Raw genomic sequence first — 115,343 nt, 5'->3', positions numbered from 1 at the left:
GAGCTGCGCAATCTCCTCGCCCGCATGGCGCGACCGACCAAGGCCGACACCGCCTTTGCGGATGCCGCCGAGCAGGGTGCCGAACAACGCGCCGGCTTCGGCTCGCTCTTCGAACCGGGCCGCGCCCGTGACACGCTCGCGATCTGGGGCGGCTTCTTCATGGTGATGCTCGCGACCTACAGCGCTTTCAGTTGGCTGCCGACGATGCTCGCGGCCGAAGGGCTGCCGGTGACGCTCGCGAGTTCGGGTCTGACCGCCTACAACCTCGGCGGCGTGGTGGGCGCACTCGGTTGCGCGCTGGCGATCGGCCACTTCGGCTCGCGCGTCGCACTGATCGTCTGCTGCATCGGCGCCGCGACGAGCGCCTTCCTGCTGAAGGGCGTGAACATCGCCGACAACACCAACATGCTGATGATCGGCCTCGGCATCCACGGCATGTTCGTCAATGCGGTGCAGGCCCCGATGTACGCGCTGTGCGCCTACGTCTATCCGACCCTGGTCCGTGCGACCGGCACCGCGTCGGCCTTGTCCTTCGGCCGGCTCGGCGCGATCCTGAGCTCCTTCGCAGGGGCGGCCGTGATCACCTCTGGCGGGGCTTCGGCCTACCTGTCGATGCTCGGCGTTGCGATGGTGTTCGCGCTCGTCGCGCTCGGCCTCGTCAAGCGCCATATTCCGGGCAGGAAGCGCCAAGAGCCCGCGCCCGTCGTCGCGCGAAGCTACGCGTGATGCCGAAGGCAGCTTGCCGATAGAATAAGATGAAGATGATACGGAACCCGTAATGCGTAGGACGCAATGTGCTTCGCCTATTGCGTCCTGAGATATGGGTCGATGTGCTCGCCGCCGAGGCGATAGAACGATAACGACACGGACCCGGGCGCTGCCGGCAGCCCCGGTCCATCAACGAAACACTGAGGAGCTCCCATGACCGACACCACCGTCGCTCCGCTCTGGACGCCTTCCGCGGATCGCGTCGCGTCCGCCAACGTGACCGCTTTCCGCCTCGCGGCCGAAAAGCGCTGGAGCGTCTCGCTGCCCGACTACGATGCGCTGCACGCCTGGTCCGTCGCCGCGCCCGAGCTGTTCTGGACGAGCGTGTGGGAGGACGGGGGCGTCATCGGCGAACGCGGCGAGCGCGTGCTGGTCGGCGGCGACCGCATGCCCGGCGCGAAGTGGTTCCCCGACGCACGTCTGAACTTCGCGCAGAACCTGCTGCGCTCGCGCGACGCAAAGGACGCACTCGTCTTCTGGGGCGAAGACCACGTGCAGAACCGCATGTCGCACGGCGAGCTATACCGGGCCGTCGCGCACTTCGCCGCTGCACTGCGCGATCACGGCGTGCAGAAGGGCGACCGCGTTGCCGCCTATATGCCGAACATGCCCGAGACGATCATCGCGATGCTGGCCGCGGCGAGCATCGGCGCGATCTTCACCTCCGCGTCGCCCGACTTCGGCGTGCAGGGCGTGGTCGACCGCTTCGGTCAGACCGCGCCGAAGGTGCTCGTCGCCTGCGACGGCTACTTCTACGGCGGCAAGACGATCGACGTTCTCGCCAAGCTCGGCGACATCGTGCGCCAGCTTCCGTCGGTGAAGCGCGTCGTCGTCGTCCCTTATGTGCATGCCGAACACGACCTCAAGCACGTGCCGCACGCCCACATGTGGGCCGAATTCGTCGCGCCTTTCCAGCACGTCGACGACATCCGCTTCGCGCCGCTGTCTTTCGATCATCCGCTCTACATCATGTACTCGTCGGGCACGACCGGCGTGCCGAAGTGCATCGTGCATTGCGCGGGCGGGGCGCTGCTGCAGCACCTGAAGGAGCATCGCCTGCACGCCGACGTGAAGCCCGGTGACCGCCTGTTCTACTTCACGACCTGCGGCTGGATGATGTGGAACTGGCTCGTCTCCGGCCTCGCCGCCGGCGCGACGCTGCTCCTCTACGACGGCTCGCCCTTCGCGTCGGACAACCAGATCCTCTTCGACTACGCCGACGCCGAACGGATGACGCACTTCGGCACGTCCGCAAAATTCATCGACGCCGCAGCGAAATTCGGCCTGAAACCGCGCGAGACGCACAGCCTTGCAAGCGTACGCGCGATGATGAGCACGGGCAGCCCGCTGGTGCCGGAAGGCTTCGACTACGTTTATCGCGACATCAAGGCCGACCTGCAACTGTCGTCGATCTCCGGCGGTACCGACATCATCTCGTGCTTCGTCCTCGGCTCGCCGGTGCTGCCGGTGTGGCGCGGCGAGATCCAGTGCCGCGGCCTCGGCATGGCGGTCGACGTGTGGGACGACGAGGGGAAACCGCTGCGCGGGCGGAATGGGGAAAAGGGCGAGCTCGTCTGCACGAAACCCTTCCCCGTGATGCCGATCGGCTTCTGGGGCGACGAGGACGGCTCGAAGTATCACGCGGCCTACTTCGACCGCTTCCCGAACGTGTGGTGTCACGGCGACTTCTGCGAGATCACCGAGCACGGCGGCCTCGTCATTCACGGCCGTTCGGACGCGACGTTGAACCCGGGGGGAGTGCGCATCGGCACCGCCGAAATCTACCGCCAGGTCGAGCGCTTGGAGGAAGTCGTCGAGTCCCTCGTGATCGGCCAGGACTGGCCGCCGCAGAATCCGAACGACGTCCGCGTCGTGCTCTTCGTGAAGCTCCGCGAAGGCCTCACGCTCGACGACGCGCTCATCGCCCGTATCAAGCAGACGATCCGCGACAACACCACGCCGCGCCACGTGCCGGCGAAGGTGCTGCAAGTGGCCGACATCCCGCGCACGAAGAGCGGAAAGATCGTCGAACTTGCAGTGCGCAACGTCGTGCATGGGCGGCCGGTGAAGAACCAGGAAGCCCTGGCGAACCCGGAGGCTTTGGCGTTCTTCCGCGACCGCGCCGAGCTGGCCCAGTAGGGGTTCTGTCCGGCGCGAGCCGAATCAGACTTCCTGAGCGGCGCGGTCGAGCGCGCGCGCCGCACCGAGCAGGCCGGGGTAGGGCGCGTGGATCACGTAGGTGGGGATCTGCGCGAGGTAGTCCCGGAAGCGTCCCTTTTCCTCGAAGCGTTCGCGGAAGGGCGAGTGGACGAAGAAGTCGCCGAGCTTCGGGACGATGCCTCCGCCCACATAGACCCCGCCGCGTGCCCCGAGGATCAGGGCGAGGTCTCCCGCGACCGTGCCAAGGAAGGCGCAGAAGGATTGCAGCGTTTCCACGCATAGCGGACAAGTGCCGTCGAGCGCGCGACTGCTGATTTGTGCCGCCGTCAACGGCTCCACATCGACGCCCGCAACCGAGGCATGCGCTTCGTAGAGCGCGACGAGCCCCGGGCCCGAGAGCACGCGCTCCGCCGAGACGTGCCGATAGCGCGTCGAAAGCCATGCGATCAATTCGGCTTCGTGGGCGTTGCTCGCGGCCAGTGTGACGTGGCCGCCTTCACCCTCGAGTGGAACGTAATCGCCACCGCAAGGAATCAGGCCGGAGATACCGAGGCCGGTGCCAGCTCCAACCAAGCCGATCGAACGACCGACCGTCGCTTCTCCACGGCCGACCTGAACGAGATCCTCCGGGCTCAACGCGGGCAGTGCCATGGCCAGCGCGGTGAAATCATTGATCACCTTCAGGCGGTCGAGCCCGAGACGCTCTCGCAGTTTGAGGATCGAGAACGCCCAGTCGTGGTTCGTCATGCGGATGAAGTCGCCGTCGACCGGGTTCGCGATACCGAAGGCGCACCAGCGCGGGCGCAGAAGCTTGCTGACCGCGAGGTAGTGCTCGATCGCCTCCGCCGGGCCGGGGAAGTCCGAGCAGGGCAGGGTGCGCATCGCGCTGATCTCTTCGTCGGGCGCACCGATGAAGGCGAAACGCGCATTCGTGCCGCCGATGTCGCCGACGAGGCGCGGAAAAGTGTCGGGAGAGCCGGAAAACATCTGGTAGTCCTTCCTCGATTCTGTTCAGATTTCTTCGTGCCACGAAAGCCCGTCGCGCGACAGCAACGCACTCGATCCGGCCGGGCCCCAGGTGCCGGCGGTATACGGTTTCGGCCGATCGTCTGCGGCCTGCCACCCCGCCATGATCGGCTCGACCCAACGCCACGCGGCCTCCTGCTCGTCGCGGCGCACGAACAAGGTCAAATTGCCGCGCATGACGTCCATCAGCAGGCGCTCGTAGGCTTCCAGCCGGCGCGTACGAAAGGCTTCGGCGAAGTCGAGGTCGAGTTGCACCGGATGGAGTTGCATCACGTCGCCCGGCTGCTTCGCAAGCAGATGTAGGTCGACCCTTTCCTCAGGCTGCATGCGGATCACCATCCGGTTGGCGTGCTGAGGCGTCGCGGGCACACCGAAGATCGAGTGCGGCACGGAGCGGAAGTTGATGACGATCTCGGCGACCTTTTCCTGCATCCGCTTGCCCGTGCGCAGGAAGAAGGGCACGCCCGCCCAGCGCCAGGTGTTGATCTCGGCCTTCAGTGCGACGAAGGTTTCAGTACGGCTATCGGCGGGAATGCCCGGTTCCTGGAGGTAGCCCGGCACCGGCTGGCCACCGCTGGCCCCGGCCTTGTACTGGCCGCGAACGGTTCGCGTCGCGACGTCGGCCAAGCCGAAGGGGCGCAAGGCGCGCAGGATCTTCAGCTTCTCATCGCGTACCGCGTCGGGTGCGATCGAGGCGGGCGGCTCCATCGCGACGATGCACAGCAGCTGCAGCAGGTGGTTCTGGACCATGTCGCGCATCGCGCCGACACGGTCGTAGAACTCGCCGCGCCCCTCGACACCGACCTGTTCGGCCACCGTGATCTGCACGTCGCGCACCCAGTCGCGCCGCCACAGCGGTTCGAACAGCGCATTGCCGAAGCGCAGCGCGAGGAGGTTCTGCACCGGCTCCTTGCCGAGGTAGTGGTCGATCCGATAGGTCTGATCCTCACCGAAGTAGCGCCCAACCTCGTCGTTGATCTGGCGCGAGGACGCGAGATCGTGGCCGAGCGGCTTTTCGACGACCACGCGGCTGTCGGTCGCAACCAGCCCGGCGCCGTGAAGGTGGCGGGTGATCGTCGTAAACAGGCTAGGCGCGGTCGACAGATAAAAGACGCGCTGGCCGTCCGGGCGGGCATTCAGGCGTTCGGCGAGCGCGGCGAAGCTGTCGGCCTGCAGCGCGTCGACCTGCGCGTAGGCGAGACGCTCGACAAAGCTCGCCCACACCGCCGGCTTGAGATCCTTGCCGATGAAGCGCTCCGCGTGCTGGCGCGCAAAGCCGCGGTAAGCGTCGTCGTCCAGCACATCGCGCGCGACGCCGACGATGCGTACTTCCTCAGGCAGGAGCGTGTCGCAATGCAGGTGATACAGCGCAGGCAACAGCTTGCGCATCGCGAGGTCACCGGTGCCGCCGAAGATGACCAGATCGAGAGAGCGGGGAAGTGCCATGGAGACCTCTTCGCTGAGTACGCCCGAAGGCATTCGTTGGACTCATTCTGTAATTTAATTACAGACAAGGCAAGTCGGCATCGGGAAAACCGCTCGGCCGCCGTCACCGGAGTTCTTCTCTTGCCGAGTCCCTTCACTCGTGAGAACTCGCCATAATTCAGAACAAATCCGGCTTTCGGGCGAAGTCGGGCTCACCCTTTATCCAGGTCGGCGGATGGAAGTCTGTTACAAAATTACAGCATCACAGACGTTTACGGCCGTAGCAAAACTACGTCGCGAGCCATTCGGCTGACCGAGTTTCCTCTTGAGATCGTGGAAGGCCGTCGATGTTCAGAAACTTGGCGTTTCCGCATCTAGGCGGAAAACTCGAACAACCAGTTTTCACCCGATAGTTCGCGTTGCCACACGACGCGATGAGGCGGCTGGATCAGGAGCATCCAGCTCTGCTGGGTGTTGCGATACGGTTCCGCTACCGCCTTGAAGACGTCCGGGACAAGCAGGGCGAGGCAGCGACCGCCTGTACGGCGCACGGACTCGTAGCGGATGGCTTCGACCTCGGCTTGGCGGGCCGTCTCGGCGAGCTGCTGGGTCGCCGAATAGTCGGAGGGATGCATCCACATGGCGCGATCATCGACCAGAGGAGATTTCGAGAGGTCCAGCGCCCGTTGCGTCGCCCCGAAGAACTCGAAGAGCGTGATGGGTACCGATTTCGACTGCCCCTGGAGAAACTCGCTGTCCATCCAGAAGCGAAGGCGCCAATAGCTGCTTTCGGCGCATGCGGTCTGCCGTTCCTCCGCACCATAGAACACGCCGGGATCGTGCCGGCGACGAAAGCGCGAACCGCCCGGCAGCGGCCAGTAGCGGAAAGGCGTTGCAAGCAGCCAGTGCAGCCCCCGAGTCACCTCCGGGAGTTGAGGCTTGGCTTCTTCGAGGATGTCTTCAAGCAAGGCCTGATGGGTGAGGTCCCCGCCGACGAGGGCCATCGTGGCGACCTTGTGCTGGGCCTCGACCGCGCGCCAGCCCGAGCCGGACCATGGCTGGACTTCAGACGCGAGCGCGGTAGGCGTCCAGGTATTCGCAGACATGGATCAGACCGTCGACACGCTTGATCAGATCGATCGGGCGCTGCCCAGGGAAAGCGCGGTTCGGCGCGTGCAGCCAGCCGCGAGCGAGGCTGTCGTCACCACCCACCAGGGAAAAAAGCGAGCGGTAGAGCCGCACGACAAACGCGGAGAGTTCCCACTCCTTGGTGGATGCACGCAGATCGTACTCGCCCTTCAGCAGGCGCGACGCGGTCGGCTGGCTGACGCCGATGATCTGCCCGAGGTCGGTCGGGCCAATTTGGAGGCGCTTTGCGGCTTCGCTCACGGCCTGTCGCAGCACGCTCGCACGGTCGGCTGGGGAGGGGTCGGGCTGTTTTCGCATTGCATTCTCCAGCATTATTCCACGTTACTTCATTCTAGTGAATGCGTTCGATCACGTCCACCCAACGTCACCAGGCGATAGCGGCCTCTCCGGGCCATGCAGCCGTACCACGCCACAGCAGTCGCCCGCTCCGCCCACTGCGGCGCAAGCGCCGGGCTAGAGACACATCGCCGAGAAACTCGCTGCAGTCCCACATCGCCGACCGGACCGCCTTGCCGGGTAGATTATTTGACCGCCGCTTAGAACACCGATTGTCAGTTGGTCGCCAACCAGAAACTCGGCGTTGGACCTTGGGTGGTTGCATTCGCTGATAATGTTGCCGTTCCCCCGGCAAGCTGCCACTCGAGCCCGGTCCCAATACGCAACCAGTTTTGTGGAAAGCTCTGGCCTGGCAAGTTGAAGGCAAGCATGCCTATAACCTCCCCGGTACTTCGCGCCCCATCTTTTTCGAAGCGGCGTGCCGCCTCCACCCAGCTTAAAAGACGCATATTGTCCGGCAACGGAATCATGGTGTTTACGCCCAGCCGCAACTCTGTCGCCTTGTCCTTTTGGGCATCAAAACGCGCCGGAAAACCACCGCCGATCTCCGTGTAGGCGTCCAGTTTCACTTCGTTATAAGTCAAATCGACATAAGGGGAAAAATCTGTGCCGGCGGCGTGCAACGCGTTGTCCCAATCAAGTCGGCTGCGTACCCCCCATATTCTGGTGTTTGGTGTTGCAGTCGAGTAATCCGGAACACCGGCATTGAAATAACCTCTTCTTAGGCTGGCCTCGCCTAAACTGCCATACGCGCCCAGCGTTGCCCAAAAATCGCCGGTGACAGGAATTAGCGCCTCGGCTAGAACGTAAGTGCCTTCGACCTTGGCACGGCCGCCCAAAGTCAAGCCTTGCGTGGACCTGGTTTGGCCAAGAGACAGGTTTATTTGCGCCGGACCGAAGTTATAACCCAGACCAGCCTCTGCCAGACCCAGCTCGCCCGAGCGCGAACCATCGTCGTCTCGCCCCCAATCTCCGGCTACCGAAAAGGTCCTTTGTCCCGTGGCAACTCGCCCGGACAAAGGGCGGCTATGCGCGCCGTTGATCGCTGTGCTTGCAAGAGAAAGTGCCTGCGCACTGCTCGTTGCAGTCGAGTAGAGACTTTTCTGCACGTCGGCGAGCGTAATCAGGCCGCTACCGTCGCCTGAAACACGAGCAACGAATGTTGTGGCGGCGTCGGTTTGTCCGACTACGACGCTACCATCACTACTAGTGGCAACTGCCCCATAGGTCATGTCCCTGCCAACCGTAACACCATTTGTCCTAAGCCAGTCTTCGACGCTCTGCATGCCGCTAGCTTGCGTCCAACGAAATGCTCGTAAGTTCCCGTTGCCGGCCGTCCAAGCAGTCCCGACCACCACACGACCGTCCGCTGAAACAGCTCTTGCCCATGCCCCCTCTCCACCGAGGCTGCCAAGGTCGACCGTGCCACTTTGCTGTGTCCAGCGGAAGGCATGATAGGCGGAAGTATTCTGGAATATCGCGTCACCTATGACCACGCTGCCGTCCGCGGAAAGTCCAATGGCATAGCAATCATTTGAGCCGAGAGGGCTCAGATCAGTTATGCCGCCACTTTGAGTCCATCGGAAAGCAGATCTTGTCCCGTTGTTGGTGAATGAATCGCCCACCACGACGCTGCCATCGGCTGAAACTCCGACTGCTCGGGCAGTGCCGCCGCCCAGATCGACCATGCCGTCGGAGGCCGTCCAGCGAAAAGCGTGACCTCCGACGTCACCCACTACGACACGTCCATCGGCCGACACCGCCGAGGCAGCTGAATATCCGGCTCCCAGAGTTCCGAGGTCTGTCATTCCTTCGGCCGAAGTCCAGCGAAAGGCATGCGATTCCATACTTGTCGTTCTGGTCGTGGACAGACCTACCACAACACCACCATCAGCTGAAACGCCAGAGGCTGACGAAAAGTCTCCCCCGCCCAGAGTCCCTATATCGACCATGCCGCCAGTCGTTGACCATCGAAAGGCATGAGTTGCAGAAGTCGTAGTCAGTGATTCTCCTATCACGACGCTGCCGTCAGCAGATACTCCACTTACTGACGAACTCCATCCGCCAAGGGTGCCTAAATCAGTCATGCCGCCTGCTCGAGTCCAGCGGAACCCGTGGGTTCCACTTCCTCGTTCGAACGCTGCGACACCTATAAGCACGGTTCCATCGGGTGATACTCCGCTGGGCCACGCGCCCCCCAGAGCGTCTCCAATCTCAAAGATGCCGCTCTGACTCTGCATCTGAGCGGCCGCGTCGACGGACGTTAACAATGCAATGATCGCCGCGACGATGTATGTGCTCTGGATAGACCGGTACTTGGTTGCGTACAAGAAGCTTTTCCCTATGACGTTGGAGCGCGGATTCTATGCTTTATGGGCGGACGGATGAAACTAATCAATCCGATTACTGAACAACTTGATCGAATTCCGCCTACCTGTTTGAAGCGGTTGCTTACCGATCCAGGTCATCGCCACCATCACATCGAGCCACAAGGTGCACGACCGAGCATTTCAGGCTCAGAGTCGGAGCGGAAGATCGCCGATGTGACGCTGCCGCAATACGTCAAAATACGCACATCAGGGGCATTGGAGTCGAGATGGACAAGGAAGCAAGAGCCGACGCGAAGCCGGAATCCGCACAGGAGTTTGCCGACGGCCCGCGCCTGCTCGCGGACATCGGTGCAACGAACGCGCGCTTCGCGCTCGAACGCGCCCCGGGACGCATCGAGGCCGTGGAGCTGCTCGATTGCGGCGATTACGCGGGCATCGTGCCCCTCGTCCAGTCCTACCTCCGGCAGGTCTCCGGGCCGCCGCCGCGTCATGCGGCGCTCGCGATCGCGACCCCCGTCGACGGCGATCTAGTGAAGATGACCAACCGTGCCTGGGAGTTCTCGATCGAGGAAACACGGCGCGCGCTGGGTCTCGATACGCTGCTCGTCGTCAACGGTTTCACTGCGCTGGCGATGTCGCTGCCGCGCCTGTCCGAGCGCGACCGCGTGCAGGTGGGCGGCGGAGAGCCGCGCCGGGACGACGTGATCGGGCTCATCGGGCCGGGAACCGGGCTCGGTGTATCGGGCCTGATTCCGGCGGAGGACCGCTGGGTCACGCTCGGCAGTGAAGGCGGACATACGAGCTTTGCGCCGGCGGACGAGCGCGAGATGTGCATCCTGCAATTCGCATGGCGGGAACTGTCGCATGTGTCGGCGGAGCGGCTGGTCTCCGGGCCGGGGCTGGAACTGATGTATCGTGCGCTGGCCGAACGCAATGCCGTATCCGTCACGAAACCGCTGGCCGCCGCACAGATCGTGTCGCATGCGCTGACGGGAGACGACGCGCTGTGTTCGGAGGTCGTCGAGTGCTTCTGCGGCATGCTCGGCACCGTCGCGTCCGATGTCGCGGTGACGCTCGGCGCGCTCGGAGGGATCTACATCGGCGGCGGCATCGTGCCCCGGCTCGGGGCGCTTTTCGCGCGTTCGTCCTTCCGGCAGCGCTTCGAAAGCAAGGGGCGCCTTGCCGACTACGTCGCGCGCATTCCGACCTATGTCGTCACGGCGCCGCAGGCCACTTTCCAGGGCGTGTCGGCCATCTTGGGCCACCAACTGCAGTCGGGTCGTAGCGAGAATCCGTTGCTCGAAAAGGTCCGCGCCGTGTTGCCGAACTTCAGCAAGGCGGAACAGCGCGTCGCACAGTTCCTGCTCGACCAGCCCCGCAGCTTCGTGAGCGATCCGGTCGCTGACATCGCGCAGCATGCCGACGTCAGCCAACCCACTGTAATCCGCTTCTGCCGCACGCTCGGGTTCAACGGCCTCGCCGAATTCCGGCTGAAACTCGCGTCCGGCCTCACCGGGACGATCCCGGTGCGCCATAGCCAGGTCAGGGCAGGGGACTCGGCGCCGGATCTGTCGGCGAAGGTGCTGGACAACACGGTGTCGGCAATCCTGCGGCTGCGTGATGAGCTCGATCCCGCCGCGGTCGACCGCGCAATCGGGCTGCTGCAGGGGGCGTCGCGCATCGAGTTCTACGGCGCAGGCAATTCCAGCGTCGTCGCGCTAGACGGTCAGTACAAGTTCTTCCGCCTCCGCATCCCGGCCGTCGCCTACGCAGATCCGCGCCTTGAAGCGATGGCCGCCGAGCTGCTGAGGCCGGGGGACGTCGTCGTCGCGGTGTCGAGTTCCGGACGGCTGCCCGAACTCCTGCATGCCGTCGACCTCGCGCTGGCGGCCGGCGCCGCGGTGATCGCCATCACGGCGAGCCATTCGCCGCTCGCGAAGAAAGCGACCGTGCATCTCGCGGTGGATCACTCCGAAGACATCTCGACTCACCTGTCGATGATCTCGCGCATCCTGCATCTGCTGATGCTCGACGTGCTCGCGGTCGGCGTGGCGGTCCGCGGAGCGCAGTCGCATGACCGCAAGACGGATGCGCGAACGCTACCGCCGTCCGACCCCGGAGACCTGGGCTCGCTGATCTCGCACGCGAGCTGACCGGCCGTCCAGCTCCCGACTACCGCCGAGTGCCATATCGCGCCGACGAGCGCGGGATAGCCTTGGGCGGGACTCCGTTCGTGTGTCCCGCGGACTGTCTTACGCGGCCGCGCATCGCAGGCTACTTCCTTCCCGATTCGCTCTCTTCGAGCGCAGATCCGTCTCGAAACCCAAAGCGCTTTTGATTGATTTTGTGGAAGAAACCTACATCCCACTACATCCGATCGAAGCGAAACAACATCTCCCGCGCTTCCTCGATCGGGTCTGACGACCGCCCCAAAGCCACACGGCAATCACGTCATTCACCTTGCGGCGCCTGGAGTTTCGGCTGGTTGCCGGGCATCTCGCCCATCCTCAAAAACCTCTCGATTGATAAAAAACTACAAAACATTTGCGTTTCGTTGGTAGCTTTTCTACACTTCGCTACAACTTGAGTGATAGACGCGTGACAGAGCAGGAACGACCCGTCACTCAGGCCAGTAGGAGAGCGATTCAACCGAACTTTTCCCGTCGTTCGGGAGCGCCCGCAGAGGCGCATCGAAGCGACGGTGCAGCACCTACAACAGTCGAGGAGACAACAATGATGTTCAGGCAGACGGCCATTGCCATCGGGATTGCCCTTGCGTTCTGCGGCAGCGCAGGCGCGGCGGAGCAGGGCAAGAGCAAGCGCGTGGAGGATCTAGAGGCGCGCATCGAGCGGCTCGAAGAACAGCTCCGCGCGGTGACCGCGGCCGCCCAGCAGGCGGCAAATGCGGCCCAGCAGGCCGCCAGCACCGCCCAACAAGCTACGACCACCGCGCAGCAGGCGAGCGACGTCGCGCAGAAGGCCGACACCACCGCTTCAGCCGCCAAGGCAGCGAGCGACGCGCAGCCGGCGGCGCTGACGAAGGCGGCGGCGGAGACCGCCTCGTCCTTCGAGTTCCACGGCTATGCGCGATCCGGCACGGTGTCGAACAATGACATGTTCACGGTCAAGGGCGTCGGCCCCTACATTACGCCGGCCGGGAATCTGGGCGGCGCCGTCGGCCGACTCGGCCTTGAGACCGACACCTACGTCGAGGCCAAGCTCATCAAGAACTTCCGTGATCCGGACGGCAGCTGGGGACAGTTCGGCTTCATGCTGGCCGACGGCGTCAACAGCAACAACGACTGGACCGGCGGCGAGAACGGTGTGAATGTCCGCTGGGCTTACGCAGAGCTGGGCAGCCTGCCGATGTTCAAGGGGACGGCGTTGGAGAACGGATCGATCTGGGCGGGCAAGCGCTTCGACAAGAAGAACTTCGACATCCACTTCTTCGATTCCGACTTCATCTTCCTGTCGGGTACCGGCGCCGGGTTCTACGACGCGCAAATCACGCCGGACTGGAAGACGAACCTTTCGGTGTACGGCCGCGACTTCCTCAACGACAGCAGCGAGAGCATCAAGAGCTACGTCCTGACGAGCAACAACTACATCGGCAACTGGCAGCTGATGCTCAATGGGATGCGCGCGACGAACAACGACGAGGGCGACACGGGCCGCGCCACCCGGGGCTACCACGGGCTGCTCGCCTACCATGCTCCGAGCTTCTACGGCCTGACGGACGGCCTGTCGAAGTTCGGCGTTCTCTATGGGCACGGCCTGGGCGCCGAGGTCAAGCGGCTCGGCGCAGTCGGCAATCTGCTCGACGAAGCGCGCGCGCTACGCCTGATGAGCTTCGGCATCGCCGATCTCTCGCCGACCTGGAAAGTCTCGCCCGCGGTGATGGCCGAAGTGAGCAAGGATCGCTTCAACAAGGGCGACGACTACAAGTGGGCATCGGCGAACCTGCGCCTGATCAACTCGATCAACAAGAACTTCGCGATGCAGTACGAAGGCAGCTACCAGTACATGAACCTGGACAGCACCTTCTCGAAGGCCAAGGGCGACTTCTACAAGCTGACGGTCGCGCCGACCTTCAAGCTCGACACCGGCGCGGGCTTCTTCGCGCGCCCCGAACTGCGCCTCTTCGCGAGCTGGATGAAGTGGGACAAGCAGCTCAACGGCTTCAGCTACGATGGCAGCGCCAACGAAGGCTTCGGCGCCACGAAGTTCAAAGGCTCGAGCAAGTGGCTGGTGGGCGCCCAGATGGAAGTCTGGTTCTGACCCTGGCGAAGCTCAGGGGACACCGTGTCCAGCCAGCCGCAATCGCGAAAAGGAGCTCCCGCGTCAGCCGGGGGTTTCCTCGCCGATGGCCTTCGCCCGCCTGCGTTGGGCGGCCGGGGGAGGGCCGTCGGTCTCGCCCGGCGCGATGCTCGGCTGGGCCAGCACGTGCAGGTCTTCGAGCCGCTTGCCCGCGAGCACGCCGATCACCAGGTCGGCGATCGCACGCCCGCTCGCTTCACCGGTTGCCTGCGTGACGCCCGTGACCGTGTAGGGCAGCGGAATCTCGGTCGGGATGCCGTCGTAGACGATCAGCGACATCCCGTTGCCGGGCTTCCAACCTGCCTCCGTCAAAGCGCGCAACGCGCCGACGCCGGCGACGTTGGTGTCCACGACGAGGGCCGTGGGCGGCTCCTTCAGCGCGAGCAGCTTGCCGACTGCACCATAGCCGCCGATGCGGTCGAGCGGGGCTTCGATGATCAGGGCGGGATCGGGCTCGATGCCCGCAGCGCGCAGTCCCGCGACGAATCCCGCATGACGCTGTTTCGCAAAATTCAGCACGAGCGGGGCGTGGATCAGCGCGATGCGGCGGTGGCCCAGTCCGATCAGGCGCTCGACAGCCAGGCGCCCGCCGGCCTCGTTGTCGAAGTCGAACCAGGCGTAGGGCAAACGGCTGTTGGTGCGGCCGTAGGCGACGAAGGGGAAATTGCGTTCCTGCAGGAACTGGATGCGCGGATCATCGAGACGGGTCCGTGCGACGACCAGTGCGTCCACGCGCCGCCCCTCGATGATGCGCCGGTAAGTCTCCAGCTCGCGGTCGGGACGCGACGAATGGATCATCAGGTCGAGGTTCTGTTCGGCGAGCCGCTCGGTGATCCCCGACACGACTTCACCGAAACGCACGTCGCGCAAGTCGCCCTCGCCGAAGGGGTAGATGATCCCGATCGCCTCCGCGCGGCCGGTCGCGAGATGGCGAGCCTGCGGGTTGGGCTGGTAGCCGAGCTGATTGGCGGCCTCGATCACGCGCTGGCGCGTCGCTTCGCTGACGTCCGAGTACCCGTTGAGCGCCCGGCTGACCGTGGTTTGTGACAGTCCGAGCGACTCGGACAGCATCTTCAGATTGACCTTCATTTCCATTTCCTGGGTCTGCCTTACCTGGCCCTCGGGCAGCAACGGGCTCCTTCGATTCGGCCCACTCGATAGCCCAAGTCTAACGTCTTAAGGAACCCGATCGTCGGCCTCTAAATCAGTTTACATCCAAAGCGCTTTGGCCTACGATCCAAACCGCTTTGGAAGATTTTATCAGTCCATAAAAACAATCACTGCAAACCCCGAAGCCCCTGAGGAGACACAACTTGGAAACGAAGTGGTGGCACGACGCGGTGGTCTATCAGATCTATCCGCGCAGCTTTTGCGACGCGAACGGCGACGGGATCGGCGACCTCGCGGGAATCATCGGCAAGCTCGACTACCTGAAGACGCTGGGCGTCGAGGTGATCTGGCTGTCGCCGGTGTTCAAGTCGCCGATGGATGACAACGGCTACGACATCTCTGACTACTGCGACATCGCGCCGGAGTTCGGCACGCTCGCCGAGATGGACACGCTGATCGCGGAAGCGCAAGAGCGCGGCATCCGCATCGTGATAGACCTCGTCGTCAATCACACGTCCGACGAACATCCGTGGTTCGTCGAGGCGCGCAAATCCAAGGACAACCCCTACCGCGATTACTACATCTGGCGGGCGCCGGGTGAGGGCGGTGCGCCCCCGGACGTGCAGCGCGCGGCCTTCGGCGGCAGCGCGTGGGAGTTCGACGCGGCGACCGGCGAGTACTACTACCACCTGTTCTCTAAGCGCCAGCCCGACCTCAACTGGGCGAATCCGAAGGTCCAGGCCGAAGTGCACCGCATGATGAACTGGTGGCTCGACCGCGACATCGGCGGCTTCCGCATGGACGTGATCGACCTGATCGGCAAGGACGTCGATCGCGGCATCACGACGAACGGTCCGCGCCTGCACGAGCTGCTGCGCGAGATGAACGCCGCGACTTTCGGCCATCGCGACGTCCTGACGGTCGGCGAGACCTGGAGCGCGACGCCGGCCATCGCGAAGCTGTATTCCGATCCGGCACGGCGTGAGCTATCGATGGTGTTCCAGTTCGAGCACGTGACGATCACGCACGATCCCGAGCACGGCAAGTGGAAGCCGCGCGCCTTCGATCTGGTCGAGTTCAAGCGCGTGATGACCAAGTGGCAGACCGAGCTCGCCGACAGCGGCTGGAACTCGCTCTTCTGGTGCAACCACGACTTGCCGCGCGCGGTGTCGAAGTACGGCGACGACGGCCGCTACCGGGTCGAGTCCGCGAAGATGCTCGCGACCGCGCTGCATTGCCTGAAGGGCACGCCCTATGTCTACCAGGGCGAGGAGCTAGGCATGACCAACGTGCGCTTCGATTCGATCGAGGCGTACCGCGACATCGAGTCGCTCGGTCACTACCGCGAGCGTATTGCGGCCGGCGTCGCACACGAGGCGATGATGGAAGGCATCTACGCCAACGGCCGCGACAATGCGCGCACGCCGATGCATTGGGACGCGTCGCCCAACGCCGGTTTTACGCGCGGCGAGCCTTGGATCCCGGTGAATCCGAACTACGTCGGAATCAATGCCGAAGCGGCGCTCGCCGATCCCGACTCGGTCTTCCATCACTACCGTCGGCTGATCTCAATCCGCAAGGCGCACCCGGTGATCGTCTACGGTGATTACCTGCCGCTCTTCGACGATCACCCGCAGCTCTTCGCCTACGAACGCCGTCTGGGCGACGAGCGCATCGTCGTGATCAACAACTTTTCGGGCGAGACGGTCGAGCTCGACCTGCCCCCCGAACTGCAGGGCGTCGCGGGCGACTGCCTGATCCACAACTACGACGTGCCCCCGCGCCTCGACGCGCGACTCGCACTGAAACCCTACGAATCCTTCGCGATCGCCGTGCGCGCATCGGCGAACTAATCTGGACTCACGGAGAGCCCTCGCAATGAAAGAACAGGACAGCAAACCCGTCCGCAAGGCGTGGTGGAAGGAGGCGGTCGCCTACCAGATCTATCCGCGCAGCTTCATGGACTCCAACGGCGACGGCGTCGGCGACCTCAACGGCATCACCATGCGCCTCGACTACCTGAAGTCGCTCGGCGTCGACGTGATCTGGATCTGCCCGATGTACAAGTCGCCGAACGACGACAACGGCTACGACATCGCCGACTACCACGCAATCATGGAGGAGTTCGGCACGATGGCGGACTTCGACCGCCTGCTCGACGCGGTGCACAGCCGCGGCATGCGCCTGATCCTCGACCTCGTCGTCAATCACACCAGCGACGAGCATGCGTGGTTCGTCGAATCGCGTTCCTCGCGCGATAACCCGAAGCGCGACTGGTACGTGTGGCGCGAGGGCAAGGGCGGCGCGGAGCCGAACAACTGGGAAAGCATCTTCAAGGGCTCCGCGTGGAAGCTCGACGAGACGACCGGTCAGTACTTCCTGCACCTCTTCTCGACCAAGCAGCCGGACCTCAACTGGGAGAACCCGGAGGTGCGCGGCGCCGTGAACGACATGGTGCGCTGGTGGCTCGACAAGGGCATCGACGGTTTCCGGCTCGACGCGGTCAGCCACATGAAGAAGGTGCCCGGCCTGCCGGACCTGCCGAATCCCGACAAGCTGGAGTACGTGCCGAGCTTCGACATGCACATGAACGTGCCGGGCGTGCTCGACTACATGGACAGCCTCTGCAAGGAGAGCTTCCGCCACTACGACATCATGACGGTCGGCGAGGCTAACGGCGTGTCTGCGGGGCAGGCGGTGGAGTGGGTCGGCGAGCAGCAGCAGCGGCTCAACATGATCTTCCAGTTCGAGCACCTGACGCTGTGGGCGAACGATCCGTCCGCGCCGCTGGACCTCGTCGCGCTGAAGAAGATCTTCACGCGCTGGCAAACGACGCTCGACGGGATCGGCTGGAACGCGCTGTTCCTCGAAAACCACGACATTCCGCGCATCGTGTCGAAGTGGGGCGACGTGCAGCACTACTGGCGCGAGAGCACGACCGCGCTGTCGACGATGTACTTCCTGATGCAGGGAACGCCCTTCATCTACCAGGGCCAGGAAATCGGCATGACGAACGTGCGCTTCGACGACATCGACGACTTCGACTGCGTCTTCGCCCGCAACGAATATGCCCTGCAGCGCGGGAAGGGCGTGCCGGTGGAGGAGGTGATCGCCAAGCTGTCGGTCGTCGCCCGCGACAACTCGCGCACGCCGATGCAGTGGGATGGGACGCCGAACGCGGGCTTCACATCCGGCCGACCGTGGCTGAAGGTCAACGAGAACTTCAGCGCGATCAACGTCGCCGCGCAGCAGGACGATCCGGACTCGGTGCTGAACTACCACCGCAAGCTGATCCGGCTGCGCAAGGCCGAACCGACGCTGGTCTATGGCCGTTACACACTGTTGATGGAAGACGATCCGCAGATCTACGCCTATACCCGCACGCTCGACGACGAGGCTTTTGTCGTGATCACGAACCTGTCGGGGAAGGAGGCCGTTTATCGGCATGACGGATTCGCGCTTCGCCATGCCGATCTGTGCCTTGCGAACATCACGGTCGCCCCCCACGAAGAGTCGCGCGAAGCGGTGCTGCGCCCGTATGAAGCGCGCGTCTATCGCGTGAGCTGATCCGAACAACCGGCGGGACGGAGCCCGCCGGCATCAAAACACAAGACATAACCGAGGAGACACCATGAAGAAACTGCTGCCCGCCGCCTTGGCCGCGACCCTGTTCGCCGTGCTGCCCGCCGCGCATGCCGACACGCTGAAGATGGCCTGCAACATCTCGGGCGCGATGAAGCCGTACTGCGAGCACGTGAAGCAGCGCTTCGAGTCCGAGACGCCGCACAAGCTCGAATTCATCGAGATGCCGGCCGCGTCCGACGAGAAGCTCGCGCTCTATCAGCAGATCTTCGCCGCGAAGGACGGCGGCGCGGTCGACGTGCTGTCGGTCGATGTGATCTGGGTCGGCCTGCTCGACAAGCACCTCTACGACCTCACCGACAAGGTCAAGGACCTGGAGCCGGCCTTCTTTCCGAACAACTGGAAGAACAATGTCGTGAATGGCCGCGTCAAGGCCGTCCCCGGCCAGCTCGATGCGGGGATGCTGTACTACCGCAAGGATCTGCTCGAGAAGTACAAGGAGCAGCCGCCCAAGACCTGGGAAGAGATGGCGCGGATCGCGACGAAGATCCAGAAAGCCGAGCGCGATGCCGGGCTGAAGAACATGTGGGGCCTGGTGTTCCAGGGCAAGGCCTACGAGGGGCTCTCCTGCGACGTGCTGGAATGGGTCGCGTCCTACAACGGCGGCACCTTCGTCGATCCGGCGGGCAACGTCACGGTCAATAACCCGAAGGCCGCGAAGGCGTTGAACACGGCCGCGAGCTGGGTCGGAACAATCGCACCGAAGGGCGTGATGGGCTATCAGGAAGAAGAGTCGCGCGCGGTGTTCCAGAACGGCGACGCGGTCTTCATGCGCAACTGGCCGTATGCCTATCTTCTGACACAGGACAAGTCGAGCCCGGTGAAGGGCAAGGTCGGCGTCGCGCCGATCCCGATGGGGGGCGAGGACGGGCAGCACGCCGCGACCCTCGGCGGCTGGCAGTGGGCGGTGAGCGCGTACTCGAAGAATCCCGAAGCCGGCGCGAAGCTCGTGCGCATCCTGTCCGATGCGGAAACGCAGAAGCGCGCCTTCCTGCTGCTGGGCATCCCGCCGGCGCGCATGGAGAGCTATCAGGACGCCGAAGTCCAGGCCAAGGCGCCTTACCTCGCGGAGTTCAAGGATGTCTTCGCGAACGCCGTCCCGCGGCCTTCGACGCCGACGCGCTCGCAGTTCCCGAAAGTCTCGAAGGCCGTCTTCAACGCCGGTTATGACGTGTTGAGCGGCCGCGCGACGGGCGAGCAGGCGGTCGCCGATCTGGAAGACAAGCTGAAGCGCATCAAGGGCAGGGAGTGGAAGTAAGGACCGGCGAGTCAATCCGGCATGCGAAATGCGGAGCACGCGCTGCATCCCACTCAACGCTCCGCCCAGCCAATAACCGTTCGCGCTGAGCCCTTCGGCGAACGGAGCTTGCAGATGGCTGGGCCATATAAAGGAGGAGACCTTCATGACTCACAATTCCCAAGGGCTGCTGCCTGCTTCCGGGCCTGCACTTGCGGGGACGACGGCCGGACCGAGAGCCGCGCCGCGCAAGCGCAGCCTGCAGCAACGCCGCGCCCGCGCCGCCTGGCTGCTCGTCGCGCCGGCGCTGCTGCTGTTGTTCGCGGTCGCCGGATGGCCGCTGGTGCGCACGCTGTTCTACAGCTTCACCGACGCCGCAATGGACACGCCCGACGAGTACAACTTCGTCGGACTGGCGAACTATCTCGACTTCGCCAATGGCGAGCGCTTCGGGGTGCTCGCCGACCCGCTGTGGTGGCAGGCGGTGGGCAACACCTTGTGGTTCACGGCCTGCTCGGTGTCGCTGGAACTGGTCTTCGGCATGCTGCTCGCACTGCTGATGAACCAGAAGTTCCGCGGCCAGGGCCTGGTTCGCGCGGCGATCCTGGTTCCGTGGGCGATCCCGACCATCGTCACCGCGAAGATGTGGGGCTGGATGTTCCACGATCAGTACGGCGTCGTAAACGACCTGCTGACGCGCGCCGGCCTGATTGACGGGGCGCTGGCGTGGATCGCCGAACCGACGCTGTCGATGTGGGCGGTGGTGATCGCCGACGTGTGGAAGACGGTTCCCTTCATGGCGCTGATGCTGCTCGCGGCGCTGCAGATGATCCCGACGGACCTCTACGAGGCGGCGCGCGTCGATGGCGCCAACGCCTGGCAGCGGTTCCGCCGAATCACGCTGCCGTTGATCATGCCGGCAATGATCGTCGCGCTGATCTTCCGCGTGATGGACGCGCTGCGCGTGTTCGACCTGATCTACGTGCTGACCTCGAACAGCGAGGCGACCATCTCGATCTCCGGCTACGCCCGCGAACGCATGGTGTCCTTCCAGGAGATGGGCGCGGGCTCGGCCGCGTCGGTGCTGGTGTTCATGATGGTGGCCGGCATTGCGGCCTGCTTCCTGTGGATCAACCGCTTCAGCCACGAAGGCAAGGAGGCGCGGCAATGAAGCTCACTCGCAAACAGAGAGAGGCGGGCGCGAAGTTCTGGATCTACTTTGCGGCGCTGGTCGTGACGGTGATCTGCGTCTTCCCGTTCTACAACGCGGTGCTGACGTCGCTCCGGACCGGGCAGGAGCTTTTCCTGCCGAACTACCTGCCTTCGGGCTTCCACTGGGAGAACTATGTCAATGCACTGGGCGAGAACGGCGTCGGCAGGAGCCTCTTGAACTCCTTCCTGGTCGCGACGGTGACGGTCGGGATCTGCCTGCTGGTGTCGATCACCGCGGCGTTCTCGCTGGCGCGGGTGCGCTTCCGCGGGCGCAAGTACATCCTCTTCACGATCCTGTGCGTTTCGATGTTCCCGCAGGTCGCGGTGTTGTCGGGGATGTTCGAGCTGGTGCGCTTCCTCGGGCTGTACGACTCGATCGGCTCGCTGATCCTGTCCTACACGACCTTCTCGCTGCCCTTCACGGTGTGGGTGCTGACGACCTTCATGCGCTCGCTTCCGGTGGAACTTGAAGAGGCCGCGATCGTCGACGGCGCAAGCCTGTGGGTGATCATCACCCGCGTGTTCGCGCCGATCATGGGGCCGTCGCTCGTCACGACGGGGCTCTTGGCCTTCATCGGCGCGTGGAACGAGTTCATGTTCGCGCTGACCTTCATCATCTCCAACGACCACCGCACCGTGCCGGTCGCGATCGGCATGCTGCAAGGGGCGTCGCAGTACGAGCTGCCGTGGGGACACATCATGGCCGCGTCGGTGGTCGTGACCATCCCGATCATCGCCCTCGTGCTGATCTTCCAGAAACGCATCGTCAGCGGGCTCACCGCCGGTGCAGTGAAAGGCTGACCACGAAGATACGACCCCGACAAGGAATACGAACATGGCTCAACTGACTCTCGACAAACTCAACAAGCGCTACGGCGAAACGGCCCAGGTCATCAAGGGCATCGATCTGCAGGTGAATAGCGGCGAATTCGTCGTCATCGTCGGCCCGTCGGGCTGCGGCAAGTCGACGCTGCTGCGGATGATCGCCGGCCTGGAGGACATCTCCGGCGGCGACATGTATATCGACGGCACGCGCGTGAACGACGACACGCCCTCCGAGCGCGGCATCGGCATGGTGTTCCAGTCCTACGCGCTGTATCCGCACATGACGGTGTACGAAAACATGGCCTTCGGCCTGCAGCTCGCGAAGCTGCCGAAGGCCGAGATCGCGCGCCGGGTGGAGGAGAGCGCCCGCATCCTGCAGCTCGAACCGCTCTTGCAGCGTCGTCCGAAGGATCTTTCCGGCGGCCAGCGCCAGCGTGTCGCGATCGGCCGCGCGATTGCGCGCGAGCCCAAGCTCTTCCTCTTCGACGAGCCGCTGTCGAACCTCGATGCCGCGCTGCGCGTGCAGATGCGGATGGAGATCGCCGCGCTGCATCGCCGGCTGAAGTCCACGATCATCTACGTGACCCACGATCAGGTCGAGGCGATGACGCTCGCACAGCGGATCGTCGTGCTGAACCGCGGCAACGTCGAGCAGGTGGGTTCGCCGCTGGAACTTTACGATCATCCTGCCAACGAATTTGTCGCACAGTTCATCGGCTCGCCTAAGATGAACCTGATGCCGGGCACGCTGCTGCGGGCCGGCGCGGAAGAGAGCATCGTGCAGCTCTGGAGCGGCAAGGAGCTTGCGATCCCGGTCGCGACGCCGGCAGCCGACCAAGGCCGCCCGGTGAAGCTGGGCATCCGCCCCGAGCACATCGAGTGGGGCGAAGTCGCTGATGCGCCGAATCTTGCGGACGTGTTGTTCGTCGAACACATGGGTAACGAGACTTACCACTATCTCGACAACGCCGGCCGCGGCGACCCCTGGGTCGTGCGCAACCCGCGGCGCAGCACCGTGACGGCGGGCGAGACGGTCGGCTATCGGCTGCCGGCGGAGCACTGCCACCTGTTTGCGGAAACGGGCGAGGCCTATCCGCGGCTGCGCGTCGGCGCTTCCGACGCTGAACCCGGCCAGGCAGCACCGATCGTGTTTTCGGAGCGGGTTCGCGCGAACGCGGCACACTGAAAGGGAACGAACGTGAGCGATTCCGGGCACAAGTCCACCGACGCATTGTTCCACGCGGTCCAGCTTCTTCGTCTCTTCGCCGATTCGAAGACCTTTCCCGACTGCGTGCCGATCGTCGCGCCCGAGCTGATCCAGGAGCGCTTCCGCGCGCTGTTGGAAGACTTCGTGCGCAAGCACTTCGTGATGTCGTCCGAGCTCCAGGCGCCGGCACCGGCGGAGGCGACGTCGCTCGCGTCGCATATCGACGCGCTATGGCCGGTGCTCGCGCGCCAGCCTAGCGGCATCGAGACGGGATCGCTGATTCCGTTGCCGCACCCTTATGTCGTCCCCGGAGGCCGCTTCCGCGAAATCTACTACTGGGACAGCTACTTCACGATGGAGGGCCTGGTCGCGTCCGAGCGGCTCGACCTCGTCGAGTCGATGATCCAGAACTTCGCGTGGCTGATCGATACCTACGGCCACGTCCCCAACGGCAACCGGCGCTATTTCATCAGCCGTTCGCAGCCGCCGGTGTTCTGCCTGATGCTGGAACTGTTCGCGCGCAAGGCCGGGTTCGACGCGATCACGCGCTGGCTGCCGCAGCTCGAAGCCGAGTATCGCTACTGGATGGACCGCGGCGTGCGCAGCTTTGCGGGCCGGCCGCTCGCCCATCGGCGGACGGTGATGCTGCGGGAGGACGTGGTCCTCAATCGCTATTGGGACGAGCGCAACACGCCGCGCGAAGAGTCCTATGCCGAGGATGTGGAGCTCTTCCACCTTGCAGCACCCGAGTACCAGCATGCGATCTACCGCAATCTCCGCGCAGGCGCCGAATCGGGCTGGGATTTCAGCTCGCGCTGGTGCCGCGACGGGGAGGGGCTGGAGAGCATCCGGACGACGGAGCTGCTACCGGTCGACCTGAACAGCCTGTTGTATCGCGTCGAGGTGTGTCTCGCGGACTGGCTGGGCCGCGTCGGCGACGCTCGGGCGGCGGACTACGCGGCGGCGGCGGAGCGGCGCAAGGCGGCGCTTGTCGAGTGCTGCTGGGACGAGGAGAACGGCTGGTTCTTCGATTACTCGTGGACCGACGGCGCGCGGGCGGGCTGCTGGTCGCTCGCCGGAGCCTTCCCCTTGTACTGCGGCCTGCTGGACGACGCACACGCGGCTCGAGTCGCCCATGTGATCGAGACGCACTTCCTGCGGCCCGGCGGCGTCGTGACGACGCTGACGGAGTCGCCCCAGCAGTGGGACAGCCCCAACGGTTGGGCGCCACTACAGTGGATCGTCGTGCAGGGGCTGCTGCGTCACGGTCATGCCGTGCTGGCACGGGAGATCGCCGCGCGCTTCGTCAGTCTCGCCGACCGCGTGTATCAGCGCACCGGCAAGCTGATGGAGAAGTACGACGTCTGCGACATGTCGCGCTTCGCGGGGGGCGGCGAGTACCCGGTGCAGGACGGCTTCGGCTGGACCAACGGCGTCGTACGCGCCTTCATCTCCGAGTTCGGGGAGCAGGCGCGAGAGCCCGAGCGGCCGAGCGATCCTGCTGCCGACGCGCTGCTTGCCGTGATCCAGGACGCCGTGGCGTCCGCGACCGAGCAGTCCTGATCCGGCTTTCGACCATACGCCCCTGACAAGCTCGCCGCATTGCGGACGCGTCAGAGCTCGGGCGGCGCGGGAGGCAGCGCCGGGGGCGGGGCGGGCGGCTTGCGGTCGCTCGCCTGGCTCGGGTCGAGCCGGTCCGCGATCCCTCTGAGCATCCCGGACGCCAGCGCGGCGAGGAGGCCCGCTTCGTTGCGCACCGTCCGCGCGCCGGTCTGCACCTGATCGCGCGTCAGGGCGGCGAGCGCACGGGTCAGCTCGGCACTTGCCACCGCGACTCGGCTGCCGATCTGCGTGCCGCTGCTGCGGGCATGCTCGGCCAATTCGCGCAGCGTCGTCCGGGCGAGGCCGTTGGCGGCGCGGCCGGCGTCGGCGAGCGTGTGCAGGAAGTTGGATTCCATCGCGCCGATCTGGTCCAGGGTGCCCTTCAGCTCCTGCTTGGAGAATTCGCTGCCGCGACCGACGGCTTCCTGCATCGCGAGCACGGTGGCCTGTGCCGCGGCCGCGAGCGCCTCGTCGAGTCCGCGCACGGCCTGGCGCATCGCTTCCGTCCGTTCGCGGTCGGGGCGCTCGATGCCTTGCTGCGCGCCGCGCAACACCGCGCTCGTGACGTCCTTCAGCGCCGCCGAGTCGAGCCTGCCCTCGGAGAGCGCCTTCAAGGTGATCATCCGCACGCGATCCGCAACGGTAGCCGTATCGGCATCGACGGCCGCCTGCACGTCGCGTTCGATCCCTTCGGTCGACTGGCTCATGATTGCACCTCCCAGGGTTGGCAGTCTTGTTCAGTATGGCCTCGCACATGGCCGATGGCGATGGGATCTTCGGCGGCCATGTCGAACAAATCATTTCGAGAAGACGCCAATGCGGCTGGCGTGCCTTACCATTCGGCATCCGACCCCGAAAGTGAAACACCTCATGTCCGATCCCGTCTTTTCCGGTCTCGAGCCCGCCACCGTGTGGGCCCATTTCGCCACCTTGTGCAGCGTCCCGCGCCAGTCGAAGGCCGAGGCCGCCTTGCGTGATCGCATCCGGCAGTGGGCGAACGACAAGGGTCTGGCGACGACGGTGGATGCGGCCGGCAACCTGCTGATCCGCAAACCCGCCGCCCCGGGTTGCGAAGACGCACCCGGCGTCGTGTTGCAGGGGCACCTCGACATGGTGTGCCAGAAGAATCCCGATTCGGCGCATGACTTTTCGCGCGATCCGATCCGGCCTTTGCGCGAGGGCGACTGGCTCGTGGCCGATGGGACGACGCTCGGGGCGGACAACGGCATCGGCGTTGCGCTGATCCTGTCGGTGCTCGAAGACGCGTCGCTCGCGCATGGGCCGATCGAGGCGCTGCTGACGGTGGACGAGGAAGCCGGCATGGGCGGCGCGCAAGGACTGGAGGCGGGCGTGCTGCAGGGGCGGCTGATGCTCAACGTGGACACCGAGGAGTGGGGCGAGTTCTACATCGGCTGCGCCGGCGGGCTGGACGTCAATGTGCACTGCGACGGCGCACCGGAGCATTGCCCGACGGACTTCGAGCCCTGGCGCATCGAGCTGCATGGCTTGCGCGGCGGACATTCGGGCGTGGATATCCACGAGGAGCGCGGCAACGCGATCAAGCTGCTGGTCCGCGTGCTGCGCGACCTCGAACGGCTGGTACCGCTGCGTCTCGCCGGGCTCGCGGGCGGCTCGGCCCGCAACGCGCTGCCGCGGGATGCCGTCGCCCGGGTGGCCGTTCCGCAAGGGCGCGGGGCCGAGATCGCGGCGGCCCTCGCGTCGTGGGAAGAACGCTTGCGCGTCGAGCTGAAGGGCGTCGACGAAGGCGTGAGCCTACGGCTCGTGCAGGACGATTCGGGACCGGTGATGTCGGCCGAGGACCAGGCCGTGTGGCTCGCGTCCCTCCACGCGGCGCCGCACGGCGTGCATCGGCGCAGCCTCAGCGTGCCGGGCGTGGTTGAGACCTCCAACAACCTCGGCGTCGTGTCGCTGACGCCAGCCGAGGGCTCGTGCAATTTCATGGTCCGCTCCCTGCTCGACGACACGGCGTTGGCGCTCGCCGACGAGATCGTGAGCCTCTTCAGTCTGTCCGGGACCCGCGCCGAGCCGTCAGGGCAGTATCCGGGCTGGGCACCGCAGGCCGATTCTCCGCTGCTCGCGCTGTGCCGCGCCGTCTATCGGCATGAGTTCGGCGCCGAGTCGCACGTGCAGGTCATCCACGCGGGGCTCGAATGCGGGCTGATCGTCGCGAAGTATCCGGACATGCAGATCGTGTCCTTCGGCCCGACGATCCGCGGCGCCCACGCGCCCGGCGAGCGCGTCGAGATCGCGTCGGTCGGGCGCGTGTGGCACCTGCTGACGGCTATCCTCGCAGCGACGGTCTCGGCCGGGACGGCCCAACAATGAATCCCGAGCATCTCGAAGCCCTCCTGACGACCGAGATGCCCTACGGCAAGTACAAGGGCCGCCTGATCGCGGACCTGCCGGGGAATTACCTCAACTGGTTCGGGCGGGAAGGTTTTCCGGCGGGAAAGCTCGGACAGCTCCTCGCGTTGATGCACGAACTCGACCACAATGGCTTGAGCGGCCTGCTGGTACCGCTGCGCAAGGGCATGCATCGCACAGAATAGTCATGTTCCCGACGCGGGTACGGTAAGGGCCTGCTATGTTGAAAGTAGTAGCCCCTCAAGTCAGCTCAAAACCTGGATGAAGCGTTACTTACCTTAGTACCAGGCATATTTCGAGGCGGGCCATGAACGGACGGGTTCGGGGCAAGGGAAACAAGGCAGCGACGCTCGTCGCCGAGCAGCAGTCGGCGCGACAAGCCTTGTTGGCCCTGCGGGCAATTCACCTCGCGTTGCGCCTGGCGACGAAGGAAGGTGATCTGATCAGCAAGGTCTGCCAGGCCCTGGTCGACACGGCCGGCTACCGCTTCGCCGCAGTCCACTACGCCGATTCGGAATGCCTCACCCTGCACAACGTCGCGTCCTGCGGCCTGCCGCCCGACAACCAGGGCGAGCACGAACTGCTGGACCTCGACGAGGCGAACGGGACGATGGACATCCGCGATGCGATCCGTGCGGGCCGCCCGTTCGTGATCCAGGGCTGCGCCGATGACGCTGGCGTCGCGGCGAACGGTGGCAAAGCGTATCGGCACCCCGCAGGCCATCCCCCCTTCATCGCGATCTTGCCGCTGCCCGGCGCCGCCAAGGTACCGGGCGCGCTGCTGGTCGCGACCGACTGCGCCGATGGTTTCGGCCCGGAGGCGATCGACTTGTTGCAGGAGATCGCCGAGGGCGTCGCGTACGGGATCGGCGCGCTGCGTCGGGCACAACGCCACGCCGAAGCGGAGAGGGCACTTCAACGCGTCGATAGGGCCCGCAAGACGCTGAGCGCCGTGAACCGCAGCCTGGTTCGCGCCACCGAGGAACACCAGCTGCTCGGGGACATCTGCCGCATCATCGTCGAAGAGGGCGGCTATCGGATGGCATGGGTCGGCTTCGCGCAGCACGACGAGGCCAAGACCATCGCGGTGCAGGCGCACTCCGGCATCGACCGCGCCTTCCTCGATGCGCAGGGACTTACCTGGGCCGACGGCGAACGCGGACGCGGGGCGACCGGTATGGCGATCCGGACCGGACAACCGAGCATCGGCCGGGTCACCCGCGACGACCCCGGGCTCGCGCCGTGGCGCGAGGAGGATCTGAGCCGCGGCCTGCTCGCATTCACGGCGTTCCCGCTGCGGGTGGGCGACGAGATTCTCGGCAACCTGACCATCGCGGCGGGCGAAGTGGATGCCTTCGATGCTGCGGAAGTCGATCTTCTGACCGAACTTGCCGAGGATCTCGCCTTCGGCATCGCGACGCTGCGCATGCACCAGAAGAGCCGCGAGGCGCAGGAGACGATCAAGCGCATGGCCGAGGAGGATGCGCTGACGGGGCTGCCGAACCGCTGGCGCCTGCGCATGCGCCTCGCCGCCGAAATCGAGGCCGCCAAGGCGTGGAGTTCGCCGCTCGCCTTGCTGGTGCTGGGCGTGAACCACTTCCAGGAGATCAACGAGACCCTCGGCTACCAGCAGGGCGACGCGATGCTGTGCGAGATCACGGCGCGCATCCGCAAGGTGATTCCGGACGCGGCCAACATCGCGCGCGTCGGCGAATCCGAGTTCGCGATCCTGCTGCAGCGCGCCGATGCCGCCGCCGCTTCGCGTACGGCGCAACGCCTGTTGCTCGAACTCCTCGAGCCGATCGCCGTCGGGGAGATCATGCTCGACGCCGGTGCGAGCATCGGCACGGCCGTCTTCCCGGGGCACGGCAACGAACCCGACGTGCTGATCCGCCGCGCCAACGTAGCGATGCACCAGGCGCGCCAGCAGGGCCAGGGACACGCGCTTTACACCGGTGGGCGGGATCGCGAATGCGCGCAGCGTCTGGCGCTGATCGGCGACCTCCACCGCGCCATCGAGCGCGGCGAGATGCGGCTCTACTGCCAGCCGAAGGCGCGCTTCTCTAACCGCGCGCTGTGCGGTGTCGAGGCGCTGGTGCGCTGGGAACACCCGCAGCGCGGCACGCTCTGGCCGGGCGATTTCATCGGTCTCGCGGAGCACAGCGGACTGATCAGCCCGCTGACCGACTGGGTGATGCAGGCCGCCTTCCGGCAGAGCTACGTGTGGCGCGAAGCCGGCCTGGTGATGCCGGTGGCCGTCAATCTCTCCGCACGAGATCTGCGCGATCCCAAGCTGCTCGAGCGCGTACGCAACCACTTCGCGACGTGGGGGGCTGACCCGACGACAGTGCAGTTCGAGCTCACCGAAAGCGCGCTGATGCAGGATCCGGCCGGCAGCCTTGAGACGCTGTATCGCCTGAAGGATCTCGGGACGGATCTCTTCATCGACGACTTCGGCACCGGCTATTCCTCGCTTGCCTACCTGCAGAAGCTGCCCGTCGATGCGATCAAGATCGACAAGTCCTTCGTCCATGACATGCTTTCGGACAACGATTCGGCGGTCATCGTGCGCTCGACGATCGACCTCGCGCACGACCTCGACCTCGAAGTCGTCGCCGAGGGCGTCGAGAACGCGGCCGGCTGGGAACACCTGTCGGCACAGGGCTGCGACATCGCGCAGGGCTACGTGATCAGCGAGCCGATCCTCGCGGAGTCCTTCGCCGATTGGCGCTGGGCACCGGCAGGCGAGCCGCAGGTGCACTGAGGGCTCGACGAATTCGACAGCAAGAGGCGGAGTGCGTCGAAGGCGTATCGGGCCTAAAGTAAGGCTTTCCGCCGATCTTCCGACCTCTGCGATGAGCGCACGGTTTTCCTGCATCCTGCTGCTTCCTGCCGGCTTCCGGCCCCGGGATATCCTCGCCTTTCACAAGCGCGACGCACAGGAAGTCGCCGAACGGGTGGGCGCGGACAGGCTGGAGAAGGGGATGCTGTGGGACGGGCGGCCGGCATGCCTCTGCATCCATTTCGGCGCCGCGCAGGCCACGGCCGAGCTCGCGATCGACGGCGACGCGGCCGCCGCCGGGGAAGAGCGCTTCGAAACCATGGTGCGCCGCATGCTCGGACTGGGGCAGGGCGTCGAGGACTTCGAGGCGCGCTATCGCGATCATCCTGGCCTGGGTCCCGTACTGGCTCGCCAGGCCGGCTTGCGCGTGCCGGTGACGGCGACGCCGTTCGAAGCGCTGACCTGGGCGATTACGGGGCAGCAGATCAGCGTCAGGGCCGCCGTGTCGTTGCGCCGCAAACTGATTCTCGCAACGGGCGTACGGCATTCGGGCGGGCTGATGTGCTATCCGGAGCCGGGCCGGGTCGGCGCGTTGGCCGAGGACGAGCTCAGGGGCGCGGGTTTTTCGGCCGCGAAGGCAAGAACGCTCCTGACCGTGTCGCAACTCGCAGCCGAAGATCGGCTCCCACTCGAGGCGTGGTGCCAGACCTTGCCCGTCGTGCTGCCCGTCGACGAGATCCGCGACCGGCTGCTCGAAGTGCGCGGCATCGGCCCCTGGACCGTCAATTACATGCTGCTGCGCGGATTCGGCTGGCTCGACGGATCGCTTCACGGCGACGTCGCCGTGCGACGCGGCATCCAGACGCTGCTCGCGTCCCCCGACCGCATCGGCGAAAACCTGGCCAAGGAATGGCTCGCTGAGTTCTCGCCCTGGCGCGCGCTGGTCGCCGCCCATCTGTGGGCCGCGCAGTCGTCGACGGCCTACTGAAGAAGCTGTCTTTCCCGCCCGACCCGCCGCGCTCGGCGACGGACGCCCGGTGATGGAAATATTGCTATGCGTATGCAATGTTTTCCGATCGCCCGCATAGTCCCGAGGCCGCCCGTCTCGCCCTGGCCGTAAGCGCCGCGGGCACTGCGATTGCAGCGCCGCCCGCGTCGCAATCGCAGGAGAGAGACATCATGACCAGCCCACAGAGCCGGAGCTCCAAACAGCGAGACGCCAAGTCCCCGGACTCGGCAAAACGCAACTCGCATGACGACTCGCGCGATGAGTCGCGTGGCGAGTCGGAGCGGCGCATTCCCAACCCGGTCCAGATCCAGAAGTTCCCGGGCGGCCTGGACTACCCGGTGGAAAAGGAGGAGATCCTCGAAAAAGCCCGCTCCGAGGGTGCCGACGATCTCGTCATGGAGGCGCTCGAAAGCATTCCTGACCGCAGCTACGAGAGCCCCGTGTCGATCTCGCATGAGGTAGGCAAACTTGAATAAGACGACGAGCCCGAGCCTCTTCGTCCTCGACAGCCGCGCGCTGACCGACTTCCACGACCGGGTGCTCCAGGGCGGGCGGCTCGATCCTGAGCATGCGGACTCGGAGCTGTGGCGCTGGGTCGACGAAAACCATCGCTGCAACGCCGCCTTGTGGGCCGAGGAAGACAAGGCGCGCCGCAGCGACGTGCCGGATTCCGAGATCGCGCGCTGCAAGCGGGCCATCGACCGGACGAATCAGCGCCGCAACGACGCCGCCGAGGCGATTGACCGGCGCCTGCTCGCAGCGCTGGATCAGCGCCCCCTCAAGCAGGACGCGCGCTTGGCGAGCGAGACCGCGGGCGCGATGATCGACCGGCTTTCGATTCTTGCGCTGAAGATTCACCACATGCGGATCCAGACGCTGCGCGAGGATGCCGACGAGGATCATCGCCGCCGCTGCCGCGAGAAACTCGCGGTCCTGATCGAACAGCGCCGCGACCTCGCCGGCTGTCTCGACCGGCTGCTGTGGGAGGCGAGCTGCGGCACGTCGCGCTTCAAGATCTACCGCCAGTTCAAGATGTACAACGACCCGACGCTCAACCCCGAGCTCTATCGGCGCCGAGTCGCCGACGTGACGGCGGCGTCCTCGACGGTCGATGTCCTGATCCCGACTTGTGACCGCCCGGGCGCGCTCGCGGTGACGCTGACCGCCCTGTTCGCCCAAACCTGTGCCCCCTTGCGTATCGTGATCTCCGATCAGGGCGAGAAGTGCAGGGCCCAAGCCTCAAAGGAGGTCCTGGCGGTGCGCCGCCTGCTCACCGCGCGAGGCCACGTCGTCGAACTGCATCGGCATGAGCCGCGTCGGGGGCTCGCCGAACACCGCGACTTCCTGCTCGGTCAGTCGCGCGCACCCTATGCGCTCTTCCTCGACGACGACGTCGTCATCGAGTCCGATCTTGTCGAACGCCTGCTGACCGCCATCCGCGAACAGGGTTGCGGCTTTGTCGGCAGCGCCGTGATTGGCATGAGCTTCGCCGGCGACGAGCGGCCCGGCCAGCAGGAGATCGAGTTCTGGGAAGGACGCGTGCAGCCGGAAACGGTGAAGCCGGACAGCCCGGAGTGGGAGCGGCACCACCTGCATAGCGCCGCCAATCTCTACCACGTGCAGAGCCGCCTCGGCCTTGATGCGCGCCGACAACGCCTTTACCGCGTCGCCTGGGTGGGCGGCTGCGTGATGTTCGACACCGCGAAGCTGCGTGAAGCGGGCGGCTTCGAATTCTGGCGCGAGCTTCCTGTGGAGCATTGCGGCGAAGACGTGTACGCGCAGCTGCGTGTCATGGCGCTTCACGGCGGCTGCGGCATCATCCCCTCGGGCGCCTACCATCAGGAGCTTCCGACCACCGTGGCTCGCCGTGAGGTCGACGCGCCGCGGGTGCTGAGCCTGGAGTATTGAGCGCGGGCGCGCCGGCCGGAATGCTCAGCTGGCCGGCGCCGTGCTGCGGATCGCGCCGCGTTGCGCGAGCAGTTCGCGCGCGTGCGCCAGCACATCGCTCAGGCCGTCGTCGGCGGCGGACCCCGCCGGTGCCCACACGGTCCGATGCAGCGCGCCGTCGAGCGGCGCCCAGCGCGCGAGCTCGGACGCACGGAACACGATCACGCTGGGCAGGCGCAGGCCTGCGGCGATGTGCGCGACCCCCGTGTCGTTGGTCACCAGCAGTCGGGCCCGCGAGAGCAGCGCCGCGAGGCCGCCCGCGCTGATCGGCGACGCGGCGTCGATTGAGGGGCTGTGCAAGGCCCGCCGCACGGCTGCCGTGAGCCCGGTTTCGGCGCAGGACCCGGTCAGCACCAAGGGCAGTCCTGTCAGTTCGTGGAGCGCATCGCCGACCGCCGCGAAACGTTCGGGCGGCCAGCACTTTTCGGGCGCCCGCGCGCCCGGATGCAGGCAGATGTAGCCGCTGCTCGTGAGCCCTTCGACGAGGCCGCTCCCGACCAGTTCACGCTCATCCTCCGCCGTCAGCGGGAACTCCAGCTCGTCGCCCAGGGGCGGCGCGCCGAGAAACTCTGCGAGCGCGAGGAGGCGGCGGATCTCGTGTCCCTCCTGCGGAAAGGGCAGCAGCGACGCAGACGCGGTCGCGGACGCCGCCCCGAAGCCCGCCTGGAACTCGGCGTCGAACAAGGCGACGATCGCGTTCGACAGGCGTCCGTCGCCGTGCATCTGGATCGCCAGGTCGAAGCGGCGGGACTGCATCTCGGCGAGGAAGCTCGGGAAGGCCGCGATGTCGGGCACGCGCTCGGGCAGGCCGGGGAATCCCGGGAAGGACACGAAGTCGTCCATGTAGCGCGGGTAGCGCGACGCGAAGGCTTGTGCCCACGGCAGGCCGACGAGGGTGATGCGCGCCTGCGGACAGGCGCCGCGCAATGCCCTGAGGGCCGGGACCGCGCACAGCATGTCGCCCAGCTGGAGCGCGCGGAATATGACGATGTTGGTGGGCTTCCGCGATTTCAGCAAGGGGCGGTTCATGCGCGCAGTCTCCGGGTGGGGGACTTCGCCCTAGCAAACGGAAGGCCGGGTTCCTCCATTGCTCTTTCCCGCACGAAACGGCTTGAAGATTACCAAGGCACGTGTAAGTCCTACTGTCGGCAGGGCACCCCTCATGCCGCAAGCGCGGGAACACGGTTTGCACTCGATGGGGCAAGCGATCGACGCATGACGCATTTCCACTACAGGCGGGCCGGAATCCAGGAGAACTCGATGAATCTGTTCGACAACAAGGGCGTGCCGCTGGAAAGACAATGCCTGACGTGGAAGGACATGGTGGGCAATCCGATCAGCAAGCTGGACGACGACGCCTTCACCCGCGTGCGCGTCATCCTCATGAACGGCCTTGAGCTCGACGCCTTGCGACTGAGCCACATCGGCGCACGCTTCAACGGCGAACTACGCCTGCCGCTCGCCCAGATCCGCCGCATCGAACAGCATCAGGCGACCGCCGTGAACTGGCTGATGTCCGCCGACCATTCTCCCTTGGAAACGACGATCGCCTACGAACAGGTCGCGATCGAGGTGACCGCCGCGGTGGCGCAGCGCGAACCCGATCCCTATCTCGCCCAGGTCTATCGCTTCGGCCTGCTGGAGGATTTCGACCATCTGTACCGCTATTCGGCGCTGCTCGACCGGCTCGAAGGAAAGGATGCCAACAACATCCTTCAGGGCTATACCGACATCGTGCCGGGACGGCCCACCGCGGAGGAACACCGCGCGCCGCAGGACGACCTGCGCCGGGATCACGGCCACAACGCGGCGCTGATCTCGCGCCTTCACGCGAACATGATCACCGCGGCCGAGTACCAGACGCACGACTACTACATGAACATCGGACCCACCTTCGCCGATCCGGTCGCGCGCCAGCTCTACGGCGAGATCGCCTCTGTGGAGGAGCAGCACGTCACGCAGTACGGATCGCTGATCGACCCCGACCAGAGCTTCCTCGAACTGTGGCTGCTGCACGAAGCCGCCGAGGTCTACGGCTACTACAGCTGCCTCAGCTCGGAGACGAATCCGAGGATCAAGGCGCTGTGGGAGCGCTTCTGCGATTACGAGCTCGGCCACCTGCATTTCGTCGCCGACCTGATCCGGCGCCACGAGGGGCGGGACCCGGCCGAGATCCTCGGCGAGGGCCTGCCGGCGCCGGTCGAGTTCCGCAGCCAGCGCGAGTTCGTCCGCGATGTGTTGGCCGACGAGGTGAATTTGCGCGCCAACGGTTCCGACTTCGTCGTGCGCGACGCCGAAAGTCCTGCATCGATCGAATACCGGCAGCGCGTCAACGCCGACGGCTCGCCCTCCACGCAGGTCGCGACCTCCTACCACTGGACATCGGGCACCGAGCTCAATCGGCCGGTGGTGCGCGTCTAGCCGGATCGTTTACCGATTTCTCTCAATGACCGAATCCTGAGGAACCATCATGAAAGACGCCACCGAACTCGGCTTCAACCGCACAGGGGTCCAGACCTCGCCGCTGGCGCTGCACATCATGCAGACGTATGCGGACGAGCAGACCTCAATGCCGCCTGCGGCAGCGGATGGAATGCCGGACGGGAAGGCGATCGCGGCCGTGCGTTCGGCCTATGTGCTGGAAGCCGACGGGGTAGGGTCGGTGCCGATGCCCGGCACCTTGACTGGGGCCTTCAATACCGTGATCTCAAAACTTCGTGGGCAGAAGCCCGAGGTGCTCGTCGACAAGCTCGGGGAAAGACTGGGCTTCGAGCGTAGCGGCGTCCGGCTGTACCAGGCGCTCATCGATAAAACCGAGGCGCTCGCGGGCCGGGTGACGCTGCCGTTCACGCCGGACGACCTGCGTCATATCCGCGACGAGGAGCTGGAGCACATGCACATCGTCGCGTCCGCGCTCGATTCGCTCGGCGCCGACTCATCGGCGCAGACGCCGTCGGCCGACGTGGCCGCGGTCGCCAACGGCGGGGTCATGCAGGTGATGACCGATCCGCGCACGACCATCAGCCAGTGCCTGGAAGCCATGCTGAGCGCCGAGCTCCTCGACAGCGCCTGCTGGGCGCTGCTGATCCGCCTCTCCAAGGAGGCGGATCAGGATGCACTGCTCCCGCAGTTCCAGCGGGCGCTCAAACGCGAGAACGAACACGTGACACGCGTGAAGGGCTGGCTGGAAACCATGCTGCTCGGCGAAATGGGCTGAGCGGCGAACAGAAGGAGGTACGCAAGATGAACGAGCTGCAAGACATCCATGGTCACGACGTGAAGGTGTATTCGAGCGACACGGGCCACCCCGCGCAGGACGATTCCGAATTCCACCCCGCATCGAAGGAACGGCTCGCCGCGGTGCGCGAGCGTTGCCGCGAACAGGTCGTGATGCGCCCGTGGACGGCGCTCGCGATCGCATCGCTCGCCGGCAGCGCAATCGGCGCCGTCGCGGGCTTCTACGCGCGCGGGCGTCGCTGAGCACCCGAGACGGGTACCCGGAACGGGGAGACGAGCAATGAGCGAAAACCAAGGGCAGAAACAGAAGCAGACCCTGCCGCCGCAGCACCAGGACGTCCAGCCGGGTCGCGAAGAGCCGATGACCCCGCAACCCGAGGACCACATGAAGGACTACCGGGGCGCGGGCAAGCTCAAAGGCAAGGTCGCGATCGTCACGGGCGGCGACAGCGGCATCGGCCGCGCCGTCGCGATCGGCTTTGCGAAGGAGGGCGCCGACGTCGCGATCGTCTACCTCGAAGAGCACGAGGATGCGGAGGACACCTGCCGCAGCATCGAGGCGGAGGGCGCGCGCTGCCTGCGGATTGCAGGCGACGTCGGGGACGAGGACTTCACGGCGAACGTCGTCGAACAGGTGATCGAACAATTCGGCCGGCTCGATATTGTCGTGAACAACGCCGCCGAGCAGCATCCACAGGAAAGCCTAGAAGGGATCACGCGCAAACAGCTTGAACGCACCTTCCGAACGAACCTCTTCGCGATGTTCGACCTGACCAAGCGCGCGCTGGCCCACCTCGGCAAAGGCGCCTGCATCATCAACACGACCTCGGTGACGGCCTATCGCGGCAGCCCCCACCTGATCGACTATTCGGCCACCAAGGGGGCGATCGTGTCCTTCACGCGTTCGCTCGCGCAGGCGCTGGCCTCGAAGGGCATCCGCGTCAATGCCGTCGCGCCCGGCCCGATCTGGACGCCGCTGATCCCCTCGACCTTCGAGCCGGAGAAAGTGGCGAGCTTCGGCGCAAAAGAGCCGCTCGGCCGCCCCGGTCAGCCGGACGAGGTCGCCCCCAGCTACATCTTCCTGGCGAGCTCCGATTCCAGCTACATGACCGGGCAGGTGCTGCATCCGAACGGCGGCGAGATCGTCAACGGCTGAGGCGACGAGTGGCTGCGAAACGCGATATCGCCGCCCTACGAGGTGCTGATCGACGGTCGCCCCGGTCTCGCGGAACGACGATTGCACCGACAGCGGGAGTGCCGCGCGCGTGCCGGCAATTACCGACCTAAGGAGAATATCGATGAACTCGAGCGGAATGGTGCCCGCGGGTACAGAACTCGCCCGCGAAATGGGACTGTCGGAGGAAATGGCTGAATGCATCGACAACTGCCGTTCCTGCGAGCTCGTGTGCCTGGGCATGGCAACGGGTCACTGCCTGCGCAAGGGAGGGCGGCACGTCGAAGAGGACCACCTGCGCACGATGATCGTCTGCGCGCGAACCTGCGCGCTGGCGGCGGAGGTGCTCACGACCGGCTCGTCGCTCCATCGCCAGATGTGCGCGGTGTGCGCGGATGTCTGCGACGCCTGCATCGCGAGCTGCGAGGACCTCGACGAGATGGAGCTGTGCATCGAGGCCTGCCGGCGCTGCAAGGATTCTTGCGAGGCGATGACGGATATGTGAAGCCGCAGCGGTGAGGCTGCGGGAGGGCGGCCGCCTAGAGCGCCGGGCTGCGGTCCTCGCCCGTGCCGATATCGAGCCGTCCGTCCGCGGCACGCGTCGCGGCCGGCATCGATTCCGCATGCTCCTCCGCATCCACCTGCACCCGCCAGCTCAGCTCTCCGCCTTCAAGGCTGTCGCAAGCGGCGGGGATCAGGCTCGCCTCGATCTCGTCGAGATAGGACTGCAGGCTGCGGGCGAAGAATTTGTAGAGGGCGTTGAACGCCGCATCGTCGGCAATATAGGACAGCGCGTCCAGGCGCTCGAGGAGTTGCCTCGCGGCTTCGCAACGCGCCCCAGCCTCGGGCAGCCCCTGGGTGGGCGAGTCGCTTTGGGACTTCATCGCCTCGAGGACCTCGCCCTCGAGACGCGAATGATGCAGGAGCTGTCGTCCGAGTTCATCCACTTCGCGGCGCAGCGCAGCGGTCACTTCCGGGGACGGCATGGCCGGATCGTCGGCTTCCCGGCCAGGGATCGCGAGACGCGAGCGCAAGGCGCGATGCTCGTCCAGGAACTCTTCCAGCACGTTCTGAGCGGATTCTGTCATTGGACACCTGTGATAAGCCTCCGCCGCGGCCGCAACGGACATGCGGGCCACCAGTGCAAACGTCATGCCTCCACGTCCTCCGGCCCGCCGAACACGGGACCGGGAGGCGCAGCCGCCAATGCATGCAGGAATTACATGCAACACGTAAGAATTTCGTTCCGCTTGGGGCGGCAGGGCCGCGCCCGGCGTCGGAACGATTCTTGCACCCGCTTACATAAGCCCCTCGGGGCCCGCATTTACCTGCAGAACGAGAGGATGAGCAATGGAAACCAGGACGATAGAAACGACGGCTTACGAGCTGGAACACACTTCTGTACCGACGGGCATCCGCTGGGGTGCCGTGGTGGCCGGTTTCGCGGTTGGGGTGGGCATCCATCTGCTGTTGACCCTGATCGGGGTCGCCGGCGGATTCGCGGCTTTTGGAGCCGGCGCCCGGCCTGACGGCAACAGCATCTCGATCGCCGCCGCCGTCTGGAACACCGTGAGCATGCTGATCGCCGCCTTCGTCGGCGGATACGTCGCGGCGCGCAGTTCGTCGCTGCGCCGGAGCACGGACGGTGTACTGCACGGCATCGTCGCGTGGGGCGCGACCGTGCTGTTCTTCGCGATCGTCACCGGCTCGGTGACGGGCAATGCGGTGACCGGCCTATTCAACACGGCCTCTTCGGTCGCGGCGACGCCGGGCAACGAATCAGCCGTGGCCGAGCTCTTCTCCAGCATCGAACGCGGCGATCGGACGACGGCGACGAGCGTGCTCCGCGACCGGCTCGGCATGACCGAGGACCAGGCTGCGGCGGCGGTCGATCGGGCCATGGCGATGCGTAGCGGACGCCCCGAAACGCCGGCCGAGGCGAACCGGGTCGAAGATGCGGCCCAAGCGGCGTCGATCGCCAGCACATGGCTGAGTGCGGCGATGCTGCTCTCCCTGCTCGCGGGCGCGGCTGGCGGGATGGTGGGTGCGCGCGGTGCGCGTCGGCGTGCGATGCCGGGACGCTACGGCGAGCAGCGGGCGGTGCAAACGCGGACGACCGTCCATCACGTGCCCACTCCGGGTTGAACCCTCGGCTGAACCTCGGCCGATCCCGGACGGAGGATCACGCAGTCGAAGAAGGGGCGGCTTGGCGATGTACGCCAGTCGCCCCTTTCGACGACTGTCCCGCCTTCCGCTCCGGGCCGGGCTCCGCGGATCCGGCTGCCGCGAGCCCCGCCTTCCTGCCGTCGACCGCGTGCAGCAGCGCGGCAACGATATCACCGCGCAACTGGCGCCATGCGGGTCCGCCCGCCGTCACGTGACGCTGGTTCACTTCCAGTTCCAGCCCCACATAGACCTCGGGCGCGTAACGGCGCCTCAACCACGCACAGAAACCATCGGCGCGGCCGGTGTACGGGTAATTCCGGCGCAGCCGCAATCCCGCATCGCGTTGCGCCAGGGCCGCCATCCAATGTCGCGAAAGATCCGCTTCGGGGGGCCGGTGCGGGTCGTACAGGAAACCCACGTCCGCGGTGCGGACCCGTCCGTCCATCACCGGCGTGAAACTGTGGCTGGAGATGTGCACGACGCGGGAGCCGCGCTCGACGGCCTGGGCGATGATGCGCTCCACACGGCGGCGATACGGCAGGTAGTAAGCCGCGTCGATTTCGGCCCTTTCGCGCCGCCCCAGCGGGCGGGTGATCTCGGAGAAGCGGCCGCGATGGCCGGGAGAGCGGTTCAGGTCGACGAGCAGCCGGCTGATCGTCGCGGACACGAGCGGCGCGTGCAGCGCGTCCGAAAGTTCGCGTGCCAGCGTCAGCGCTCCCGCGTCGTAGCCGCGATGGCTGGACAACAGGGCCTCGCGTCCCGCGAAAAGCGGCGCGTAGGCCTGGGGAAGGCGCTTGCCGCCGTGTTCGCAGGTGATCAGGAAGAAGGTGCCACCGGTCTGCCCCGGTCCTCCACCGTGCTGCGGTGGCGGCACTAGCGCGGCCCCGGATATTGATGGTTGTCGTGCAGACATTCGCATAATTCCCGGTAGACGCCGAGCAGGCAACCGGGATCATCATCAAGGGCCGTGGCGAGGCGACGCGCCAGCGGCCCGCGGTTGAGGATCAGATGCAGCGCCGGCAGCCACTGCGGGGCAAGCAGGCCGTCCGCCTGCAGCCGGTCGATCAGTCCGGCCCAGAGCTCCGTCGCGATCCGCGGCCGGGTACCACAGCCGAGCAGTTCGAGGTACTCGGGGTCGTCGATGTCCGCGCGCTCCGCGTCCTGGATGCAGCGCTCGAACACCGCGACCAGCCTGCCCGTGTCGAGCCCGGCGGCTTCAGGTTCCGCACACACCCCGTCGTAGAGATGACGCACGAGCGCCGCTGTCGCCGCAGCGACGGCGAGGTCGGCGAAGGGACATTCCTGGGTGTCGAGGATGCGGATTTCGATCGCGCTGCGTTCAAAGCGCGGTGCCGCGGCACGCACGTTGAGCCATTCATGACGCAGGGTGTTCACGTCCCCCTGGCCGGGAACCGCGCCGTATTCCGCCACCTCGCGGTACATCGGCGCGAGCACCTGGGTCTGATACTCGCGCGGCGACGCGCTCGGGTCGGGGATGCAGCTGCCCATCGAGGAGGGTACCTGCTTCTGGTGATCGCGGTACGCGACGAGCCGATAGTCCATATAACCGGTGGGGCGCTTGTCGGCCCAGGGGGAGCTCGCGGCCAGCGCGGGCAGGATGGGCAGCGCAAGACGGATGGCGGCGTGCAGTCGCGCGAACTCCTCGTCGCCGGAGTAGGGCAGGTTCAGGTGAATGCTCTGCAGGTTGCCCCAGCCATGACGGCGGCAATCGAAGATCCGGTCGAAGCAGGCGTAGATCGCCGCGTTGTCGAGCGTCCACAGGCGCGTATCCGTCGTCGGATCCATCCACGGGTGCACGCCGCCGGGCATCAGGCATGCGTCGAACGGCGCGAGCAGGTCGTTAACAGCGAGCACTTCCGCGTGGAAGGCGTCGACGAGGTCCTCCAGCGCCGCGACGGGCCGAAGGTTCTTCAACTCGATGAGGTGCATCGCCAGTTCATTGGACCACCCCATGTTGCCGTGGACGACCTCGGAGGCCGGCTCACCGGCGCCGGCGGCGAGGAGCCGGTCGGCAAAGGGCCGGATGTCGAGGTGATCCCGGTCGACGATCATGTATTCGATCTCGACGCCATAGCCGGCAAAGGCTGGCAGGTCGCTGCGAACGCTCTTGTGAGTCATGCTTCCCCTCGCTCGCGCCGGCGCTCGAGCCGGCGCAGGAACACCCCCATGACTTCGCGATACAGGGCGTCGCGCAGCACGCCGTCCTCGTTGCCCGCGTCGACATTGGGGTTGTCGTTGATTTCGATAATGCAGCAGCGATTGCCGATCTGCTTGATGTCGGCGCCGTAGAAACCGTCGCCGATCAGATTGGCCGCCTGCAGCGCGATCTCCACGACCTCGGGCGGCGCCTCGCCCACCGCGAGCGCCTCAGTGCGCCCTTCGCGCTCACCGTCGTGGTCGATGATCTGCCAGTGCCCTTCGGCCATGTAGTACTTGCAGACGAAGATCACGCGCCGGTCGAGGATGCCGATGCGCCAGTCGAACTCCGTCGGCAACCATTCCTGCGCGACGATCAGATCCGAATGGTCGAGCAGCGAGGCGACCTTCTCGCGCAGTTGCGGTTCCGTCTCCACCTTGTCGACGCCCGACGAGAACGAGCTGTCGGGCTGCTTGAGCACGCAGGGCAGCGCCAGCAGCGGCACGACCTGGTCGATGTTGTCGCGATGGATCAGCAGCGTGCGCGGCACGGGCAGGTTGTGGTGGGAGAGCATTTCGGCCAGATAGACCTTGTTGTTGCACTTCAGGATCGACTCCGGATCGTCGATGACCACGAGGCCCTCGCTCTGCGCCAGCCGCGAAAAGCGGTAGGTGTAGTGGTGCACGAAGGTGGTGTCGCGGATGAACAGCGCATCGAATTCCGGCACCCGTTCATAGTCCGCCGGCGTGATGAACTCGACCCGCATCCCGAGTGCTTCGCCCATGTCGGCAAATTTCGCCAGCGCCTCCGGATTCGACGGCAGATGCGTGCCCTCGGGGTTGTGCAGGATCGCGAGCGCGTACTGGCGCGCCGGGCGGCCGTCGGGCGGGCGGACGCGGGTCGCGAAATAGCCGGTGGCCGCGTCGAACATGAATTGGCGATGGATGTCGGGCACTTCGCCGATCCCCACCAAGCTGACGCGACGCGCATGCCAATGACCGCCCGTGCGCTCGAAGTCCAGGTGCAGCAGCGGCGCCTGCAGCAGCTGGAAGAGTTGCTCGGCGAGCACGTTGTAGCGTTGGGCGACGTTGCGGCCGAAATAGACGCTGAGCTCGAAGTGGTCCGTCTTCAGCGGTTCCAGCGATTGGTCGATGAGCTGGGCGAGGCTGGCGATCAGCACCTGGCCGAGGTGCTGGGACTGGATGTCCTCGATCGTGCCGGCGCGGGGCCAGGGACGGTGGCCGCGGGCGTCGGCGAGCAGCGAAACGTAATAGCCGAGACTCTGGTATCGGTACGAGCGGCACAGGTTGAAGACGCGCGCGGCCTTGTCCTCACCGTAGGTCGGATCGATGAGATAGCTCCGGGCGGGAACGACGGTGACGCCGTCTCCGCCCACCGGCCAATCCCCCGGATCCTCGACGACGATCAGCGTACTCATCCGCTGCCTCCTTCGATGTCCTTTTCATCCGCCCCATCGGCATCCTCGGCATCCTCGCCTTCGGCGTCCTCGCTCTTGCGCGGTGCGAGCACGAGCAGGTTGGCGTCGTGCGTCACGATGCCGAGGAGGATCGCGTTGAAGACGCGGTCCATGCGAATCCAGTAGTCGCGCGTGCCGCCGTACGGATGCGGCCCATAAGGGTCGGCGACGAGCAGCTTGCGCTGCGGCCGGTCGTAGCCGGAAATGACGACGAAGTGACCCGAGGGCGTGCCGCGCACGTCATCGACGATGTCCGTCGGACCGTACTCGCGGGCCACGCGATACAGGAAGGTGGAACTCAGCCCGGTGATGATGGGCTTGCGCCGGCGCAGCAGGCCGCGGATCAAGGGCGGCGAGAGGTCCGTGAAGCGCAAGTGGCCGCCGAGGCGCAGGAATTCGAGGTAACCCTCTGTCGCGTGCTGCAGGCGCGGGTCGTCCTTGACCTCCAACTGCACGCGCAGACGCTCGGCGATGTCCATGCGAGGCCGCCGGAACCACGTCGGATCGAAGACCGTCAGGTTGTAGGTGTAGATCGTCGCCGCGTAGCCGTGGGTCAGGGCGTCGCAGGCGAGGAAGACCGCGAAGGTGCCACCATGCTGCAAGGCGCGCGTGCGGCCAATCACGTCCTGCAGCTTCGCGTCGTCACCCCAGTAACGATACACGGCATGCAGGCAGGTCGGCCCGCAGGTCGTCTCCGTGGGCTGGGGCAGCATGTAAAGGGGCAGCCGCAATAAGTTCGGCAGCATTCCGTCAGTCCGCGCGGTATCGCACCGACATCGGCTCGCCTTCGGGCTCCGGGTCGTGCAGCGGCAGACGGTCGGGATCCGCCTCGGGGTCGGGCTGTGGAACCGGATCGGGCGAGGGGTTCGGCGGCTTCGGGTCCTGGTCCGGCTCGTGTCGATGCGGCCAGATTTCGGTGGTGCCGAAGGCCTGCGGGAATGGGTCGGTGCTGATTGTCGGGATCATGATCGTCCCCCCTGCTGGTGATACCGGCTCAGAACGCAAAACATGTGCCCTGCCGATTCGGCCGGCTTTGCCTGCGTCGAGGTCGCGGTGGCGGGCGAGGCAGACCGTGGGCACGGGGTTTGCACCACGTGTGATTGGAGACGAAAGCGGCCTTTTTCGGACGGAAATCCCGGAGACGGATGCATTGCCCCGCGAACAGCGCCGTAACGTGTAACTTTTACCCGCGTCCTAGCAGTTTTTTCAGGTTTGCCGGTAGAAAAACGATGGCGCAGGCACCTGAAACACTGGAAATTCCCTCTGATCGCGCAGTAACACAGAAGCGGTACGGAAATTGCGAACGGAAGAGCACCAGAGATGGGACGGCCACGTCAAAGGAGGTGTCTCATGCTGTATTACTCAGCAGTTTTTCTCGTCATTGCAGTCATCGCGGCACTCTTCGGCTTCGGCGGCATCGCAGCCGGTGCCGCCGAAATCGCGAAAGTTCTGTTCTACATCTTCATCGTGATCTTCATCGTCTCTCTCATCTTCGGCTTATTGCGAAGATGACCGGAGGCGTGAGATGAACACGTTCCGCATCGCCCGCTTCCTCGTGCTCGCCACGTACGGAGCGGCTGCGCTGAGCCTGCCCGCCTGCGGGGAGGGCGTCGAGCCCACCACGCAGGGCTCGGCACCGCCATCACATCTGCAGCAGCAGGTGAACGATGCGGAGCTGAAGTCCCGCGTGAATGCGGCCCTGACGGCCGACGGACACCTCAAGGCAGACGCCATCACGGTCACCGTGAAGAAGGGCGAAGTGACCCTGGCCGGCGTCGTGCCCGTCGAACAGATCGCGCGCGCCGACGATGTGGCACGCCGGATCGACGGCGTCGCCGTCGTCATCAACGCGTTGCGCGGCACGGCGACACCTGCCTCATGACGCATTCGCAGCGCCGCAGACACAGCTAGAGCTTTCAGGGCCGGGCAGGGCGCCCATCCTTCGCGTCCGTCCGTATATTCAAGCAACAAAAAACGAGGACATCGCCATGATGAACAGAAGATCCATGCTAGCCGCCACCGTTGCAATTCTCTCGCTTCCGCTCGTCAGCGCGTGCGATTCGATGCGCGGTCACTCATCGAGTCGCACCGAATCAGCGGGCGAGTACGTGGATGACGCAACCATCACGACCAAGGTCAAGGCCGCATTGGTCGAGAGCAAGGACGTGAAGGCACGCGAAGTGAACGTCGAAACCTATCGCGGCGTCGTGCAGCTCAGCGGCTTCGTCGCCACCCAGGCCGAGGCGCAGAAGGCCGGCGAAATTGCCCGCGGCATCAAGGGCGTCCAGTCCGTCAAGAACGACATCAGGATCAAGCCCGCGTCGTAATTCTCAACTTGCCACCTAACGTACTGTCCACCCTGGCCGGCCTGCACATCATCCTCACGGGATGCACGATGGGGCCGGCCGCCGACCTCCCTCCGCCTGGCTTCGTTTCGACCGGCAACGCGGTGCGGATCGAAGACGAGCGGGGTCCACTCGGACCGCAGCGCTCGCGCGGCGTGGTCCGCGAGCTCGAACAGGAAGACAGCACCGGCCTGGTTCGCTATCACCTGCAGCAAGTCGAAGGCGTCCTCGCACAGCCCCTCGCGGTGGGGAACGACGCCCGCCTGCTGATCGACGGCCCGCAGACCGAGGCCGCGATGTTCCGCGAGATCGGGCTCGCACGCGAGCGCATCGATATCGAGACCTACATCCTCGAAGCCGAAGGTGCAGGCGAACGTCTCGCCTCCTTGCTGGAGAAAGCACGTTCGGCGGGCGTGCAGGTCCGTGTCATGTATGACAGCGCCGGCTCGCTCGCGACGCCGGAGGCCTATTTCGACCGCCTGCGCGCCGCGGGCGTCGCCGTGTGCGCCTTCAATCCACTGAATCCGCTGGCGGTGCAACGCGACTGGCGGCTCACCGCGAACAACCGCGACCACCGCAAGATCATGATCATCGACCGACGCATCGCCTTCACCGGCGGGATCAACATCAGCGTCGTGTATAGCTCGAGCTCCTTCGGGCGCAAGCGCACGCCGCCCGACCCGAAGGCCGGCTGGCGGGATACCCACGTCGCGGTGCGCGGGCCCGTGGTGGCGCAGTTCCAGCAGCTTTTCGACGACACCTGGGAACGCCAGAAATGCGAGGCGCCGCCCGGCCCGGCGACGCCCGCCAAGTCGGCATCCGGCAGAGCGGCGCCGGGCAAGGTGGCAACTGCGCGGGCCGGCGACATGGCGATGCGCCTCGTCGTCGCCGATCCGGCGGTCGAGCGCAGCGAACCCTACGTCGCGTTGATGTCGGCCATCGAAAATGCGAAGTCCCGGGTGTGGCTGACCTACGGTTACTTCGTCCCGGACGAGCGCACGCTGCAACTGCTGCAGGACGCCGCGCGGCACGGCGTCGACGTCCGGCTCGTGCTGCCGGGCTTCAGCGACTTCTGGGCGCCGTTCCACGCGGGGCGCTCGCACTACACGGCGCTGCTCGCGGCCGGGGTGCGGATCTTCGAACGGCGTGACGCGCTGCTGCATGCCAAGACCGCCGTGATCGACGGCGTGTGGTCCAGTGTGGGGTCGACGAACCTCGACTGGCGCAGCTTCGTGCACAACTACGAGGCGGACGTGCTAGTGGTCGACCGCAGCTTCGCAACCGAGCTGGAAAAGCTCTTCGCGCTCGACGAATCGGCCTCCCACGAAGTCACTCGGGCGGAATGGAAGCGACGCGGCATCGGCCCGCGTTTCCTCGAATGGCTCGCCCGGCGATGGGAGTACCTGCTATGAGGCTTCCAGCGCGAGCTCGACGCGCGGATCGCCCTGATCGACGGCGACCGGCTCGGCCGACTTGAGGCGCCCGGCGTCCACGCCCAGCGTCCTGAGAGCGTTCAGCACGACAGCGGTGCGCTGCCGCCCGAGCTCGCCGAGCGCGGAGGCGGGCACGGGTTCGCGTTCGATGAGCTGCTCGAAGAGTTCGCGGTGCAGGGCCGTCTCGCCCCCTTTGGGGTTGCGGCGCGCGTAATCGCGCCGGAAGGTCGCCAGTGCGTCGCTCCCGGCTTCGGTCTCGTAGCGGCGTGCGACCGCGGCGCGAATCGCCGTATCGCCGAAGTCGAGCTCGCCGACCGGGCCGTCGCCGGGTTTCTGTCCCGCCGCGGTCGCGATGTCGCGCCGCGCGCGCTCGGTCCGTAGCGCTTTTTCGTCCGGCCCGGCGACGTAGCCGCCATGTAGCGTCAGGACGAGTTGCGGACGCTCGCCGAGTGCGTGGGCGAGCTGCTGCAGCTTTTCCTCTTCCTCGGCCGACAGGCGGGCGCTACCGGGCTCGAACTCGATGGCCCGCAGCGTATCGTCATCGCCGCGCCCGACGAGCCGCGCGAGCAGGCGGAACGGCGCGGTGACCACGCGCTGCAGCACATTCCCCAGCGCGTCGGCGACGAGCCGGCCGTATTCGAAATGCGCGTCGCCGACGTTCCCACGCACCGGCACTTCGAGATGGACACGGCCCTTCGGATCCTTGAGCAGCGCGACGGCGAGCTCCAGCGGCAGGTCGCGGGCGTTCGGTGCGTCCACCCGTTCGCCGAGCACGAAATCTTCGAGCGTCACGGCGTTATTGCCGTCGAGTTGCCGGTCGAACACGCGGTAGTCCACGTCCAGCCACAGCCGTCCGGCCGCGATCGTGCGCCCGGCGAAGGTCGCGGTGTAGGGGGACAGTTGGGGCATTTCGACGTTGTCGAAACCGACCGCGAGATCGGTGAGTTCACCCGGTGCGAAGGGGCGGATGCGGCCCTTGGCGTGCGCTTCCCCATGGGGCGCGATCCGTCCGCCGATATCGACCACGGCCTCGCTGCGCGGTCGGTTGTCGACGCCGAGGACGCTTCCCGCGACCGACTGGACGCGGGTGGAGAAGGGCAGGACAAGACTGTAGTCCGCGAAGTCGACCGCGCCCTCGCGGACCTCGATCCGGTCGATGCGCAGCGCCAAGGCGGGCGGCTCGGCAGTCGTTGCGGGCTTCTCAGGTTTCTCGGGTTTCTCAGGCTTCTCGGGCTTCTGGGGCGCACGGGCGCCGGCGCGGCGCTTGCGCAACAGGTCCGTGAGATTGAGTTCCCGGTTCTGGTCGACGATGAGGCGGGCGTCGGGGGCGTCGAGCACCACCTTGGTCAGGAGCAGGCTCTGCGGCGCGAGCTGCCATCGGCCTTCGGCGCTGACCTGTCGCGCAGAGAACAGGCTCGCGCCGCTGTCGGCCTCGTCGAGTCGTAGGCCCGAGATCCGTGTGCTGCCTTCCGCGCTGATCTGCGGCGGCTCGGCGCCCGAGCGGCGCAGTCGGATGTCCGATCCCAGGCTCCCGCCGGCGAGCCGCAGGTCCGTGTGCTGCTGCAGCAACGCGGCTGCCGGGGCGAGATTGACGTCGGCAAGCTGCACGTGCGCTTCGGCGCCATTGCCGTCGAGCGCCGCGTGCCCGTCCACGCGGACTTCGCCGCCGCTCGCGATCTTCATGCGGGCCTCGAAGCTGAAGGGCGCCGCCGACTTGCTCGCGAGGCCGCTGACGCGCGCTTCACCGCTGCCGCGCAGGGCGAGCGGGGTGTCGGCGCGCCGGTCGTCGAGGCTGACATCGACCCCCTGGGCGACGAGTTCGCCGACCGCGTAGCTCCACGGATTCGGGGCAGACGCCTCGTGCCGGGCCGGCTGCGGTTTTCCGTCCTTCCTTGCGGCCGTGAATCCGCCAGGCAGTTTGAGCTTGCCCGCGGCGTCGACGACGAAGTCGAGCGCCGTCTTTTCGAGCGTGACCCGCTCGGCGACGATTTCCCGGGCCGCCGTATCGAGCTTCCCGCCCGCGAGTTCGAGGCGCTCCGCGACCACGGGGGCAGAATCGCCGGCGGCGTAGCTCGGCTTCGCGAGACTCGCCGTCAGCCCGTCGGCGTGAAAGCCGCCCTTGGCGCCGTCCAGCACCAGATCCGCGTGGGCCTCCGCCCGCTCGGCGTCGAAACGCCGGCCGGGCTCCGCGAGTTCGCGGTAGTGCAAGGCGATGTCTTCAAGGGTCGCGGCCGGGATCTCGACGCGCCAGGGTGCGTCCTTGCCGCTCTTGTCGGAGTCGCCGCGGTGCAGTCCGGCCCAGTCGATCCGGCCCTCGGCGTCGACGGTGGCACTGACGGTGCCGTCCGCGAGCCGCAGGCCCTTCAGCTGCACGCGGCGCGAGGCCAGTTGCAGGCTTCCGTCGGCCACGTCGATGTGCCGGATCGCTGCGAGCGGCGGGTCGGCCTCGGCCGCGCCCGCGCGTGCGAGCCTGAGGCCATCCGCATGCAGCGTCAGCCCGTCGAGGGTCAGGTCTGCCCCGTCCGCGGCTCCGCTGGCATGGTAGCGCGCGGCGAAGCTTAATCGACCGTCCGGCGCCGCCAGGGTCCATTGTCGCTCGAACAAGGGCCACCACGGCTCGACCAGTGCATCTTCAAGCGAAACGCGGCCCGAAGCGCTGCGTGCGCCGATGCCGAGTTCTCCCTCCGCCTTGAGCGATCCGCCGCCAGGTAATCCGGCTGCGAGGCGATATTGCGCGGGTGGCGCATCGGCGACGGTCGATAGCGAGCTCGCGTCGATCTCGATCGCCTGCAGGGCGATGGCGCTCGACGCCGCGCCGTGCTCGCGCAGGATGACGCTCCCGTCGCGCAGCGCGAGCTTGCGCAGCAGCAGGGCCGGCAGCTCGTGCGGGGAGCGGGGCGGGCCCGATTCGGAGCGCGCCGGGGTCACCTGCGGCCATACCGGCCGGCCGTCCTCGTCGAGGGCGAGTTCCAGCATCGGGCCTTCGAGCTCGATGGCGCCGATCGTCCAGCGGCGGGCCAGCAGGCCGACCGAATCGAGATCGACGCGGGCACGCCGTGCCTTGAGAAAGGGCGTGCCGTCGTGGCGGGTCAGCGCGATGTCGTCGGCGACGACGCTGAGCAGGAAGGGATTGGTGTGCACCGCGCCGACGCTCAGGCTCAGTCCGAAGCGCTCCTCGATTCCGCCGGGAAGCTCGCGCTCGATCAGCCACGGCAGCACGAAGAAACCGGCCAGCGCGTACAGGACGGCAAGAACGGCGCCAATGCCGGCAGCCCACAGCGCGTGCCTCGCAGCTCGCCCGCGAAGCCGCCAGCCGCTCACTTCGCCTCCCCGCCGGGCGCCGCCTCCGCCGTCTCCGGCGTCTCCGCCGTCTCCGGCGTCTCCGGCGTCTCCGGCGTCTCCGGCGTCTCCTCACCGTCGACGTAGAGCGACCGCACGAGGACGACGATGGTCGCCGCGAGCGGCGTCGCGAAGATCACGCCGAGCACGCCCAGCAGGGCGCCCAACAGAACCTGCGCGGCAATCGTGAATGCGGGCGGAAGATTGACGCTACGCTGGTCGATCAGCGGCGAGACGACGTAGCCCTCCACCGACTGTACGCCCAGGTAGAGCAGGGCCACGGACAGCGCCTCGGTGGGGCCGACGGCGAAGGCAACGATGAGGGCGGGGACGGACGCGAGGATCGGCCCGACGTAGGGCGCGAATTCCAGCGCAAAGGCGATCAGCCCCAGCGCGAGCGCGAGCGGGATGTGCAGCAGCGACAGCCCGATCGTGAGCGTGACGCCGACGACCGCCATCTTGACGACGGTGCCGACCAACCAACCGCGCAGTGTGTCGACGACCTCATCGAGGACCTCCGCGGCGCGCACCCGGCTGTCGCGCGGAAACAGCGCGAGCAGTCCTTCGCGGTAGGTATCAGGGCTGGCCGCGCCGTACAGACCGATGAAGAGCAGGATGAAGAAGCCCGTGATCGCTCCGATGGTGCTCGAAAACAGTCCCCCCAGCCGCACCAGCCACTCCGGGTTCTGGGGGACAAGGGCGCGCAGATTCCGGTCCGCGAGCACGGCACGACCCCATTGGAAGCGCCGTATCTCCTCCAGGATCTTGTGTTGCGCCTCGCTCAGGCGCGGCCCGAGCTGATCGAGCTGCTCCGCCGTTTCCGCCCCGAGGAAGATGCCGCCGACGGCGATCAGCGCGAACAGCACGGTTAGCACGACGGCCAGCGCCGCGGGATAGGACAGGCCCGTCGCCTGCTGCACCACGCGGCTCAAGCCGCGCAGGAAGAGCGCGACCAAGGCCCCCCCGAAGACGAGCAGCACGACGTCGGCGATCGCCCACATCAGCAGTGCAAAGCCCGCGATCGACATCACGAACGCAACGATCACGATCGACCGGTCGGCGCGGCGCGCGTCGGCCGCGCTGCCCGGGGTGGCGGGCGCGACAGCCCGCGGATGACGTCGCCGCGGCTGGGGCTGGAGACCCGGGCGCAACCTCAACCCGCCTCCCGCGAGCGCTCTGGCACCTTGACCGCCACGTACACCGCGGACATGCCCCGGCGCACGAGCACAGGCGCGTATCCACCCGCCGACGCGACGAGCAGTCTCTGGAATTCCCGGCGATCGGCAAAGGCCTGATGACCGACCATCACGATGATGTCTCCGTAACGGATCGAATCGCCGCCGTCGGCCGGCGGAGCGCGGTCGACCCGCAATCCGAACTCGATCCCGAGATGACGGCACAATTCAGGCGGCAGATCGCTGAGCACGAGTTCGGGCTCGTCGTTCGCCGCCGTGACGACGGGCTGGCCGGCAAGCGACGGGAAGCGTACGCGGGAGCGGGATTCGCCCACCGTGACCTCGAGCCGCTGCAACTCGCCCTCGCGCCACAATGTGACCGTCTGCTGCGTGCCCGGTTCGGACGCGGCCACGCGCTCCATCAGTTGCTCGGCGCCGTCAACCTTGCCGCTGTAGCCGACGATGACGTCTCCCGCGCGCAGGCCGGCACTCGCCGCCGGGCCGTCGGGATCGACCTTGCTGACGATGCTGCCGTCCCCGCGCACGCCGAAGGCCCGCGCAAGGCTCGGGCTCAGCGGCTGCACGGTGATCCCGAGCCGTCCGCGGCGGACCTGTCCGTCGCGCTCCAGGCGGTGCGCGACGTCGAGCGCGAGTTCGATCGGGATCGCGAACGAGAGGCCGAGATAGCCGCCGGTGGGGCTGAATATCATCGAATTGATGCCGACGACTTCACCGTGACGGTTGATGAGCGGCCCGCCCGAGCTGCCGGGATTGACCGCGACGTCGCTCTGGATGAAGGGCGTGCGCGCGCTGTCGGAGAGGGTGCGGCCGGTGGCGCCGACGATGCCCGCGGTGATCGTGTTGGTGAAGCCGAAGGGCGAGCCGATCGCGGCGACCCATTCGCCGGGTGCCAGCGACTTCGAGTTGCCGAGCTTCGCCACCGGCAGGTCGTGGGCGTCGATGTGCAGCACCGCGATGTCGCTCTCCGAGTCGGCCCCGAGCAGGCGCGCGGGGAACTCGCGCTTGCCGTCCGCCAGACGCACGGTAATCGAGGTGGCCTCGGCGACGAGGTGGGCATTCGTCAGGATCAGCCCGTCGGGATGGATGATGATCCCCGAGCCCAGCTCGTCGATCGACGGGGAGCGGGACTGCCTGGGCATGTCCTCGTCGTCCCCCTGGCCTTCGGAGAGCAGGCCTTCATCCGGGATCGCGACCGAACGCAGGCTGATGATATTGACCACGGCCGGCCCCTGCGCCCTCATCAGCGCGCCGAAGTTCGGCGCTTCATCAGTCGGTGAGCAGGCCACGATAGCGGTCAACAGGCAGGCGAGGAAGAGGATTCTGGCCAGGAAGCCGGCCGCGGGGCCGGAAATGGGTGGGGCGTGCATGACGGCGACTCCGGGAACTAAGGCCGACAATCCGGATGAAGCAAGGGGGATGCCGTAATTGGCTTTGGCCCGGGTACGGGATTTGCGGAGCTCCGCCGGGCCGCGCAGGACGCGGCTGGTCAAAAAGGAGGAGTAACAGCATGACTTGTAGACGATCCTTCCTGCGTGCGGTCCTCTCCGCTGCAGCCCTGTCATCCCTTGCGACGACAGGGCTGACGGCCCACGCTCAGGGCTATTCGAACGACGGGGGAACGCCTCGCGCCGCCGGCGACAAGGGGAGCATGAGCAATACCGACGACACGCGCCGCGACGGCTCGCGCCGCATGGGGCAGGTCCTCGACGACCAGACGCTGGAGACCAAGGTCAAGACCGCGCTGATCGGATCGGACCAGGTGAAGGCGCGCAACATCGAGGTCGAGGTGCGCGACGGCATCACCTACTTGAGAGGTAACGTCAATTCGGCCGCGGAGGCTCGCGCCGCCGTGACGACCGCGGAACACGTCAGCGGCGTGAAATCCGTGAAAAGCACGCTCGTCGTGCAGTCCCCGCAGTAAGTTGCGGCGGTGGCACGGGCTCCGGTAGATCTTACGGCGTCGTGTAATTCCTGCCCCGATTCTCCCGCTCCCGCTCCCGCCACCTCCCCGTGCCTGAACCAACAAAAAGGAGTCGCACACATGGTTAAGTGGGCCATCATCTTCTTCGTCATTTCCCTGATCGCCGGCCTGTTCGGCTTTACCAACATCTCTGCCGGCGCCGCTGGCATTTCCAAGGTTCTTTTCGTCATTGCCCTGGTGATCTTCCTGATCGTCCTGATCTTCGGGGTGGGACTCGGCGTGCTGGCCTTCTGAGGCCGCGGAACGCATTCCCCATTACAGGTAGCCGCAATCCTGACAGCCGGTATTGGCGCGCTTCCTGCATCAGTCGAAGGGACGGGCTTTTTCTGTTCCCACGCGGTTGTGGGAGGAGGTTCGGATGCATTGCACCATTCATTGCCTCGTGTCCGGCGAAAGTGAACTGACACCCCTGAAGGAGCGTATTTCAGAAGCCGGAATTGCCGACGAGGATGTCTACGTCGTCTGGCGAAATGCCCTCGACACGCGCCGCGATCCGGCGCTCGTCGAGGATCCGCTCACCCCGTGGGATAGCTTGGGCCAATTTTTAGTACCCGCCGCCCTGTGGTGGGGCCTTGCCACCGGCGCCTGGTGCATACCGGCCGCCGACATCCCCTCCCAGGGCCACAAGCTCGCACGCGTGACCGTCATGGGCGGTCGCCGCTATGTTCCCCACAACGAAACCGGCCCGGACTGAAATGTCCGGGCCGGTCTGTTATTACGGGGCGGTGCAGGCATCAGGCACTGCGACGTCCGCTACGCTCCGTTGCTTCGGTCATCTCGCTCCCCGCCCGGCGCGCGACGCCACGCATCGCTTCACCGGTGCGCTCGCCCTCTTCCTGCAGGGCTTCGGTCTGCCGCTCGGCGATCTCGCGCGTACGCTCGATGCCTTGACGGACCGTTGCACGGAACTGCTCACCGCCCTCGCGCAGGGTTTCACGCGTGGCTTCAGTCAGCGATTCGGTCGCACGGGCCATTTCCTCGGCCTGCTGACGCGACAGCGCCTTCAGGTCTTCCATGCTCTCGGCGGCCTGCTCTTGGAGCTCTTCGAGCCCGTACTGCCATTGCTCGGAAAAATCGATCACCTGCCGCTCGAGCAGACGCAGCAGATGTCCTTGAATTTCGCCCCGGGTATCCTCGGCCTGGTGGGCCAGACGCACCGCATTGTCGGTCGTCGTCGAGAACAGGCGCAGAGTTCGATCGTCGTCGACGGTGAGCATCCGGGAATAATCCGGCAGCCCAGCGGCCGCCGCTGCACGCAATTGAGAGCGGAGCACGATACGGGTGGCAGCAGCCTGCAGGTCGTACAACTGGCCGAGGCCACGCCACGCGGTTGCCGCCAGGTTGGTGGCCATCGCGCCGCGCGCCGTACGGCCTTCGCGGCCTTCGCGAGCTTCGCTACGGCTTTCGCTGCCGCCGCGCATCGCTTCCCGGCCTTCCTCACGGGCTTCCGCGCGACCCGTCTGCTGACCACCGCCTTCGGAGGCTTGCGTCTTTTGATCGTCGTTCGCGGATTTGGGTTGAGCCATGTCGTTTCTCCTAGATCTGTGAATATGTCCAAGGGATCACCGTTCCAGCGTGCTCGACGCAAAACGGCTTTTTGTGCACCGCAAACGGGGGGCCTGACCCAATCCGGCAAAGGCTCTTCCGGCTTTTGCCGCCCGATGCCACGGGCGCCACGGCGAAGCCGGCAGGCGGACGCGTTCACGGACTCGTGAAGAATCTGCACGCCTACGAAAAAAATACCGGTCGATGTCGCCAGGCGCGTGCACGCCGGCCGCGAAGACGGGCCCTTCGATGCGCGACCGCCGGGCACCACGCTTGCACTGTAAGAGGCGCGCAACGAACGCGGAGAACAGGATGAGGCATGGAGACGCTCGGGCCGGCGGCCCGGCGAAAGACGCCACAGAGCGGGAGGAGCACGCACCTCGATGGACGCCCTGGGCGCGGTGACATTGGCCCGCTTGCAGTTTGCGGCCAACATCACTTTCCATATCCTGTTCCCCGCGATCACCATCGGGCTCGCGTGGGTGCTGCTGTATTTCAAGCTGCGGTACAACCGCGGAGCAGGCAGCGCGTGGGCCGACGCCTATCGCCTGTGGGTGAAGGTCTTCGCGCTGACCTTCGCGATCGGCATCGTCACCGGCGTGACGATGAGCTTCCAGTTCGGCACCAATTGGCCGGGCTACATGGAAACGGTCGGCAACATCGCAGGCCCCTTGCTCGCGTACGAAGTGCTGACCGCCTTCTTCCTGGAGGCGGGTTTTCTCGGGATCATGCTGTTCGGCGCCGGGCGGGTGAGCCCGCGGGTTCATACGCTCGCGACCTTCCTCGTCGCGCTCGGGACGACGATTTCCGCGTTCTGGATTCTCGCGCTGAATTCCTGGATGCAGACGCCGGCGGGCTACGAGATGATCGACGGCCGCGCCCACGCGACGAGCTGGCTCGCCGTGCTGTTCAATCCGTCCTTCCCCTACCGTTTCACGCACATGTTGATGGCCTCGGGCCTGACGGCCGCCTTCCTGATCGCCGGCATCTCGGCGTGGCGCTGGCGCCGCGGGGATCGGCGCGACGACGTGATGGTCGCGCTCGGCACCGGCGTGCGTCTGGCAGCCTTGTTGATTCCCTTGCAGATCTTCGTCGGCGACCTGCACGGCCAGAACACCTTCCATCGCCAGCCGGCCAAGATCGCCGCGATGGAAGCGATCTGGGAGACACAGCGCGGCGCGCCCGCCGTGCTCTTTGCCCTGCCCGACAGCGAACGCCAGGACAATCGGCTGGAAGTGTCAATCCCGCGCCTCGCATCGCTGTACCTCGGTCATTCGCTCGACGCGGAGGTCCGCGGGCTGAAGGATTTTCCGGGCAAGCATCCGCCCGTGGCACCGGTGTTCTTTGCGTTCCGCACGATGGTGGGGGTGGGGCTGCTGATGCTCGCCGTGTCATGGACTGCGTGGTGGCAGTTGCGGCGCCACGGTCAACCGGGCGCGCGCGTCCTTCGGGCGCTGGTCGCGATGACGTTCTCGGGCTGGGTCGCGCTCGTCGCCGGCTGGTTCGTGACCGAGATCGGCCGCCAGCCCTGGCTCGTGCAAGGCGTGCTGTCGACCGCCCAGGCGGCATCCTCGACGCCCGCACCGCGCATCGCGCTCACGCTGGCGATGTACCTCGTCCTCTATGCCGTGCTGCTCGTCGCCTTCATCTCGGTCCTGTTCCACCTCGCGGGCAAGGCAGGGGACACACTGGCGGCGAAGGATGCGATGCCGATCGCCACACCTTCCCTGATGGGCGTCGACGTGCGTGCAGAAGAGGAAGACAGCGATCAGCCCGAGGTGACCGGCCATGCCTGATCTCACGCAACCCGCCGGCTGGCTGCCGCTGGCCTTCCTGGTCGTGATGGGGCTCGCGATCCTGATCTACGTCGTCCTCGACGGTTACGATCTCGGCCTCGGCATCCTGCTCGGCCTCGCCGATGAGCACGACAGCGACATCATGGTCGCCTCGATCGGCCCGTTCTGGGACGCGAACGAGACTTGGCTGGTCCTCGGCATCGGCGTGCTGCTCACCGCCTTCCCGCTCGCTCACGGCGTGGTCATGGGGGCGCTGTATCTGCCGGTGGCGGCGATGCTCTTCGGCCTCATCCTGCGCGGCGTGTCCTTCGACTTTCGCGTCAAGGCCCACGCGCACCACAAGCCATGGTGGAACCGCGCCTTCTGCGTGGGTTCATTGATCGCGGCACTGTCGCAAGGCTACATGCTCGGGCTGCTGGTCGTCGGCTTCGAACGCACGCCGGCCAACATGCTCTTCGCGGCCTTCATCGGCCTCGCGCTCGCGTCCGGCTACTGCCTGCTCGGCGCGGGCTGGCTGCTGATCAAGACGGAAGGTGCCGTGCAGCTGCGCGCAGTGCGCTGGGCAAAGCACGCGTTGTGGCTCACGGCCTTTGGCATTGCCGCCGTGTCAGTGGCCACACCGCTGATGAGCCGCGCCATCTTCGAAAAGTGGTTCGACGTGCCGCAGATCTTCCTGCTCGCGCCGATCCCGCTGATCACCGCAGGCCTCTTCCTGTTCGCCCTGGTCGCGCTGCGCCGCCTGCCGGCCCAGCTCGCGCAGGGCAGGGAAGGCTGGGCGTGGGCGCCCTTCGGCGCCGCCGTCGCGATCTTCGTGCTGGCCTTCCACGGCCTCGCGTACAGCCTCTTCCCCTGGATCGTGCCGCAACGCATCGACCTGTGGCAGGCCGCGGCAGCGCCGGAATCGCTGAGCTTCATCCTCGTCGGCGTCGCCATCGTGCTGCCGCTGATCATCGCCTATACGATCTTTGCCTACCGCGTGTTCTGGGGCAAGGCGATCCATCTGGAATACGGTTGAGAGGACGCGGTTGAGAGCGCGCCCCTTCGGATCGTATCGCCGACCCCAGTTGCTGCGCCTCCTGGCTCAGCGCTGGCGGGACGCTATGGCGCGGGCGAGCTCTTCCTTGTTCATGCGTGAACGGCCACGGATGTCGAGGTCGCGGGCGCGATCATAGAGTTCCTTGCGGGTATGGCCGAGCACGTCTACGCCGCCGTAGGTATCCCTCCGGCCGGGGTGGCCCTTGTTCTTCGTGGTCTTCTTCGCACCGGGGTCCGATGGGCCCTTGTGGTCCTTTTTTTCCCAGTGGTCGCCGACCTTTTCGAAGGAGTGCTTCAGCGCGGCAATCGCGGTGCGGCTCGCACGCTCGCCCGAGCCGTATTCGCGCTCCGCGTTCTCCAGCGTCTTGGCGTAGGTACGCTGCGCCTTCGACGAAGAACGTTTCAGCGTACTCGGTAAGGCTTTGTTCGGCATGATGTTCTCCTCACTTCTGGGCTTGCTTCTTGCCTGAAGAAAACGTCGTGCCCGGGGAACGCCCTCATCGCCAGCGCGGCACGTGCGGGACGTGCGAACGGGCTTCCGGCGCCGCGGGCGCGACGATGGCGCGCACCGGCAGGTGGTCGGACGCGACGCGGGAGGCGGGGCTGCGATGCGACTCGAAGGCGAGCAGCGTATGCCGCGGCCGGACCCACACCCGATCGAGCGCGAACAAGGGCAGGCCCGACGGGAAGGAGCGCTCCGCCGGAGCGTGTCCCAGCAGGCCGTGCATCCAGCGCAGCGGGCGGCCGAGCGGAAGCCATTCGTTGATGTCGCCCAACACGACGACCGCCTGCTCGGGCGGAATGTCATGCAGGACCTTGAGCATCTGCCGCACCTGGAAACGCCGCTCCGCGGGCTTGAGGCCGAGATGCGTGACGATCACGCGCACGACCTTGCCGGCGATGTCGAGGTCCACGTCGATCGCGCCGCGCGGTTCGCGCTTGAGGTAACTGAGGTCGTGCCGGCGCACCGCAAGCACCGGGCGGCGCGTCAGCAGTGCGTTGCCGAAACTGCCGCCGTCGCGCACGATCGTATCGCCCGCGATTGCCGTCATGCCGGTCTCGGCGGCCAGGAAATCCAGCTGCTTGGACATCTCTCCGGGAACGTCGACGCTGGCGACCTCCTGCAGCCCCACCGTGTCGCAGCCGAGTTCGCGGATCACGTGCGCGACCCGCTCGACGTCGAGAGAGCGGTCGCGGCCGACGCAGCGATGGATGTTGTACGAAGAGATGCGCAGGCAATCGCCGCCGAGGGCGTGATCGAGATTGCGCCAGTTAGCGAGTCCGCTTGTCGTGACCGGCATGGCCGTGTAGGCGGTGGTGGAGCTGCGAAACCAGCCAGCGGCGCACCAGGAGCGTGATCGTTGCGAAGCCCGCCACGGCTACGGCAATCAAGCCGTAGTCGATGCGCGAGGGATCGTGCAGCGCGGCCTCCAGCTGATGCCCGAAAACGGTGGTCGCGAGCGTCCCGGGGAGCATTCCGATGAAGGTCCCGAGCAGGAAGGTCGAGACGTGGATGCCGATGGCGGCCGCGACCACGCCTTCGACCGCGAACGGCGCCAGGGGCACCAGGCGCAGCGCCGTGACGGCGATGAGACCGCGCCGGCGCAGCGTCTCGGTGATGTGCCCCAGTCTTGATCCGCCGACGCGGCGCACCGTTTCCTTGGGCAGCGCGAGGCCCGCGAGGTAGGTGACCAGGGCCGCGAGCAGGATGCCCGACATCGACAGCGCGAAGCCGGGTATCGGGCCGAAGGCGACGACCGCGGCGAGCGTGATCAAGGGCCGCGGGAACATCAAGAGACAGGCCGGCGTGTAGGCAAACAGGATCACGAGCGGCGCCACCGGCAGGTGCGCGAACTCGCGCGCGAGCGCGGTGATGCGGTCGGGGTCGGTCCAGTGCGAAAGCGGCGTGTAGTGCCACACCGCGGCGAACGCGATCATCACGGCACCGACGGCGATGACACGCGCGGCGGCGTGTCGCACGGCCGGGCTGCTCGCGATCCCCCCTGGCGGGCCGTCGTCGGGCGGCGGCACCTCGCCCTCGAGCGGAGGGAGGGCTGCCTCGGGCGCGAATTCCTCGATCAGGGTTTCAAGCGTGACGGGCTGGCCGGGGTCGCCGACGCGGGCGAGGTCGACCACCGACGCCGACCAGTCGGGCAGGCCTTCGAGCGGCTTGAGGCTGCGGCAGCCGTGCGCGAGCTCGTCGATCACCGCGGAGAGACTGCCGTGCCTGCGCATCGCGGCCTCCACGTCGGCGACGGGGGTGTCGAGATGCTCGGCGAGCAGTTCGTTGCGAAAGCCCGCGATACTGCGCGCGATACGGGCATCACCGCGGGCTTCGAGCGCAGCGTCGCATTCGCTGTCCATCCCCATCGAGCGATTGCTGAGATTGGCCGATCCGACGCGCAGGATCTCGTCGTCGACGATCATCAGCTTGGAGTGCAGGTCGATGCAGGTCCCGTCGCGCAGGCCGTCGATGTGCGGGTAGTAGACGTGGAAGCGCCCGTGAGTGTCGGCCCGGCGCAGGCGCTGCACGAGCCGCGTGCGCAACACGTGCATGGTGTGCTCTTCGAGCCAGCCGTGGCTGAAGAGCCGCACGACGACGACGATTTCAGGCCCGTCTGCTTCCTCGAGCCGCGCCGCGAGTGCTTCTCCGATACTGCCGACGGTGAAGTACTGGTTTTCGATGTAGATGTGCTTGCGAGCGCCCGCGATCATGTCGAGGTACAGCGCCTCGACCTCCGTGACGGCGGGCCGGTCGTCCGTCGCCGGCAGCGTGCGGGCGACCGCGATGTCGATGTCGGTGAAGCGCACCGGCAGTCCGCGCGGCCATTTCGCTTCGATCGGCGTCCTCGGCGCGCGGGGCAGGGCGCTGCCGGTGGCGGCGAGCCAGCGCGCGCGGACGATCGCGCCCAGGGCCAGCGCAGCCTTGCCGTCCACGGCCATCGCCATGTCGTGGAAGGGCGGGTAAGGGGCGCCGTTGCAGGCACGGCGCGGGTCGTTCGCACTGTGATCGCGCGTATCCCAACGCCTTTCGGTGAGATCGAAGCCGCCGATCATCGCGAAGGCGTCGTCGATGACGATGATCTTCTGATGGTGCGACGCGATCAGCGGATGCGTGTCGTCGAAGGCGAGCTGGATACGGCGGTGGGGACGCCAGCCGAGGCCATAGAGCTGCGGAAACTCCCGCTCGGTGCCGAACACCATCGGGTAGTCCCAGTCCAGGATGTGGATGTGCAGGCTGCGACGGCGACGGGCGAGCCAGTTCAGGAAGTCGCCGAGTCGTTCGGGCACGCCGTCCTCGTCGTCGAAGCGTAGGCGCGTGTTGCTGTTGAAATCCCAGGCGACGATCGTGATCGAGCGCGTGGCCTGCTCGGCGGCGAGCGAAAAGCTGCGAAAGAAATCCTCTCCGTCGACGATCAGGCCGACGCGATTGGCCCGCGCCACCGTGCAGCAGTTGCGGCCCGGGACGAAACGGCTGGTCGGATCCGGCATCACACCTCCCGACGTGCCGCTCGTCACGCCCCGGTCATCGCGAAGCAAGCGCTCGTGCGGACGAATCATGCTTCCCCGCAACTCAGTTGCGCTTCTGCGGATCGCCGATCTGCTGGATGAGGCTCAACAGGTCGTCAGCATGCTCTTCCTCGACCGCGAGCACCTCCTCAAACAGCCGCCGTGTCGTCGGGTCCGACAGGCCGATGTACTGGATGACTTCGCGGTAGCTTTCGATCGCCACCCGCTCGGCCACGAGGTCTTCGCGGATCATGTCCTGCAGCGTCTTGCCCTCGACGTACTCGGCGTGGCTGCGCGCGGACAGCGTGTCGGGCGAGAAGTCCGGTTCGCCGCCGAGCTGCGTGATGCGGTCGGCGAACTGCCCCGCATGTTCGTCCTCCTGCATCGCGTGCTCGAGGAACTCCGCGGCCACGGCCGACGAAGCGATTCCCTTCGCCGTGTAGTAATGGCGACGATAGCGCAGGCTGCAAACGATCTCGGTCGCGAGCGACTCGTTGAGGATGCGCAGGATGGTCTCGCGGTCGGCGCCGTAGTTCTCCGTCAGCGCGCCTTCTTCGGGGTGGCTGCGCGCGCGTTGGCGCAGCGTCTTGACATCGGACAGGGTAGGGGGTTGTTGCGTCGCCATTTTTGTCTGCTCCTGGTCTTCGAAGAACGCGCCTTTTTCAGCAAACGATGTGCCCGGAGAAGCTCCCCGATCACCGGTATGCGCCGCCCGTATCGGGCCCAGGGCCGCTGCAAATTCGACAGCCACATGTACATTTTTCCGCCGCCGGCGCGGGCTTCGGGCCGACAGACCCGCGCCGGGCAGGGCAATCCCGGGAACGCCGTTTGCCGAGTCTGGCGGCCCGGCCAGGAGTCCCGCGCCGGAGTCCGTGCGAAGGAGAAGAAGATGGAACACGGCATGTCGATCGCGATCGTCACCGAGACCTATCCGCCTGAACTCAATGGCGTCGCGCTCACCGTCGAGCGTGCGGTCCGTTACCTGCGCGAACGCGGTCACCGGGTCGGCGTGGTGCGTCCGCGGCAAAGCTCGGATAAGGGCCATGACCACGGCCAGGAAGACGCGATGCTCGTACACGGGCTGCCGCTGCCGCGCTACCCCGGGCTGCAGTTCGGCCTGCCGGCGCTGCTGCGCCTGCTCGCGCGCTGGCGCGAGGATCGACCGGACGTGGTCCATATCGTCACCGAGGGACCGCTGGGCTGGTCGGCGTTGGCGGCCGCGCGCCAACTCGACATCCCGGTCACGACCGACTACCGCACGCATTTCCAGAAGTACAGCGGCTACTACCGGCTCGGGCCGCTCGCCGGGATCATCTCCGCCGCACTGCGTGCCTTTCACAACCACAGCGACGTCACCTTCGTCCCGACCCGCGCGCTCGCCGATGAGATGGCGCAGATCGGCTACCGAAAGCTCGCGTGCGTCGGGCGCGGCGTCGACACGCGCCTGTTCTCGCCGCTACGCCGGAGTCGCCAGTTGCGTACTCGATGGGGCGTCGGCGATGAGCATCTGGTCGTGCTGCACGTCGGCCGGCTGGCGCCGGAGAAGGACCCGGCGCTCGTACGGGCGGCCTTTCGCGCGATCCGGCAGCTCAGGCCCGACGCGCGTCTCGTGTGGGTCGGCGACGGGCCGCTGCGCGCCGATCTGCAGCGTGCCGACGAAGGGAAAGGGGACGCCGGCGAACGCTTCGTCGGCATCCAGCGCGGGGAAGACCTCGCAATGCACTACGCTTCGGCGGACCTGTTCCTGTTTCCCAGCCTGAGCGAGACCTTCGGCAACGTGGTGCTCGAGGCGATGGCGAGCGCGCTTCCGATCGTCGCCTACGACATCGGCGCCGCCGGCGAACATCTCAAGGATCGCGGCGCGGCGAGTGTCGTCAGCGAGGCGGACGGCCCCGAGGCTTTCATCGCCGCGGCGCGGGCGCTGGCCCTGCAGCAAGAGACCCGGCGACGCTTCGCCGCAAACGCCTGCGACATCGCCCAGGAGCTTGCCTGGCCGCTCATCCTCGGCCGCTTCGAAGCCCAGCTGGCGGCATTCGCCACGCGGCAGAGCAGCATCGGCCATGTGGCAACCGCCGCTTGAGTCCCTGCTCGAAGGATTCGCGCGCGTGCTCACGCTCGAGCGCGCCTGCGTCGTGACGCTCAACCGGGCGCTCGTCTACCGGCCGTGCGAGCTCATCGCGCGCACGATCAGCCGCATGGGCGACGGCGAGCTGTGGGGCGTGCTGATCGTCTCGGTCGCGATCCTCCCGGCGCCACTCGGCCCGCGCTGCGCCCTGCATCTGAGCGCGGTGGCCCTGATCGGCCTCGCGCTCTACCTGATGATCAAGCGCCGCGCGTGCAGATCCCGCCCCTGCGTACAGCTCTCATGCCTGATGAATTGCCCGCGCCCGCTCGACGAGTTCAGTTTCCCGTCCGGCCACACGCTGCATGCGGTCGCCTTCGCCGTGGTGACGCTCGCGTATTTTCCGCCGTTGGGGGAGGTGCTCGCCGTGTTCGCCTTGCTGACCGGCCTCGTCCGCATGGTGCTCGGGCTGCATTACCCGAGCGACGTGCTGGCCGGGGTCGCGCTCGGCGGCGGCATCGCGCTGCTGTCGCTCGCGGTGGTCAAGCCCTGAAGGGCCGGGTTGGCGGCATCGAGGGCCTGCTGACGCACGACGAGCTCGGCCTTGGTCATCGGCGTCCGCTCGCGCAGCAGGCGTTCAAGCAAGCCTTGCATCTGTGCGATCACTTCCGGATAACGGCTGTCGTTCGGATGCAGCGCGACGCGCACCGGGATGCCGGCCGCCGCGGCTTGCCGACGTCCGTTCCAGGCGAGCGACAGAGCCCGCCGCAGCGCGCTGCGCGTGCTGTAGACGATCGATTGCGTCGCGAGCTCGCGCCGCGGATGCAGCAGATGAATCGCGTCCACCGTCGTGGTGTAGGTCAAGGGAGAGGCGTCCAACGCCCGCCACGCGCCCGCACTGAGCAGCCAGGCCGGCGCGACGAATCCCCTCGGTGTCCAGCCTTGGCGCTGAAACCAGTCGAGGCCCGCGGCCAAGCGTCCCTCGGCATCGCGCGCGCTCAGCGAGGCAAATTCGCCCTCGGCCGCCGTCAGCACGCGCCGACGCCACCAATCGAGCGGCCGATGCGGCGGCGGCTCCTCGTCGCAGTGCACGTAACCGTGCAGCGCGAGCTCGTCGCCCATGGCGCACCGTTCCAGCAGCACCTTGCGGTACCAGCGGGGAACGTCGTCGCCGTGGCGGTGATAGTTGGGCACGACGAGCAGCGTCAGCGGGATGCGCGCGACGGCCGCGACGGCGTCGAGCAGACATTCGCAGCGCGCCCATGTCTCCGGAGCGACATCATGGAGGCTTACGCAGACCGCGGGGGGCAGGTAGGGCAGGTCCGCTGTCACATGCGCCTCGGCACGGCTCTCGCACCCAGTCTGACGTAGCGCCGGACGATCTGCGGAAGAATACGGTCCCAGTCGTAAGCCTCGGCCCTGCGGCGCGCGTTGTCGCCCAGCGTCCGGCGACGCTCTTCCACACTCACCTCGCGCACCGCCTCCGCCATTCCGCTGGCCAGGGCCTCGAAATCGCTGAAGGGCACGGTGCGGCCGACCTCATCGTCGACGAGCTCCGCAAGGCCGCCCGCGCGCGCGGCGACGACCGGCAAGCCGCAGGCCATCGCCTCCAGCGGTGCGAGGCCGAATGTTTCCTGGTCGCCCGCATGCACGAAAAGATCGCAGCTCGCGACCAGGCTCGCGAGCCGGCGGGGATCGGAAATATAGGACACGACACGGACGTCGTCGCGCGCCGGCACGCCACTGCCGTTCCCCACCAGCACCAGGCGGTAGCCCGGTCCCAGACGGTCCATCATCGAATACAAGGCCGGAAGATTCTTTTCCGACGCGAAGCGGCCGACGAAGACCAGCATCCGCTCCCCTTCGCCGATGCCCAGACGGCGGCGCCAGGCCTCATCGCGCAGATCCGGCCTGAACACGGCCGTATCGACACCGAGCGGCTGGCGTTCGACGCGCGCGATGCCGACGTCGCGCAGCCGTTCGGCCATGCATGAACTGGGCGCGAGGACGAGGTCGAAGCGGCCGTAGAGGCGCCGCACGTAGGACTCCGCGAGCCGCATCGCGTGTAACCCGCCCAAGCGTCCGACGAGGCGCGGGATGTCCGAGTGGTAGAAACCGATCACCGGCACGCCCAGGGCCTGTCCGGCGTCGAGCGCCGCCCAGGCGAACTGGTAGGGGTCGCCGGCCTCGATCACGTTCGGGCGCAGCGCGGCCAGCGCGCGCACCGCGGCCGTGCGCGCGAGCGGCAGGCGGTAGCCCTGCGAGAAGGGCAAGGGCAGGCTCGGGACTTCCATCGTGCATTCCCCCGCCGCCGCAGCCGCCCGAGGCAGCACGAGCGAGTGGCGGTAGCCGGGATGCGACTGCAGCCAGCGGCGCTTTTCACGCAGGTAACGGCGGATGCCGCCGCTGTGCGCCGTGTAGAACATCGTGAGGTCGGACACGTGCATCATCGTCGCCCCCCGGGCTCAGGGATAAGCGCCTCGGCGCCGGGACGGTCGATGTTGATCGCGGGCAATGCAGCGGCCGATCTCTCCGGGCCCGCTCAGGCGCCCGGTTCCTGCTGAGCGGGCGCGGCCCGTCCGGCCACGCGCCGCAACTCGACGCTCGGAATGCGCATCAAGCTGCGGTATTTCGTCACGGTGCGCCTTGCGAGGCGAAAGCCCTGATCGGCCAGCACGCGCGCGAGCTGTGCGTCCGAAAGCGGCGCCGACGGATCTTCGGCTGCGATCAACTCCTTGAGCAGCGCGCGGATGGCGGTTGCGGAGCAGGTGCCGCCGTCCTCGGTCGAGAGCTGACGGGAGAAGAAGTACTTGAATTCGTAGAGCCCACGCGGCGTCGCCATGTACTTGCCGTTGGTGACGCGGCACACCGTCGATTCGTGCAGTCCGAGCTCGCTGGCGATGTCCTTCAGCGCCATCGGCTTCATCGCGGCCTCGCCGTAACTGAAGAACACCCGCTGGCGGGCGACGATCGCGTCGGCGACACGCTGGATCGTGTTGAAGCGCTGCTCGACGTTGCGCAGCAGCCAGCGCGCCTCCTGCAACAGGCGGGAGAAGGACGCCCCGCAGCCGCCGCGGCTGGCGGCGATTTCCGCGTAGGCGCGATTGATCCGCACTTGGGGCTGGACGGCCGGGTTCAGCGTCGCGACCCAGCGTCCCCGCTGGAGCGTGACGATGATGTCCGGCACCACATAGCGCGTATTGTCGGGCGCGAAACTGCGCCCCGGACGCGGGTCCAGCGTGCGGATCAGGGCGCGGGCGCCGTGCAAGGCGTCCTCCCCGCAACCGAGAATCTGCTGCAGCCGCGTGAATTCGCGATGTGCGAGCAGGTCGAAATGTTCGCCGACCAGCTTGAGCGCGAGGGCGCGGCTGGGCGTCGACTCCGGCAGCGCCTCCAACTGCAGCTGCAGACATTCCTGCAGCGAGCGCGCGGCGATGCCCGGCGGGTCGAGTTGCTGCACGAGCTTGAGCGCCGCGCCCAGCTCGCAGGTATCGACTTCCTCTTCGGGCAAGATCAGATCGGCCAGTTCCTCCAGTGGGGTTTCCAGATAGCCGGCCTCGGACAGTTCATCGATCACCATGTGCGCCAGCGTCCGGTCGCGGTCGCCCATGGGGGACAGCATCAGCTGGCTGCGCAGGTTATCGCGCAGGGTCAGCGGAGCCTCAGTCCATTCGGTCCAGTCATGTTCCTCGTCGCTCCCGTTGCCGCGCGAACGGCCCATCATCTCATGGAGGGCCGTCGGTATCGGCGGCTCTCCGGCCTCGGCCGGCGTCGCCCGGATCTCGCCGGGATCGCCTCCCATCGGTAGCGCGGGGGAGGGGCGCGGTGCGTCGGGATCTTCTTCCAGGAAGGGATTGCTGGTGACCGCCTGTTCCACTTCCTGGGCGAACTCCTGGGAAGGCAACTGCAACAGGCGCAGGGCCTGCTGGATCTGTGGAGTGATGGCGAGGTGCTGGCGCAAGCGCAACTCGATTCCAAGAGTCATCTCGTCTCCTTGCGGGGTTCTCTGCGGTGTCGTCCCCGACAAACGCAAGACGCATGCCACTGCGCAAACCCGCGAAAACACTGGGTTCCAGCCTATTCTAGTTACATATTTACGGGAAGCTTTTACACCCGCGCAGTAAGAATTTCCGGCGTTTGCGGCGATGCGGTATGCCGATTCGCACCAGATACCGTATTTGCCACCGGGCACGCCGCTTGCGCGCGCCGCGGCGCAACCGTCGGCCCCTTTGGCTGCTTTCCCCTTCGGCGCCGGCGGCCACCTGCACGAGGTGGCGGACAGGATTTCACCGTGGATTTCCCCCGGTTTTCCCCGCCGCCGCACCCGAACAGCAAGGAGGAGCACCCGATGAACACGACCCCGACCCGACTACGCGCGCTGGCCGCCACCCTCGTCCTGGCAGGCGTCCTGACCGCTTGCGATCGCAAGCCGACGAACCCGCCGCCCACCTCGACGCCGCCGAGCAGCACGACGCCAAGCACTCCGAGCACCTCGCCGGGAACTTCGACGCCGAGTCCCTCGACGTCCGACACCTCGCCGTCGCCGATGTCGCCGCCGGCCACCAGCACGGTGCCGCCGCCGATGCCGGAAACCACGTCACCGCGCCGCACGCCGGCACCGGGCTCCTCGCTCGACAGCAACAAGCTGATGACCTGAGGAGCGGCCGCTGAGTGGAGGCTTTAGGGACCCTGTTGGCGACGAATGCGTGGTTTTCGCTGCTCTTGCAGTGCGCGACAGCGGCGATCGTCGGGCTCTTGCTGCATGGCCTGCTCGATCGCATCGCCCGGCGTGCCGCGCAGCGATACGTTCTGGCCGACAGGGTGGTCTGGCATACGCGGCGGCCGGCGCAGGTGCTGATCCCGCTGCTTTTTGTCCATCTGGCCTTGGCCGATGCATCTGTGCCCGCGGGTGTGCTCGGCGGCCTGCGGCAGCTGCTGTCGATTGCGGTCATCCTGACGGTCACGCTGTTCGTGGTCCGGCTCATCGCGGCGACGGCCGATTACGTCGCGTTGCGCCACCCGACCACCGGCACGGACAACTTGCGCGCCCGCAGCGTGCAGACCCAGGTCCGCGTGCTCGCCCGCACGGCGATGTTCACGGTGGGCCTGCTCGGTGTCGGGTCGGTGCTGATGACCTTCCCGAACGTGCGGCAGATCGGTGCGAGCGTGATGGCTTCCGCCGGCGTCGCTGGCATCGTTGCCGGCCTCGCGGCGCGGCCGGTGCTCGGTAACCTGATCGCGGGCCTGCAGATCGCGCTCACCCAGCCGATCCGCGTCGACGACGTGCTGATCGTCGAGGACGAATGGGGCCGGGTGGAGGAGATCACCTCGACCTACGTCGTGATCCGCATCTGGGATGACCGGCGCCTGATCGTGCCGCTGGAGTACTTCATCCAGCATCCGTTCCAGAACTGGACGCGGAGCACCTCTGACCTGATCGGCGAGGTCTTCTTCTGGGTCGATTACCGCATGCCGGTGCAGCCTTTGCGCGACGCGCTGCGGCGGATCGTCGAGGCCGCGCCGGAGTGGGATCGGCGAGTCTGCGTCCTGCAGGTCACCGACTTCAGCGATCGCGCGATGAAGCTCCGCGCCCTCGTGAGCAGCGCCGATTCGGGTCGCGGGTGGGACCTGCGCTGCAAGGTCCGCGAACACCTCGTCGCCTACATGCAGGAGCATCATCCACGCTGGCTTCCGCAACTTCGCGCCACCGTCGACCGGGCCCCCCGCGAGGAAGCGGATCCGGCATTCCATCCGCCACCCCCCGGACGTGTCCAGGAGAGCGCTCACGCGCCGCCGCCATGAAAACCTTCTACTGCACCAACTGCGGCTTCATCGTCTTCTTCGAGAACGTCAGCTGCGGCAATTGCGGCGCCGTGCTCGGCTTCGAGCCGGGGACCATGGAGATGGGCGCGTTCGCGGCCGACAGCGACGGCACCTGGCATCGCCTGGACGCCGGCAAGCCGGACGCGGCGGGGCGGCGATGGCGCCAGTGCCGCAACTACGCGCAGGAGCAGGTCTGCAACTGGATGGTCTCCGCCGAGGATAACGAAGCGCGATGCCGAAGCTGCCGCCACACGGAACATACGCCGGCGCTCGACGACCCGGCGAACAAGTCGGCCTGGTACCGGCTGGAGACCGCGAAGCGACACCTGTTCTATTCGCTCTACCGGCTGGGGCTTCCCGTCGAGGCCGACCACCAGCATCCCGCGCCGGTCTTCCGCTTCCTGGGGGGCGATGGCACGACGGCTACGACGGGGCACGTGGACGGCACCGTGACGCTCGACATCGCCGAGGCCGACGACGCGTGCCGGGAATCGAGGCGGCAGCAATTCGGCGAAGCCTACCGCACGCTGCTCGGCCACTTCCGCCACGAGATCGGGCACTACTACTGGGACCGCCTGATCCACCACGGCGGACGCCTCGCGGCCTTCCGCACGCTCTTCGGCGACGAGCGCCGAGACTATTCCGAGGCATCGAAAGCGTATTACGCGAACCCGCCGACGAACTGGGCGGACAGCCATATCAGCGCTTACGCGACGATGCACCCGTGGGAAGACTGGGCCGAGACCTGGGCGCACTACCTCAACATCTCGGACGCCCTCGATACCGCCAAACATTGGGGCTTCGCGCTGCATTCCGACCAGTCGGCGGACAGCCCCGCGGACGTGCCCGAGGTCACCACGGGCGACCAGCCCTTCCGCCAGGTGCTGCTCGAACAATGGCTGCCGCTGTCGCAGTTCCTCAACAGCATGGCTCGCAGCCTGGGTCACAGCGATGTCTATCCGTTCGTGATCGCGAACCCGGTGCTCGACAAGCTCGTGTATGTCCATCACGTCATCGAAGAGGCCGCCGGGCACGCGAAACGGGAGCCATGATCATGGGCACAGTGCGCACCGCCGAACTGCAGAACGTCTACCTGCGCCGGGAGCCTCTCCCGGACGGCGGCTTCCGCTACCTGCATCCCGACGGCCGTGTGTATCGCAATCGGGCAGACCTTGCCCGCATCGCGTCGCTGGCCGTCCCGCCAGCGTATACGGACGTTTACGTGAGCCCCGATCCGGAGGCGACGCTGCAGGCCTTCGGTCGCGACGCCGCCGGACGCCTGCAGTACCGCTATCACCCGGACTTCGTACGCGAACGCGCGATGGGCAAATGGCGTCGCCTGGCGCGTTTCGCCGGTGCGCTGCCGCAGTTGCGCCGGCGCGTGACGGCGGATCTCCGGCGCAGCGGCCTGCCGCGCGAAAAGGTCCTGGCGCTCCTCGTGCGGCTGCTCGACCGCGTCCACCTGCGCGTCGGCTACGCGGCCTACGCGCGTCGGTATCGCAGCTATGGCCTGACGACGCTGCGCAAGCGCCACGTGCAGATCGAAGGTATCCGCGTCACCTTCCGCTATCGCGGCAAGCACGGCGTCGAGCAGGAACAGACAGTGCGCGACCGCAGCGTCGCGACCACGATCCTGCGCCTGTCGGAGCTCTCGGGGAACGTGCTCTTCCAGTACCTGGATGGCGAAGGCGGGCGGCACGTCGTGCGCGCGGAGGAGCTCAATGCCTACATCCGCGAATCGATCGGCCGTTTCACGGGGAAGGATTTCCGCAGCTGGGGCGGCACGCTGAAGGCCGCCGAATTCCTCGCCGCTGCCGGCCCGCCCGAGAGCGAGCGCAGCGCCGGTCGCATCCTCGCCGCCTGCGTTCGCCACGTGGCGACGGAACTGGGCAATACCGCGGCCGTGACGCGAGCGAGCTACATCTGCCCGATCATTTTCGATCTCTACCTCGCCGGCACCGTGGTCGACGACTTCGGTTCCGCACGGGATGCGGAGAGCGGCCTCTCCCGCAGCGAAGCCGCCCTACGCCGAATGCTCGCCCGCGGGCTATACCAGAAGCGGCGCTCCTCCGCCCAAGCGCCGAGATCGGCCTTACCAAGGCCCGCTGCCGGCCGACCGCCGCCCGAGCGAGGAAACTCACAGGAGGTGCAACATGATTGCCGGTAAGTCAGTACTCGCCTTCGTCATGGCGGGCGGGGAAGGCAGCCGCCTGCACCCCCTGACGGCGGAGCGGTCCAAGCCTTCGGTGCCGTTCGACGGCCGCCACCGCATCGTCGATTTCGTGCTGTCCAACCTCGTCAATTCCGAAATCTACGCCATCTACCTGCTGGTCCAGTACAAGTCCCAGTCGCTCATCGAGCACATCCGCCGCGCCTGGGTCCTCAGCCCGATGATTCCCCAGCATTTCATCACCGTCGTGCCGCCGCAGATGCAATGCGGGCCCGAGTGGTTCCAGGGGACGGCGGATTCGGTCTACCAGAACCTGCACCTGATCGACCTCATGAAGCCCGACCTCGTCGTGGTGTTCGGCGCGGATCATGTCTACCGCATGGACATCCGCCAGATGATCCATTTCCACCTGGATTCGCACGCCGACGCAAGCGTTGCCGCCGTGCCGGTGCCGCTCGACCAGGCCCCGTCCTTCGGCATCATCCGCACCGACTCGGCCGGACGCATCCGCGACTTCCGCGAAAAGCCCGACAGCGTCGAGCCGATGCCGGGCCGCCCCGGCTACGCGCTCGCGTCGATGGGCAACTACGTCTTCACCGCCGACGTGCTGGCCGACGTGCTGGCGCGCGTCCACAAGCGAGGCGGCCACGACTTCGGCAAGCACCTGCTGCCGGGGATGTGCGAATCCCACCGCCTGATGGCCTACGACTTCTGGACCAACACCGTCCCCGGCCTGCGGGACTTCGAGGAGCCCGCCTATTGGCGCGACGTCGGCACCATCGACACCTACTATGAAGCGCATTTCGACACGCTCGGCGAGAGCCCGAAGTTCGGCCTCAGCAACCCACGCTGGCCGATCTACGCGAGCCCGGACCAGACCGAGGCAGCCCAGGTGCACGATTCGCACATCCACAGCGCGTCGCTCGCCGCCGGCGTGGTCGTGCGTCGTGCGAGCATCGAGCACTCGCTGATCCGCCGGGACGTCGTCGTGGAGGAGGGCGCCGAGATCGTCGACTCCATCGTCATGGACCACACCGTGATCGGCGCGGGCGCCCAGGTCAGGCGCGCGATCATCGACCAGAACAACGTGATCCCCCCCGGCATGCGCATCGGCTACGACCACGAGGCCGACCGCGCGCGCTTTCACGTCACCGACAGCGGCATCGTGGTCGTTCCCAAGGCTCAGCTGCGATCATGAAAACGGACGTCATGAAAGCGGCGATCGACGACTCGGGCAGCGGGCCGCAGGGCTCGGGCGTCTCGGGGCGCCGCTACGCCACCTTCGCCCATGAGATGCCCTTCGGCCCCGAGCCCGTGATCGAAGACGGTCGCCGCATCGCTTACCGCTTCCGGCTGTGGGCGCCGGCCGAGAAGCATGTCGAGGTGTACGTGGTGGACGACGGCGGCAGGCGGACCGTCCATCCCTGCACCAAGGCCGGCGGCTGGCACAGCTGCACCGTCGCCGAGGCGCAGCCGGGCGACCGCTACGGCTTTCGGCTCGATCATCAGCTCGAGGTGCCCGATCCCGCGTCGCGCTTCAATCCGGACGGCATCCACGGCCCGAGCGAGCTCGTCGATCCGGAGCGCTTCCGGTGGGATCCGGACTGGCGCGGACGCCCCTGGGAAGAAGCGGTCATCTATGAGCTTCACGTCGGCACCTTCACCCCCGCCGGCACCTACGCCGGCGCCGCGACCCGGCTCGAAGGGCTCGCCGCGCTCGGCGTGACCGCGATCGAACTGATGCCGGTGGCGGAATTCGCCGGTCGCCGCGGCTGGGGCTACGACGGCGTGCTGCCCTTCGCGCCGAAGGCGGAATACGGCACGCCCGACGAGCTCAAGCGCTTCGTCCAGGCCGCGCACCGGCTCGGGCTGATGGTGTTTCTCGACGTCGTGTACAACCACTTCGGCCCTGAAGGGAATTACCTCCACGTCTACGCGCCGCAATTCTTCAACGCGCGCTACGAGACGCCCTGGGGGGCCGCGATCGACTTCGAAACGGCCGCCCCCGTGCGCGAGTTCTTCATCGAAAACGCGCTGTACTGGCTGGAGGAATACCGTTTCGACGGACTGCGGCTGGATGCCGCGCACTGCATCTTCGACGACTCCACGCCCGACATCCTGACCGAGCTCTCGACGCGCGTGCGCGAGCAGTTCCGCGACCGTCCCGTCCACCTCGTCCTCGAAAACGTCTCCAACAGCGCAAACCGCCTGGGGCCCCCTGGACAAGCCGGGCGCTACGATGCGCAGTGGAACGACGACTTCCACCACGCAGCGCACGTCCTGCTGACCGGCGAGCGCGAGGGCTACTACGCGGACTACGCGGGGCGCGCCTTGCACCAGTTCGTGCGCTGCCTCTGCGAAGGCTTCGCCTTCCAGGGCGACAGCTCGGCCTTTCTCGGCGCCGAGCGCGGCGAGTCGAGTACGGGGCTCCCGCTGAGCGCCTTCGTGAACTTCCTGCAAAACCACGACCAGATCGGCAACCGCGCCTTCGGCGAACGACTCGTCACCCTCGTCGAAGCCCGCAGGCTGCGCGCGCTGATCGCGATCCAGCTCCTGGCTCCCTCGCCGCCGCTGATCTTCATGGGTGAGGAAGCGGGCGCGACGACGCCGTTCCGCTACTTCTGCGACTACCAGGGAGATCTCGCCGCCGCCATCCGCGAAGGCCGGCGGCGCGAGTTCGGCTGGATCAGCCATGCGGGGGACCAGCCTCCCGCGGAATTGCCGGACCCCGGCGCGGAAGAGACTTTCCGGCGCAGCAAGCTCGATTGGGCCGCCTACGACCGCGCCGAAGGAAAGGATTGGCAGGATTTCTACCGGCAGCTCCTGTCGCTGCGGCAGCGCTTCGTAACGCCCAGGATCCCGCTCGTCGTGCCCGGACGATGCAGCTGCGACTTCGCCGGCCCGCACGCCTTCGAGATCCGCTGGACCTGCGTCGACGGGTCGTCGCTGGCACTGCGCGCAAACCTTGCGAATGCCCCGTCGCCCCAGCTGCCGGACCCCCACATCGCTCCCTTCGCCGCGATCGGGCCCGAGATCGAACCCGGACATCTCGGCGAACGCGGACACCTCGGCCCCTGGTGCGTGCGGGCCTACGTGCGGGAGCAGACCGATGGGTAGCGACGCCGTCGACGCGCTATGCCGTTTCCTCGGCATCGATCCCGACTCCGAGGACAGCGAGGGCCGCTACGTGGAGGTCTCGCGCGAATGCAAGCTCGCCTTGCTGGAGGCGCTGGGGCACCCACTCGACCCGGCGCGGCCCGATGAAGACGCCTCATCCCGCCTCGAAGCGATGCGCCGGCAGGCCGCCTCCCGCGTGATGCCGCCGATGCTCGTCCTCGAAGCGGCGCCGCCACCGCTGCGCCTGCCGGTACGCCTTCCCGCCGAGCTTGCGGAACGCGCGCTGTGGTGGCGGATCGCGCTGGAGCAGGGCGGCGAGCGGCAGGGCAGGGTGACAGTCGATGCCTTGCCGGATGCAGAATCCGCACAAGACGTCGAGCACGCCGCCACCGAGATTGCACTCGCCGTGAGCCTCCCTCACGGCTATCACCGGCTCTCACTGCACGAGACCCCGGCCTCGTCGATACCGCTCGCGCAAACGACGCTCGCGATCTGCCCGCCTTCGTGCGAGCCCGCTGGCGCCGAGAGGCTGTGGGGCCCGTCGGTGCAGGTCTACGCGCTGCGCTCGGCGCGAAGCTGGGGCATGGGCGATTTCGGCGACCTGCGCCGGCTCGTCGATATCGCCGCAGACGCCGGGGCGCATTTCGTCGGCGTGAATCCGCTGCACGCGCTGTTTCCGCACACCCCCGGACACGCGAACCCATACAGCCCATCGAATCGCGAATGGCTGAACGTCCTCTACCTCGACATCGAATCGATGCGTGACTTCGGCGAATGTGTCGCTGCGCGTGAGCTCGTCGCATCCGCCGGATTCCGCGACCGTCTCGATGCGCTGCGCGAGACGCCGCTCGTCGACTACGCGGGCGTCGCAGCCGCCAAGTTCGAAGTCCTCGAACGACTCTATCACCACTTCCGCTGCATGCACCTCGACCGGGGCACGCAACGCGCGGGCCTCTTCCGTGATTTCCAGCGAGAGGGCGGACGCAGCCTGCGCCTGCACGCGCTGTTCGACGCACTGCATGCGCACGTCCAGGCCCTCGACCCCGCGAGCCGCAACTGGAGGGATTGGCCGGAACCCTATCGGGATGCCCGAGGCGCCGCCGTGGAGGCGTTCGCGCTCGAAAACGAGCTGCGCATCGAATTCTTCGAATACCTCCAGTGGCAGGCCGAAGGGCAGTTGCAGGCCGTCGCCTCGCGAGCCCGCGCGCGGGGCATGCGCATCGGCTTGTGCCGCGACATGGCCGCGGGCGCGAACGAAGGCGGCTCGGAGACCTGGGCGAGACCCGCCCTGCACGCTGCCGGCACGCGCGTCGGCGCACCGCCGGGCCAATCGCATCCCGCGGGCCGGTATCTGGAAGACCTGGACCTTGCGCCGGTGATTCCCCAAGCGCTCGCCGACGAGGCCTACGCTCCCTTCCTCGCCGTGCTGCGCGCCAACATGCGCCATGCGGGCGCACTGCGGATCGAGCACGTGGCGGCGGTGGCGCGGCCTTTCTGGCTCCCCGCGAAGCTGAGCGGCGCGGCCCGCGAATGTCCCGGCGCCCATGTGGCCCACGCAGTGGAGGACCTCTTCGGCCTGCTGAGCCTGGAGAGCCGCCGCCACGACTGCATCGTGATCGGGGAAGAGCTCGGCCCGGTACCGCCGGCCCTACGCGAGTCCCTGGCCCGTCACGGTCTCCTCGCTCACCAGCCGCTGTATTTCGCCTACGAACACGGTGACGAGGGCGAGCGCGTCGCCTTCCGCCGCCCGATGCACTGGCCGGCCGCCGCCCTCGCAACGATGGGCACCTACGACCTGCCCACGCTACGCAGCTATTGGAGCGGGCACGACCTTGAGCTCAAGGGTAGTCTCGGCATGTACCGTACGGCGGAACAGAGCGACCGTCAGGCCGCGCGCCGCCGCGAGGACCGCCAAGCCCTGATCGCGGCGCTGCGCGCCGAGGACCTGCTCGCCGCCGACGCCGGCATCCCGCCGTCCGATCACGGCGCCGAACTCGCCCCCGCGGTGTATCGCTTCCTCGCGCGCAGTCCCGCGGCGATGCTCGGCGTACAGCTCGAAGACGTGCTCGGCCAACTCGAATCGGCCAATTTCCCGGGCACGACCGGCAGGACGCGCCCGAACTGGCGATGCAAGCTCGAAGTGGAGCTCGCCGACCTCGCCATCGAGCCGCGCTGGCTCGCGGTCAGCGCCGGGATCGCGGCCGAACGGCCGAGCAACCCCTTGCCGCTGAGCGGCGGCCCGCCGGGATTCCGTCCCGAGCAAGCCGACATTCCGCGCGCCACCTATCGGCTCCAGTTCAACGCCGACTTCGGCTTCGCCGCGGCGGAAGCCGTCCTGCCTTATCTCGCCGAACTCGGCATCAGCCACGTCTATGCCGCCCCCTTCCTGAAGGCCCGTCCGGGCAGTCGCCACGGCTACGACATTGTCGACCACCAGACGGTCAACCCCGAGGTCGGCAGCGACGAGGACTTCGACCGCTATTGCGCCCGGCTCACCGAACTCGGCCTCGGCCAGATCCTCGACATCGTGCCGAACCACGTCGGCGTCGCCGGCGATTCGAACGCATGGTGGCTGGACGTGCTCGAAAACGGCCCGGCCTCCGCCTACGCGGATCATTTCGATATCGACTGGGACCCGCCTTTCCCCGAGCTGCGCGGCAAGGTGCTGCTGCCCCTACTCGGCGACCAATACGGGCGCGAACTGGAAGCGGGCGCGCTGCGGCTCACGTTCTCAGCCGAGCGCGGCGATTTCAGCGTCACGTATTACGAGCACCGTTTCCCGATCGATCCCTGCGACTACCCGCTGATCCTCTCGGCCGGACTGTCGATCACGGACGACGGGGCAGGGGGCGTCGAATTCGAGACCCTGCTCGCCGCACTGCGCCGCATGCCTCCGCGCGGCACGGCCGACACGGCGGGACTCGACGAGCGTCGCCGCGACAAGGAGAGCTTCAAGCGCCATCTCGCCGAGCTCCACGCCCGCTCGCTCGAGCTGCACGAGCGGGTCGCCGCCGCTCTGGAAACGTTCAACGGCGAACCCGGCAGGCCGGAGAGCTTCGACGCGCTGGACCGTCTGCTGTCGCGCCAGGCCTACCGCCTCGCGTCGTGGCGGGTCGCGGCCGACGACATCAACTACCGCCGCTTCTTCGACATCAACGACCTCGCCGCGCTGCGCATGGAGTCCGACGTGGTGTTCGAGGCCACGCACGCCCGCATCTTCGACTGGATCGCAGAGGGCAGGGCGACCGGGCTGCGGATCGACCATCCCGACGGGCTTGCCGACCCCAGGGCGTACTTCGAGCGGCTGCAGGCCCGCCACGCCGCGATCGCGCCGCAGACGGTCGATGGCCCGCACACGCTGTATCTCGTCGCCGAAAAGATCTTCGGCGAATTCGAGACGCTCCCCGCCGACTGGCCCGTACACGGCACCACCGGCTACCGCTTCGCGGCGCTGTGCAACAATCTCTTCGTCGATCCGACGCAGGAATCGCGCTTCTCGCGCATCTACCGCGCCTTCACCGGGGAGTCGCGCAGCTTCAGCGAGGTGCTGCTCGAAGCCAAACATCTGATCATCACCCATTCGCTCCCCGGCGAACTCACCGGCCTCACCTACCTGCTGTACGACATCGCCCAGTCCGACCGACACACGCGCGACTTCACCCGCAGCCGGCTGCGTAGCGCACTCGCCGAAGTGATCGCCGCCTTCCCCGTCTATCGCAGCTACATCGGCCCGCTGGGCGTCTCGGCATCCGACCGTCGACACATCGAACGGGCGGTCGAGGAGGCGGTCTCGCGCGGCCGCGCGGGCGACGCGAGCGTGCTGCGCTTCGTGCGCGACGTGCTGCTGTCGGCGCCGGTGGAGACCAACGAGGAGCTGCACCGGCTGAAGCTGCGCTTTGCCACCCGCTTCCAGCAATTCACCGCGCCGGTGATGGCGAAGGCAATGGAAGACACCGCCTTCTACCGTTACAACCGCCTCGTCTCGCTCAACGACGTCGGCGCAGATCCGCGCAACTTCGGCATCGGCATCGACGACTTCCACGTCGCCAACGAGCGCATCGCCTGGAACCACCCCTTCAGCCTGCTCGCGTCCTCGACCCACGACAGCAAGCGCTCGGAAGACGTGCGCGCCCGCATCGACGTACTCTCCGAGATGCCCGGCCCGTGGCGCCTTGCGCTGCGGCGCTGGCGGCGCATCAACGAGCGGCGCAAGGTCCGCGTCGACGACGCCCCTGCGCCTTCGAGCAACGACGAATACCTGCTCTACCAGACCCTGCTCGGCATCTGGCCGCTCGCCGCCCCCGACGAGCCGGAACGAGCGGCACTCGCCGAGCGCATCGAAGCCTTCATGCTCAAGGCCGCACGCGAAGCCAAGCTGCACACGAGCTGGATGAACCCCGAACCGGCCTACGAAGCCGCACTCGCCACCTTCGTGCGCCGCCTCTTCGCTGCAGAAGGCGCCGATGCCTTCCTCGACGACTTCCTCCCTTTCCAGGCACTCATCGCGCGCTTCGGCATCCTCAACAGCCTCAACATGCTGCTGGTGAAGCTCACCGCGCCCGGGGTGCCCGACATCTACCAGGGCTGCGAACGCTGGAACTTCAGCCTCGTCGATCCGGACAACCGCCGCCCGGTGGACTTCGAGACCGCGAAGACGCAACTCGACTCGCTGCGCCGCGACTTTACCGATGGCGCCACGCCCGCGGCCCTGCGGGCGATGCTCGACGCCCCCGAGGACGGCCGCCTCAAGCTCTACTTGCTGTGGCGGACCCTTACGGTGCGCAAGCGCTTCGAACACACCTTCCGCTTCGGCCGCTACGTGCCGCTCGACGTCGAAGGCCCGGCGGCGGGGCACGTGCTCGCCTTCGCCCGCGTCCTCGGTAAGGAACGGATCGTCGTGATCGCCACGCGGCTGCATTTCGGGCTCACCCGTGGAAACGCCGCGCTCGCTGCGGCGCGGGGGACCTGGGCGGGCACCTTCGTCACGCTGCCGTGGCGTGAGCCTCGCTGGCAGGAAGAGCTCACCGGCGGACGGCAGGTCGCGGCGAGCATTGGCCGGCGCCCGGGAATCGAACTTGCTGAACTCTTCAACCCGCTGCCGCTGGCGCTGTTGCTGCCCTGCGATCACGGCTCCGGATAGGCACCGGGCCTCCTTTCATGTCGAAGCGGGAGCATCGCATCATGAAGAAGAAACCAACGCTGTCCGTCCTGTTCGCGACACCCGAATGCGCCCCCTGGGCGAAGACCGGCGGCCTCGGCGAGGTCAGTGCCGGATTGCCGCCCGCGCTATACGAATTGGGCGTCGATATCCGCGTTCTCATCCCCGGATACCCCTCCGTGCTGGATCAAGCCAACGGACTGCACCGCATCGCAACCCTGCCACCGGAATTCGGCTTTCCCGAAGCCGCGATACTGCGCGGGCGACTGCCCACCGGCCTGCCAGCGCTGGTGCTCGACTGTCCGCCGCTCTATGCCCGCCCCGCCGGCGGCCCCTACCTGGACGAGCGGGGCCTGGACTACGCCGACAATGCGCTGCGCTTCGGTCTGCTGTCGCGCGTCGCGGCCCGCCTTGCGAGCATGGAGAGCCCGCTCGGCTGGTTCCCCGATCTGCTTCACTGCAACGACTGGACAACCGGACTCGCTCCCGCCTATCTCAAGTCGGGTCTCGAAAGGCCCGCGCCCAGCCTGATGGTGATCCACAATCTCGCCTTCCAGGGCGTGTTCCCGCTCGACATCGCCCCCGAGCTCGGCCTGCCGCCCGCCGTCGTCGAGGCCGAAGGCTTTGCGCACTGGGGACGGCTTTCCTTCCTCAGGGCCGGCCTGTATTGCACCGACCACATCGTCACCGTCAGCCCCACCTACGCGCAGGAGATCCTCGGCGAGCGCCTCGGCTGCGGCCTCGACGAGCTGCTGCGCACGCGTCGCGACCGGCTCTCGGGGATCCTGAACGGCATCGATACCGCGATCTGGGACCCGCGCGCCGACCCCTTCGTCGATCGGCACTACGACGGCGACACGCTCGAAGAAAAGCGCATCAACAAACGGGCGCTGCAGGTCGAGCTGAAGCTCGCCGAGGACGACCGCATGCTGCTGCTCGGCATGGTGAGCCGCCTCACCGACCAGAAGGGTGTGGACCTCGTCATCGACGCGCTGCCCGCACTCTTCGAGCGCCCGGTCCAGGTGGTCGTCCTCGGCACCGGCGAGGACAAGTTCGAGCGCTCGCTGCGTGACGCCGAAGGCCGCTGGCCGACGCGGATGGCGACCGTCATCGGCTTCGACGAAACCCTGGCCCACCGCATCGAAGCCGCCGCCGACGCCTTCCTGATGCCATCGCTCTTCGAACCTTGCGGCCTGAACCAGATGTACAGCCAGCGCTACGGCACGCCGCCCATCGTGCGGGCGACGGGCGGACTCGTCGACTCGGTCGGCGACTACAGCCCGGAAGGACTGCGCGACGGTGGCTCGACGGGCTTCGTCTTCGCCGACCCCACGGCGACCGCGCTGATCGAGACCGTCGACCGCGCACTGCAAGCCTGGTCCGATCCTCACGCCTGGCAGCAGCTTTGCCTCAACGGCATGGCGCGCGACTTCAGCTGGGGCGCGAGCGCGCGCGCCTACATCAAGCTCTACGAAGAACTGTGCAAACGCGACGAAATCGAGGCCGTCGCGCCCGGAGAACCGCAGGAATAGCAGAGCGCCATCACCCCTTCGCGATGCCGAAGGGCAGCACCGCCGCTTCGGCGCCGTGATCCAGTAGCTCGCGCGCAGCGATCGCCACGCGCTCCGGATCGAGCAGGTGCAGACAGGCGTGGTGCCCCTGCGGACACACGCTGCGGTAGCAATAGCGGCAGGGCACGTCCTCGTACAGCACCCGGCACGGCGTCTTCCACGGCGCGTGCTGCGGATTGGTGAGCGCATAGAGATCAACGACCGGCACCCCCAGCGCGGCCGCGAGGTGCACCGGACCCGTGTTGTTCGCGATCAGGATCGCGGCGCGCTCCAGCACCGCGGCCAGTTCGCCCAGACTCAGCTTCCCGGCCAGCGACACCGTCGGCCCGCACGCGCTGCGAACGCTCTCGACGAGCTCCGCTTCGCCGGCGTCGCCCGTCAACACCAGCTGCGGCGCGCCTTCACCCGCGAGCACCGTGAACTGGCGCAAGGCCGCCGCGAAGAGCTCGGGTGGATAGCGCCGCGAAAGTGCGCTGGCACCGGGGTGGACCACCGCATAGGGGCGCAGCGGATCCACACCCGCTTCGCGCAGCCGCGCGATCGCCGAGTGCCTGTCGCCCGCATCGACGCGGAAGGACAGGCGCTCGTCGGGCGTATGCGCGCCGACGAAGGCCACGAGGTCCAGTTGCCGCCGCACCTCGTGACGCAGGATCTCGTGCGGTTCCGGGTCGGGCACCCAGTCCGTCAGCAAGTGATAGGGGTTCTCGCGGCAATGCGCGAGCCGCAGCGGAATTCCCGCCATCCAGCACAGCATCGCGGCGGGCAGGGCGCTCTGGCTGTAGACGGTGAAGATCACCGCGGCATCGAAGCGCTCGGCCCGCAATCGCGCGACGAGCGCCTCCATCGAATCGGCGCCCGACTCGCTCCCGGGCATCCATGGGCAGCCGGCGACGATCACCTCGTCGACCTCGGGAAGGTAGGGTGCCAGTGCCGCGCCGGCCCCGCCGGCAAGCAGGGTCACGCGGACGTCCGACGCAGACTGACGCAGCGCCCGGAGCGCCGGCGTGGTCATCAGGACATCGCCGAGGTTGTCGAGGCGCACCGCGAGCACGCGTCGTGCGTCCGCCCAGCCCGCGGTCCGCACTGCCGCCTCGGCCGCCGCCGTGTCTTCACCAGTGGGCCGCGCAATGTCGAGCCGGCCGCTCAGGGCAGAGTCACCATGCGCGGCCGGCGGCGCCACTTCTGCAACAGGAAACGCGCTCAGCCCGGCCATTGCGCGGCCTCCGGCGGCGTATCGCCCTGCGTCGCCCCCAATGATTCGCTGGCGATGATGTCTGCGGTCGCCTCGGTCAGGCTCGCCGCGATGCGATCCGGCTGCCGATAGGGGCCGCTGCGCCACTCGGTTTCCGAGCCGACGTCGAGCAGGATGGCGCGGCAGCCCGCGCGACGTCCGGCCTCGATGTCGTCGAGGATGTCGCCGATGATCCACGACCGGGCCAGGTCCAGATCAAGCTCCTCGGCCGCCCGCAACAACATGCCGGGTGCGGGCTTGCGGCAGTCGCAGCGGTGGGCGAACTCAGGCACGCTGCCGTCGGGGTGATGCGGACAGTAGTAGATCCCGTCGAGCGCGACGCCGTAGGGCGACAAGGCATCCGCCATCGCGGCCCATATCCGCTCCAGGGCGGTCTCCTGGAACATGCCTCGTGCGAGGCCCGACTGGTTGGACACCAGGACAAGGCGATATCCTCGGCGTTGCAGGCTTGCCAGCGCCGGCCCGGCGTCGTCCCGCAGCCGCACCTTGTTGGGGTCGGCGTTATAGGGGACGTCATGCACGAGCGTGCCATCCTTGTCCAGGAACACGGCCGGGCTCAAGGCCATGAAGTCTCTCCCATCGGCAGCACGGAAATCTCCGCGACCACGCTGCCTGCCGGCATTGTCAGCACGTGTATGATCGCCTCGGCGACCGATTCCGGCGGTTGAAGCACATTGGCGTCGATGTCGGGAAAGCGGTCGAGCAGGAAGGGCGTGCGCATGCCCCCGGCCACGACCGCCGAGACCTTGATGCCGTGCGGTCGCAGCTCCGCGTGCAGGGCGTGCGAAAAGCCCAGCAGCGCCCACTTGCTCGCGTGATACGCGCACGCGTTCGGCCACGCCCGCTTCGCGGCCGTCGAAGTCACGTTCACGATGTGTCCGCTGCCGAGCGACTTCATCTCGCGCACCAGATGCTTGCAGAACAGGAAGGGGCCGCGCAGATTGGTCGCCATCACGTGATCCCACTGCGTGGCGTCGAAATCCTCCAGCGGCTGCGTGTAATCCACCCCAGCGTTGTTGATCAGGATGTCGATCGCGCCGAAGCGGCTATGAGCGGCCGCAAGGCAATCGAGCACCTGCGCTTCGATCCCGATATCCACCGCGCAATGCATCGTATGGTGGCCTCGCTCGATCAGCGCGCGGCTCGTCTGCTCGGCGAGGTCCGCGAGCACATCCACGAGCACGACGCGCGCACCCGACTCGCACAAGGCCTCGCACAAGGCCTTGCCGAGCCCCCGCGCGGCGCCGGTCACGAGCGCCGTCTTGTTTTCCAGTAACCTCGTCCGCACAGTCATAGACCCATCATCCTTTCACTGAAACGCAGCGCCGGTTGCGGCTGCAAATCGTCGTAGACGGCGGCGAGCGACCCGGCAACCTGCTGCCAGGTGAATTTGCCGCGCACGCGCCGCATGCCCGCCCGCCCGAAAGCCCGCGCGAGCTCAGGTGCGCGCCGCAGTCGCGCGAGCCGATCGGCGAGTTGCACGGGGTCCTTCGGAGGTACGAGATAACCGGTCTTTCCGTCGACCACCGTGTGGCGGATGCCGCCCACCGCCGACCCGATTACGGGGCAACCACAGGCCATGGCCTCGAGCGGCGTGATGCCGAAGGGCTCATACCAGGGCGTCGTGACGAACACGTCGGCGGCACAGTAGAAATCGCGAAGATGCTCGCGCTCGCGCCGTCCGGTGAAGATCACCCGGTCCTCGACGCCTTCCTCCCACGCGATGCCCTGCAGGCGCCCGATCTCGGGCGTCACGGCCGGATCGGGTTCGGCCGACTCGCCGCCGACCACCACCAGCCGCGCGGCGATGCCGTGGCGCCGCTGAAGCTCCGCGATGCCGCGGATCACGTTGTCGATGCCCTTGCGCGGCACCATGCGGCCCAGTTGCAGCACGACGAACTCGTCGGTGCCGAGCCCCAGCCGTTCGCGTGTGCGGGTGACGCTCACCCCGTCGCCGGGACGCAATTCGGCGGTATCGACGCCGCACGGCACGATCTCCACGTGCTCCGTGTCGGCGCCGTAGTAGCGGATCAGATCCTCGCGGTCCTGCGGGCACTCCGCGATGATCCGATCGGCGTTCTGCACCAGCGCTTCCTCGATCTGCAGCCGTTCGTCCGGAAAACCATCGGCGGCGCCCTGATGGCAGCGGCGCACCTTGCCCAGCGCATGGAAAGTGACCACCAATGGCAGCCCGTACTCCTCTCGCAGCCGCAGGCCCACGAGGCCGGACATGAAGAAGTTCGCGTGCACGATGTCGTAGGGCCGGCCGACCCGTGCATAGCGCTCCGACAAGCGCTCACCGAACTCCGCCATCAGCGGCAACATCGCCTCCTTGGGCACGAAGCGCGACGGACCGGCCTTCACGGGAATCACGCGTACGTTGCGTGCGAGCTCGATCGCCGCCGGCAAGGCAGGATCATCACGGCGAGTGAAAACATCGACGCTGTGCCCGGCGCGTCCGAGTTCCTTCGCGACATAAGCCACGTAAACGTTCTGGCCACCGCTATCGGTGCCCCCCTGGACAGTCAGCGGCGAGGCATGTTCGCTGATCAATGCAATGTTCATGGGAGCTCCCTATGTCGAAAGAATCGCTGGTCGCCTACAGCAATGGTGGTGCCCGGTTTGCCCCGGCCCCGCCGGCGCGATAGTCGCGGAGAGCTTCGCCGCGCCTCGTGTAACTTCCTCCTCCGCCGGGAAAAACTTACTGCGGTGCACCGGGGTGATTTCCGCGCGACCACGGCCCGGGCGCAGGGCAGGGCTCCGTCCCGCTACCGTGATCGGCGTAGTTGATTTAAAGCGCATGCGGTAGCGACTTTTTCGTTCTACAACCCCATAATTTCCTTCGGAAAGACGAGTCTCGCACCGCGCTCTTGCTTCGCATCCGGCCCCCGTTTCCCGGCCGACGCCATATCTCGTAACGCATCTCCACTTCCATACCGCCAATGTGCGGGCGCACATTGGGTTCGCTGCTTCCGCCGTCCGCTCGTCCGGCAGCCGGAGGCGCTCGGGCACAGGGATTGCCCGGCCAGAGACGCTGCCGTCGTTTTCGTCATCAGGGTGGGCAGCGCATCGACCGAATTGGAGGACTTTGAAAATGCAGTCGACAACGACAGGACCGAGCATCATCGGGGCGTCCGAACAGGGCGCTGAACAGATCGAAAAGCTTTCCGGCACCGCGCAGGAGACCGTGAATCGGCTCGCCGATGCGACCGCAGCGCGTGTCAGAGACTTGGGAGCGAAGGGCGAGCAGATGCGCCAGCAGTGGATGGACACGCAGGAGCAATGGGTCGGAAGCGCACGCGAATGCGTACGCGGCCACCCCATCGCTTCTGTGGCGATCGCTGTCGGAGTCGGCTTGTTGCTCAGTCGCCTGACTTCGCGGCAATGAGGCATTGAGGGCAGCGGGGTTTGCGGCGACGGCCAGCGGAGCGAGGAAGGCCTTGAGAAGCTACGAAAAGGAACTGCAGGCGGCTGAAGAGCGGGTTGCTGAAGACCGCCAGGCCCTCGAATCGGCAAGCACTCAATGGCTGCGTGACAAGCGCGACGCCGCGGTATCGGGCAGGGGTCTGATGGCCGCCGTGGCCACCGGTTTCACGCTCGGAGGCCTCTTCAGGAGGCAGCCGAGGAAACCAAAAGGGGCCGGCGGCGGTCTTCTTACTTTAGTGGCCGGTCTAGCCGCCGCGGCAATCAAGGCGCGGTACGGCGACCCCTGGACCGCAACATCGAACTTGCTGCTCCATCGCGGTATCGCGCGCGCTACGGCTCGGCCCCGGAAGAACGGGAATTCATACTCCGTGAAGGGATGAGAGCAGAGCACCGTGGCCAGCATAGGTAGTGCAGACGCCGTTTCGTCGCCCGCTGCCGGAACAGGTGTCCAGTCGGACGCGTCCGAGGCGGAATTCTGCCCCGTACCTGGCGAGTTCGCGACCGCAACGTCTTCGAGGTGGCCCGCTGCCGGACCGGCGAGCGCCTGGGCGGCGAAACTGCGGCATGCGGGCCGTTGGAGCCGCGCGCTGGTTTCGCTCGTGGCGATCTTTGCGCTGCTCGCGTGGGCGACCGGTTTCGAGGATTTTTTCTCGATCAACGACGGTGCCGCGCCGATCCGGGCGGGAAGCGTGCTCGCACTCGGCATCCTGGCGTTCGCGCTGCGCGCGCTGGACGAGCCCGGTTCGAAAGGGCGTCTGCGCGTGGCACTCGCGTCGTCCGCGCTGGTCGCGCTGGCCTTGGGCGGACTCGCGCTCAATGCGGGCATCGCGCACGAGGCGCGCTCGGCCTTCCCGCTCATATCCGCGCTCTTCGAACCGTCGCCGATTCTCGTCGGCGCCCCTTCGTGCTACCTGCTCCTCGGCGTCTCGATGATCCTGGCGACCCAGCAGGGACATCCGGCACGGGAGTGGTCCCAGTTCCTTGCAGCGGCCGCCGGGGGAATCGTGCTCGTCGCGCTCGTCGGGCTCATCGTGCGCCTGGTCCGCGTGGACATGGAGCTGCCGTCTCTCGGCATCCCCCTGCCGATCGCCGTCGCCTTGCTCGCCGCGAGCTTCAGCATCCTTGCGACGCGGCCCGCCTCGCGTCTGGTCAAGCTGCTGGAGTACGACTCGCCGGGCGCACTGGTGGTCCGCCGCCTCGTCCCGATGGCCGTCGGTCTGCCGCTCATGGTCGTCTTGGTGCAGGCACTCGGACTGCGGGCCGGCTGGTTCGAGAGCATCGAGAGCGAGGGCGTGCTGACGGTCTCCGCGATCGTCGCCGCCGTCGCGCTGATCCTGTGGATGTCGAGCCGGCTCGACGAGATGCATCTTTCGCGCTCGCGCGCCGAGCATCGCGCCGAGACCGAACGACAGTGGCTGGAAGTGACACTTGCCTATATCGGCGACGCGGTCGTGACGGTCAACGACGAAGCGCGCATCAGTTTCATGAATCCCGCCGCCGAGGCCCTGACCGGCGTGCGCGCGGCGTCGGCCGTCGGGGAGCCGGTCTCGAAGCTCGTCAGCCTCGTGGACGGCCCGACGGGCGCGCCGCTGGATTGCCCGCTCCAGAGCGCCTTCATCCTCTCCCATTCCGTGTCGCTCCAGGGCGAGCCGGCACTGCGCCGGCGCGACGGCACGCTGCAGGCGGTCGAAGTGACGGCAACGCCGTTCAAGGACGAGCGCCAACGCGTGACCGGCGGCGTCATGGTGCTGCGCGACGTCAGCGCGAACCGGGCGCGTGAGCACGCGGAGCGCGAAGCCTATGCGGCGCTCGACCGACGGGTCGCCGAACGCACGCGCGCGCTCGACCGCACCATGTCGGTGCTGCGCGAAAGCACGACACTGCTGGTCACGATCGCGGCCAGCACCCCCGAACTGATCGTCGCCAAGAGCCGGGATGGCCAGATCATGATGATCAATCCGTCCGCGCTGCAAGCGATGGGACTCAGCCGGGCGCAGATCGTCGGTCGCACCGAGGAAGAGATCTTCGGCGACAACGAGGAAACCCGGCGCGCCACCGAGAACGACCGGCGCGTGGTCGAAACCGGCCGCCCCGTCGTCGTCGAGGAGCGGCGTACCGTGCGGTCCGAAACGCGCACCTATCTCGTCACCAAATCGCCCTTGCGCAACGCCCACGGGGAGGTCTTCGGACTTGTCGGCGTCGCGAAGGACATCACCGAGCGCAAGCGCGCGCAGCACGATCTCGAGCAGCTGCTCGTCGCCGAACACCGCCTGCGCGGTGAGGCGGAGCGCGCGAACCGCGCCAAGGACGAGTTCCTCGCGATCGTTTCGCACGAACTGCGTTCGCCGCTCAACGCACTGAAGGGCTGGAGTCAGGTCCTCATCGGCGCGCGCGCCCCCGACCCCTCGCTGGTGGCCCGCGCCGCCGACGCGATCAAACGCAACATCGATCACCAGACCCGCCTGATCGACGACCTGCTCGACACTTCGCGCATCATCAGCGGCAAACTGGAGCTTCATCTGCACCGCGTCAATCTCGTGGAGGTGGTGAACGCGGCGCTCGAACTTTCACGCGATCCCGCCAGGGCCAAGAACCTCAAACTGAGCTTCACCTGCGAGAGCGGGGAGGTCTACGTCGACGGAGACTTCGACCGGCTGCAGCAGGTGTTGAGCAACCTGCTGTCGAACGCCATCAAGTTCACGCCGGAAGGCGGAGAGATCCTCGTCCGGCTGCGCATGACGGCCAAATGCGTGGAGTTGTCGGTGACCGACACCGGCATCGGCATCGAAGCCGACTTCCTGCCCCACGTCTTCGACCGCTTCAGCCAGGCCGACACCTCGATGACGCGCCGCTACCTGGGGCTGGGCATCGGTCTCGCGCTCGTGCGCAACCTCGTCGAACTGCACGACGGCACCGTCCAGGCAACCAGTGCGGGAGAAGGGAAGGGCTCCATCTTCACGGTGATCCTTCCCCGCGCCCGGGACCAAGGCGGCGCAAGCGTCGCGAAACGGGAAGTGCGCAAGCCGTCGCGGCGCACCCTGACCGGCGTCACGGCCTTCCTCGTCGATGACGACCCGGACGCGCGGGAGGTGATGCGGCTGATCCTCGGCCGCGCGGGCGCGCGGGTTCTGGACTTCGAGTCGGGCGAAGCACTGTTCGCGCAATGGGAACTCAGCGGCCCGCTGCCCACGCCGACGGTGCTCCTGCTCGACATCGCCATGCCCGGCGACAGCGGCTTCGAGGTGCTCGGGAGAATCCGCTCGATGGGGGGCACCGACATCCCCGCTATCGCAGTGACCGCCCTCACGCATCTCGACGACGAGCAGTTCTCCAGTGCCGGCTTCAAGGGCAAGGTCGGCAAACCGGTGGACGAGGAGTCCCTCGTAAACGCCATCACCGGCGTGCTCAGCGGAAGTGGCGGGGAGGTCGACCCGCTCCCGGTCCGCGACGGCGAATATCGGGAAGCGTAAGGGCGGAACTACACGCCTCTGTAATTCTTACCGTTCTTCCCCCGCGCCTGGCCCCTCGACGCCTCGGATCCTCCCACGGCACACCGATTGCTGAGTGTCTTCTGACCTTTCCTTCCTTGAAGTCCGAAATGGAGGATTCACGAAGATGAGAAGGCAAGAAGGCGGATCCGCCGGCGAGCACGACTTCGGTCCCGAGCTCTTCGGCATAGGCGGCGGTAGCGAACAGGCGCGATACGGCGCCGCGGGCGACGAACAGTTCTACGACCAGAGCAACACGTTGCGGCGCGGCTTCGGCCATCCCGAACCGCCACGCGGCAGGCTGGAATCGGAACAGGCCGAATTCGGGAGCGCTTATCCCTCGGCCGGCCGCGACCGTTACTCGACCAGCGGTCCCATGCGGGAATGGCGCGACGTCGCCCGCGACCGACAGGGTCCGCGCGGCTACACACGCTCCGACGAACGTATCCACGAGTTCATTTGCGAACGTCTCGCGCAGCTTCACCATCTCGATGTCAGCGACGTCAGCGTCACGGTCTCGAACGGTATCGTCACGCTGGAAGGCACCGTGCCTGACCGCGGCATGAAGCACCGTATCGAGGATACGGCCGACAGCTGCTGGGGCGTGCAGAACGTCGAAAACCGCATCCGCGTCCGGCGCCCGGACGCACAAGCGGATGCCGAGGGGACCAGCACCCCTCTTGCACACGAATCCCGTGGCGCATCCGGCACGCGCCAGGAGGCGTGGGAATCCGATCTGGGGCCCGGACGGGCATCCGAGGTCGATCCTCGCGCCATCCCGACGCAGCCGGCGACCAGACGGAACGAGTAGCGTCACGGCAGCGCCTCATGCGCTCGTTCCAGTCGCAACTTTCAATGCAGGAGGAATGAAAAATGGCAAGCATCCATGCCCCAGGCACCACCCCGTCGAAGCAGACTCCGATCGTCGGAGCTACGCGCGACATACCTGAAGGTCCGGGTCCCGACGTCATGGCCGCAAGCACGCTCGACGGCGACAACGTCGTCAACCGCTTCGACCAGGATCTCGGCAAGATCAAGGACATCATGCTCGACGTACGCAGCGGCCGCGTAGCCTATGCGGTGCTGTCGTCAGGCGGCTTCCTCGGAATGGGCGACAAGCTGTTCGCAATTCCGTGGTCGGCACTGACGCTCGACGTGGGACGCAAGTGCTTCGTCCTGGACGTCGACGCTGAGCGCCTGAAGGCCGCTCCGGGCTTCGACAAGGATCATTGGCCCTCGATGGCCGATCCGACGTGGGCGCGCGAAGTCCACGCCTACTACGGGCAACGCGCCTACTGGGAAGTGAACGACCTGTAAGGGTCCCACGATCCAGTGCCCGTGCAACCGGGGCCGGTCCGCCGGCCCCGGTTGCGTTCAGGCCGTCCGAATTCCCCAGACCCCAGTCCGCCCACGGCCGCCATGCCGGACTCCGCCGGTTCCACCTCGACGGCCGGTTTCGTCTTTCATCTGCTCGCGTCGGCGCTGATGCGCTACCGGCAGAGAACCCTTGTCGCCCTGTTGCTCGTCATCCTCGCGAAGCTCGCTGCGGTCGGCGTGCCCTTCGCGCTGAAGGCCATCATCGACCGTCTGGCGACCGCCCCGGCCTCGGTGGTGATGCCCGTGTTCATGGTGCTCGGCTACGCGGTCCTGCGCTTCCTCAGCACCTTCTTCAGCGAGATCCGCGACGTGATCTTCGCGCGCGTCACGCAGAGCACGGTGTCCGGCTTCCTGCTGCAAGTCTTCTCCCACCTCCATCGACTGAGCGCGCGCTTTCACGCCAAACGCAGGATGGGGGGCGTCACCCGCGACGTCGAGCGCGGCACGGCCGGCATCGGCTTCCTGCTCGGCGTTGGGCTCTTCACGATCCTGCCGACCATCGTCGAAATCGGCGCCGTGATCGTGATCATGACCTTGAACTACAGCGACTGGTTCACGGCGATCATCGTCGGCACCTTCATCATCTATACGACCTTCACCGTCGTCTTCACCGAGCGGCGCGCGATCTACCAGCGCGCGCTCAACGAACTCGACTCGAGCGCCAACGGCCGGCTCGTCGACAGCCTGCTCAATCACGAGACGGTGAAGTACTACACGAACGAGGCCTTCGAACAGCGGCGCTTCCGCACCATCCTCGACCAGTGGCTGGAAGTCGGCGTGAAGAACCAGATGGCGCTGTCGACGCTGCATATCGGCCAGAGCAGCATCATCGCCGTCGGCGTCGCGAGCGTGATGCTGCTGGCGACGCGCAGCGTCGTCGAGGGCGTAATGTCGGTCGGCGACCTGGTGCTCGTGAACGCCTACATCATCCAGGTCTGCCTGCCGCTCAATTCGCTCGGCTTCGTCTTCCGCCAGGCGCGCGACGCCGTCGTCAACGCCGAGAAGATGCTGCGGCTGCTCGATCAGAAGCCCGAGATCCAGGACTGGCCCTCGGCGCCGGAACTCGGCGTGAAGCACGGCGAAGTGCGCTTCGAGCACGTGGACTTCGCCTACGATTCGAGCCGCCAGATCCTGTGGGATGTGAGCTTCTCGATTGCCCCCGGCGGCACGGTCGCGGTGGTGGGCGGGAGCGGCTCGGGGAAATCGACGCTCGCGCGGCTGCTGTTCCGCTTCTACGAGGTCGGCGGCGGGCGGATCACGATAGATGGCATCGACATCCGCAGCATCTCGCAACGAAGCCTGCGCGCGGCGCTCGGCATCGTGCCGCAGGACACCATCCTCTTCAACGAGACGATCGCCTACAACATCGGCTACAGCCGTCCGGGCGCGAGCCTCTCCGACATCATCGAGGCCGCGAAGGCGGCGCATGTGCACGAGTTCATCGCCAGCCTGCCGGACCAGTACGACACCGAGGTCGGCGAGCGGGGCGTGATGCTGTCCGGCGGCGAGAAGCAGCGCATCGCGATCGCGCGCGCGATCCTGAAGAACCCGCCGATCATGGTCTTCGACGAAGCCACGTCGGCGCTCGACACGCGTTCCGAACGCGCGATCCAGGAAGAGCTCGACCGCCTCGCGGCTGAACGCACGACGCTGATCATCGCGCACCGCCTGTCGACCGTCGTCGATGCGGACGAGATCCTCGTGCTCGAACACGGCCACATCGTCGAGCGCGGCACGCACGACCTCCTGCTGAGCCAGAACGGGCTCTACGCCCAGCTCTGGCGCCTGCAACGGCAGCAGCAGGAGGTCGAACGCGCCGAGCAGGGGATGGCCAGCGTTCTCGGCCACGGCACAGCACGGCAAACGAAGGGGGAGCTAGGCGCGCCGGCACCCGGGCTTCCCCCTGCGCCCCCCACCGACCAACCGCTCGGGAGTTGAAAGCCATGAACGAACCGCATCGCACGCCAGTCGGCAGCCACTACGTGACCCAGGCGCTGGCGCGACAAGCCGTCGGCCTCGTTTCGCCGATGATCGAAGCGCTCATGCACGATCGCAGCATCGTCGGCAGCGGCTTTCTCTACCTGGTAGTCATGAACCCCGGGATGCCCGCGGGCAGCGTGCCCTTCGACGAGGCCGTGCTGTACGAGCATGCCTTCGGCGACCGCGACGCCTGGGACGCGGATTACGCCGCCTTCGCGCGTGCCAAGGCACTGCTGAGCTGGAGAAGCGGGCGCGATGGCCACGAGATGCAACAGCTGTATCCGCAGCTGCTGCGGCCGCACGACACGGTGCTTACCGGCGGCGTCTGCATCGACGGCATCGTGGTCGGGGCGAGCGGGGCGTTTCCCGTGTACGACGAAATGTTCGCCGGCACCGTGGCGGTGTGTCTGCGCGCGCTTGCGCGCCAGGCGCGTCTCGCCGAAGCCGCGGGCGTCTCGCTCGACGTTCCCCGCGAATGAATTCACAACGGAAGACGATCATGAACACGACGCCGACAAAGGGCGACCCGCCTGCCGAACCGCCGCGCAAGGGACCGGATGATCCCCATCCGCAGCCCCCGAAAAAGCCCCCCCGCGAGCCTCCGCCGGGAGGCAAGCCGAAGCAGGCCGTCAGCCGCTCATGACTGCCATTGGCTGAACTGTTTTCGCGCGAGGGGCGCCACCGCGGGCCCTTCGATGACTTCGCCGGTGACGTCGAAGCGGCTGCCGTGGCAAGGACAATCCCAGGTCTTCTCGGCCGCGTTCCAGTGCACCATGCACTTCATGTGCGTGCACACCGGCGAGATCGCCGACAGGTTGCCCGCCGCGTCGCGATACGCGGCCACCTTCTCGCCGCCAACTTCCACCACCGCGCCTTCGCCCGGCCGGATCGTCGCCGGCCGCGCCGCAGGGCGCCCGCCGTAGTCCTGGATCAAGGCCTTCGCGACACCGAGGCCTTCCTCCAGCACGCCGAGGGCGGCCCTGACCGGTTCGATGCGCCCGGCGCGGTAGATCTCCGCCCACGGACTGGGGCGCCCGACGATCTGGTCGGCGATGATCGCCGCGGCGAGCGTGCCGTAGGTCAGCCCATCCGGACCGAAGCCGGTCGCGACGAACAGGTCGGATGCATGGCTGCGGCCGATGTAGGGCAGGGAGTCGGCGGCGTGATAATTCTGCGCCGACCAACGATAGCGGACCTCCGCAACATCGAAATGGCGCCGCACGAACTCCTCCAGGCGCAGATACGCCTCGACGCTGTCGTGCTGCCCGACCCGGTGCTCTTCGCCCACGACGATCAGGTATTCCTGACCGGCCGCGCGCAGGCTGCGAACCGAATGGAAATAATCCCCCAGGCCCCAGAAGATTCCCTGCGGATACGCCCCCTGGTTCAGCCTCGCGGCGATCCCGTATTCGCGGTTCGCCAGCATTTCGGCCTGAATCCAGAAGCGCCCCTTCGGCGAATGCGTCGCGAGCACGATGTCGCGCGCGCTGACCACCCCGCGCATCGTGTGCACCGTGTGCGCCTGCTCGTTGATGTCGATTACGGCCGAACGTTCGTAGATCCGGCAACGGTCAGAGGCGATCCTCTGCGCGAGCGCCTGCAGGTAAGCGAGCGGATGGAACTGCGCCTGATTCTCGATGATCAGCGCCCGCCGGCTCTCGACGGCGATGGGCGCGGCGTCCGCGAGGCGCGCGGGCAGACGGACATGGTGCGCGGCGAGGTATTCCCGTTCGACCGTCTCGATCGCCGCCGCCGTCGTCGCGTAAAGGTGAAAATCGCGGCGTGCAAACCCGACCTCGGCGGAGAGAACGCCGGCCGTGCGCTCGATCAGGTCGACCGCCTGGCTGCGGGACTCGGCCACCGCCCGCATCACCTCGCGATCCCATTTTTCGCCGATCGTGAACAGTCGCTCGCTGACCACAGCATAGAGATTGCCCGTCGAGTTGCCCGTGCTGCCCAGCCCGATCGCACCCGCTTCGAGGACCACGACGGACTTGCCTTCTTCGGCCAGCAGCATCGCCAGCGTGAGCCCCGTGATGCCGCCGCCGACGATTGCCACATCGACCGTCGCCCGGCCTTCCAGCGGCGGAAACGTCGTGTTCTCCGCCGTTCCGCGCCAGATGGAAATGGTGTCCATGCTCCCTCCGATAGGCAGATCTACATCCCGCGAGCAGTTCTTACCCGTTTCGCGCCGGCACTTCGCCACCGGCGAATATCGTCGGCAGGCGAGCAATCGGGGTGCCGGAGCGAGCGCCGCACTTGCGCTCGTCCAGACGCGCAGGTCTCCCGGTTGCATCGTTTTCCGCGTGCCGGGCATCAGCGCGGCACAGGGAACAAGGAGCAAGACCATGCTTAGACGCGCAGCACTCATCTTTGGCGCCGTCTTCATCGTCGCCGGACTTCTCGGCTTCGTCGAAGCGGTCGCGCCTCACCAGGAGCCAGGAGGCGAAGCCCTCCTGTTCGGAATCTTCGCGGTGAACCCGATTCACAACGTCGTTCACTTGTTATCGGGGATCGTCGCCATAATCGTCGGACTTCGCAGCGACGCGGCGAGCGCGACCTACTTCCGCATCTTCGGCGTGATCTACGGGGTAGTCACGCTCGCCGGCATCTTCGTCGGACACGGCCAACTGCTGGGCATGGCCCACAACCCGGCCGACATTGTCCTGCACGCACTCGTTGCCGGCGCAGCGCTGTACCTCAGTTTCGGACGGGCTCCGACCCATCCGCGGCACACGGCGCATCACGCTTGATAGGCGCGCCTCCCCCAACGGCAAGCCCTCCAACAGAAAGCTCGCGGCCGATCCCTCTCGAGTCGACAACCAGAGGCGGTCGCGGCACGTCCCATCATCGCAGCCAAATCACTTTCGCCCGCTCCTCAGTTCGCCAGACGTGCTAAGGTTTCCATGAGCATTCGCATACCTGGAGGGCATGAGCGTGACGCTGACTCATTCAAGTGCCGCTCCGACAGACCTCCGTCGCTACGCCCTCATTTCGATTGCCGCAGCTGTCGCCACCATTCTGCTCAAAGGCATCGCCTGGGCACTGACCGGGTCTGTCGGCCTGTTATCCGACGCCATCGAATCCTTCGTCAATCTCGCGGGCGCCTTGATGGCGCTGTGGATGCTTTCGATCGCCGCCCAGCCTGCCGACGCAGGCCACCCCTACGGGCACGACAAGGCCGAATATTTCTCGAGCGCGTTCGAAGGATTCCTGATCGTCGTGGCCGCCGCAAGCATCGGCTACACCGCAATCGACAGGCTGCTCCACCCACGGCAGCTCGAGGCCCTCGGCGCCGGCCTGCTCGCGTCGATCGTCGCATCCGCAGTGAACTTCGGCGTCGCCCGCGTTCTGCTGCGCGCCGGGATTGCGCACCGCTCGATCACCCTGGAGGCCGACGCGCGTCACCTGATGACCGATGTGTGGACCTCGGTGGGCGTCATAGGCGGCGTGGCGGTAGTCTGGCTGACCGGCCTGACCTGGCTCGACCCGGTCATCGCTCTGGTGGTGGCGGCCAACATCATCCGTACGGGATGGCAACTGGTAGCGCGTTCCGCCTCCGGCTTGATGGATGCGGGCCTCCCCCCGCCCGAACTTCGCCACCTGGAAACCACCCTGGCCTCGTTCCACTGCGAGGGCATTCGCTTTCATGCCCTGCGCACGCGCCAGGCCGGTCGCCGGATCTTCGTCAGCGTGCACGTGCTGGTTCCAGGGGCCTGGTCGGTCAAGAAAGCGCACGACTGCTCGGAGCGCATCGAGGCTGCGCTGCGCGCGCAGATGCCCACCGCTCACATATCGACCCACCTCGAACCCATCGAGGACCCCGTGTCGATGGCCGACGAGCCCCTGGATCGGCCTGACTAGCATCGCCGGCCGAAACCGTACGGAACCGTACATCAACAATGGCAATCAAGTCAGGGCAGCACGAACGAACTGCGCTCGCTTACATGTGCCGCGTGCGCCGGCTCGCCGTCGAGCGCCTCGATGTCGAATTGCAGGGGCTGGACGCCGGTCTTGCCGGACTCGGGCAATGCCGCGACCGTCACCGGCAGGGGCAGCACGCTGCCGGCGGCGACGTGGATCACGTCGATCCCGACGACGCGCGCCTGGGCCGGACCGGAAACCCGGATCTGGAACGTCCGCGGCTTCTCGAGCATGTTCACAACTTTCAGCATGTAGGTGTTCTCGACGCTGCCGTCCGGCTTCTCGCGCATCAGCGCGTTGCGGTCGCGCAGCACATCGACCTGCAGCGGCACCCGATTGGCGAGCATCCACGCACCGAGCACCGTGAAGACCGCCAGCACGCCCATGTACACCAGCGAACGCGGGCGACGCAGGCTCGCAAGCATCGGCGAGCGGGGCAGGGCGGCTTTCGGCGCAGCGAGCTCGCGCTCCGACGCGAAGCGGATCAAGCCGACCGGCGCGCCGACGCGCGTCATCACGTCATCGCAGGCATCGATGCACAAGCCGCAGTTGATGCACTGATATTGCAAGCCGTCGCGGATGTCGATGCCGGTCGGGCACACCTGCACGCACAGGCTGCAGTCGACGCAATCGCCGCGCGCCGCAGCGCTCGCCGCGCCGGGCGTTGCGACCTTTGCCGTCGCCTGCACCGTCGCCCCCGCACGCCCCTTGCGCGGCTCGCCGCGTCGCGCGTCGTAGCTCACGGTCATGGTATCGCCGTCGAACATCACGCCCTGGAAGCGCGAGTACGGGCACATGTGCATGCACACCATCTCGCGTGCAAACCCCGCCTGCAGATACGCGAAGATGGCATAGAAGAACACCCAGAAGCCTTCCCACGGCCCCAGTTCACCCCGCCCCAGGTTGAACAGCAGCTCGCGGATCGGCGTGAAGTAGCCGACGAAGGTAATGCCGGTCCAGAGCGCAATCGCGAGCCAGATCCCATGCTTCGCGCCCTTGCGGGCGAACTTGGCAAGGCTCGGCGGTGCCTGGTCGAGCTTCATCCGCGCGAGGTGATCGCCTTCGACCTTGTTCTCGACCCAGCGGAAGATCGCCGTATACACCGTCTGCGGACAGGCGAAGCCACAGAACACGCGTCCGGCGACGGCGGTGACGAGGAAGAGCCCGGTCGCCGCGAGCACCAGCAGCAAGGCGAGCAGCAGCGCATCCTGCGGCCACAGCACGAGTCCGAAGAGGTAGAACTTGCGCTCGGTGATATGGAAGAGCAGGGCCTGTCGCCCGTCCCAGTCGAACCAGCAGGCGCCGTAGAAAATGATCTGGGTGATCCAGACCATCGCCCAGCGCAGGCCGTTGTAGCGCCCGGCGACGGTGCGCGGATGGATCTTGCCCGTCTTGCGGTAGAACTCGACGCGGGCACCGGCTGCCCGCGATGATGGCGTTTGCATGATCACGTCCCCACTGCAACCCGCTGCGCGCGTGGAATACGGGGTCGGGGCAGTAGCCGGAAGTACACCATCGGGGCGAGAAGCGTAACAGTCCCAGTTATTGCGATTTTCGAACGTAACAGTTTGCTCATCGCGTCCCGCTCCGACCGTGCCTGACCTATGCGGGCGCTATAATCGGACGACCTTCCACTCGGAGCCCCGCATTGGAAATCGACCAGGCCGAGTCGCCCCTCGTGATCGCGCCGAAAGCCGGCGGACTGCTCGCCGAGCTCGGCTTCAACCTGCGGGCGGGATTCCTGTTCCTCGCGCTCCATCCTTCGGCCGCACGTTCGCTGCGCGCATCGGTTCCGCAGCTCGTCTTCCTGTTCCTGCTGGACATGGCGGCGAGCGGCGCGCTCGATTTCCTGCGTGTCGGCGAGGCGGGCGAATTCAATCCGGCCGGCGTTCTGCCGCTGTTCTTCGGAATCCCCTGGCTGCTGCTCGCCGCCTGGGTCGCGGCACGGGCCGCGGGCGACGAAAGCCGGACGGTTGCGTGCGCTGTCGCGCTCGCGGCGCTCTGGCTCGCAGTCAGTGTCGTGTGGGGCGGACTCGGCCTGCTGCCGGAACACATCTGGCGGTCCTTCGGCGAAGCCGCGATGGTGATCTGGTGGGCGCCTTTCGGCCTGGGCCTCCTCGCGTCGGCCCTCGCGCTCATGCGCACAGCCGGCCTGCGACGCAAGCGCCTGTTCGCAGCCGTCCTGGCCACGATCTTCCTGATCGGCCTGCCGCCCTTGCTGGTCGAGCAGAAGGAGGCGCTGTGGGTCGCCCACCAGGATCCAACGATCGATGCCGCCGCACGCGCGCGCCGCATGCGCAGCGCCAACGAGTCCGTCCTCTACGCGCAGCCGCGCCTGCTGGAAGAGGCGCTGGATCGCGTCAAGCCGGGCCGTCCCGGCGTACCGGAGCTCTTCCTGCTCGCGGTCGGCGGACACGGCGGGCAGGACGTCTTCCTGCGCGAAGTGCAGTCCGTCGAAGCCCTGTTCCGCGAGCGCTTCGCCACCTCCGGCCACAGCGTGATCCTCGTCAACAACCCGGCGACGGTCTCCGAGCGGCCGATCGCCAGCGTCACGGCACTCGAACGCAGCCTCCGCGTGATCGGGCAGCGCATGAATCGCGACGAAGACGTCCTCGTGCTCTTCATGACTTCGCACGGTTCGCCCGAACATCGCTTCGACCTCAGCCTCTGGCCCTACCGCTTCGACGATCTCACGCCCGAACGACTGCAGCAGATGCTGCAAGCAGCGGGCATCCGCTATCGAGTGGTGGTGGTCTCCGCCTGCTATTCGGGCGGCTTCGTACCGCCGCTCGCCGGCAACGACACCCTCGTCATCAGCGCGGCGCGGCCCGACCGAAACTCGCACGGTTGCAGCCACGAGGCGGACTGGACCTTCTTCGGCCGGGCGTTCTTCGACGAGGCCCTGCGCAACACGCACTCCTTCGAGATGGCGTTCGATCAGGCAAAGCGCACCGTCGCAGAACGCGAAGCGGCAGAAGGGCTGGAAGCGTCCGAGCCGCAGATGGCGGTCGGCAACGGCATCCGGGTTGCACTGAGCGCCGTCGAGCGCCGGCTGGAGGTGGGCGAACGGTCTCCGACCCCGGTCGCCGCGGCGCTCTCCCGCAAGTTTCCCTGAGCCTCGAAAGGCGGGACTCGTGTAAATTCCCGCTCCATGCAAGGCGTTCCCGAACACTTCGACCATCCCTCCGATCAGGCCGAATTCCGCCATCCTGTCGGGCGCGGCGGCATCGAGCTGTACCGCGCGGAGATCGTGCGCCACGCCTTCGAGCCGCATACCCACGAGGCTTTCGGCCTGGGAGTGGTCGAGCGGGGGGTCGAGCGCTTTCGATACGCCGGCAGCGAGCACCTCGCACCGCCCGATTCGATCGTGATGATGAATCCCGACATCCTCCATACCGGCCGCGCCGAAACGGAGGGGGGATGGCGCTATCGGATGATCTACATCGAACCGGACGTACTCGCCGAAGTCAGCGGCGAGCCGCACTGGTGGTTCTCCGGGGCGGTCGTCGATAACGACCGGACGCGCGCCCGCAACCTGTCCGCGCTGCTCGCATCGCTGTGGCAGGCACGCGAACCGCTCGCCTTCGACAGCCTGCTGTTCCAGTTCGTCGCGGCGCTGCGGCCGCACGCGCGCGTGGCGCCAGTGGCGCGTGACGACAAGGCGCAGCGTTTCACACCCGTGCTCGACTACATGCGGGCGCACCTCTCAGACCGCATCCGGCTCGAAGAGCTCGCCGCCGTCGCCGGCCTGAGTCCCTTTCATTTCCTGCGACGCTTCCAGGCCCAGCATGACGTGACGCCGCAGCAGATGCTGATGGCCCTGCGGCTCCACGCGGCCAAGCGCTTCCTGGCCGCCGGCGAGACGCCCGCGCGAGTCGCCGCCGCCACCGGACTCGCCGACCAGGCACACCTGACCCGCGCATTCGTCCGCCGCTACGGCGTGACACCGGCCCGTTACCGGCGGCAGGTCCGCGCCTGAGCGAAGGTCGAGCAAAGCGCAATCTCGTACAAGACGCCAATCGCACCGCCATGCGAGACTCGACCCCATCGTAATCGGGAGATTCATCGATGTGGGCTGGAGTCGCGTTCGCGATGGCGGCGGGAATGATGTGGGGCCTGGTCTTCATCGGGCCCTTGCTGCTGCCTGAATATCCGGCAACCCTGCAATCCTTCGGCCGCTATCTCGCCTTCGGCTTGATCGCCTTGCCGCTCGCCTGGTTCGACCGCGGCGAGCTCGCGCGCCTCAAACGCTCCGACTGGATCGAGGCGGTCAAGCTCGCCGCGGTCGGCAATCTCCTTTACTACCTTTGCCTCGCCAGCGCCATCCAGCGTGCCGGTGCGCCCTTGCCGACGATGATGATCGGCACGCTGCCGGTGATCATCGCGATCTGCGCCAACCTGCGTGACCACCAGCGCGACGGCCGGCTGCCATGGGCGCGACTCTCCCCGTCCTTATTGGTGATCGCCGCCGGCATCGCGTGCGTGAATCAGGCCGAACTGTCGGCATTGGCTGCGCAATCGGCCAGCGACCACGCGCGCTACGCTGTCGGCGCCGTGTTCGCGGTCTGCGCACTGGCCTGCTGGACCTGGTACCCGCTGCGCAACGCCGACTGGCTCCGTAATCATCCCGGGCGCAAGCCGCGCGCATGGGCGACAGCGCAGGGCCTCGCGACTTTGCCGATGGCGCTCGTCGGCTACGCCGTACTCTGGATGTGGCTCGGCGTCACCGAGGACCCGCTGCCGATGCCCTTCGGGCCACGCCCGGCCGCCTTCGTCGGCCTGATGACCGCAATCGGACTGCTCGCGTCCTGGGTCGGCACGCTGTGCTGGAACGAGGCGAGCCAGCGGCTGCCGACGGCCCTGGTCGGGCAGATGATCGTCTTCGAGACGCTCGCCGCCCTGAGCTATGCCTTCCTGTTGCGCGGCGAGTGGCCGGCGCCGCTGACCCTCGTCGGCGTCGGCCTCCTCATCGCTGGCGTGCTCTGGGCCGTGCGGATCAAGCCGGAACCTGTTCCCGCGTAGCGAAGAGTTCCTCGATCCGTGCCTCGGCTTCGGCGAACGCCTTGCTCGTCGATTCGGCGCCCATCGCCAGACCTTCCGCGTAGATGAACTCGATGTCGGTCATGCCGAGGAAGCCGAGCACGCTGCGCAGGTAAGGCACCTGCGAATCGGCCGGCGTGTCGCGGTACAGGCCGCCGCGCGCCAACGCGACATACACCTTCTTGCCTTTCAACAAGCCTTCCGGGCCACTCGCGGTGTAGCGGAAGGTGACGCCGGCGCGGGCGATCGCATCGATCCAGGTCTTCAATTGCACCGGCACGCCGAAGTTGTACATCGGCACGCCGAGCACGATCGTGTCGGCCGACTGCACCTGCGCGATCAGCACATCGTCGAGCGCCACCCGGGCCACCTGCTCGGGCGTGCGTTGTTCGGCCGGCGTAAAGAGCGCACCCAGCGACGGTTCGTCGAGGACGGGATGCGGGTTCGTGGCCAGGTCGCGCAGTTCGACGACGGCCTGCGGATTCTGCGCCTTCAGCCGAGCGGTGACGGCATCGGCCAGACGGGTCGAGTTCGCACCGGCGGAACGGGCACTGGCGTTGATTTGCATGATTTTCATGATCTTCATCTCCGATGAGGGGGTAGGGGGGCCGGCAGGATCTGCTCAGCCATGGGATGAAGTCTATTGATTGCATGGATGGATCTGAAGACCGCTCAATGAGTATCATTGTTCCGTTTACGGAACAATCGAGTCGCTCATGAGCCTGGACGCCAACGACCTCATCCTCTTCGCCCAAGTGATCGAGGCCGGCAGCTTTTCGCGCGCCGCCGAACGCATGGACGTGCCGAAATCCACCGTGTCGCGCCGGATCAGCCAACTGGAGACGACGCTCGGCGAACGGCTCCTGATGCGCACGACGCGCCGCCTCACCATTACGGACTTCGGCGAACGCATCCTCGATCACGCCCGCCGCCTGCTCGACGAAACCGAGGCCGCCTCGGCGCTCGCGCAGCATCGTCAGGCCACGCCTCACGGCGTGCTGCGCGCCTCGTTGCTGCCGGATTTCGTCGAGCTCGACCTGACGTCGCTCTGCCTGCAATATGCCGCGCGCTACCCGGAGGTCCGCCTCGAACTCGACCTGTCGCCGCGCCGCGTCGACCTGCTGGTCGAGCGTTTCGACCTCGCGGTGCGCGCGGCGAGCCGCCTCCCGGACGACAACACGCTCGTCGCGCGAAAGCTGCACGAGATGCGCCTCGGCCTTTACGCCAGCCCCGCCTATCTCACGCGTTATGGCGAACCCGAAAGCCCCGAGGACCTGAAGAAACATGTCTGTCTCAGCCTGATCAGCGGCAACGGCGAAACGGCCCCCTGGAGCCTGACCCGCGGAAAGGAGCGCTGGGAGGGAACACCCAACGGCCCGGTGGCAGTCAATTCCCCGATCCTGCAGCGCGATCTCGCCGCACACGGGATGGGCATCATCTGCCTGTCCGAGCGCTATGCGCAAAAGGAGATCGAGGAGGGGCTGCTCCGGCGCATCCTGCCCGACTGGGAGCCGCCCACGGTGACGCTGTGGTGCGTGACGCCCGGAAGACGCCTGCTGCCGGCGCGCACGACGGCGTTCATCGATTTGCTCAAGTCGGCGCTGAGAAGCGAAAACTGATACGCACCCGCGGTGCGGTGAAGGCATGTTTCCGGTCGGATGACGTGCGAAAATACCGACGGATCACTCAAACAATTATCCGGGGAGCACACTTGCGCATTCTGTTGGGGCGCGCCCAGGTTTCGCGGTCCTGGCGACGGTCGAAAGAGGCCCTGGGCTGCGCCATACATCTCGCTGCCGCGCTCGTTTGCTGCTGCATTGCGAATCTCGCCGATGCCAAGCCTTTCGTCGTCTACGGCGACAAGAGCCTGCCGCCCTACGAGTTCCTAGACAATGGAGTTCCGAAGGGGGCCATGGTCGACCTGATCGACGAACTGTCGAAACGGATGGGACGAACGCCCGAGGTCATCCTCACGCAGTGGGATCAATCGCAGGCAGCGATCCTCGCGGGAAAAGGCGATGCGCTCTCGCTGATGACGCGGACGCCTGAACGCGAAGCGAACTACGACTTCAGCGACGATACGTTTCAGGTCAGCTTCTCGCTCTTCACCCTGGCGGAACGGCGCGCCAAGATTAATTTGGGAAACCTCGCAGGCCTTCGGATCGGCGTCACGAACGGCGGCTACCCTCAGGCCCTTCTCCGGCGAACGCATCCGGAAGCGGAGCTCGTGACCATCGAAGACTCCGCCGACGGCATCCGGCGCGTGTTGCGACGCGAACTCGACGCAGTGGCGGGCAACACCTGGCCGCTCGAATACTTCCTCGCCGAACTCAACATTTCCGGCATCAGGGCGGTGTCCCCGCCGCTTGAGATCCGATTCGGCGCTGTTGCTGTGCCGAAAGGCCGGTCGCCCGAACTCCTTATCCAGATCAACGCCGCTTTGGCCGCAATCAAGGCTGATGGAACGCTCGACGGGATTCTGGACAAATGGTCCGGCGAGAAGGTCTATGTCGTGAGCCGCGACGCCGTGGCGCGCATGATACTCAGTTCTGCGACTGCAGTACTCGTGCTGCTGCTCGTCGTCGCGGGCATTGCGCAATTCCGGCGTCAGCGCAGAGCACTTGCGACCGCGGTTGCACAGCGCAGGCGATCGGAGACGGCGCTGCGTGAAAGCGAAACGCTCTTCGAAAGCGTCTTCAACACCACGGCCTGCGGCATCGTCCTGCTCGAAGCCGACGGACAGTATCGACAGGCGAACGAACGCTATTGTCAGATCACCGGCTATAGCGTCGACGAACTCGTCCTTCTCAAGGCTGACGCCCTGACACACCCGGACGACGCCGACGAGCAAGATTGCTTCAGCAGCGATCTTTACGATCAAAGCGACAGCTTTCGGATCGAAAAACGCTACATCCGCAAAGACGGGAAGATCATCTGGGTCGAAGTCAATTGCGCGCCGGTCCGCGACGCATCGGGAACGGTTCGGTATCACGTCGGAATCCTGCAGGACATCACGCTCCGCAAGCAGGTCGAGGCCGCGCTACAGCAAAGCACCAAGGAGCTCGCGCTCGCGCACGATCGCCTGACTGCCGCGGTGCAAGCGTCGCCGGCGATGGTCTTCACGCAGGATCGCGAGCTTCGCTACACCTTCGTCGAAAACTCCGCGCTCGCCTTCGGCGACGAGGACGTCATCGGGAAGACTGATGCCGAATTGCTCGATCGCGCCGAGGATGCCGCCCACATCATGAACGTCAAGCGCTGGGTCTTCGACTCCGGCCAATCGGCACGCGAAGAGGTGGGGCTCTCCATCGGGGGAGAGTTGAATTGGTACGACCTCAGCGTGCGTCCGCAATTCGAATACGGCCGGATCGTCGGCATTCTCGGCACTGCCGTCGATACCACCCAGCGCCACAATTCGGAACTGCGGCTGCGGGACGCAATGGCCGCGGCCGCGCGGGCGGACAACGCGAAGTCGCGTTTCCTCGCCGCAGCGAGCCACGATCTGCGACAACCGCTGTCGGCCTTGCGCGTCTATGCGTCGTCGTTGAAGCGCCATGTCAACACCCCCGGCCAGGAGATGCTGTCGAACATGCAGGACTGCATCGGCAGCCTCAGCGAACTCCTCACGGACCTGCTGGATCTGAGCAAACTCGAAGCGGGCGTCGTGACGCCGACCGTCAGCGACTTCCTGCTGACCGAGGTCTTCGCTCAACTGGCATCGATCCACGGCCCCGAGGCCGAAGTCCGGGGGCTGCGCCTGCGCGTGCGCCCGACCCGCCAGACGGTGCATACCGATGCGGTATTGCTGCAACGAATTCTCGGAAACTTGCTCGCCAATGCCGTCCGCTACACGAAGAAGGGAGGCGTACTCGTCGGCTGCCGGCAGCGGCAAGGCAAGCTGTGGGTCGAGGTGTGGGACACCGGCGTCGGGATCCCGAAGGACAAGACCGAAGAGATCTTCGAGGAATTCCGGCAGCTCGACGACGACGCGAGAACCCGTGGCAGCGGCCTCGGCCTCACGATCGTCGCACGGACGGCGGAACTGCTCGGGCTGAAGGTCCGCGTACGCTCTCGCCCGGGCAAGGGCTCGATGTTTGCGATCGAAGTGCCGCCGGGAGACATGGCCAAGGTCCATCACCCCGCCGACCAGCCGCAGGACGACAGTCGCGCTCGACTGCGCATCGCCGTCGTCGAGGACAATCACGCCGTCCGCGAAGCGCTCGTCCTGTCACTCCAATCGGAGGGGCATTCCGTCGTTTCGGCCGCGAGCGGGAAGGAACTGTTGCGCCGCCTCGGCGATTTCGACGCCGACGTCCTGATCGCCGACTACCGTCTGCAGGGAGAAACCGGCTTCGAAGTACTGCGCGCCGCCGAAACGATCCTCGGCGCGGACCTGCCGGCGATCCTGCTCACCGGCGACACCGATCCGCGGCTCGTCCGCAGCATGGCCGACCGCGGCGTGGCGGTCCTCCACAAGCCCGTCAATCTCGACACCCTGCACACGCTGCTGAAAGAAGCGACATCCAGTTCCATGCGCACCTGAGCGAATCATTTCGCCGCGCGCCCGCAGCCGGGGAACGCGGATTGCTTGTCAGGAAGTTCTTCAACCGGGAAGAACAAGGAGCGAACGATGACGAAAAACAGCGTACCGGTATTGATCGCGCTCACCGCTATCGCGGGATCTGGAATTGGGGCGGCCTTTGCCGCGGCGCCGCCGACGGCCGGCCTGACCGAAACGGAAAAGATCGCCGTATTCAAGGCAGCGGGCGCCGCGCAGAGCAATGGCAAGTGGGTGATATGCAAGGACGACCCCAACCCGTCGGGCGCCAGCATCGAGAGCATCGTCGACCGTAACGGCGACGGCCTTCCCGAGGTCGTCGTCGTCGAAGGCGGCAGCGCCTGTTATGGAAAGGCGGAAGCCGGTTACAAGGTGCTGAGCAAGCAGCTCGACGGCACCTGGAAGGTGGTCACGAGCAACAACGGCATTCCGCAGTTTCTGAAGACCACCGGCGCAAATGGATGGCCCGACATCTCGGTAGGCGGTCCGGGCTTCTGTTTCGCTGTGCAACGGTGGAACGGTAAGGAATATGCGTTCGACCGTTACGAGTATGAAGGCAAGAGCTGCAAACCGAAGCCGCAGTCCTGAACGCTCAATGGAAAAAAGAAGGCTAGTGCAGGCGGGTCATGGAGTGCATGACGCGCCTGACACTCCCTGCCGTGGCGCTCGACATCCATCAGGAGGAAGCAGTGACCGAGTCGCTGCAAGTCTTGTTGCAAGAACTCGAACAATTCGGCCACGACAACGACGCCGAGATCGCTGACCGCCCTCGTCGCATTCTGAACATCAGCCGCGACACTGGCGAATTTCTTTCGGTGCTGGTCCGCGCCACAAATGGTCCCCTTCGTCGCACTGGTTGCCGCCGATCCGGGATTTACAACGTGCACGGCACCCGTGGGAAATGGGGAGTTTCTCGCGACAAAGGTTTCGCGGTGAACCGGTCTCAATCATCCTGAGATCCGTTTCTTGATCTTCCCGGCCGCCGCATCCAGACAGCTCAGCATGACTGAGCGAATGTTGTCTTCGGTCGTCCTGCCTCTGAAAAAGTCGGAGCAGATGGACGAAAACTCCTGACCGCTGACATTTCCTCGAATATCGACGATCACCATTTTTTCGCCCTTGATTGACTCGATCCCCAAAATCACCGGTGCGGCGAGCAGTAGGCCTACTGGATTGGCATTGGGGACCGAACCGCCGGCCATTTGAAGTCTGGTCGCATCCAGAGAAGCATTGGGATTCGCGGCAGTAACCCGGAAGGCAGTCAGCGTCACTGTCTTTCCCGTCAGCACGTCACCGATCTTTGCCGCCATATACGACTTGAACAGATCGGGTGGAGCCGGGATCAGCTTGTCGTCGCCGAACCAGGAAGTGAGTCCGACTGGAGAATCCACCGTCTGGGAAGGCCGCTCTTTGAGTGGCCTCGAATCAACAAAATCGAAAGTCACGTTTTCGTAGGGCGCAACACCAACTCGAACGGAGGAAGCGGTGCCGCAGGCCGTGAGGATGATAGTTACAAGCGCGGCAATAATGTTCTTCATGCGATCCATTTAATACATCGAATACATTCGACATTCTGTAGGCGCGAATGGAATTAGTAAATCTATTGGTGTTTGAGCACTGCATGAACAGCCAGCTCTGACTGGAGCCGAGCGCCGGCAAAAGACGTTGTCTTCTCCATTGGCGTCGCGCAGGCTGCGCAAAAAAGAAGCCGGTGCAGGCTTCTCATGGAATCCATGATGCGCCTGGCACCGGCGAAATCCGCGTTCGGCCATGAAATGGAGTGAAACTGCCGAACCGCGGGTAGGCATCGCACGAAAGGTGCGAAGGCCTAGGAGGACGGTAAGTTCATAGGATGCAGGTTCGCTACGCGCCCTCGATCAGGAAATTGCCGGCAGGCGCCGCGAGGCGCTCCGGCAGCGCTTCGACTTCGTCCTTCAGCGAAACGCCCGAGATCCGCCGACCGCGAGCCTCCGTCATCAGGTAGAGCAGTTTGTGCGCGGCGAGATCGAAGCTCATGCCTTCGCGCCTCACGTTCGAGATGCAGTTGCGGTGGGCGTCGGTGGTGCCGATCGCGGGCTGCCACGTGAGGTAGAGGCCCATGCTGTCCGGCGAACTCAGGCCCGGCCGCTCGCCGATCAGGACGACGACCATTCGGGCGCGCAGTGCGACGGCGACATCGTCGCCGATCGCAACGCGGGCCTGTTCGGCGACAACGAGCGGGGCGATCGACCCGTTCGGGGCAAGGCGCGGGATCATGACGTCCAGGAAGGGCAGGGCGTTCTGTTCGATGGCGAAGGCCGAGAGGCCGTCGGCGATCACGAAAGCGACGTCGAACTCCTCGCCGGTCGGCGCCGCGTAGGTTTCGAGCCGTGCGCGCGAAGCGTCGTCAAGCTTGCGTCCGAGATCGGGGCGCTTCAGGTAGGTCGGGCGATCCGGGGCGGCGCTATGCACCGTCACGACCTCCAGTCCGCGCTCCGCGAGCCCCGCGCGCAGCGGATCGATCGCCAGCGGGTGATGCACGGCGTCGCGCGCCCGCGCGTGGGCGAACTGGAAGGCGAGGTGGGGTTGGGTCGGCAGGCTGGTGCCCGCACGCCCCAGCGCGATGCGGGCTTGCGTGAATCGGCGCAGCTTGCCCCAGGCGTTGGGGATGACGGTATCGGTGATCCGGTCGTTCATGACGTTCCCTTCAGCTCAGGTTCGCCAGCGCGCGATGGAAGGGGCCGGGCAGGTTCCTGGCGAGCTTCAGCGCGTCGCCGGGGGCGAAGATGCCCACGTTGCGCAGCCACGCTTCGAACTCGGGCGCCGGGCGCAGACCGAGGACCTGCCGGATGTACATCGCGTCGTGGAAGGACGTCGTCTGGTAGTTGAGCATCACGTCATCCGAGCCGGGGATACCCATCACGAAGTTGATGCCGGCGACCGAGAGCAGGGTCAGCAGCATGTCCATGTCGTTCTGGTCGGCTTCGGCGTGGTTGGTGTAGCAGACGTCGCAGCCCATCGGCACGCCGAGCAACTTGCCGCAGAAGTGGTCTTCGAGGCCGGCGCGGATGATCTGCTTGCCGTCGTAGAGGTACTCCGGGCCGATGAAGCCGACGACCGTGTTGACGAGGAAGGGCTTGAACTTGCGTGCGACCGCGTAGGCGCGCGCTTCGCAGGTCTGCTGATCGACGCCGTGGTGGGCGTTGGCGGACAGCGCGCTGCCCTGGCCGGTCTCGAAGTACATCACGTTGTCGCCGACGCTGCCGCGCTTCAATGACAGCGCGGCTTCCCATCCTTCGGCGAGCACGGCGAGGTTGATGCCGAAGCTGGCGTTCGCGGCCTCAGTGCCGGCGATCGACTGGAACACCAGGTCGACCGGCGCACCGCGGTTGATCGCCTCGATGCTGGTCGTGACGTGGGTCAGCACGCAGGACTGCGTCGGAATCTCGTACTTCGCGATGATCGCGTCGAGCATGCGGATCAGCGTCGTGACCGCCGAGACGCTGTCGGTCGCCGGGTTGATGCCGATCACCGCGTCGCCGCTGCCGTACATCAGGCCGTCGACGATGCTCGCCGCGACGCCGCTCGGTTCGTCCGTCGGGTGATTCGGTTGCAGGCGTGTCGACAGACGCCCCGGCAAGCCGATGGTGTTGCGGAAGGCGGTCACCACGCGGCATTTCTTCGCGACGAGGATCAGGTCCTGCACGCGCATGATCTTGCTGACGGCCGCGGCCATCTCGGGCGTGAGCCCTGGTGCGAGCGCGGCGAGCGCCGCTTCATCGGCTTCTTCGGACAGCAACCAATTGCGGAAGTCGCCGACCGTGAGATGGCCGACCGGCGCGAACGCGGCGGCGTCGTGATCGTCGATGATCAGGCGCGTGACTTCATCGCTCTCGTACGGGATCAGCACGTCGTTGAGGAAGGTCTTCAGCGGAAGGTCCGCCAGGGCCATCTGGGCGGCGACCCGCTCCTCGTCGTTGGCGGCCGCGATCCCGGCGAGGGAATCGCCGGAACGCGCGGGCGTTGCCTTCGCCATCAGGCTTTTGAGGTCCGCAAAGTGGTAGGTATGGCCATCCACGGTGTGCGAGTAGCTGGTCATGGGGGCGTTATCCAATTCTGAGCTGTTGTGCGGCCCGCAACCGCGGCGGCGGGCGTCTTGTTTAGGACCTTCTCAGCGCGCCCTGTAGGCCGCTGCGGCTTCGAATTCGACTTCCATTTCTTCCCGGGATTCCAACATGTCGTCCAAAGGCGCGACTTCGCGCAAATGACGCGTCAGGTGGAACACCACGTAGCCGGCCGCCATCAGGCCGAAGAACAGCGCGGCGATGAGCGGGTTGTAGTAGATCATCGTGACGAGACACACCACGGCCGCGAGCAGCGCGAAGGCGGGGAACCAGGGATACAGCGGTGCGGAGAAGGGACGCGCCATCTTCGGTTCCGACCGGCGCAACCTGAACAGCGCGGCCATGCTGATGATGTACATGACGATCGCACCGAACACCGACATCGTGACGACGTTGGCGGTGAGCGTCTGGCCGCCGAACTGGATCAGCTCGTCGCTATAGATCGCAGCAATCCCGACCACGCCGCCGGCGAGGATCGCGCGGTGCGGTGTCTTGAAGCGCGGATGGATTTTGGCGAAGTAGGCCGGCAGGTAATTGGCGCGGGCCTGGGCGAAGATCTGGCGCGAGTAGCCGAGAATGATGCCGTGGAAGGACGCAATCAAGCCGAAGAGCCCGAGCCAGACCAGCATGTGCGTCCAGCCGCTGTTTTCGCCGACGATCGCGCGCATCGCCTGCGGGAGCGGATCGTTGATGTTCGCGAGCTTGGTCCAGTCGCCGGAAGCGCCGGCGAAGGTCATCACGCCGATGGCGAGGACGAGGAGGGTGAGGATCCCCGTGACGTAGGCGATGGGGATCGAGCGCTTCGGGTCCTTGGCTTCTTCGGCGGCCATCGCAACGCCTTCGATCGCAAGGAAGAACCAAATCGCGAACGGGATCGCGGCGAACATGCCGGGGATCGCGGCGAGGCTGAATTCATCCTGACCGGACCATCCGCCCTTGGTGAAATTGTCGAGCGAGAATCCAGGCGACACGACGCCCATGAATACGAGCAATTCGAAAATCGCGATGACCGTCACGAACAATTCGAAAGTCGCGGCAATCTCGACACCGACGATATTCAGCGCCATGAAGATGATATATGCGCCGACCGCCGCGTCCTTGGGATTGAGTTCCGGGAACTGGACATTCAGATAGGCACCGATTGCCAATGCGATCGCCGGCGGCGCGAATACGAATTCGATCAGCGTCGCAAACCCCGCCAGATATCCGCCTGCAGGACCGAAAGCGTGCCGCCCGTAGGCGAACGGTCCGCCCGCATGAGGAATCGCGCTGGTCAGTTCGGTGAAGCTGAAAATGAAGGTTGTGTACATTGCCGCGATGAATATCGAGGTAATGACGAATCCCAGCGTGCCCGCCGAGGCCCAACCGTAACTCCAGCCGAAATATTCGCCGGAAATCACCAGGCCGACCGCGATGCCCCAGAGTTGCCAGGCATTCAGGGTCTGTTTCAATTCGTGGTGGCTGACCTTGCCAACGTGCAGGCCATGTCGTTCTTGTGTCATTTTGTGTGCTCCTCCATCTATCTTTTTAGAACTGCCGCGACACGGAAACCAGCAATCTGGCTTGGGCCGCATCGACTGTATCTCCGTTGCCCGTGAGCGAGGCGTAGTCCTTGAACGCCTTGGGCTCGTTCGTCCGGGAATAGGCTATTCCCAGACTCCAATTCGCCGGCAGGGATTTCGTGATGCCGACGCGGTAATAGCTCCAGTCGAGCCCCTTGCTGTGGGCGACCCATTGGTGGCCGAATTGCCCGTTGGCAACCCAGCCTTCGGCGATTTCGTGATTCACGTTCAGCTCGACGTATTGCGATCCCCGCGTGGAACCAGTGACTCCGGCCGACGTTGCGGTTGCGGAAAAGACCCCGGGCGCCGAGTTGTTTTCGTTCCAGCCGTAGAACTTGGTCAGCGTGCGCCCGTACTTGAGGGACACTGATTTATAGGTGGCGCCGACGTAAGCCTCCAGCGTGTTGGGGCTGGAACCCTTGAAGGTGTTGCCATCCAGCGCCTTTGCGTAGTCGCTGCCCGGGTAGTAGACGTAGATCAGCCCGAGATCCAGGCCGAGGTCCGCGACCGCGGGAATGGGGAGGCGGAATCCACCGTACACGTCGGCTTCGAGATTCGCGCCCGGAATCCAGCGTTCGGACACATTGGAGCCCCAGAAGCCCAGGTAGGCACCGGACTCGTGCTGCATTTCGACGCCGACCTGCAGCGCGGGCTTGCCGAAAGTCTGCGTCAGGCCACGCCAGATATAGTCGTTGCTGAGCGTCGTGGAACCGGAAACGGTGATGCTGGAGGGGCTCTCGTTATCCGGCTTGATCGCCTCCGCTGCCATGGCGCCGGAAAACTGAAATGCAAGGCCAATCAGGATCAACGCCGAAATGCCTTTGGCGGGAGGCAGTGTATTTTTGATTTCCATGGATTTCCTTACCGTCCTTACCTGCGTCAGGAGATCTGCCGCAGCGTGAGACGTAAGTTAAGAATCGCCGCCAATTCACGCTATCCGATATCGGCATTTTTCAGATCGGCCCGCGAAGCGCGCCAGGCCATCACTTCAGCGATAGAGCGCGGTGGAGCAGGGGACCGATCAGAACCCGCGATCCATGACTATCCAAATTTGGCAAATTTCGCGCTCGGGCGCCCTACTGACAGCGAACTTCCGAGCCTTGCAACATCAACCGCCCTTTCGGCTATTCTCTGTAGACGCCGTCCATGCACCGCACGGCGCATTGCGCTGCAATATCGGCCGCCTGATGGGGATTCAGCGGAATAAAGATGCTTCAATCCATTGCCAGCCAAGACGTCGACGAGCAGGCCGCGCGGTTGCGCGGATGGCATCAGATTTATGCCCAGATGTCGCCCGGACGCTTTACCGGCACCTATACCGAGGTCCGATTCGACGACGTGCATCTCTTCGTCGAATACACGAGCAAAGGCCTCTTTCAGAGTGGGGAATTGAGCGACGCCGTCGTCGCCCTTGGCGTGCCTTTGCAGCTTTCGGGGTCGGGAGTTTTTTGCGGCGCAATAACCAGCGACACGACCGTGCACCACTTTACGGGCGACGGCGGATTCGAATTTTATTCGCCCGCCGACCTCATCATGGGGGGTGTCGTCGTCTCCCGGGACCGCGTCCTGTCCGCCCTGACCGACGACGAGGCGGCCTCGATCGAAGACTCGTTCGACCATCCGCACCTCAGCGTCGTGCAGGCAAGCAAGATTGCCATCATGCGCGAATTCCTCCGCGGCTTCTTCGAGATGCTGGAGCACGCGCCGCGCCTCATGGATAACGCGCCCTTGCAGCGATCCCTGCGCGACTCGGTCATTTCCAACGTCACCGAGCTATTGACCGACGACTCCCATCCCGAAGGCGAGTTGATCTCGCTGTCGAAACGCTGGCAAATCGTCGCCCGCGCCCGCGACTACATTCTCAGCCGCCCGGAATCCCCGACCTCCATCCTCGACGTCTGCAAAACCATAGGCGTCAGCCGGCGTACGCTGCAATACTGCTTCCAGGACGTACTGAACCTCAACCCGATCGCCTTCCTGCGCATGGTCAGGCTCAACGGCGTCCGCCGCATGCTCCGCACCTGCGCATCGGTCTCTGAAGCCGCCACCTATTGGGGCTTTTGGCACTTCGGGCATTTCTCGCGGGACTACAAACAACTGTTTGGGGAATTGCCGTCGGAGACTTATCGGCGGTTTAACGGGAAGGGCTGATTGCTTGGGGGTGGGGTGCGGTCGATGCACCTATGCCGTGGCGCGCGTTGGAAACCGCAATTGTTGTTCCGACTCAAACTCAGCCTGAGACAGCATTCGCCTATACATGTACGGGCGGCTCTGCTGGTGGGGTAGCCGCCCGCAGTCGTCGAAACTCTAGTCTGTTTCGCGCTATTGATTTGTCTTATGCATTTGCATCAACGCGATCCTTTTCCCACTCGATGAGGTCGTTCGCTTGCGGCCCGCCGACGATCGCACTGACCAATCCCATGATCATCGCGCTCGATAGAATGCCATACACGACGGGTTCAGGAGCTGCCGCGCCAAACTTTGCCAGACAGAAGCTCACGATCACCCCGCTGGTCAGAATCGAGCTGATTGCACCTTGCCAAGTTGCCTTTTTCCAGAAGAGAGCGGCCATGAGTGGCACGAAGAGGCAGCCTGACAGGTACGAGTATGCCGTGTCGAGTGCCACAAAAACGTCACCGATGAAAATCGCAAGAACGATGACCGCAATGCTTACCACCGCGGTAACCCAACGCGATACTACGAGTTCTCTTTGTTCATCGAACCCCAGTACCGGTTTAAGCAGGTCGTTCGTAATGAGCGTGGCCGCAGCCAGGACGGTCGAGCTGACAGTCGACATCAGCGCGGACATCAGTGCGGCGAGTACCATTCCGCTCAAGCCGGCGGGCATGACTTTAAGGACCAATTCCGGCAGTGCGTCTTGCGGGGAGTCCAGATTGGGAAGCAGAACATAGGCAAGGACTCCGCAGACACCCATCGCTGCCCCCCAGCCAATGGAATAGATCCCGGCTGAGATCGAACCGAATTTTGCGACTCTGTCATTTCTTGCGGTGAAGATCCGCTGCCAGATGTCCTGTCCGATCATGATGCCAAGGTACAAAGACAGGAACAGTCCCAGCATTCTGCTTCCGCTGATGTTGGTGAGCGTCAGAAATTCCTTTGGAACAGCCGACTGGACTGCTGCAATGCCGCCAGCCGCATCAATTCCCGCGGGGACCAGTAGCGCGACCCCTATCGTCATCAGTATGAACTGAATGAAATCAGTAATCGTGATTGCGATCATGCCTCCAATAAGCGTGTAAGCCATTGTTACGATGCCACCCGCGACGATGCCTGTTGCCAGATCCCATCCGAGGAGTGCCTTCAATACGGTGCCAAGCGCAACGATCTGAACCACGGATATCAGTGTCGAATAGATGGCGGCAATCATCGCGCTGACATAACGTGTGCCGTGCGCATAGCGGCGCTCAAGCATTTCGCTCAACGTGAAGACCTTCAATTTCGCGAGTTTTCCAGCAAACCCCAAGCCGACCGTAACAACGCCAAGTCCGAACATGAGCGTAATCCATGCGCCCGAGAGACCATGCTGAAAACTCTGGGATGCAGAGCCGAACGTGGAGCCACCGCCAAGGATGACTGTCGAAAGGCAGGGAAAAAACACCCAGTAGGGCAAGTTTCGATCGGCAACGAGATAATCAGCCGTAGAGGTCAGCTTTCGCATTGCTACGAAGCCGCATATCAGCATCAGGGCGAAATATCCGATCACGATGATGACATCGATATTCATGAGACTCTCCTTTGGGGTTTGGATCAGTGCTCCGGCGGGGGGTGGGAACGGACGCTCGATAAGCCCCGCCTGGCATGAGATTTATTTTTTTTGGCTTAGCGAGTCGGCGAGAACGCAGAGGATCTC

98 protein-coding genes (2 of these 98 only partly in view) are annotated in these 115,343 nt (G+C 66.2%); 59 read left to right on the top strand and 39 right to left on the bottom strand.

All coding sequences use genetic code 11. From position 1 onward, the window contains the following. A protein-coding gene (locus VJ673_RS03445) for an MFS transporter (RefSeq protein ID WP_324124630.1) crosses the window boundary here: on the top strand, positions 1–726 show its 3' portion. It extends 654 nt beyond the left edge of the window; only the last 726 of its 1,380 coding nucleotides appear in the window; its start codon lies off the left edge, out of view; the stop codon is at positions 724–726. Positions 727–921: 195 nt separating this feature from the next. After that, the gene (locus VJ673_RS03440; protein ID WP_324124629.1) at positions 922–2,907 is read left to right on the top strand and encodes an acetoacetate--CoA ligase; all 1,986 of its coding nucleotides are present in this window, start codon (positions 922–924) and stop codon (positions 2,905–2,907) included. Positions 2,908–2,931: 24 nt separating this feature from the next. Here the strand turns inward: VJ673_RS03440 and VJ673_RS03435 are convergent, their stop codons facing one another. From VJ673_RS03435 to VJ673_RS03415, 5 genes are all read right to left on the bottom strand, one after another. After that, entirely contained in the window at positions 2,932–3,915 is a 984-nt protein-coding gene (locus tag VJ673_RS03435) for a glucokinase (protein ID WP_324124627.1), read from the bottom strand. Positions 3,916–3,939: 24 nt separating this feature from the next. Further along, a complete protein-coding gene (zwf, locus tag VJ673_RS03430) occupies positions 3,940–5,400 on the bottom strand; it encodes a glucose-6-phosphate dehydrogenase (RefSeq protein WP_324124626.1) in 1,461 nt (486 codons plus the stop codon). 353 nt (positions 5,401–5,753) lie between these two features. Further along, positions 5,754–6,485, bottom strand: coding sequence for an RES family NAD+ phosphorylase (locus tag VJ673_RS03425; protein WP_324124625.1), 732 nt, complete (start codon positions 6,483–6,485; stop codon positions 5,754–5,756). Further along, entirely contained in the window at positions 6,445–6,825 is a 381-nt protein-coding gene (locus VJ673_RS03420) for an antitoxin Xre/MbcA/ParS toxin-binding domain-containing protein (protein ID WP_324124624.1), read from the bottom strand. Before VJ673_RS03420 ends, VJ673_RS03425 begins: the two co-directional genes overlap by 41 nt. Before the next feature lie 254 nt (positions 6,826–7,079). Further along, a complete protein-coding gene (locus VJ673_RS03415; RefSeq protein WP_414635626.1) occupies positions 7,080–9,104 on the bottom strand; it encodes an autotransporter domain-containing protein in 2,025 nt (674 codons plus the stop codon). Positions 9,105–9,460: 356 nt separating this feature from the next. Between VJ673_RS03415 and VJ673_RS03410 the strand changes: the two genes are divergently transcribed. Together VJ673_RS03410 and VJ673_RS03405 are read left to right on the top strand one after the other, a co-directional pair. After that, on the top strand, positions 9,461–11,347 hold the full coding sequence (locus VJ673_RS03410) for a glucokinase (RefSeq protein ID WP_324124623.1): 1,887 nt from the start codon (positions 9,461–9,463) through the stop codon (positions 11,345–11,347). A 580-nt stretch (positions 11,348–11,927) separates the two neighbouring features. Beyond that, positions 11,928–13,472: a carbohydrate porin gene (locus VJ673_RS03405; RefSeq protein ID WP_324124622.1), complete on the top strand. Its 1,545-nt coding sequence runs from the start codon at positions 11,928–11,930 to the stop codon at positions 13,470–13,472. A 63-nt stretch (positions 13,473–13,535) separates the two neighbouring features. Here the strand turns inward: VJ673_RS03405 and VJ673_RS03400 are convergent, their stop codons facing one another. Beyond that, positions 13,536–14,600 (bottom strand): substrate-binding domain-containing protein, encoded by a 1,065-nt coding sequence (locus VJ673_RS03400; RefSeq protein ID WP_324124621.1) that lies wholly within the window; start codon positions 14,598–14,600, stop codon positions 13,536–13,538. A gap of 224 nt (positions 14,601–14,824) precedes the next feature. Between VJ673_RS03400 and VJ673_RS03395 the strand changes: the two genes are divergently transcribed. The 7 genes from VJ673_RS03395 to treF all read left to right on the top strand — a co-directional run bounded on the left by VJ673_RS03395 (position 14,825) and on the right by treF (position 24,307). Then, positions 14,825–16,474, top strand: a complete 1,650-nt coding sequence (locus VJ673_RS03395; protein WP_324124620.1) for a glycoside hydrolase family 13 protein — start codon at positions 14,825–14,827, stop codon at positions 16,472–16,474. 25 nt (positions 16,475–16,499) lie between these two features. Further along, the gene (locus tag VJ673_RS03390) at positions 16,500–18,188 is read left to right on the top strand and encodes a glycoside hydrolase family 13 protein (RefSeq protein WP_324124619.1); all 1,689 of its coding nucleotides are present in this window, start codon (positions 16,500–16,502) and stop codon (positions 18,186–18,188) included. A gap of 64 nt (positions 18,189–18,252) precedes the next feature. Beyond that, positions 18,253–19,521: an ABC transporter substrate-binding protein gene (locus VJ673_RS03385; RefSeq protein ID WP_324124618.1), complete on the top strand. Its 1,269-nt coding sequence runs from the start codon at positions 18,253–18,255 to the stop codon at positions 19,519–19,521. Positions 19,522–19,666: 145 nt separating this feature from the next. After that, entirely contained in the window at positions 19,667–20,671 is a 1,005-nt protein-coding gene (locus VJ673_RS03380) for a carbohydrate ABC transporter permease (RefSeq protein WP_324124617.1), read from the top strand. Then, positions 20,668–21,513 carry a carbohydrate ABC transporter permease gene (locus tag VJ673_RS03375; RefSeq protein ID WP_324124616.1) on the top strand — a complete coding sequence of 282 codons (846 nt, stop codon included), beginning with the start codon at positions 20,668–20,670 and terminating at the stop codon, positions 21,511–21,513. The genes VJ673_RS03380 and VJ673_RS03375 overlap by 4 nt, the downstream gene beginning before the upstream one ends. 34 nt (positions 21,514–21,547) lie before the next feature. Next, positions 21,548–22,723 (top strand): ABC transporter ATP-binding protein, encoded by a 1,176-nt coding sequence (locus VJ673_RS03370; protein ID WP_324124615.1) that lies wholly within the window; start codon positions 21,548–21,550, stop codon positions 22,721–22,723. Positions 22,724–22,735: 12 nt separating this feature from the next. Further along, the gene (gene treF, locus VJ673_RS03365) at positions 22,736–24,307 is read left to right on the top strand and encodes an alpha,alpha-trehalase TreF (RefSeq protein WP_324124614.1); all 1,572 of its coding nucleotides are present in this window, start codon (positions 22,736–22,738) and stop codon (positions 24,305–24,307) included. A 50-nt stretch (positions 24,308–24,357) separates the two neighbouring features. Here treF and VJ673_RS03360 read toward each other — a convergent pair whose 3' ends face one another. Further along, positions 24,358–25,053, bottom strand: coding sequence for a DUF6781 family protein (locus VJ673_RS03360; protein ID WP_324124613.1), 696 nt, complete (start codon positions 25,051–25,053; stop codon positions 24,358–24,360). A 163-nt stretch (positions 25,054–25,216) separates the two neighbouring features. Here VJ673_RS03360 and VJ673_RS03355 point away from each other — a divergent pair, with 163 nt between their 5' ends. The 6 genes from VJ673_RS03355 to VJ673_RS03330 all read left to right on the top strand — a co-directional run bounded on the left by VJ673_RS03355 (position 25,217) and on the right by VJ673_RS03330 (position 32,430). Beyond that, positions 25,217–26,692, top strand: coding sequence for an aminoacyl-histidine dipeptidase (locus VJ673_RS03355; protein WP_324124612.1), 1,476 nt, complete (start codon positions 25,217–25,219; stop codon positions 26,690–26,692). Continuing rightward, positions 26,689–26,916: a DUF3820 family protein gene (locus tag VJ673_RS03350; protein WP_324124611.1), complete on the top strand. Its 228-nt coding sequence runs from the start codon at positions 26,689–26,691 to the stop codon at positions 26,914–26,916. The genes VJ673_RS03355 and VJ673_RS03350 overlap by 4 nt, the downstream gene beginning before the upstream one ends. Before the next feature lie 122 nt (positions 26,917–27,038). Further along, complete coding sequence (locus VJ673_RS03345) at positions 27,039–29,495, top strand: bifunctional diguanylate cyclase/phosphodiesterase (RefSeq protein ID WP_324124610.1); 2,457 nt, start codon at positions 27,039–27,041, stop codon at positions 29,493–29,495. A 91-nt stretch (positions 29,496–29,586) separates the two neighbouring features. After that, entirely contained in the window at positions 29,587–30,501 is a 915-nt protein-coding gene (locus tag VJ673_RS03340; protein WP_324124609.1) for a DNA-3-methyladenine glycosylase family protein, read from the top strand. A 191-nt stretch (positions 30,502–30,692) separates the two neighbouring features. Further along, positions 30,693–30,998, top strand: a complete 306-nt coding sequence (locus tag VJ673_RS03335; RefSeq protein ID WP_324124608.1) for a DUF2795 domain-containing protein — start codon at positions 30,693–30,695, stop codon at positions 30,996–30,998. Further along, on the top strand, positions 30,991–32,430 hold the full coding sequence (locus VJ673_RS03330) for a DUF4254 domain-containing protein (protein WP_324124607.1): 1,440 nt from the start codon (positions 30,991–30,993) through the stop codon (positions 32,428–32,430). Before VJ673_RS03335 ends, VJ673_RS03330 begins: the two co-directional genes overlap by 8 nt. 24 nt (positions 32,431–32,454) lie before the next feature. Here VJ673_RS03330 and VJ673_RS03325 read toward each other — a convergent pair whose 3' ends face one another. Further along, positions 32,455–33,498, bottom strand: coding sequence for a glycosyltransferase family 9 protein (locus VJ673_RS03325; protein ID WP_324124606.1), 1,044 nt, complete (start codon positions 33,496–33,498; stop codon positions 32,455–32,457). A gap of 231 nt (positions 33,499–33,729) precedes the next feature. On the opposite strand from VJ673_RS03325, the gene VJ673_RS03320 reads away from it, so the two are divergent. The 5 genes from VJ673_RS03320 (at position 33,730) to VJ673_RS03300 (ending at position 37,385) form a co-directional block, all read left to right on the top strand. Continuing rightward, the gene (locus VJ673_RS03320; protein WP_324124605.1) at positions 33,730–34,890 is read left to right on the top strand and encodes a hypothetical protein; all 1,161 of its coding nucleotides are present in this window, start codon (positions 33,730–33,732) and stop codon (positions 34,888–34,890) included. Positions 34,891–34,939: 49 nt separating this feature from the next. Continuing rightward, positions 34,940–35,686 carry a ferritin-like domain-containing protein gene (locus VJ673_RS03315; protein ID WP_324124604.1) on the top strand — a complete coding sequence of 249 codons (747 nt, stop codon included), beginning with the start codon at positions 34,940–34,942 and terminating at the stop codon, positions 35,684–35,686. A 26-nt stretch (positions 35,687–35,712) separates the two neighbouring features. Next, positions 35,713–35,949 (top strand): hypothetical protein, encoded by a 237-nt coding sequence (locus VJ673_RS03310; protein WP_324124603.1) that lies wholly within the window; start codon positions 35,713–35,715, stop codon positions 35,947–35,949. Positions 35,950–35,986: 37 nt separating this feature from the next. Next, positions 35,987–36,862: an SDR family oxidoreductase gene (locus tag VJ673_RS03305; protein ID WP_324124602.1), complete on the top strand. Its 876-nt coding sequence runs from the start codon at positions 35,987–35,989 to the stop codon at positions 36,860–36,862. Positions 36,863–37,004: 142 nt separating this feature from the next. Beyond that, the gene (locus tag VJ673_RS03300) at positions 37,005–37,385 is read left to right on the top strand and encodes a four-helix bundle copper-binding protein (protein WP_324124601.1); all 381 of its coding nucleotides are present in this window, start codon (positions 37,005–37,007) and stop codon (positions 37,383–37,385) included. A gap of 34 nt (positions 37,386–37,419) precedes the next feature. Here VJ673_RS03300 and VJ673_RS03295 read toward each other — a convergent pair whose 3' ends face one another. Beyond that, positions 37,420–37,968 (bottom strand): hemerythrin domain-containing protein, encoded by a 549-nt coding sequence (locus tag VJ673_RS03295; protein ID WP_324124600.1) that lies wholly within the window; start codon positions 37,966–37,968, stop codon positions 37,420–37,422. Between the two features lie 262 nt (positions 37,969–38,230). Here VJ673_RS03295 and VJ673_RS03290 point away from each other — a divergent pair, with 262 nt between their 5' ends. Further along, entirely contained in the window at positions 38,231–39,025 is a 795-nt protein-coding gene (locus VJ673_RS03290) for a hypothetical protein (RefSeq protein ID WP_324124599.1), read from the top strand. Between the two features lie 37 nt (positions 39,026–39,062). On the opposite strand, the gene VJ673_RS03285 is transcribed toward VJ673_RS03290, so the two are convergent. The 5 genes from VJ673_RS03285 to VJ673_RS03265 are packed head-to-tail and all read right to left on the bottom strand — an operon-like array spanning position 39,063 to position 43,647. Further along, entirely contained in the window at positions 39,063–39,920 is an 858-nt protein-coding gene (locus tag VJ673_RS03285) for an N-formylglutamate amidohydrolase (RefSeq protein ID WP_324124598.1), read from the bottom strand. Then, positions 39,920–41,185, bottom strand: a complete 1,266-nt coding sequence (locus VJ673_RS03280; RefSeq protein ID WP_324124597.1) for a carboxylate-amine ligase — start codon at positions 41,183–41,185, stop codon at positions 39,920–39,922. Before VJ673_RS03280 ends, VJ673_RS03285 begins: the two co-directional genes overlap by 1 nt. Continuing rightward, positions 41,182–42,642: a RimK family ATP-grasp domain-containing protein gene (locus VJ673_RS03275; RefSeq protein WP_324124596.1), complete on the bottom strand. Its 1,461-nt coding sequence runs from the start codon at positions 42,640–42,642 to the stop codon at positions 41,182–41,184. Before VJ673_RS03275 ends, VJ673_RS03280 begins: the two co-directional genes overlap by 4 nt. Next, the gene (locus VJ673_RS03270) at positions 42,639–43,427 is read right to left on the bottom strand and encodes a C39 family peptidase (RefSeq protein WP_324124595.1); all 789 of its coding nucleotides are present in this window, start codon (positions 43,425–43,427) and stop codon (positions 42,639–42,641) included. The genes VJ673_RS03275 and VJ673_RS03270 overlap by 4 nt, the downstream gene beginning before the upstream one ends. 4 nt (positions 43,428–43,431) lie before the next feature. Further along, positions 43,432–43,647 carry a hypothetical protein gene (locus VJ673_RS03265; protein ID WP_324124594.1) on the bottom strand — a complete coding sequence of 72 codons (216 nt, stop codon included), beginning with the start codon at positions 43,645–43,647 and terminating at the stop codon, positions 43,432–43,434. A 384-nt stretch (positions 43,648–44,031) separates the two neighbouring features. On the opposite strand from VJ673_RS03265, the gene VJ673_RS03260 reads away from it, so the two are divergent. From VJ673_RS03260 to VJ673_RS03245, 4 genes are all read left to right on the top strand, one after another. Beyond that, positions 44,032–44,193, top strand: a complete 162-nt coding sequence (locus VJ673_RS03260; RefSeq protein ID WP_324124593.1) for a DUF1328 domain-containing protein — start codon at positions 44,032–44,034, stop codon at positions 44,191–44,193. 13 nt (positions 44,194–44,206) lie between these two features. Continuing rightward, the gene (locus VJ673_RS03255) at positions 44,207–44,563 is read left to right on the top strand and encodes a BON domain-containing protein (RefSeq protein ID WP_324124592.1); all 357 of its coding nucleotides are present in this window, start codon (positions 44,207–44,209) and stop codon (positions 44,561–44,563) included. A gap of 226 nt (positions 44,564–44,789) precedes the next feature. After that, positions 44,790–45,008 carry a BON domain-containing protein gene (locus VJ673_RS03250; RefSeq protein WP_324124591.1) on the top strand — a complete coding sequence of 73 codons (219 nt, stop codon included), beginning with the start codon at positions 44,790–44,792 and terminating at the stop codon, positions 45,006–45,008. Positions 45,009–45,016: 8 nt separating this feature from the next. Beyond that, positions 45,017–46,438 carry a phospholipase D-like domain-containing protein gene (locus VJ673_RS03245; protein ID WP_324124590.1) on the top strand — a complete coding sequence of 474 codons (1,422 nt, stop codon included), beginning with the start codon at positions 45,017–45,019 and terminating at the stop codon, positions 46,436–46,438. Here the strand turns inward: VJ673_RS03245 and VJ673_RS03240 are convergent. Genes VJ673_RS03240 through VJ673_RS03230 form a run of 3 tightly spaced genes read right to left on the bottom strand, consistent with a single transcriptional unit; the run spans position 46,433 to position 52,361 of the window. Continuing rightward, positions 46,433–49,780 carry a DUF748 domain-containing protein gene (locus tag VJ673_RS03240; RefSeq protein ID WP_324124589.1) on the bottom strand — a complete coding sequence of 1,116 codons (3,348 nt, stop codon included), beginning with the start codon at positions 49,778–49,780 and terminating at the stop codon, positions 46,433–46,435. The two genes, VJ673_RS03245 and VJ673_RS03240, sit on opposite strands and share 6 nt — an antisense overlap. After that, positions 49,777–50,949, bottom strand: a complete 1,173-nt coding sequence (locus tag VJ673_RS03235) for an AI-2E family transporter (RefSeq protein WP_324124588.1) — start codon at positions 50,947–50,949, stop codon at positions 49,777–49,779. Before VJ673_RS03235 ends, VJ673_RS03240 begins: the two co-directional genes overlap by 4 nt. Positions 50,950–50,951: 2 nt before the next feature. Then, complete coding sequence (locus VJ673_RS03230; protein ID WP_324124587.1) at positions 50,952–52,361, bottom strand: trypsin-like peptidase domain-containing protein; 1,410 nt, start codon at positions 52,359–52,361, stop codon at positions 50,952–50,954. 140 nt (positions 52,362–52,501) lie between these two features. Between VJ673_RS03230 and VJ673_RS03225 the strand changes: the two genes are divergently transcribed. The 3 genes from VJ673_RS03225 to VJ673_RS03215 all read left to right on the top strand — a co-directional run bounded on the left by VJ673_RS03225 (position 52,502) and on the right by VJ673_RS03215 (position 53,669). Then, on the top strand, positions 52,502–52,915 hold the full coding sequence (locus VJ673_RS03225) for a BON domain-containing protein (RefSeq protein WP_324124586.1): 414 nt from the start codon (positions 52,502–52,504) through the stop codon (positions 52,913–52,915). A 120-nt stretch (positions 52,916–53,035) separates the two neighbouring features. Further along, positions 53,036–53,209, top strand: a complete 174-nt coding sequence (locus VJ673_RS03220) for a DUF1328 domain-containing protein (protein ID WP_324124585.1) — start codon at positions 53,036–53,038, stop codon at positions 53,207–53,209. Positions 53,210–53,333: 124 nt separating this feature from the next. Then, positions 53,334–53,669, top strand: a complete 336-nt coding sequence (locus VJ673_RS03215) for a hypothetical protein (RefSeq protein WP_324124584.1) — start codon at positions 53,334–53,336, stop codon at positions 53,667–53,669. 40 nt (positions 53,670–53,709) lie between these two features. On the opposite strand, the gene VJ673_RS03210 is transcribed toward VJ673_RS03215, so the two are convergent. Further along, positions 53,710–54,501 (bottom strand): hypothetical protein, encoded by a 792-nt coding sequence (locus VJ673_RS03210; protein WP_324124583.1) that lies wholly within the window; start codon positions 54,499–54,501, stop codon positions 53,710–53,712. Between the two features lie 402 nt (positions 54,502–54,903). Between VJ673_RS03210 and VJ673_RS03205 the strand changes: the two genes are divergently transcribed. Next, complete coding sequence (locus VJ673_RS03205) at positions 54,904–56,316, top strand: cytochrome ubiquinol oxidase subunit I (RefSeq protein ID WP_324124582.1); 1,413 nt, start codon at positions 54,904–54,906, stop codon at positions 56,314–56,316. Further along, positions 56,309–57,331 (top strand): cytochrome d ubiquinol oxidase subunit II, encoded by a 1,023-nt coding sequence (locus tag VJ673_RS03200; protein WP_324124581.1) that lies wholly within the window; start codon positions 56,309–56,311, stop codon positions 57,329–57,331. Before VJ673_RS03205 ends, VJ673_RS03200 begins: the two co-directional genes overlap by 8 nt. Positions 57,332–57,397: 66 nt before the next feature. Here VJ673_RS03200 and VJ673_RS03195 read toward each other — a convergent pair whose 3' ends face one another. From VJ673_RS03195 to VJ673_RS03180, 4 genes are all read right to left on the bottom strand, one after another. Further along, positions 57,398–57,784, bottom strand: coding sequence for a ChaB family protein (locus VJ673_RS03195; protein WP_324124580.1), 387 nt, complete (start codon positions 57,782–57,784; stop codon positions 57,398–57,400). Positions 57,785–57,848: 64 nt separating this feature from the next. Continuing rightward, positions 57,849–58,652 (bottom strand): endonuclease/exonuclease/phosphatase family protein, encoded by an 804-nt coding sequence (locus tag VJ673_RS03190; protein ID WP_324124579.1) that lies wholly within the window; start codon positions 58,650–58,652, stop codon positions 57,849–57,851. Continuing rightward, positions 58,624–60,843 carry a VTT domain-containing protein gene (locus VJ673_RS03185; RefSeq protein ID WP_324124578.1) on the bottom strand — a complete coding sequence of 740 codons (2,220 nt, stop codon included), beginning with the start codon at positions 60,841–60,843 and terminating at the stop codon, positions 58,624–58,626. Before VJ673_RS03185 ends, VJ673_RS03190 begins: the two co-directional genes overlap by 29 nt. 82 nt (positions 60,844–60,925) lie before the next feature. Then, positions 60,926–61,486 (bottom strand): ferritin-like domain-containing protein, encoded by a 561-nt coding sequence (locus VJ673_RS03180; RefSeq protein ID WP_324124577.1) that lies wholly within the window; start codon positions 61,484–61,486, stop codon positions 60,926–60,928. A gap of 264 nt (positions 61,487–61,750) precedes the next feature. Between VJ673_RS03180 and VJ673_RS03175 the strand changes: the two genes are divergently transcribed. Then, a complete protein-coding gene (locus VJ673_RS03175; protein ID WP_324124576.1) occupies positions 61,751–62,941 on the top strand; it encodes a glycosyltransferase family 4 protein in 1,191 nt (396 codons plus the stop codon). Next, entirely contained in the window at positions 62,922–63,476 is a 555-nt protein-coding gene (locus VJ673_RS03170) for a phosphatase PAP2 family protein (protein WP_324124575.1), read from the top strand. Before VJ673_RS03175 ends, VJ673_RS03170 begins: the two co-directional genes overlap by 20 nt. On the opposite strand, the gene VJ673_RS03165 is transcribed toward VJ673_RS03170, so the two are convergent. The 3 genes from VJ673_RS03165 to VJ673_RS03155 form a co-directional block, all read right to left on the bottom strand. Next, positions 63,398–64,255 (bottom strand): polysaccharide deacetylase family protein, encoded by an 858-nt coding sequence (locus VJ673_RS03165; RefSeq protein ID WP_324124574.1) that lies wholly within the window; start codon positions 64,253–64,255, stop codon positions 63,398–63,400. The genes VJ673_RS03170 and VJ673_RS03165 overlap by 79 nt on opposite strands. Beyond that, positions 64,252–65,373, bottom strand: coding sequence for a glycosyltransferase family 4 protein (locus VJ673_RS03160; protein WP_324124573.1), 1,122 nt, complete (start codon positions 65,371–65,373; stop codon positions 64,252–64,254). Before VJ673_RS03160 ends, VJ673_RS03165 begins: the two co-directional genes overlap by 4 nt. A 92-nt stretch (positions 65,374–65,465) precedes the next feature. Then, positions 65,466–66,908, bottom strand: a complete 1,443-nt coding sequence (locus tag VJ673_RS03155) for an RNA polymerase factor sigma-54 (RefSeq protein ID WP_324124572.1) — start codon at positions 66,906–66,908, stop codon at positions 65,466–65,468. A gap of 431 nt (positions 66,909–67,339) precedes the next feature. Here VJ673_RS03155 and VJ673_RS03150 point away from each other — a divergent pair, with 431 nt between their 5' ends. Genes VJ673_RS03150 through glgA form a run of 8 tightly spaced genes read left to right on the top strand, consistent with a single transcriptional unit; the run spans position 67,340 to position 80,723 of the window. After that, positions 67,340–67,594: a hypothetical protein gene (locus tag VJ673_RS03150; protein ID WP_324124571.1), complete on the top strand. Its 255-nt coding sequence runs from the start codon at positions 67,340–67,342 to the stop codon at positions 67,592–67,594. Next, positions 67,595–68,725: a mechanosensitive ion channel family protein gene (locus tag VJ673_RS03145; protein ID WP_324124570.1), complete on the top strand. Its 1,131-nt coding sequence runs from the start codon at positions 67,595–67,597 to the stop codon at positions 68,723–68,725. Next, positions 68,722–69,798, top strand: a complete 1,077-nt coding sequence (locus VJ673_RS03140; RefSeq protein ID WP_324124569.1) for a zinc-binding metallopeptidase family protein — start codon at positions 68,722–68,724, stop codon at positions 69,796–69,798. The genes VJ673_RS03145 and VJ673_RS03140 overlap by 4 nt, the downstream gene beginning before the upstream one ends. A gap of 2 nt (positions 69,799–69,800) precedes the next feature. Further along, positions 69,801–70,913, top strand: a complete 1,113-nt coding sequence (locus VJ673_RS03135) for a DNA topoisomerase IB (RefSeq protein ID WP_324124568.1) — start codon at positions 69,801–69,803, stop codon at positions 70,911–70,913. Further along, positions 70,900–72,114: a glucose-1-phosphate adenylyltransferase gene (locus VJ673_RS03130; RefSeq protein WP_324124567.1), complete on the top strand. Its 1,215-nt coding sequence runs from the start codon at positions 70,900–70,902 to the stop codon at positions 72,112–72,114. The genes VJ673_RS03135 and VJ673_RS03130 overlap by 14 nt, the downstream gene beginning before the upstream one ends. After that, on the top strand, positions 72,111–74,033 hold the full coding sequence (gene treZ, locus VJ673_RS03125; protein WP_324124566.1) for a malto-oligosyltrehalose trehalohydrolase: 1,923 nt from the start codon (positions 72,111–72,113) through the stop codon (positions 74,031–74,033). Before VJ673_RS03130 ends, treZ begins: the two co-directional genes overlap by 4 nt. Then, a complete protein-coding gene (locus VJ673_RS03120) occupies positions 74,026–79,173 on the top strand; it encodes a malto-oligosyltrehalose synthase (protein ID WP_324124565.1) in 5,148 nt (1,715 codons plus the stop codon). The genes treZ and VJ673_RS03120 overlap by 8 nt, the downstream gene beginning before the upstream one ends. 41 nt (positions 79,174–79,214) lie before the next feature. Then, positions 79,215–80,723: a glycogen synthase GlgA gene (gene glgA / locus VJ673_RS03115; RefSeq protein ID WP_324124564.1), complete on the top strand. Its 1,509-nt coding sequence runs from the start codon at positions 79,215–79,217 to the stop codon at positions 80,721–80,723. Between the two features lie 10 nt (positions 80,724–80,733). Here the strand turns inward: glgA and VJ673_RS03110 are convergent, their stop codons facing one another. The 4 genes from VJ673_RS03110 to VJ673_RS03095 are packed head-to-tail and all read right to left on the bottom strand — an operon-like array spanning position 80,734 to position 84,579. Beyond that, on the bottom strand, positions 80,734–81,942 hold the full coding sequence (locus VJ673_RS03110; protein WP_324124563.1) for a glycosyltransferase family 9 protein: 1,209 nt from the start codon (positions 81,940–81,942) through the stop codon (positions 80,734–80,736). A gap of 20 nt (positions 81,943–81,962) precedes the next feature. Further along, entirely contained in the window at positions 81,963–82,580 is a 618-nt protein-coding gene (locus tag VJ673_RS03105) for a D-glycero-alpha-D-manno-heptose-1,7-bisphosphate 7-phosphatase (RefSeq protein WP_324124562.1), read from the bottom strand. Beyond that, positions 82,571–83,308, bottom strand: a complete 738-nt coding sequence (locus VJ673_RS03100; RefSeq protein ID WP_324124561.1) for an SDR family oxidoreductase — start codon at positions 83,306–83,308, stop codon at positions 82,571–82,573. Before VJ673_RS03100 ends, VJ673_RS03105 begins: the two co-directional genes overlap by 10 nt. Beyond that, complete coding sequence (locus tag VJ673_RS03095) at positions 83,305–84,579, bottom strand: glycosyltransferase family 4 protein (RefSeq protein ID WP_324124560.1); 1,275 nt, start codon at positions 84,577–84,579, stop codon at positions 83,305–83,307. Before VJ673_RS03095 ends, VJ673_RS03100 begins: the two co-directional genes overlap by 4 nt. 529 nt (positions 84,580–85,108) lie before the next feature. Between VJ673_RS03095 and VJ673_RS03090 the strand changes: the two genes are divergently transcribed. The 7 genes from VJ673_RS03090 to VJ673_RS03060 all read left to right on the top strand — a co-directional run bounded on the left by VJ673_RS03090 (position 85,109) and on the right by VJ673_RS03060 (position 92,764). Continuing rightward, positions 85,109–85,402: an ElaB/YgaM/YqjD family protein gene (locus VJ673_RS03090; RefSeq protein WP_324124559.1), complete on the top strand. Its 294-nt coding sequence runs from the start codon at positions 85,109–85,111 to the stop codon at positions 85,400–85,402. A gap of 52 nt (positions 85,403–85,454) precedes the next feature. After that, a complete protein-coding gene (locus VJ673_RS03085) occupies positions 85,455–85,820 on the top strand; it encodes a hypothetical protein (protein WP_324124558.1) in 366 nt (121 codons plus the stop codon). Positions 85,821–85,832: 12 nt separating this feature from the next. After that, on the top strand, positions 85,833–88,910 hold the full coding sequence (locus VJ673_RS03080; RefSeq protein WP_324124557.1) for a PAS domain-containing protein: 3,078 nt from the start codon (positions 85,833–85,835) through the stop codon (positions 88,908–88,910). Between the two features lie 145 nt (positions 88,911–89,055). Then, entirely contained in the window at positions 89,056–89,739 is a 684-nt protein-coding gene (locus VJ673_RS03075) for a BON domain-containing protein (protein WP_324124556.1), read from the top strand. Positions 89,740–89,801: 62 nt separating this feature from the next. Further along, a complete protein-coding gene (locus tag VJ673_RS03070; RefSeq protein WP_324124555.1) occupies positions 89,802–90,245 on the top strand; it encodes a PRC-barrel domain-containing protein in 444 nt (147 codons plus the stop codon). A 102-nt stretch (positions 90,246–90,347) separates the two neighbouring features. Further along, on the top strand, positions 90,348–92,243 hold the full coding sequence (locus VJ673_RS03065) for an ABCB family ABC transporter ATP-binding protein/permease (protein ID WP_324124554.1): 1,896 nt from the start codon (positions 90,348–90,350) through the stop codon (positions 92,241–92,243). Positions 92,244–92,248: 5 nt separating this feature from the next. Then, positions 92,249–92,764 (top strand): hypothetical protein, encoded by a 516-nt coding sequence (locus VJ673_RS03060; RefSeq protein ID WP_324124553.1) that lies wholly within the window; start codon positions 92,249–92,251, stop codon positions 92,762–92,764. A gap of 158 nt (positions 92,765–92,922) precedes the next feature. On the opposite strand, the gene VJ673_RS03055 is transcribed toward VJ673_RS03060, so the two are convergent. Further along, on the bottom strand, positions 92,923–94,422 hold the full coding sequence (locus VJ673_RS03055; RefSeq protein ID WP_324124552.1) for an FAD-dependent oxidoreductase: 1,500 nt from the start codon (positions 94,420–94,422) through the stop codon (positions 92,923–92,925). A gap of 211 nt (positions 94,423–94,633) precedes the next feature. Here VJ673_RS03055 and VJ673_RS03050 point away from each other — a divergent pair, with 211 nt between their 5' ends. Together VJ673_RS03050 and VJ673_RS03045 are read left to right on the top strand one after the other, a co-directional pair. Continuing rightward, complete coding sequence (locus tag VJ673_RS03050; RefSeq protein WP_324124551.1) at positions 94,634–95,038, top strand: DUF4383 domain-containing protein; 405 nt, start codon at positions 94,634–94,636, stop codon at positions 95,036–95,038. A 178-nt stretch (positions 95,039–95,216) separates the two neighbouring features. Further along, a complete protein-coding gene (locus tag VJ673_RS03045) occupies positions 95,217–96,149 on the top strand; it encodes a cation diffusion facilitator family transporter (RefSeq protein WP_324124550.1) in 933 nt (310 codons plus the stop codon). A 50-nt stretch (positions 96,150–96,199) separates the two neighbouring features. On the opposite strand, the gene ccoG is transcribed toward VJ673_RS03045, so the two are convergent. Further along, positions 96,200–97,654 (bottom strand): cytochrome c oxidase accessory protein CcoG, encoded by a 1,455-nt coding sequence (gene ccoG, locus VJ673_RS03040; protein ID WP_324124549.1) that lies wholly within the window; start codon positions 97,652–97,654, stop codon positions 96,200–96,202. A gap of 203 nt (positions 97,655–97,857) precedes the next feature. On the opposite strand from ccoG, the gene VJ673_RS03035 reads away from it, so the two are divergent. From VJ673_RS03035 to VJ673_RS03025, 3 genes are all read left to right on the top strand, one after another. Beyond that, entirely contained in the window at positions 97,858–99,324 is a 1,467-nt protein-coding gene (locus VJ673_RS03035; protein ID WP_324124548.1) for a C13 family peptidase, read from the top strand. A 36-nt stretch (positions 99,325–99,360) separates the two neighbouring features. Beyond that, positions 99,361–100,188 carry an AraC family transcriptional regulator gene (locus tag VJ673_RS03030; RefSeq protein ID WP_324124547.1) on the top strand — a complete coding sequence of 276 codons (828 nt, stop codon included), beginning with the start codon at positions 99,361–99,363 and terminating at the stop codon, positions 100,186–100,188. An 89-nt stretch (positions 100,189–100,277) separates the two neighbouring features. Next, positions 100,278–101,231, top strand: coding sequence for a DMT family transporter (locus VJ673_RS03025; protein ID WP_324124546.1), 954 nt, complete (start codon positions 100,278–100,280; stop codon positions 101,229–101,231). Here VJ673_RS03025 and VJ673_RS03020 read toward each other — a convergent pair. Then, positions 101,206–101,826 (bottom strand): FMN-dependent NADH-azoreductase, encoded by a 621-nt coding sequence (locus tag VJ673_RS03020; RefSeq protein WP_324124545.1) that lies wholly within the window; start codon positions 101,824–101,826, stop codon positions 101,206–101,208. The genes VJ673_RS03025 and VJ673_RS03020 overlap by 26 nt on opposite strands. 139 nt (positions 101,827–101,965) lie before the next feature. On the opposite strand from VJ673_RS03020, the gene VJ673_RS03015 reads away from it, so the two are divergent. From VJ673_RS03015 to VJ673_RS03000, 4 genes are all read left to right on the top strand, one after another. Beyond that, positions 101,966–102,868: a LysR family transcriptional regulator gene (locus VJ673_RS03015; RefSeq protein WP_324124544.1), complete on the top strand. Its 903-nt coding sequence runs from the start codon at positions 101,966–101,968 to the stop codon at positions 102,866–102,868. Then, entirely contained in the window at positions 102,778–105,792 is a 3,015-nt protein-coding gene (locus tag VJ673_RS03010) for a PAS domain S-box protein (RefSeq protein ID WP_324124543.1), read from the top strand. The genes VJ673_RS03015 and VJ673_RS03010 overlap by 91 nt, the downstream gene beginning before the upstream one ends. A 111-nt stretch (positions 105,793–105,903) precedes the next feature. Further along, positions 105,904–106,395 (top strand): hypothetical protein, encoded by a 492-nt coding sequence (locus VJ673_RS03005; protein ID WP_324124542.1) that lies wholly within the window; start codon positions 105,904–105,906, stop codon positions 106,393–106,395. Between the two features lie 47 nt (positions 106,396–106,442). Continuing rightward, positions 106,443–106,763: a hypothetical protein gene (locus tag VJ673_RS03000; RefSeq protein WP_324124541.1), complete on the top strand. Its 321-nt coding sequence runs from the start codon at positions 106,443–106,445 to the stop codon at positions 106,761–106,763. Here the strand turns inward: VJ673_RS03000 and VJ673_RS02995 are convergent. From VJ673_RS02995 to VJ673_RS02975, 5 genes are all read right to left on the bottom strand, one after another. After that, positions 106,755–107,354 carry a hypothetical protein gene (locus VJ673_RS02995; protein ID WP_324124540.1) on the bottom strand — a complete coding sequence of 200 codons (600 nt, stop codon included), beginning with the start codon at positions 107,352–107,354 and terminating at the stop codon, positions 106,755–106,757. The genes VJ673_RS03000 and VJ673_RS02995 overlap by 9 nt on opposite strands. Before the next feature lie 316 nt (positions 107,355–107,670). Beyond that, on the bottom strand, positions 107,671–108,483 hold the full coding sequence (eutC, locus tag VJ673_RS02990; RefSeq protein ID WP_324124539.1) for an ethanolamine ammonia-lyase subunit EutC: 813 nt from the start codon (positions 108,481–108,483) through the stop codon (positions 107,671–107,673). 10 nt (positions 108,484–108,493) lie between these two features. Continuing rightward, positions 108,494–109,885 carry an ethanolamine ammonia-lyase subunit EutB gene (locus tag VJ673_RS02985; protein ID WP_324124538.1) on the bottom strand — a complete coding sequence of 464 codons (1,392 nt, stop codon included), beginning with the start codon at positions 109,883–109,885 and terminating at the stop codon, positions 108,494–108,496. A 72-nt stretch (positions 109,886–109,957) separates the two neighbouring features. Beyond that, positions 109,958–111,412, bottom strand: coding sequence for an ethanolamine permease (eat, locus tag VJ673_RS02980; RefSeq protein ID WP_324124537.1), 1,455 nt, complete (start codon positions 111,410–111,412; stop codon positions 109,958–109,960). Positions 111,413–111,437: 25 nt separating this feature from the next. Next, positions 111,438–112,325, bottom strand: coding sequence for a TorF family putative porin (locus tag VJ673_RS02975; RefSeq protein ID WP_324124536.1), 888 nt, complete (start codon positions 112,323–112,325; stop codon positions 111,438–111,440). 356 nt (positions 112,326–112,681) lie between these two features. On the opposite strand from VJ673_RS02975, the gene VJ673_RS02970 reads away from it, so the two are divergent. Further along, a complete protein-coding gene (locus VJ673_RS02970) occupies positions 112,682–113,623 on the top strand; it encodes a helix-turn-helix domain-containing protein (RefSeq protein WP_324124535.1) in 942 nt (313 codons plus the stop codon). Between the two features lie 184 nt (positions 113,624–113,807). Here the strand turns inward: VJ673_RS02970 and VJ673_RS02965 are convergent, their stop codons facing one another. Both VJ673_RS02965 and speB read right to left on the bottom strand, forming a co-directional pair. Further along, on the bottom strand, positions 113,808–115,217 hold the full coding sequence (locus tag VJ673_RS02965) for a sodium:solute symporter family transporter (protein WP_324124534.1): 1,410 nt from the start codon (positions 115,215–115,217) through the stop codon (positions 113,808–113,810). An 81-nt stretch (positions 115,218–115,298) separates the two neighbouring features. Then, positions 115,299–115,343: the final stretch of an agmatinase gene (gene speB / locus VJ673_RS02960; RefSeq protein ID WP_324124533.1), read on the bottom strand. The gene runs 927 nt beyond the window's last position; 45 of the gene's 972 nt are visible here — the last part of the coding sequence; its start codon lies beyond the right edge, outside the window; the stop codon is at positions 115,299–115,301.

It is taken from the genome of Aromatoleum sp. (assembly GCF_035254505.1).
Classification (GTDB): domain Bacteria; phylum Pseudomonadota; class Gammaproteobacteria; order Burkholderiales; family Rhodocyclaceae; genus Aromatoleum.
Note: the sequence above shows the minus strand (reverse complement) of the source record. Positions and strands in the feature narration are given on the sequence as shown.

Excerpts from the sequence above, each read along its gene's own strand:
- VJ673_RS03440 (WP_324124629.1), top strand. The coding sequence starts at position 922 with ATGACCGACACCACCGTCGCTCCGCTCTGGACGCCTTCCGCGGATCGC.
- VJ673_RS03435 (WP_324124627.1), bottom strand. The coding sequence starts at position 3,915 with ATGTTTTCCGGCTCTCCCGACACTTTTCCGCGCCTCGTCGGCGACATC.
- zwf (WP_324124626.1), bottom strand. The coding sequence starts at position 5,400 with ATGGCACTTCCCCGCTCTCTCGATCTGGTCATCTTCGGCGGCACCGGT.
- VJ673_RS03425 (WP_324124625.1), bottom strand. The coding sequence starts at position 6,485 with ATGTCTGCGAATACCTGGACGCCTACCGCGCTCGCGTCTGAAGTCCAG.
- VJ673_RS03420 (WP_324124624.1), bottom strand. The coding sequence starts at position 6,825 with ATGCGAAAACAGCCCGACCCCTCCCCAGCCGACCGTGCGAGCGTGCTG.
- VJ673_RS03415 (WP_414635626.1), bottom strand. The coding sequence starts at position 9,104 with ATGCAGAGTCAGAGCGGCATCTTTGAGATTGGAGACGCTCTGGGGGGC.
- VJ673_RS03410 (WP_324124623.1), top strand. The coding sequence starts at position 9,461 with ATGGACAAGGAAGCAAGAGCCGACGCGAAGCCGGAATCCGCACAGGAG.
- VJ673_RS03405 (WP_324124622.1), top strand. The coding sequence starts at position 11,928 with ATGATGTTCAGGCAGACGGCCATTGCCATCGGGATTGCCCTTGCGTTC.
- VJ673_RS03400 (WP_324124621.1), bottom strand. The coding sequence starts at position 14,600 with ATGAAGGTCAATCTGAAGATGCTGTCCGAGTCGCTCGGACTGTCACAA.
- VJ673_RS03390 (WP_324124619.1), top strand. The coding sequence starts at position 16,500 with ATGAAAGAACAGGACAGCAAACCCGTCCGCAAGGCGTGGTGGAAGGAG.
- VJ673_RS03385 (WP_324124618.1), top strand. The coding sequence starts at position 18,253 with ATGAAGAAACTGCTGCCCGCCGCCTTGGCCGCGACCCTGTTCGCCGTG.
- VJ673_RS03380 (WP_324124617.1), top strand. The coding sequence starts at position 19,667 with ATGACTCACAATTCCCAAGGGCTGCTGCCTGCTTCCGGGCCTGCACTT.
- VJ673_RS03375 (WP_324124616.1), top strand. The coding sequence starts at position 20,668 with ATGAAGCTCACTCGCAAACAGAGAGAGGCGGGCGCGAAGTTCTGGATC.
- VJ673_RS03370 (WP_324124615.1), top strand. The coding sequence starts at position 21,548 with ATGGCTCAACTGACTCTCGACAAACTCAACAAGCGCTACGGCGAAACG.
- VJ673_RS03360 (WP_324124613.1), bottom strand. The coding sequence starts at position 25,053 with ATGAGCCAGTCGACCGAAGGGATCGAACGCGACGTGCAGGCGGCCGTC.
- VJ673_RS03355 (WP_324124612.1), top strand. The coding sequence starts at position 25,217 with ATGTCCGATCCCGTCTTTTCCGGTCTCGAGCCCGCCACCGTGTGGGCC.
- VJ673_RS03350 (WP_324124611.1), top strand. The coding sequence starts at position 26,689 with ATGAATCCCGAGCATCTCGAAGCCCTCCTGACGACCGAGATGCCCTAC.
- VJ673_RS03345 (WP_324124610.1), top strand. The coding sequence starts at position 27,039 with ATGAACGGACGGGTTCGGGGCAAGGGAAACAAGGCAGCGACGCTCGTC.
- VJ673_RS03340 (WP_324124609.1), top strand. The coding sequence starts at position 29,587 with ATGAGCGCACGGTTTTCCTGCATCCTGCTGCTTCCTGCCGGCTTCCGG.
- VJ673_RS03335 (WP_324124608.1), top strand. The coding sequence starts at position 30,693 with ATGACCAGCCCACAGAGCCGGAGCTCCAAACAGCGAGACGCCAAGTCC.
- VJ673_RS03325 (WP_324124606.1), bottom strand. The coding sequence starts at position 33,498 with ATGAACCGCCCCTTGCTGAAATCGCGGAAGCCCACCAACATCGTCATA.
- VJ673_RS03320 (WP_324124605.1), top strand. The coding sequence starts at position 33,730 with ATGAATCTGTTCGACAACAAGGGCGTGCCGCTGGAAAGACAATGCCTG.
- VJ673_RS03315 (WP_324124604.1), top strand. The coding sequence starts at position 34,940 with ATGAAAGACGCCACCGAACTCGGCTTCAACCGCACAGGGGTCCAGACC.
- VJ673_RS03310 (WP_324124603.1), top strand. The coding sequence starts at position 35,713 with ATGAACGAGCTGCAAGACATCCATGGTCACGACGTGAAGGTGTATTCG.
- VJ673_RS03305 (WP_324124602.1), top strand. The coding sequence starts at position 35,987 with ATGAGCGAAAACCAAGGGCAGAAACAGAAGCAGACCCTGCCGCCGCAG.
- VJ673_RS03300 (WP_324124601.1), top strand. The coding sequence starts at position 37,005 with ATGAACTCGAGCGGAATGGTGCCCGCGGGTACAGAACTCGCCCGCGAA.
- VJ673_RS03295 (WP_324124600.1), bottom strand. The coding sequence starts at position 37,968 with ATGACAGAATCCGCTCAGAACGTGCTGGAAGAGTTCCTGGACGAGCAT.
- VJ673_RS03290 (WP_324124599.1), top strand. The coding sequence starts at position 38,231 with ATGGAAACCAGGACGATAGAAACGACGGCTTACGAGCTGGAACACACT.
- VJ673_RS03280 (WP_324124597.1), bottom strand. The coding sequence starts at position 41,185 with ATGACTCACAAGAGCGTTCGCAGCGACCTGCCAGCCTTTGCCGGCTAT.
- VJ673_RS03275 (WP_324124596.1), bottom strand. The coding sequence starts at position 42,642 with ATGAGTACGCTGATCGTCGTCGAGGATCCGGGGGATTGGCCGGTGGGC.
- VJ673_RS03270 (WP_324124595.1), bottom strand. The coding sequence starts at position 43,427 with ATGCTGCCGAACTTATTGCGGCTGCCCCTTTACATGCTGCCCCAGCCC.
- VJ673_RS03265 (WP_324124594.1), bottom strand. The coding sequence starts at position 43,647 with ATGATCCCGACAATCAGCACCGACCCATTCCCGCAGGCCTTCGGCACC.
- VJ673_RS03260 (WP_324124593.1), top strand. The coding sequence starts at position 44,032 with ATGCTGTATTACTCAGCAGTTTTTCTCGTCATTGCAGTCATCGCGGCA.
- VJ673_RS03255 (WP_324124592.1), top strand. The coding sequence starts at position 44,207 with ATGAACACGTTCCGCATCGCCCGCTTCCTCGTGCTCGCCACGTACGGA.
- VJ673_RS03230 (WP_324124587.1), bottom strand. The coding sequence starts at position 52,361 with ATGCACGCCCCACCCATTTCCGGCCCCGCGGCCGGCTTCCTGGCCAGA.
- VJ673_RS03225 (WP_324124586.1), top strand. The coding sequence starts at position 52,502 with ATGACTTGTAGACGATCCTTCCTGCGTGCGGTCCTCTCCGCTGCAGCC.
- VJ673_RS03220 (WP_324124585.1), top strand. The coding sequence starts at position 53,036 with ATGGTTAAGTGGGCCATCATCTTCTTCGTCATTTCCCTGATCGCCGGC.
- VJ673_RS03215 (WP_324124584.1), top strand. The coding sequence starts at position 53,334 with ATGCATTGCACCATTCATTGCCTCGTGTCCGGCGAAAGTGAACTGACA.
- VJ673_RS03210 (WP_324124583.1), bottom strand. The coding sequence starts at position 54,501 with ATGGCTCAACCCAAATCCGCGAACGACGATCAAAAGACGCAAGCCTCC.
- VJ673_RS03205 (WP_324124582.1), top strand. The coding sequence starts at position 54,904 with ATGGACGCCCTGGGCGCGGTGACATTGGCCCGCTTGCAGTTTGCGGCC.
- VJ673_RS03200 (WP_324124581.1), top strand. The coding sequence starts at position 56,309 with ATGCCTGATCTCACGCAACCCGCCGGCTGGCTGCCGCTGGCCTTCCTG.
- VJ673_RS03195 (WP_324124580.1), bottom strand. The coding sequence starts at position 57,784 with ATGCCGAACAAAGCCTTACCGAGTACGCTGAAACGTTCTTCGTCGAAG.
- VJ673_RS03190 (WP_324124579.1), bottom strand. The coding sequence starts at position 58,652 with ATGCCGGTCACGACAAGCGGACTCGCTAACTGGCGCAATCTCGATCAC.
- VJ673_RS03185 (WP_324124578.1), bottom strand. The coding sequence starts at position 60,843 with ATGCCGGATCCGACCAGCCGTTTCGTCCCGGGCCGCAACTGCTGCACG.
- VJ673_RS03180 (WP_324124577.1), bottom strand. The coding sequence starts at position 61,486 with ATGGCGACGCAACAACCCCCTACCCTGTCCGATGTCAAGACGCTGCGC.
- VJ673_RS03175 (WP_324124576.1), top strand. The coding sequence starts at position 61,751 with ATGGAACACGGCATGTCGATCGCGATCGTCACCGAGACCTATCCGCCT.
- VJ673_RS03170 (WP_324124575.1), top strand. The coding sequence starts at position 62,922 with ATGTGGCAACCGCCGCTTGAGTCCCTGCTCGAAGGATTCGCGCGCGTG.
- VJ673_RS03160 (WP_324124573.1), bottom strand. The coding sequence starts at position 65,373 with ATGATGCACGTGTCCGACCTCACGATGTTCTACACGGCGCACAGCGGC.
- VJ673_RS03155 (WP_324124572.1), bottom strand. The coding sequence starts at position 66,908 with ATGACTCTTGGAATCGAGTTGCGCTTGCGCCAGCACCTCGCCATCACT.
- VJ673_RS03140 (WP_324124569.1), top strand. The coding sequence starts at position 68,722 with ATGAAAACCTTCTACTGCACCAACTGCGGCTTCATCGTCTTCTTCGAG.
- VJ673_RS03135 (WP_324124568.1), top strand. The coding sequence starts at position 69,801 with ATGGGCACAGTGCGCACCGCCGAACTGCAGAACGTCTACCTGCGCCGG.
- VJ673_RS03130 (WP_324124567.1), top strand. The coding sequence starts at position 70,900 with ATGATTGCCGGTAAGTCAGTACTCGCCTTCGTCATGGCGGGCGGGGAA.
- treZ (WP_324124566.1), top strand. The coding sequence starts at position 72,111 with ATGAAAACGGACGTCATGAAAGCGGCGATCGACGACTCGGGCAGCGGG.
- VJ673_RS03120 (WP_324124565.1), top strand. The coding sequence starts at position 74,026 with ATGGGTAGCGACGCCGTCGACGCGCTATGCCGTTTCCTCGGCATCGAT.
- glgA (WP_324124564.1), top strand. The coding sequence starts at position 79,215 with ATGAAGAAGAAACCAACGCTGTCCGTCCTGTTCGCGACACCCGAATGC.
- VJ673_RS03105 (WP_324124562.1), bottom strand. The coding sequence starts at position 82,580 with ATGGCCTTGAGCCCGGCCGTGTTCCTGGACAAGGATGGCACGCTCGTG.
- VJ673_RS03100 (WP_324124561.1), bottom strand. The coding sequence starts at position 83,308 with ATGACTGTGCGGACGAGGTTACTGGAAAACAAGACGGCGCTCGTGACC.
- VJ673_RS03095 (WP_324124560.1), bottom strand. The coding sequence starts at position 84,579 with ATGAACATTGCATTGATCAGCGAACATGCCTCGCCGCTGACTGTCCAG.
- VJ673_RS03090 (WP_324124559.1), top strand. The coding sequence starts at position 85,109 with ATGCAGTCGACAACGACAGGACCGAGCATCATCGGGGCGTCCGAACAG.
- VJ673_RS03075 (WP_324124556.1), top strand. The coding sequence starts at position 89,056 with ATGAGAAGGCAAGAAGGCGGATCCGCCGGCGAGCACGACTTCGGTCCC.
- VJ673_RS03070 (WP_324124555.1), top strand. The coding sequence starts at position 89,802 with ATGGCAAGCATCCATGCCCCAGGCACCACCCCGTCGAAGCAGACTCCG.
- VJ673_RS03065 (WP_324124554.1), top strand. The coding sequence starts at position 90,348 with ATGCCGGACTCCGCCGGTTCCACCTCGACGGCCGGTTTCGTCTTTCAT.
- VJ673_RS03060 (WP_324124553.1), top strand. The coding sequence starts at position 92,249 with ATGAACGAACCGCATCGCACGCCAGTCGGCAGCCACTACGTGACCCAG.
- VJ673_RS03055 (WP_324124552.1), bottom strand. The coding sequence starts at position 94,422 with ATGGACACCATTTCCATCTGGCGCGGAACGGCGGAGAACACGACGTTT.
- VJ673_RS03050 (WP_324124551.1), top strand. The coding sequence starts at position 94,634 with ATGCTTAGACGCGCAGCACTCATCTTTGGCGCCGTCTTCATCGTCGCC.
- VJ673_RS03045 (WP_324124550.1), top strand. The coding sequence starts at position 95,217 with ATGAGCGTGACGCTGACTCATTCAAGTGCCGCTCCGACAGACCTCCGT.
- ccoG (WP_324124549.1), bottom strand. The coding sequence starts at position 97,654 with ATGCAAACGCCATCATCGCGGGCAGCCGGTGCCCGCGTCGAGTTCTAC.
- VJ673_RS03030 (WP_324124547.1), top strand. The coding sequence starts at position 99,361 with ATGCAAGGCGTTCCCGAACACTTCGACCATCCCTCCGATCAGGCCGAA.
- VJ673_RS03025 (WP_324124546.1), top strand. The coding sequence starts at position 100,278 with ATGTGGGCTGGAGTCGCGTTCGCGATGGCGGCGGGAATGATGTGGGGC.
- VJ673_RS03020 (WP_324124545.1), bottom strand. The coding sequence starts at position 101,826 with ATGAAAATCATGCAAATCAACGCCAGTGCCCGTTCCGCCGGTGCGAAC.
- VJ673_RS03015 (WP_324124544.1), top strand. The coding sequence starts at position 101,966 with ATGAGCCTGGACGCCAACGACCTCATCCTCTTCGCCCAAGTGATCGAG.
- VJ673_RS03000 (WP_324124541.1), top strand. The coding sequence starts at position 106,443 with ATGACGCGCCTGACACTCCCTGCCGTGGCGCTCGACATCCATCAGGAG.
- VJ673_RS02995 (WP_324124540.1), bottom strand. The coding sequence starts at position 107,354 with ATGGATCGCATGAAGAACATTATTGCCGCGCTTGTAACTATCATCCTC.
- eutC (WP_324124539.1), bottom strand. The coding sequence starts at position 108,483 with ATGAACGACCGGATCACCGATACCGTCATCCCCAACGCCTGGGGCAAG.
- VJ673_RS02985 (WP_324124538.1), bottom strand. The coding sequence starts at position 109,885 with ATGACCAGCTACTCGCACACCGTGGATGGCCATACCTACCACTTTGCG.
- eat (WP_324124537.1), bottom strand. The coding sequence starts at position 111,412 with ATGACACAAGAACGACATGGCCTGCACGTTGGCAAGGTCAGCCACCAC.
- VJ673_RS02975 (WP_324124536.1), bottom strand. The coding sequence starts at position 112,325 with ATGGAAATCAAAAATACACTGCCTCCCGCCAAAGGCATTTCGGCGTTG.
- VJ673_RS02970 (WP_324124535.1), top strand. The coding sequence starts at position 112,682 with ATGCTTCAATCCATTGCCAGCCAAGACGTCGACGAGCAGGCCGCGCGG.
- VJ673_RS02965 (WP_324124534.1), bottom strand. The coding sequence starts at position 115,217 with ATGAATATCGATGTCATCATCGTGATCGGATATTTCGCCCTGATGCTG.